General features: G+C 68.6%; 112 protein-coding genes (1 of these 112 only partly in view). 44 read left to right on the forward strand and 68 right to left on the reverse strand.

The features are described 5' to 3' along the window. Positions 1-173: the 3' portion of a multicopper oxidase domain-containing protein gene (locus tag E0H75_RS39630; protein ID WP_131518883.1), read on the forward strand. The gene continues 1351 nt to the left of window position 1, outside the view; 173 of the gene's 1524 nt are visible here — the last part of the coding sequence; its start codon lies beyond the left edge, outside the window; the stop codon is at positions 171-173. Here the strand turns inward: E0H75_RS39630 and E0H75_RS39635 are convergent. The 3 genes from E0H75_RS39635 to E0H75_RS39645 are packed head-to-tail and all read right to left on the reverse strand — an operon-like array spanning position 170 to position 1511. Next, on the reverse strand, positions 170-796 hold the full coding sequence (locus tag E0H75_RS39635; protein WP_131518884.1) for a DUF998 domain-containing protein: 627 nt from the start codon (positions 794-796) through the stop codon (positions 170-172). The two genes, E0H75_RS39630 and E0H75_RS39635, sit on opposite strands and share 4 nt — an antisense overlap. Next, a complete protein-coding gene (locus E0H75_RS39640; protein ID WP_165554385.1) occupies positions 796-1287 on the reverse strand; it encodes a Clp protease N-terminal domain-containing protein in 492 nt (163 codons plus the stop codon). Before E0H75_RS39640 ends, E0H75_RS39635 begins: the two co-directional genes overlap by 1 nt. Then, on the reverse strand, positions 1287-1511 hold the full coding sequence (locus E0H75_RS39645; protein ID WP_131518886.1) for a hypothetical protein: 225 nt from the start codon (positions 1509-1511) through the stop codon (positions 1287-1289). The genes E0H75_RS39640 and E0H75_RS39645 overlap by 1 nt, the downstream gene beginning before the upstream one ends. Positions 1512-1634: 123 nt before the next feature. Between E0H75_RS39645 and E0H75_RS39650 the strand changes: the two genes are divergently transcribed. The 4 genes from E0H75_RS39650 to E0H75_RS39665 are packed head-to-tail and all read left to right on the forward strand — an operon-like array spanning position 1635 to position 3694. Further along, positions 1635-1973, forward strand: a complete 339-nt coding sequence (locus E0H75_RS39650; RefSeq protein ID WP_131360726.1) for an ArsR/SmtB family transcription factor — start codon at positions 1635-1637, stop codon at positions 1971-1973. Between the two features lie 51 nt (positions 1974-2024). Next, positions 2025-2492 carry an SRPBCC family protein gene (locus E0H75_RS39655; RefSeq protein WP_131518887.1) on the forward strand — a complete coding sequence of 156 codons (468 nt, stop codon included), beginning with the start codon at positions 2025-2027 and terminating at the stop codon, positions 2490-2492. 3 nt (positions 2493-2495) lie between these two features. Beyond that, positions 2496-3101, forward strand: coding sequence for a dihydrofolate reductase family protein (locus E0H75_RS39660; RefSeq protein WP_131518888.1), 606 nt, complete (start codon positions 2496-2498; stop codon positions 3099-3101). Between the two features lie 2 nt (positions 3102-3103). After that, entirely contained in the window at positions 3104-3694 is a 591-nt protein-coding gene (locus E0H75_RS39665; RefSeq protein ID WP_131518889.1) for a dihydrofolate reductase family protein, read from the forward strand. Here E0H75_RS39665 and E0H75_RS39670 read toward each other — a convergent pair. After that, complete coding sequence (locus E0H75_RS39670; protein WP_238163545.1) at positions 3673-4323, reverse strand: peptidyl-tRNA hydrolase; 651 nt, start codon at positions 4321-4323, stop codon at positions 3673-3675. The two genes, E0H75_RS39665 and E0H75_RS39670, sit on opposite strands and share 22 nt — an antisense overlap. Positions 4324-4373: 50 nt before the next feature. On the opposite strand from E0H75_RS39670, the gene E0H75_RS39675 reads away from it, so the two are divergent. The 11 genes from E0H75_RS39675 (at position 4374) to E0H75_RS39725 (ending at position 17547) form a co-directional block, all read left to right on the forward strand. Further along, positions 4374-5165, forward strand: a complete 792-nt coding sequence (locus E0H75_RS39675) for a thymidylate synthase (protein WP_131518890.1) — start codon at positions 4374-4376, stop codon at positions 5163-5165. A gap of 147 nt (positions 5166-5312) precedes the next feature. Next, positions 5313-6584, forward strand: a complete 1272-nt coding sequence (locus E0H75_RS39680; RefSeq protein ID WP_131518891.1) for a toxic anion resistance protein — start codon at positions 5313-5315, stop codon at positions 6582-6584. 30 nt (positions 6585-6614) lie between these two features. Further along, positions 6615-7208: a hypothetical protein gene (locus E0H75_RS39685; protein WP_131518892.1), complete on the forward strand. Its 594-nt coding sequence runs from the start codon at positions 6615-6617 to the stop codon at positions 7206-7208. Continuing rightward, entirely contained in the window at positions 7205-8638 is a 1434-nt protein-coding gene (locus E0H75_RS39690; protein WP_131518893.1) for an AAA family ATPase, read from the forward strand. The genes E0H75_RS39685 and E0H75_RS39690 overlap by 4 nt, the downstream gene beginning before the upstream one ends. After that, positions 8635-9975 carry a hypothetical protein gene (locus tag E0H75_RS39695; RefSeq protein WP_131518894.1) on the forward strand — a complete coding sequence of 447 codons (1341 nt, stop codon included), beginning with the start codon at positions 8635-8637 and terminating at the stop codon, positions 9973-9975. The genes E0H75_RS39690 and E0H75_RS39695 overlap by 4 nt, the downstream gene beginning before the upstream one ends. Next, entirely contained in the window at positions 9972-10964 is a 993-nt protein-coding gene (locus E0H75_RS39700) for a glutamate ABC transporter substrate-binding protein (protein ID WP_131518895.1), read from the forward strand. The genes E0H75_RS39695 and E0H75_RS39700 overlap by 4 nt, the downstream gene beginning before the upstream one ends. Next, positions 10961-12085 (forward strand): hypothetical protein, encoded by a 1125-nt coding sequence (locus tag E0H75_RS39705; RefSeq protein ID WP_131518896.1) that lies wholly within the window; start codon positions 10961-10963, stop codon positions 12083-12085. The genes E0H75_RS39700 and E0H75_RS39705 overlap by 4 nt, the downstream gene beginning before the upstream one ends. After that, on the forward strand, positions 12082-14463 hold the full coding sequence (locus E0H75_RS39710; RefSeq protein WP_131518897.1) for a serine/threonine-protein kinase: 2382 nt from the start codon (positions 12082-12084) through the stop codon (positions 14461-14463). Before E0H75_RS39705 ends, E0H75_RS39710 begins: the two co-directional genes overlap by 4 nt. Next, a complete protein-coding gene (locus E0H75_RS39715) occupies positions 14460-15518 on the forward strand; it encodes a PP2C family protein-serine/threonine phosphatase (RefSeq protein WP_238163546.1) in 1059 nt (352 codons plus the stop codon). Before E0H75_RS39710 ends, E0H75_RS39715 begins: the two co-directional genes overlap by 4 nt. A gap of 20 nt (positions 15519-15538) precedes the next feature. Further along, positions 15539-16816 carry a vWA domain-containing protein gene (locus E0H75_RS39720; protein ID WP_131518899.1) on the forward strand — a complete coding sequence of 426 codons (1278 nt, stop codon included), beginning with the start codon at positions 15539-15541 and terminating at the stop codon, positions 16814-16816. Further along, positions 16813-17547, forward strand: a complete 735-nt coding sequence (locus tag E0H75_RS39725) for an FHA domain-containing protein (RefSeq protein WP_131518900.1) — start codon at positions 16813-16815, stop codon at positions 17545-17547. Before E0H75_RS39720 ends, E0H75_RS39725 begins: the two co-directional genes overlap by 4 nt. 212 nt (positions 17548-17759) lie before the next feature. Here the strand turns inward: E0H75_RS39725 and E0H75_RS39730 are convergent, their stop codons facing one another. Together E0H75_RS39730 and E0H75_RS39735 are read right to left on the reverse strand one after the other, a co-directional pair. Beyond that, complete coding sequence (locus E0H75_RS39730; protein WP_131518901.1) at positions 17760-18629, reverse strand: NADP-dependent oxidoreductase; 870 nt, start codon at positions 18627-18629, stop codon at positions 17760-17762. Next, complete coding sequence (locus tag E0H75_RS39735; protein ID WP_131518902.1) at positions 18541-19230, reverse strand: Crp/Fnr family transcriptional regulator; 690 nt, start codon at positions 19228-19230, stop codon at positions 18541-18543. The genes E0H75_RS39730 and E0H75_RS39735 overlap by 89 nt, the downstream gene beginning before the upstream one ends. Before the next feature lie 508 nt (positions 19231-19738). Here E0H75_RS39735 and E0H75_RS39740 point away from each other — a divergent pair. Continuing rightward, positions 19739-20935: an epoxide hydrolase family protein gene (locus E0H75_RS39740; protein ID WP_131518903.1), complete on the forward strand. Its 1197-nt coding sequence runs from the start codon at positions 19739-19741 to the stop codon at positions 20933-20935. 16 nt (positions 20936-20951) lie between these two features. After that, a complete protein-coding gene (locus tag E0H75_RS39745) occupies positions 20952-21455 on the forward strand; it encodes a GNAT family N-acetyltransferase (RefSeq protein ID WP_131518904.1) in 504 nt (167 codons plus the stop codon). Here E0H75_RS39745 and E0H75_RS39750 read toward each other — a convergent pair. Both E0H75_RS39750 and E0H75_RS39755 read right to left on the reverse strand, forming a co-directional pair. Beyond that, positions 21452-21907: a hypothetical protein gene (locus E0H75_RS39750; protein WP_131518905.1), complete on the reverse strand. Its 456-nt coding sequence runs from the start codon at positions 21905-21907 to the stop codon at positions 21452-21454. The two genes, E0H75_RS39745 and E0H75_RS39750, sit on opposite strands and share 4 nt — an antisense overlap. 122 nt (positions 21908-22029) lie before the next feature. Next, complete coding sequence (locus E0H75_RS39755) at positions 22030-22962, reverse strand: GNAT family N-acetyltransferase (protein ID WP_131518906.1); 933 nt, start codon at positions 22960-22962, stop codon at positions 22030-22032. 214 nt (positions 22963-23176) lie between these two features. Here E0H75_RS39755 and E0H75_RS39760 point away from each other — a divergent pair, with 214 nt between their 5' ends. Together E0H75_RS39760 and E0H75_RS39765 are read left to right on the forward strand one after the other, a co-directional pair. Next, on the forward strand, positions 23177-23587 hold the full coding sequence (locus E0H75_RS39760; protein WP_131518907.1) for a guanyl-specific ribonuclease: 411 nt from the start codon (positions 23177-23179) through the stop codon (positions 23585-23587). A gap of 72 nt (positions 23588-23659) precedes the next feature. Beyond that, positions 23660-24643, forward strand: a complete 984-nt coding sequence (locus tag E0H75_RS39765) for a glycoside hydrolase family 6 protein (RefSeq protein WP_131518908.1) — start codon at positions 23660-23662, stop codon at positions 24641-24643. A gap of 77 nt (positions 24644-24720) precedes the next feature. Here E0H75_RS39765 and groL (E0H75_RS39770) read toward each other — a convergent pair whose 3' ends face one another. Beyond that, positions 24721-26346 (reverse strand): chaperonin GroEL, encoded by a 1626-nt coding sequence (gene groL / locus E0H75_RS39770; protein WP_131518909.1) that lies wholly within the window; start codon positions 26344-26346, stop codon positions 24721-24723. Positions 26347-26578: 232 nt separating this feature from the next. On the opposite strand from groL (E0H75_RS39770), the gene E0H75_RS39775 reads away from it, so the two are divergent. Further along, complete coding sequence (locus E0H75_RS39775; protein ID WP_131518910.1) at positions 26579-27157, forward strand: GNAT family N-acetyltransferase; 579 nt, start codon at positions 26579-26581, stop codon at positions 27155-27157. On the opposite strand, the gene E0H75_RS39780 is transcribed toward E0H75_RS39775, so the two are convergent. Then, the gene (locus E0H75_RS39780) at positions 27135-27551 is read right to left on the reverse strand and encodes a Rid family hydrolase (protein ID WP_202873398.1); all 417 of its coding nucleotides are present in this window, start codon (positions 27549-27551) and stop codon (positions 27135-27137) included. The two genes, E0H75_RS39775 and E0H75_RS39780, sit on opposite strands and share 23 nt — an antisense overlap. Before the next feature lie 127 nt (positions 27552-27678). On the opposite strand from E0H75_RS39780, the gene E0H75_RS39785 reads away from it, so the two are divergent. After that, positions 27679-28581, forward strand: a complete 903-nt coding sequence (locus tag E0H75_RS39785; protein WP_202873399.1) for a GlxA family transcriptional regulator — start codon at positions 27679-27681, stop codon at positions 28579-28581. A gap of 27 nt (positions 28582-28608) precedes the next feature. Here the strand turns inward: E0H75_RS39785 and E0H75_RS39790 are convergent, their stop codons facing one another. Then, entirely contained in the window at positions 28609-28944 is a 336-nt protein-coding gene (locus E0H75_RS39790; RefSeq protein ID WP_131518911.1) for an MmcQ/YjbR family DNA-binding protein, read from the reverse strand. Positions 28945-29103: 159 nt separating this feature from the next. Here E0H75_RS39790 and E0H75_RS39795 point away from each other — a divergent pair, with 159 nt between their 5' ends. Together E0H75_RS39795 and E0H75_RS39800 are read left to right on the forward strand one after the other, a co-directional pair. Beyond that, positions 29104-29436, forward strand: a complete 333-nt coding sequence (locus tag E0H75_RS39795) for a PspC domain-containing protein (protein WP_131518912.1) — start codon at positions 29104-29106, stop codon at positions 29434-29436. 105 nt (positions 29437-29541) lie between these two features. Beyond that, positions 29542-30153 carry a M48 family metalloprotease gene (locus E0H75_RS39800; RefSeq protein ID WP_131518913.1) on the forward strand — a complete coding sequence of 204 codons (612 nt, stop codon included), beginning with the start codon at positions 29542-29544 and terminating at the stop codon, positions 30151-30153. On the opposite strand, the gene E0H75_RS39805 is transcribed toward E0H75_RS39800, so the two are convergent. Both E0H75_RS39805 and E0H75_RS39810 read right to left on the reverse strand, forming a co-directional pair. After that, the gene (locus E0H75_RS39805; protein WP_131518914.1) at positions 30150-31115 is read right to left on the reverse strand and encodes a glycerophosphodiester phosphodiesterase family protein; all 966 of its coding nucleotides are present in this window, start codon (positions 31113-31115) and stop codon (positions 30150-30152) included. The genes E0H75_RS39800 and E0H75_RS39805 overlap by 4 nt on opposite strands. Positions 31116-31233: 118 nt before the next feature. Continuing rightward, on the reverse strand, positions 31234-31848 hold the full coding sequence (locus E0H75_RS39810) for a lysoplasmalogenase (protein ID WP_131518915.1): 615 nt from the start codon (positions 31846-31848) through the stop codon (positions 31234-31236). A gap of 87 nt (positions 31849-31935) precedes the next feature. Here E0H75_RS39810 and E0H75_RS39815 point away from each other — a divergent pair, with 87 nt between their 5' ends. Both E0H75_RS39815 and E0H75_RS39820 read left to right on the forward strand, forming a co-directional pair. After that, positions 31936-33657: an ABC transporter ATP-binding protein gene (locus E0H75_RS39815; protein WP_131518916.1), complete on the forward strand. Its 1722-nt coding sequence runs from the start codon at positions 31936-31938 to the stop codon at positions 33655-33657. Beyond that, a complete protein-coding gene (locus E0H75_RS39820) occupies positions 33654-35390 on the forward strand; it encodes an ABC transporter ATP-binding protein (protein WP_131518917.1) in 1737 nt (578 codons plus the stop codon). Before E0H75_RS39815 ends, E0H75_RS39820 begins: the two co-directional genes overlap by 4 nt. A gap of 61 nt (positions 35391-35451) precedes the next feature. Here E0H75_RS39820 and E0H75_RS39825 read toward each other — a convergent pair whose 3' ends face one another. The 5 genes from E0H75_RS39825 to E0H75_RS39840 form a co-directional block, all read right to left on the reverse strand. Next, positions 35452-35994 (reverse strand): rRNA adenine N-6-methyltransferase family protein, encoded by a 543-nt coding sequence (locus E0H75_RS39825; protein WP_131518918.1) that lies wholly within the window; start codon positions 35992-35994, stop codon positions 35452-35454. Positions 35995-36068: 74 nt separating this feature from the next. Next, positions 36069-36227, reverse strand: a complete 159-nt coding sequence (locus E0H75_RS43385; RefSeq protein ID WP_165554387.1) for a hypothetical protein — start codon at positions 36225-36227, stop codon at positions 36069-36071. An 8-nt stretch (positions 36228-36235) separates the two neighbouring features. After that, a complete protein-coding gene (locus tag E0H75_RS39830) occupies positions 36236-36829 on the reverse strand; it encodes a tannase/feruloyl esterase family alpha/beta hydrolase (RefSeq protein ID WP_131518919.1) in 594 nt (197 codons plus the stop codon). A 9-nt stretch (positions 36830-36838) separates the two neighbouring features. After that, positions 36839-38032: a CapA family protein gene (locus E0H75_RS39835; RefSeq protein ID WP_238163547.1), complete on the reverse strand. Its 1194-nt coding sequence runs from the start codon at positions 38030-38032 to the stop codon at positions 36839-36841. Positions 38033-38138: 106 nt separating this feature from the next. Next, positions 38139-38429 (reverse strand): helix-turn-helix domain-containing protein, encoded by a 291-nt coding sequence (locus E0H75_RS39840; RefSeq protein ID WP_131518920.1) that lies wholly within the window; start codon positions 38427-38429, stop codon positions 38139-38141. 54 nt (positions 38430-38483) lie between these two features. Here E0H75_RS39840 and map point away from each other — a divergent pair, with 54 nt between their 5' ends. The 4 genes from map (at position 38484) to E0H75_RS39860 (ending at position 42083) form a co-directional block, all read left to right on the forward strand. After that, complete coding sequence (gene map / locus E0H75_RS39845) at positions 38484-39251, forward strand: type I methionyl aminopeptidase (RefSeq protein WP_131518921.1); 768 nt, start codon at positions 38484-38486, stop codon at positions 39249-39251. 185 nt (positions 39252-39436) lie between these two features. Next, positions 39437-40396 (forward strand): phosphotransferase family protein, encoded by a 960-nt coding sequence (locus E0H75_RS39850; RefSeq protein ID WP_131518922.1) that lies wholly within the window; start codon positions 39437-39439, stop codon positions 40394-40396. A 72-nt stretch (positions 40397-40468) separates the two neighbouring features. Further along, positions 40469-41500 carry an Rv2578c family radical SAM protein gene (locus E0H75_RS39855; RefSeq protein WP_131518923.1) on the forward strand — a complete coding sequence of 344 codons (1032 nt, stop codon included), beginning with the start codon at positions 40469-40471 and terminating at the stop codon, positions 41498-41500. Positions 41501-41558: 58 nt separating this feature from the next. Next, a complete protein-coding gene (locus E0H75_RS39860) occupies positions 41559-42083 on the forward strand; it encodes a GNAT family N-acetyltransferase (RefSeq protein WP_202873401.1) in 525 nt (174 codons plus the stop codon). A gap of 44 nt (positions 42084-42127) precedes the next feature. Here the strand turns inward: E0H75_RS39860 and E0H75_RS39865 are convergent, their stop codons facing one another. Beyond that, positions 42128-42961, reverse strand: a complete 834-nt coding sequence (locus E0H75_RS39865) for an SDR family oxidoreductase (protein WP_131518924.1) — start codon at positions 42959-42961, stop codon at positions 42128-42130. 73 nt (positions 42962-43034) lie between these two features. Here E0H75_RS39865 and E0H75_RS39870 point away from each other — a divergent pair, with 73 nt between their 5' ends. Beyond that, complete coding sequence (locus E0H75_RS39870) at positions 43035-43841, forward strand: TetR/AcrR family transcriptional regulator (RefSeq protein WP_131518925.1); 807 nt, start codon at positions 43035-43037, stop codon at positions 43839-43841. Position 43842: 1 nt separating this feature from the next. Here E0H75_RS39870 and E0H75_RS39875 read toward each other — a convergent pair whose 3' ends face one another. From E0H75_RS39875 to E0H75_RS39920, 10 genes are all read right to left on the reverse strand, one after another. After that, a complete protein-coding gene (locus E0H75_RS39875) occupies positions 43843-45762 on the reverse strand; it encodes a tetratricopeptide repeat protein (RefSeq protein ID WP_131518926.1) in 1920 nt (639 codons plus the stop codon). A gap of 59 nt (positions 45763-45821) precedes the next feature. Continuing rightward, positions 45822-47372 (reverse strand): glutamine-hydrolyzing GMP synthase, encoded by a 1551-nt coding sequence (guaA, locus tag E0H75_RS39880; RefSeq protein WP_131518927.1) that lies wholly within the window; start codon positions 47370-47372, stop codon positions 45822-45824. A 22-nt stretch (positions 47373-47394) separates the two neighbouring features. After that, the gene (locus E0H75_RS39885) at positions 47395-48438 is read right to left on the reverse strand and encodes a cytochrome P450 family protein (protein ID WP_131518928.1); all 1044 of its coding nucleotides are present in this window, start codon (positions 48436-48438) and stop codon (positions 47395-47397) included. After that, entirely contained in the window at positions 48435-49127 is a 693-nt protein-coding gene (bioD, locus tag E0H75_RS39890; protein ID WP_131518929.1) for a dethiobiotin synthase, read from the reverse strand. Before bioD ends, E0H75_RS39885 begins: the two co-directional genes overlap by 4 nt. Then, positions 49088-50209: an 8-amino-7-oxononanoate synthase gene (locus E0H75_RS39895; protein ID WP_131518930.1), complete on the reverse strand. Its 1122-nt coding sequence runs from the start codon at positions 50207-50209 to the stop codon at positions 49088-49090. The genes bioD and E0H75_RS39895 overlap by 40 nt, the downstream gene beginning before the upstream one ends. Next, a complete protein-coding gene (locus E0H75_RS39900; protein ID WP_131518931.1) occupies positions 50209-51510 on the reverse strand; it encodes an adenosylmethionine--8-amino-7-oxononanoate transaminase in 1302 nt (433 codons plus the stop codon). Before E0H75_RS39900 ends, E0H75_RS39895 begins: the two co-directional genes overlap by 1 nt. Further along, complete coding sequence (bsaP, locus tag E0H75_RS39905) at positions 51510-51698, reverse strand: biotin synthase auxiliary protein BsaP (protein ID WP_131518932.1); 189 nt, start codon at positions 51696-51698, stop codon at positions 51510-51512. The genes E0H75_RS39900 and bsaP overlap by 1 nt, the downstream gene beginning before the upstream one ends. Beyond that, a complete protein-coding gene (gene bioB / locus E0H75_RS39910; RefSeq protein ID WP_131518933.1) occupies positions 51695-52690 on the reverse strand; it encodes a biotin synthase BioB in 996 nt (331 codons plus the stop codon). The genes bsaP and bioB overlap by 4 nt, the downstream gene beginning before the upstream one ends. A 634-nt stretch (positions 52691-53324) precedes the next feature. Beyond that, a complete protein-coding gene (locus tag E0H75_RS39915; protein WP_131518934.1) occupies positions 53325-55025 on the reverse strand; it encodes a GMC oxidoreductase in 1701 nt (566 codons plus the stop codon). Positions 55026-55101: 76 nt separating this feature from the next. Continuing rightward, on the reverse strand, positions 55102-56694 hold the full coding sequence (locus E0H75_RS39920) for a succinic semialdehyde dehydrogenase (protein ID WP_131518935.1): 1593 nt from the start codon (positions 56692-56694) through the stop codon (positions 55102-55104). A 127-nt stretch (positions 56695-56821) separates the two neighbouring features. Between E0H75_RS39920 and E0H75_RS39925 the strand changes: the two genes are divergently transcribed. Both E0H75_RS39925 and E0H75_RS39930 read left to right on the forward strand, forming a co-directional pair. After that, entirely contained in the window at positions 56822-58273 is a 1452-nt protein-coding gene (locus E0H75_RS39925) for a hypothetical protein (RefSeq protein WP_131518936.1), read from the forward strand. Positions 58274-58358: 85 nt separating this feature from the next. Beyond that, the gene (locus E0H75_RS39930) at positions 58359-59267 is read left to right on the forward strand and encodes a TIGR03086 family metal-binding protein (RefSeq protein ID WP_131518937.1); all 909 of its coding nucleotides are present in this window, start codon (positions 58359-58361) and stop codon (positions 59265-59267) included. Here E0H75_RS39930 and E0H75_RS39935 read toward each other — a convergent pair. From E0H75_RS39935 to groES, 12 genes are all read right to left on the reverse strand, one after another. Continuing rightward, complete coding sequence (locus E0H75_RS39935; RefSeq protein WP_131518938.1) at positions 59264-59665, reverse strand: hypothetical protein; 402 nt, start codon at positions 59663-59665, stop codon at positions 59264-59266. The two genes, E0H75_RS39930 and E0H75_RS39935, sit on opposite strands and share 4 nt — an antisense overlap. Before the next feature lie 61 nt (positions 59666-59726). Continuing rightward, the gene (locus tag E0H75_RS39940) at positions 59727-60452 is read right to left on the reverse strand and encodes an alpha/beta fold hydrolase (protein WP_165554389.1); all 726 of its coding nucleotides are present in this window, start codon (positions 60450-60452) and stop codon (positions 59727-59729) included. Further along, entirely contained in the window at positions 60449-61555 is a 1107-nt protein-coding gene (locus E0H75_RS39945) for a GuaB3 family IMP dehydrogenase-related protein (protein ID WP_131360821.1), read from the reverse strand. Before E0H75_RS39945 ends, E0H75_RS39940 begins: the two co-directional genes overlap by 4 nt. A gap of 91 nt (positions 61556-61646) precedes the next feature. Continuing rightward, positions 61647-62396 (reverse strand): DUF7674 family protein, encoded by a 750-nt coding sequence (locus E0H75_RS39950; protein ID WP_131518940.1) that lies wholly within the window; start codon positions 62394-62396, stop codon positions 61647-61649. Then, positions 62393-63331: a hypothetical protein gene (locus tag E0H75_RS39955; RefSeq protein WP_131518941.1), complete on the reverse strand. Its 939-nt coding sequence runs from the start codon at positions 63329-63331 to the stop codon at positions 62393-62395. The genes E0H75_RS39950 and E0H75_RS39955 overlap by 4 nt, the downstream gene beginning before the upstream one ends. Continuing rightward, positions 63289-64428, reverse strand: coding sequence for a PrsW family glutamic-type intramembrane protease (locus E0H75_RS39960; RefSeq protein WP_131518942.1), 1140 nt, complete (start codon positions 64426-64428; stop codon positions 63289-63291). Before E0H75_RS39960 ends, E0H75_RS39955 begins: the two co-directional genes overlap by 43 nt. A gap of 106 nt (positions 64429-64534) precedes the next feature. Beyond that, on the reverse strand, positions 64535-66049 hold the full coding sequence (gene guaB / locus E0H75_RS39965) for an IMP dehydrogenase (protein WP_131518943.1): 1515 nt from the start codon (positions 66047-66049) through the stop codon (positions 64535-64537). Positions 66050-66204: 155 nt separating this feature from the next. Continuing rightward, the gene (locus E0H75_RS39970) at positions 66205-67578 is read right to left on the reverse strand and encodes a hypothetical protein (protein WP_131518944.1); all 1374 of its coding nucleotides are present in this window, start codon (positions 67576-67578) and stop codon (positions 66205-66207) included. Further along, the gene (gene shbA, locus E0H75_RS39975; RefSeq protein WP_131360831.1) at positions 67571-68191 is read right to left on the reverse strand and encodes an RNA polymerase sigma factor ShbA; all 621 of its coding nucleotides are present in this window, start codon (positions 68189-68191) and stop codon (positions 67571-67573) included. The genes E0H75_RS39970 and shbA overlap by 8 nt, the downstream gene beginning before the upstream one ends. Positions 68192-68302: 111 nt before the next feature. Next, positions 68303-68818, reverse strand: a complete 516-nt coding sequence (locus tag E0H75_RS39980) for a GNAT family N-acetyltransferase (protein WP_238163548.1) — start codon at positions 68816-68818, stop codon at positions 68303-68305. Positions 68819-68962: 144 nt separating this feature from the next. Continuing rightward, on the reverse strand, positions 68963-70582 hold the full coding sequence (gene groL / locus E0H75_RS39985; protein ID WP_131518946.1) for a chaperonin GroEL: 1620 nt from the start codon (positions 70580-70582) through the stop codon (positions 68963-68965). A gap of 128 nt (positions 70583-70710) precedes the next feature. After that, positions 70711-71007, reverse strand: a complete 297-nt coding sequence (gene groES, locus E0H75_RS39990; protein WP_130384566.1) for a co-chaperone GroES — start codon at positions 71005-71007, stop codon at positions 70711-70713. A 282-nt stretch (positions 71008-71289) separates the two neighbouring features. Between groES and E0H75_RS39995 the strand changes: the two genes are divergently transcribed. Together E0H75_RS39995 and E0H75_RS40000 are read left to right on the forward strand one after the other, a co-directional pair. Further along, positions 71290-71901: a peptidoglycan-binding domain-containing protein gene (locus E0H75_RS39995; protein ID WP_131518947.1), complete on the forward strand. Its 612-nt coding sequence runs from the start codon at positions 71290-71292 to the stop codon at positions 71899-71901. Between the two features lie 9 nt (positions 71902-71910). Next, positions 71911-73071, forward strand: a complete 1161-nt coding sequence (locus E0H75_RS40000) for a class I SAM-dependent methyltransferase (protein ID WP_131518948.1) — start codon at positions 71911-71913, stop codon at positions 73069-73071. Positions 73072-73342: 271 nt separating this feature from the next. On the opposite strand, the gene E0H75_RS40005 is transcribed toward E0H75_RS40000, so the two are convergent. From E0H75_RS40005 to E0H75_RS40050, 10 genes are all read right to left on the reverse strand, one after another. Further along, positions 73343-74131 carry an alpha/beta fold hydrolase gene (locus tag E0H75_RS40005; protein ID WP_131518949.1) on the reverse strand — a complete coding sequence of 263 codons (789 nt, stop codon included), beginning with the start codon at positions 74129-74131 and terminating at the stop codon, positions 73343-73345. Beyond that, positions 74128-74577 (reverse strand): GNAT family N-acetyltransferase, encoded by a 450-nt coding sequence (locus E0H75_RS40010; protein WP_131518950.1) that lies wholly within the window; start codon positions 74575-74577, stop codon positions 74128-74130. Before E0H75_RS40010 ends, E0H75_RS40005 begins: the two co-directional genes overlap by 4 nt. Continuing rightward, on the reverse strand, positions 74574-75626 hold the full coding sequence (tsaD, locus tag E0H75_RS40015) for a tRNA (adenosine(37)-N6)-threonylcarbamoyltransferase complex transferase subunit TsaD (RefSeq protein WP_131518951.1): 1053 nt from the start codon (positions 75624-75626) through the stop codon (positions 74574-74576). Before tsaD ends, E0H75_RS40010 begins: the two co-directional genes overlap by 4 nt. 14 nt (positions 75627-75640) lie before the next feature. After that, positions 75641-76090: a GNAT family N-acetyltransferase gene (locus E0H75_RS40020; protein WP_131518952.1), complete on the reverse strand. Its 450-nt coding sequence runs from the start codon at positions 76088-76090 to the stop codon at positions 75641-75643. Beyond that, positions 76087-76755, reverse strand: coding sequence for a tRNA (adenosine(37)-N6)-threonylcarbamoyltransferase complex dimerization subunit type 1 TsaB (tsaB, locus tag E0H75_RS40025; RefSeq protein WP_131518953.1), 669 nt, complete (start codon positions 76753-76755; stop codon positions 76087-76089). Before tsaB ends, E0H75_RS40020 begins: the two co-directional genes overlap by 4 nt. A gap of 1 nt (position 76756) precedes the next feature. Then, positions 76757-77683, reverse strand: a complete 927-nt coding sequence (gene tsaE / locus E0H75_RS40030) for a tRNA (adenosine(37)-N6)-threonylcarbamoyltransferase complex ATPase subunit type 1 TsaE (RefSeq protein WP_131518954.1) — start codon at positions 77681-77683, stop codon at positions 76757-76759. Beyond that, positions 77680-78831 (reverse strand): alpha/beta fold hydrolase, encoded by a 1152-nt coding sequence (locus E0H75_RS40035; protein WP_131518955.1) that lies wholly within the window; start codon positions 78829-78831, stop codon positions 77680-77682. The genes tsaE and E0H75_RS40035 overlap by 4 nt, the downstream gene beginning before the upstream one ends. A 6-nt stretch (positions 78832-78837) precedes the next feature. Then, the gene (gene alr / locus E0H75_RS40040) at positions 78838-79995 is read right to left on the reverse strand and encodes an alanine racemase (RefSeq protein WP_131518956.1); all 1158 of its coding nucleotides are present in this window, start codon (positions 79993-79995) and stop codon (positions 78838-78840) included. 15 nt (positions 79996-80010) lie between these two features. After that, entirely contained in the window at positions 80011-80652 is a 642-nt protein-coding gene (locus E0H75_RS40045; RefSeq protein WP_238163549.1) for an HAD family hydrolase, read from the reverse strand. Between the two features lie 85 nt (positions 80653-80737). After that, positions 80738-81946 carry a GH12 family glycosyl hydrolase domain-containing protein gene (locus tag E0H75_RS40050; RefSeq protein ID WP_131518957.1) on the reverse strand — a complete coding sequence of 403 codons (1209 nt, stop codon included), beginning with the start codon at positions 81944-81946 and terminating at the stop codon, positions 80738-80740. Between the two features lie 255 nt (positions 81947-82201). On the opposite strand from E0H75_RS40050, the gene E0H75_RS40055 reads away from it, so the two are divergent. Then, entirely contained in the window at positions 82202-82969 is a 768-nt protein-coding gene (locus E0H75_RS40055; protein ID WP_238163550.1) for an META domain-containing protein, read from the forward strand. Here E0H75_RS40055 and E0H75_RS40060 read toward each other — a convergent pair. Next, complete coding sequence (locus E0H75_RS40060) at positions 82953-85922, reverse strand: PIG-L family deacetylase (RefSeq protein ID WP_131518958.1); 2970 nt, start codon at positions 85920-85922, stop codon at positions 82953-82955. The two genes, E0H75_RS40055 and E0H75_RS40060, sit on opposite strands and share 17 nt — an antisense overlap. A gap of 206 nt (positions 85923-86128) precedes the next feature. Between E0H75_RS40060 and E0H75_RS40065 the strand changes: the two genes are divergently transcribed. Continuing rightward, positions 86129-86407, forward strand: coding sequence for a DUF6000 family protein (locus tag E0H75_RS40065; RefSeq protein WP_131518959.1), 279 nt, complete (start codon positions 86129-86131; stop codon positions 86405-86407). A 10-nt stretch (positions 86408-86417) separates the two neighbouring features. On the opposite strand, the gene E0H75_RS40070 is transcribed toward E0H75_RS40065, so the two are convergent. Genes E0H75_RS40070 through E0H75_RS40085 form a run of 4 tightly spaced genes read right to left on the reverse strand, consistent with a single transcriptional unit; the run spans position 86418 to position 91177 of the window. Continuing rightward, positions 86418-87815: an NAD(P)H-hydrate dehydratase gene (locus E0H75_RS40070; protein ID WP_131518960.1), complete on the reverse strand. Its 1398-nt coding sequence runs from the start codon at positions 87813-87815 to the stop codon at positions 86418-86420. Between the two features lie 4 nt (positions 87816-87819). Beyond that, positions 87820-88170, reverse strand: coding sequence for a holo-ACP synthase (locus tag E0H75_RS40075; protein WP_131360863.1), 351 nt, complete (start codon positions 88168-88170; stop codon positions 87820-87822). A 10-nt stretch (positions 88171-88180) separates the two neighbouring features. Then, positions 88181-89185, reverse strand: coding sequence for a LacI family DNA-binding transcriptional regulator (locus E0H75_RS40080; RefSeq protein WP_238163551.1), 1005 nt, complete (start codon positions 89183-89185; stop codon positions 88181-88183). 36 nt (positions 89186-89221) lie between these two features. Continuing rightward, entirely contained in the window at positions 89222-91177 is a 1956-nt protein-coding gene (locus E0H75_RS40085; protein WP_131518962.1) for an alpha-glucuronidase, read from the reverse strand. Positions 91178-91381: 204 nt separating this feature from the next. On the opposite strand from E0H75_RS40085, the gene coaA reads away from it, so the two are divergent. Continuing rightward, on the forward strand, positions 91382-92344 hold the full coding sequence (gene coaA / locus E0H75_RS40090; protein ID WP_420323316.1) for a type I pantothenate kinase: 963 nt from the start codon (positions 91382-91384) through the stop codon (positions 92342-92344). Positions 92345-92449: 105 nt separating this feature from the next. Here the strand turns inward: coaA and E0H75_RS40095 are convergent, their stop codons facing one another. From E0H75_RS40095 to E0H75_RS40105, 3 genes are read right to left on the reverse strand one after another with little or no spacing between them, the layout of a single operon-like run. After that, positions 92450-93127, reverse strand: coding sequence for an SGNH/GDSL hydrolase family protein (locus E0H75_RS40095; protein WP_131518964.1), 678 nt, complete (start codon positions 93125-93127; stop codon positions 92450-92452). Next, complete coding sequence (locus E0H75_RS40100) at positions 93124-94344, reverse strand: MFS transporter (protein ID WP_131518965.1); 1221 nt, start codon at positions 94342-94344, stop codon at positions 93124-93126. Before E0H75_RS40100 ends, E0H75_RS40095 begins: the two co-directional genes overlap by 4 nt. Beyond that, positions 94344-95888, reverse strand: coding sequence for a class I adenylate-forming enzyme family protein (locus E0H75_RS40105; RefSeq protein ID WP_131518966.1), 1545 nt, complete (start codon positions 95886-95888; stop codon positions 94344-94346). Before E0H75_RS40105 ends, E0H75_RS40100 begins: the two co-directional genes overlap by 1 nt. Positions 95889-96180: 292 nt before the next feature. On the opposite strand from E0H75_RS40105, the gene E0H75_RS40110 reads away from it, so the two are divergent. The 6 genes from E0H75_RS40110 (at position 96181) to E0H75_RS40135 (ending at position 103227) form a co-directional block, all read left to right on the forward strand. Then, complete coding sequence (locus E0H75_RS40110; RefSeq protein WP_131518967.1) at positions 96181-97473, forward strand: SGNH/GDSL hydrolase family protein; 1293 nt, start codon at positions 96181-96183, stop codon at positions 97471-97473. A gap of 3 nt (positions 97474-97476) precedes the next feature. Further along, on the forward strand, positions 97477-98688 hold the full coding sequence (locus E0H75_RS40115; protein ID WP_202873402.1) for a cytochrome P450: 1212 nt from the start codon (positions 97477-97479) through the stop codon (positions 98686-98688). Between the two features lie 5 nt (positions 98689-98693). Further along, a complete protein-coding gene (locus E0H75_RS40120) occupies positions 98694-99620 on the forward strand; it encodes an alpha/beta hydrolase (protein WP_131518968.1) in 927 nt (308 codons plus the stop codon). Between the two features lie 14 nt (positions 99621-99634). Further along, entirely contained in the window at positions 99635-100711 is a 1077-nt protein-coding gene (locus tag E0H75_RS40125) for an alpha-hydroxy acid oxidase (RefSeq protein WP_131518969.1), read from the forward strand. Then, entirely contained in the window at positions 100693-101958 is a 1266-nt protein-coding gene (locus E0H75_RS40130) for an aminotransferase-like domain-containing protein (RefSeq protein ID WP_202873403.1), read from the forward strand. Before E0H75_RS40125 ends, E0H75_RS40130 begins: the two co-directional genes overlap by 19 nt. 66 nt (positions 101959-102024) lie before the next feature. Beyond that, positions 102025-103227 carry an MFS transporter gene (locus tag E0H75_RS40135; RefSeq protein ID WP_131518971.1) on the forward strand — a complete coding sequence of 401 codons (1203 nt, stop codon included), beginning with the start codon at positions 102025-102027 and terminating at the stop codon, positions 103225-103227. Here E0H75_RS40135 and E0H75_RS40140 read toward each other — a convergent pair. The 9 genes from E0H75_RS40140 to E0H75_RS43790 are packed head-to-tail and all read right to left on the reverse strand — an operon-like array spanning position 103178 to position 112325. Beyond that, positions 103178-104506: a glutathionylspermidine synthase family protein gene (locus E0H75_RS40140; RefSeq protein ID WP_131518972.1), complete on the reverse strand. Its 1329-nt coding sequence runs from the start codon at positions 104504-104506 to the stop codon at positions 103178-103180. The genes E0H75_RS40135 and E0H75_RS40140 overlap by 50 nt on opposite strands. After that, the gene (locus tag E0H75_RS40145) at positions 104503-105477 is read right to left on the reverse strand and encodes an alpha-ketoacid dehydrogenase subunit beta (RefSeq protein WP_131518973.1); all 975 of its coding nucleotides are present in this window, start codon (positions 105475-105477) and stop codon (positions 104503-104505) included. Before E0H75_RS40145 ends, E0H75_RS40140 begins: the two co-directional genes overlap by 4 nt. Beyond that, a complete protein-coding gene (locus E0H75_RS40150) occupies positions 105477-106418 on the reverse strand; it encodes a thiamine pyrophosphate-dependent dehydrogenase E1 component subunit alpha (RefSeq protein ID WP_131518974.1) in 942 nt (313 codons plus the stop codon). The genes E0H75_RS40145 and E0H75_RS40150 overlap by 1 nt, the downstream gene beginning before the upstream one ends. After that, on the reverse strand, positions 106418-107323 hold the full coding sequence (locus E0H75_RS40155) for a phytanoyl-CoA dioxygenase family protein (RefSeq protein WP_131518975.1): 906 nt from the start codon (positions 107321-107323) through the stop codon (positions 106418-106420). The genes E0H75_RS40150 and E0H75_RS40155 overlap by 1 nt, the downstream gene beginning before the upstream one ends. Beyond that, positions 107320-108390, reverse strand: a complete 1071-nt coding sequence (hppD, locus tag E0H75_RS40160; protein ID WP_131518976.1) for a 4-hydroxyphenylpyruvate dioxygenase — start codon at positions 108388-108390, stop codon at positions 107320-107322. The genes E0H75_RS40155 and hppD overlap by 4 nt, the downstream gene beginning before the upstream one ends. Further along, entirely contained in the window at positions 108390-109661 is a 1272-nt protein-coding gene (locus E0H75_RS40165) for a beta-ketoacyl-[acyl-carrier-protein] synthase family protein (protein ID WP_131518977.1), read from the reverse strand. Before E0H75_RS40165 ends, hppD begins: the two co-directional genes overlap by 1 nt. After that, complete coding sequence (locus tag E0H75_RS40170; RefSeq protein WP_131518978.1) at positions 109658-111250, reverse strand: class I adenylate-forming enzyme family protein; 1593 nt, start codon at positions 111248-111250, stop codon at positions 109658-109660. The genes E0H75_RS40165 and E0H75_RS40170 overlap by 4 nt, the downstream gene beginning before the upstream one ends. Continuing rightward, positions 111247-111729, reverse strand: a complete 483-nt coding sequence (locus E0H75_RS40175) for a beta-ketoacyl-[acyl-carrier-protein] synthase family protein (RefSeq protein ID WP_131518979.1) — start codon at positions 111727-111729, stop codon at positions 111247-111249. Before E0H75_RS40175 ends, E0H75_RS40170 begins: the two co-directional genes overlap by 4 nt. Continuing rightward, a complete protein-coding gene (locus E0H75_RS43790) occupies positions 111726-112325 on the reverse strand; it encodes a beta-ketoacyl-[acyl-carrier-protein] synthase family protein (protein ID WP_238163552.1) in 600 nt (199 codons plus the stop codon). The genes E0H75_RS40175 and E0H75_RS43790 overlap by 4 nt, the downstream gene beginning before the upstream one ends. Positions 112326-112477 lie beyond the last annotated feature (152 nt).

Below are 112477 nucleotides of genomic sequence, written 5' to 3' on the forward strand. Positions count from 1 at the left end.
GCGGCCACCCCGGCGCGTACGACGGCGGCTGGAAGGACACCGTCGACATCCGGCCCGCCGAGGTGGTCGACGTACTGGTCAAGTTCACCGCCCACAAGGGGAAGTACCTGATCCACTGCCACAACCTCGAGCACGAGGACATGGCGATGATGGCGGCCTTCGAGACGATCTAGGTACGCCGGAGCTCGCGCACCGCCAGCGCCACCAGCCACGCGGACCCGATCGTGACGGTGAGTCGCTGGAACAGGCCGGCGAGGTCGACGAATGCCGATGCCTGGCTGAAGCCGGCGCTGGCGAGGAAGAAGAAGACCAGGAAGGCCGTTGCGCTGAGCAACGAATAGATCATCCACCGAGGACCGTGGCCGCGAGACAGGACGACCTGGGCGGCGGCCAGCAGCAGGAAGGCGGGCAGTGAGAAGGCGTCATGCACGGCGCCCGAGGTGGTGTAGTCGGACGAAGCCGGCGTACCAAGGGGGAAGCCGCTGACCGGGTCAGTGGTGAAGAGGCCGGCTCCGATCAAACCGACGCCCCACAAGGCGATCAGTACGGCGCCCGCCCTCAAACCTGGCCGCCAGAGGCCCACGGCGAAGGCGATGGTGAGCAAGCCGACGACCAGGAAGTTCGCCACCTGGATCCAGCCGTGGGCGCCGAGCTCGAGCGAGCTCACTGGATGACGGAGAGCGTCGTACCCGGATCCCTTGAGGGCGCCCTGGAGCAGGAAGGCGAGCACGAAGAGCGGTCCGGCCACCACCCCGCACCACAGGAGGCGATCCCGAGCGGCCGGGGGTCTGGTCATCAGTGTTCGCCTGCAGCGAGAGCGTCGGCGGCGCGGGTGCGGAGGGCGGCGCGATCGACGCCGGCGGCTTGGAGCGCGCGGGCGACCCGGCCGCGTTCGGTGTCGAGGATGCCGACCAGGATGCGCAGAGGGCCGAGGCGACCGGCGCCCAGCTTCGGGGACGCGTCCATGGCGCGCTTGAGCAGCAGCCGGGTCGAGTCACCGATGTGGGGGTTGCGACTCCCATCCGGCGTTGCCTCGGGCAACAAACCGATCCGGACCGCGATGCCGGCGACCGCCAGGCTCTGCTCCCACTCACGATCCAGGGCGGCCCGGATCGCCTCCTCGGTCAGACCGGCCTCGGCCAGCATCCGGGCCGCGGACGTGGTCCGGGTCGCGGCCAATGCGAGCAGCACATGCTCTGCCTCGATCGACCGGGAACCGTCCCGCCGCGCCACTGTGCGGGCTTCGCGCACCAGCAGCGCGCGTACGTCTTTCGCATCCGACGCCATCATCGCCTCCTCAGGGCGACGCCCGCGGCGACCAGCCGCCGGGCGTGTTTCTTGTGCACGGCCTGCCGGGTGACCCCCAGCACCTCGGCCACATCGGACCAGCTCCAGCCGGCCCGCATCGCCTGCTCCACCTGGCTGTCCTCCAGCCGGTCGGCCAGCCGGCGCAACGCGACCACCGCGGCCAGACCCGCCGCGGGGTCCTTGGGATCCACCAACTCGGTCATATAAGCAACTTAGGTTGACACGATCGACTTGTCAACCAAAGTTGCTAAAACCCGGACCTTGACGCCCGCGCAGCTCATCTCTATATTCAACATATCGGTTGATCAAGGGAACGGTTGATAAAGATGTCAGTTGACGACGCGCAGCTCGACCGGGCGTTCACCGCCCTCGGTGACCCGGTCCGGCGAGCGATGATCGCGCGACTGTCCCGCGGCCCGGCCACCGTGAACGAACTGGCCGAACCGTTCCCGATCACCAAGCAGGCGGTGTCGCGCCACATCCAGGTGCTCGAGACCGCCGGGCTGATCACCCGGACCCGGGACGGCCAGCGCCGCCCGTGTCACCTGGTGCCGGCCGCCCTCGAAGCACTGACGAGCTGGATCGACGAGTACCGGCTCGAGACCGAACGCCGCTTCCGCCGGATGGACGCCTTGCTCCAGACAGTGCAAGAGCAGGAGCAGTGAAGGAATGAAAGCACAAGAGAAGTGATGAGAGACAGTGAAGGAGCAGGAGAGATGAGCACCACGATCAACACCCCCGCAGGGACCCCGTTCGTCGAGGTCACCCGCGAGTTCGACGCCACCCCGGCACAGCTGTTCACGATCAGCACCGACCCGGACCTGGTCGCCCAGTGGCTGGGCCCGCGCAACCTCGAGATGACCGTCGAGAAGTACGACGTACGCCCCGGCGGCAGCTACCGCTACATCCACCGCGACGACAACGGTGAGTACGCCTTCCGCGGTGTCTTCCACACCGTCGAGCAGGACAGGCTGGTCATCCAGACCTTCGAGTGGGAAGGCGCTCCCGGCGAGGTCTGCCTGGAGAAGATGACCTTGGAGCCGACCGAGACCGGCGTACGGCTGCACCAGCGGTCGGTGTTCCCGTCGGTGGAGGCCCGCGACCAGTCGATCGAGTACGGCATGGAGGCAGGCATCCGCGACTCGATGGACCGGCTGGCCGAGCTGCTCGCGAAGGGGGCCTGACCGATGAGCCAGGTCGTCATCGACATCTCGGTGTCCCTGGACGGCTACGTCACCGGGCCCAATGTCAGCATCGACAACGGGCTCGGCGACGGTGGCGACGCCCTGCACTACTGGGCCTTCCAGGGCAACGCCGAAGACAACGCCGTACTGGACTCCGCGTTCGAGGAGACCGGTGCGGTCATCCAGGGCCGGAACCTGTTCGACGTGATCGATGCCCCGCAGGGCTGGAGCGACGAGCTCGGGTACGGCGCGAAGCCCACGGGTGAGGTCAATCCGCCGGTCTTCGTCGTCACCCACTCGGCGCCGGCCAAGCCCCGGCTGGGCGATCGGTTCCGCTTCGTCGGCAGTCCGGAAGAGGCCGTCGCACAGGCCAAGGAAGTTGCCGGCGACAAGGATGTCTTCGTGATGGGCGGCGGTCAGGTCTGTTACGAGGTCCTCGCTGCCGGGCTGGCCGACGTACTGCAACTGCACGTGGCACCTGTCGTCCTGGGCGGCGGGGCCCGGTTGTTCCCGGCGGAGCCCGCACAGGCCATCGAGGTCGAGTTGGTCGACGCGGTGTCCACGCCGGCCGCGCAGCACCTGACCTACCGAGTCGTGAAGGGAAAGTAGCCATGGGCAACGTCATTGCCTCCGCCGTGGTGTCGCTCGACGGGTTCGTCGCGGACACCGAGGACGGCGTCGGGCCGTTGTTCGACTGGTACGGCAACGGTCCGGTCGAGATCTACGGCACCGACCAGGGCCGCCCGTTCCATGTCAGCCAAGCCAGCGCGGACTACATGAAGTCGACCTGGCCGAACATCGCGTCGTGCGTGATCGGGCGACGCCTGTTCGACATCACGAACGGCTGGAACGGCGTACCGGCGGTGGGTGACCACGTCTTCGTCGTCACCCACGAGCCGCCGACCGACTGGCCCTTCCCGGACGCGCCGTTCACGTTCGTCAACGGGATCGAGAACGCGATCGCGCAGGCCAAGGAGCACGCCGGAGACCGAGACGTCAGCGTGACCGGTGGCAACCTCACCGGCCAGGCGATCGCGGCCGGACTGGTCGACGAGATCGCGTACAGCCTGGTCCCGGTGCTGTTCGGCACCGGCCGCAAGTTCTTCGGCGACTACGTCGGGCCGCAGGTCATGCTCGACGACCCACGCGTGGTCCAGGGCGACCGCGTCACCCACCTGCACTACCGCGTGAGCAAAGGATGATCCGCGATGACGGTCCGGGACCCGGGCTCCACTTCGGTGAAGCCCGCGTCCTGCACCACCGGTAGTCCACTGGCCAGCAAGCTCTCCCATTGAGCAGCGCTTGCAGTGCGGACCGCCAGCGCGAAGTCCGCAGCAGCCCAGGCCTTCCGCCCGACTGTCGACAGCGCCCACCAGGCGAGATGCGCACCATGACCGCACTGCGCCATCGCCTTGCCGCTTGACATCTCCAGCTCCGGATTGATCCACAGCACGGGTACGCCGGGCTCCGGCGCCGCTGGGTCCTCGGGGTCTTCGAAGTCGGTGCCACTCACCTGCAGGTTGGCGAGCTCCGGCGGTACGGCGTCCACCGGGGTCGGCGGGAACACTCGGACCTCCGCGGTCACTCCGGTCATGGTGATGCCGGGAACGGATTCGGCCCGGCGCCACTCGATACCCCGGCAGCGTTTGACGATCTTCCGGATCCGATCGTCCTGCCAGGCGGTCATCGCCTCGGCCCACTCCCCCGCACCGCTCGATCGGTCGTCGGCCAGGATCGCGAGGACCGCCCGCGCCGCGGTTTCCAGCGCGTCGGTCTGCGCCGGCCGGGCGTTCTTCTCCACCCGCACCACCAGCGTCATCACATGCTCCACGCTGTGAGTCTTTCAAACTTCTTGTCGGTCGATGGGGGTAGGTTGGCGCCATGCAGCAGTACCTGGATCTTCTACGGCACGTGCTGGACAACGGGGTGCAGAAGGGCGACCGGACCGGGACCGGCACGCTGAGCGTGTTCGGCCACCAGTCGCGCTACGACCTTCGCGCGGGATTCCCGGCGGTGACGACGAAGAAGCTGCATCTGCGGTCGGTGATCGGCGAGCTGATCTGGTTCCTCAGTGGCTCGACCAACGTCAAGTGGCTGCACGAGAACAACATCTCGATCTGGGACGAATGGGCCGACGCAGACGGCGAGCTCGGTCCGGTCTACGGCTACCAATGGCGGTCCTGGCCGACGCCGGACGGCCGGCACGTCGACCAGATCGCCGGCGTGATCGAGTCGATCAAGAACAACCCGGACTCCCGCCGGCACATCGTGAACGCCTGGAACGTCGCGGACGTGGACAGCATGGCGTTGCCGCCCTGTCACACCATGTTCCAGTTCTACGTCGCCGACGGCCGGCTGTCCTGCCAGCTCTACCAGCGCTCCGCCGACATCTTCCTCGGGGTGCCGTTCAACATCGCGTCGTACGCGCTGCTGACCCACATGGTCGCCCAGCAGACCGGACTCGAGGTCGGCGACTTCGTCCACACGCTCGGTGACGCACATCTGTACCTGAACCACCTGGACCAGGCCCGTCTGCAGCTGACCCGGGAGCCCCGCGCGCTGCCGACCTTGAAGCTGGCGGCCCGCGACTCGATCGACTCCTACGAGATCGCCGACGTCGAGCTGATCGGCTACGACCCGCACCCCGGCATCAAGGCCCCGATCGCCGTCTGACCAGGTCCCTGAGCCGTCAGCGACAACGACTACGCAACGGGACCGTCACTTGGGCCTGGAACCGCGTAGATTGTGTGCGCGTCACGGAGGTGACAGTGCGCGCGGGTGACGGGGACGCCGCGCGGAGGCCACCGGAGGGGAACGACGATGACCGAAGCCGACAACACACCAGGTACGCCGGCAGCCGCGGCCGCCGCACAGCCGGCGATGTCGCCGCTGCAGCCGCCGACCGCGACCGCGCCGGGGCTGATACTGACCGCGCCGCCGCCGTCACAGCCGGTTGCCGCGACCGCCGCACCGAGCCTGGCGCCCGCGGTTGACGCTGCCGCCCTGCCCGGCCTCGACGCCAAGGTGGACACCTTCCTGACCGCGCTGATGTCGGCCGAGCCGCGCTCGCCGGAGTTCGCGGCCAAGGCCAGTGACGTCCGCAGCATGGGCGACGTCGACATCCGCGCCGCCGCCGACAGCTCCAACCGGCTGCTCAAGTCGCCGGTGCGGGCGCTGCAGGAGGGCGGCCTGTCCGAGGGTTCGACCGTCGGCAAGACGCTGCTCGAACTGCGCCGTACGGTCGAGGACCTGGACCCGAAGGAAGCGACCGGGCCGAAGAAGCTGCTCGGGATGATCCCGTTCGGCGACAAGATCGAGGACTACTTCCGCAAGTACCAGAGCGCGCAGAGCCACCTCGAGGGCATCCTGCACGCGCTGCGCAACGGCCAGGACGAGCTCGGCAAGGACAACGCCGCGCTGAACCTGGAGAAGCAGCAACTCTGGGACGCGATGACCCGGCTGAACCAGTACGCGTACGTCGCCGAGCGGCTCGACTCCAGGCTGTCCGCGGCCATCGCCGAACTGGAGGCGACCAACCCGGACAAGGCGAAGGCGTTCCGCGAGGACGTGCTGTTCTACGTCCGGCAGAAGCACCAGGACCTACTCACCCAGCTGGCCGTGTCGATCCAGAACTATCTGGCCATCGACATCGTGATCAAGAACAACATCGAGCTGATCAAGGGCGTCGACCGCGCGTCGACCACCACGGTCTCCGCGCTGCGTACGGCGGTCATCGTGGCGCAGGCCCTGAGCAACCAGAAGCTGGTGCTGGACCAGATCAGTGCGCTGAACACGACCACCAGCAACATGATCGAGCGCACCTCGCAGATGATGAAGGACAACTCGGTCGCGATCCAGCAGCAGGCCGCGTCGGCGACGATCGGGCTGCCGCAACTGCAGGCCGCGTTCGCGAACATCTACGCGACCATGGACGCGATCGACACGTTCAAGGTGGAGGCGCTGGACAACATGGCGGCCACCATCGGAACGCTGGAGACCGAGGTGACCAAGTCCCGCAGCTACCTGGAGCGGGTCGCCCAGCAGGACCAGCGAGTCGTTCACGGCAGCCTCGACCTCGACCTCGGTCGCTGAGTCGCGGACGCCGGCTAGCGAGGGGACTGCATGGCGCTCGGTGCCCTGTTCTCAAGACTGAGTGGCTTGGCGCGGCTGACCGGCCGCAAGCAGGAGCCCGAGCCTGCCCCGACCCCCCGCGCGCCGACGAACGACGACCTGCTGGCGGCGCTGGTCCGCGTCGAGCAGCTGGTCGCGGACGGCGCCGTACCGGCCGTGGTCGCGTCGCGGGTCGGGCGAGTGGTCCGGGTGGTGCGGGAGACGATCCCGCGGCTGGGGAACCTCGGCGGGAGCGCCCAGGCGTACTCGGTGATGGCGACCGCGACGGACTATCTGCCGGAGGCGATCGGCGGCTACCTGCGGCTGCCACGGCAGTGGGCGGACACGCGGCCGGTGGACCGGGGCAAGACCTCGCTGATGATCCTGATCGACCAGTTGGACCTCCTGGGCGCAACGATGGACAAGGTGTTCGACGCGGTGAACCGGGCCGACGCGGCGGCGCTGATCGCCCACGGCCGGTTCCTGCAGGAGAAGTTCGGCACCGGCTCCACCGGCGGAGGCCTGGCCCTCGGTCCGACGGCCTCGACCCCGCCACCCGACATCACCGGACCACTACAACCACCACCCGGACGAGGAGAGGCATGAGCGGCGAGGGGGGACTCCGCGAGGCGCTGACCGAGCTGCTGGTCGTGGCCGGCCGGGCCGGTGTCGCCGAGGACCGCGCCCGCTCCGAGGCGCTGTCGCTCGCGGCCGCGCTGGCCGAGTCGGCGCCGGGCGCACCGGCCGACTGGAGCAAGGTGGTCGAGGGCGCGACGACGCAGGACTTCTTCGACGCCGCCGTCCGCGGCCGCCGGTGGCGCGGCGCACCGACCGGCGCGCTGAGCGAGCTGATCGCCGACGGCTCGGCAGAGAAGGTCGCCTACGCGGAGGCACTCGCGGAGGTGGCATCGGCGGCATGCACGCTGGGCGAGCCGACGATGCGGGTCGTGGGCAACGCCTCGGTCGCGGCGGCGGCACAGCTGCAGGCGGCAGGTGCTCGCCCGCTGCAAGTAGGCACGACGCCGACCATGCCCCCGACCGGCAATCTGGCCTCACCCGCCGCGGGCCAAGCACAGGCAGCTGCGCAGACGACGACGCAGCCGGCTGTGGAGGCCGAGCCGGCGAAGACGGTGGAAGAGCTGCTGGCTGAGCTGGACGACTTGACCGGTCTGGAGCGGGTCAAGCGGGAGGTGCACCGGCAGGTCGCCGTACTGCGGGTTGAGAAGCTGCGGACCGAGGCTGGGCTGAAGAGTCCGACCATCACGCGGCATCTGGTGTTCGTTGGCAACCCTGGCACGGGCAAGACTACGGTCGCGCGGCTGGTGAGCGGGATCTACAAGGCGCTCGGCCTGTTGTCGAAGGGGCAACTGGTCGAGGTCGACCGGTCCGAGCTCGTCGCCGGGTACCTGGGCCAGACCGCGACGAAGACAGCCGAAGTGGTCGCGTCCGCGGCCGGCGGAGTGCTCTTCATCGACGAGGCGTACAGCCTCACCGCGGGAGACACCGGCGCCGATCAGTACGGGCGTGAGGCGGTCGACACGCTGGTCAAGGAGATGGAGGACCGGCGCGACGACCTGGTCGTGATCGTTGCCGGATACCCCGAGCCGATGGAGACCTTCATCGCCGCCAACCCCGGCTTGGCCAGCCGCTTCCGGACCACGATCGCGTTCGACGACTACAGCGACGACGAGCTGACCGACATCCTGACCGGGCTGACGGAGGGCGCCGACTACGAGTTGGTGCCGGAGGCACTCGAGCGGTTCCGGGAGATCCTGGCCGGCACGCCGCGGGACCGGTCGTTCGGCAACGGGCGGTTCGCCCGGAACGCGCTGGAGGCAGCGATCGGCCGGCATGCCTGGCGGCTGCGCGACGTGACGGCACCTACCAAGGACCAACTGCGTCAGATCCTCGCCGAGGACCTCAGCGACGAAGCCGCGGACCTCAGCGACAAGGCGGAGGACCTCAGCGACGAAGCCGAGGATCACACCGACGTACCTGAGCAGGTCGAGCAGGACGAGCAAGGAGATGAGGCGTGACCCAGACACAGAGTGCGCCGCAGCCCGCGACCTGGTCGCCGCCGGCCCAGCAGCCCGGTACGCCGGCTGTGCAGCCGCCCGCCTCCCAGACCGCGAGCCGGCGGAACGCGATCGCCCGGTGGTTCGACGGCACACCCGGCCGGATGCGGGCCATCCTGATCCTGGCCGCGGCCATGAGCGTCGTCTTCGGCCTGTGCGCCGCGCAGGGGTTCCGTCAGTCCGACGGTGCCCTGACGCGCGCCGAGGAGAACGCCGCCCAACTCGTCCGGATCCAGGAGATCCACACCAACCTGGTCAGCGCCAACGCCGACGCGACGAACGCCTTCCTGGTCGGCGGTCTCGAGCCGCCGGCGCAGCGCCAGCACTTCGTCGACTCGATGGCGTCGGCCGCGGGCCTGATCGCCGAGGCTGCCACCGCGCAACCCGCGGATCAGGAGGCGCTCGGCGCGCTCAACAAGACGCTGCTGACGTACCAGGGCCTGATCGAGCAGGCACGGGCGAACAACCGCCAGGGTCTCCCGATCGGATCGCAGTACTTGAGGGACGCCAACGCGGTCCTGCAGAACGACTCGCTCCCGCTGGTTCAGGCGCTGGTCCAGGCCAACGAGGACCGGACCGCCGACGAGTTCGGCGCCGTCAGCGACGGCACCATCTGGGTCCTCGTGGCCGGCGTCCTCACGCTCCTCGTCTTCGCCTTCGCCCTCCGCTGGCTGGCCCGGCGTACGCATCGCTACATCAACGTGCCGATCGCGGCCGGTGCTCTCCTCGTCCTGGTGACTGTGATCGTCGGCAGCGTCGCCCTGTCCTCCGCGGCCGGCGACGCCTCCGACACGGAGGCCGATGCGTACGCCGACACCCTGGCGATGTCCCGGGCCCGGATCGCGGCGTACGACGCCCGATCGAACGAGAGCCTCACGCTGATCGCCCGCGGCTCGGGTGATGCCTTCGACAAGGCGTACCAGGCCGCGGCCGGCCGGGTCGAGGAGCAACTGAGCAAGCTCTCGGGTACGGCGGCCGACAGCATCCGCACCGACTGGGACGCCTACCGGACCGTCCACGCCGAGGTCCGGAAGCGGGACGGGGCCGGTCAGTGGGACAGCGCCGTGGACCTCGCCATCGGGACCTCGAAGGACCCGGCGAACTCGGTCAAGACGTTCCAGGCCTTCGACCAGACCTCGGCCGACCAACTGACGAACACCAGCGCGGCGGTCACGTCCAATCTCTCCGACTCCCGCAACGGTCTGCCGCCGATCGGCTGGCTCGGCCTGCCGATCGGCATCGCGGCGGCGTTGCTCGTCGCCTGGGGCATGTCGCAGCGACTGGAGGAGTACCGATGAAGAAACTCACCCCGGTCGTGGTCGTGGCCGCTCTGCTCCTGACCGCCTGCGGCTCAGGCAACTACGAAGCCACCCAGATCCCCGCCAAGCCGGCCCCGAAAGTAACCACCGCGGCACCGCCGGCGCCCGCCAAGCCGTGCGCAGACGGCCAGGACCCCTTGGCGTCGTATGCACCGGACGCCAACGTGCCGGCACCCGGAAGCCAGATGCCGGCCGGGACGATCCTGGAGAAGATCCAGAACCGCGGCCGCCTGATCGCCGGAGTCTCCGCGGACAGCCTCAACCTCGGCTCGCGGAACCCGATCACCGGCCGGATCGAGGGCTTCGACATCGACATGATCAACATGGTCGCGGACGCGATCTTCGGCGCACCGGCACCAGGCCAGCCGCACAAGGTCGAACTGCGGGTGATCTCCAGCCCGCAGCGGATCCCGTTGCTGATGGACGGTTCGGTCGACATCGTCGCCCGGAACATGACCATCAACTGTGCCCGCTGGGATCAGATCGCCTTCTCCGCCGAGTACTACCGCTCCGGCCAGAAGACGCTGGTGCAGTCCGACTCGACGGCGAAGGGCGTCGCCGATCTGTCCGGTCAGACGATCTGCGCGCCGGCGGGGTCGACCAGCCTGGACAACCTGAAGCGCAAGAACCCGGCGGTCAAGCCGGTCACCGCCGACTCCGACACCGGCTGTCTGGTTCTGTTCCAGCAGGGCAAGGCGGCCGGGATCTCCGGCGACGACACGGTGCTGGCCGGCGATGCGGCACAGGACCCGTACGCCAAGATTCTCCCGGAGCGGTTCAGCGACGAGCCGTACGGCCTCGGCTTCCAGAAGAACCATCCCGAGTTCGTGCGCCTGGTGAACAAGGCGCTCGCGGACATGAAGGCCGACGGCCGCTGGCAGGCGTCGTACACCAAGTGGCTCGGCAAGCTGGGCAAGACGAATCCGCCGGCACCGATCTACGGCCGGACCCAGGGCCTGTCGTCATGACCGTTCGTACGCCGACTGCCTCGGCGCCGGCACCGCCGGGGAAGATGGGGAGCAGCGTTCCGGCGACGGAGCTACTCTCGTTCCTCGACGCGCTGGGGACGTGGCGCGACCGGCGGAAGGCCGAGCTGGACGAGCTCGACCAGGCCGCCCTGCACTCCCCCGAGTCCGACGCGCTGAGCGCGGACGTCGTACTCGCGATGGCGGTCTGGAAGGCGGTGTCGGATCGGTACGAGCTGATCCTGATCACCTGGGACTCGGGCCGGGTCGGGACGAAGGAGACCGAGCGGATCAGCACGTTGATCTGGGGCGGTCTGGACACCGGCGGCGCCGGTGGATCGCTCGCGGTTTCGTTGCCCGAGGCATGCAAGTTGTCGGACGCGCTGGCGTCGAGCCTGCGAGCCAAGCTCGCGCTGGAGCCGGGCGACGCCGACCTGGCTGCCCGGCTGCGGCAACTGCGCGCCCAGGTCGAGCGGATCAACGACCTCGTGAAGCTCGAGCCGGCCGGCACCCGCAACGCAGCGATCGCGGAGCACCACGACCTCGATCGCCGGGTGACAGACCTGGCCGACCGGAACAAGCGCGGCGCGGACATCGGCGGGCTGATCGGTCCGCTGGAGATCGACCTGGCCCGGAGCGAGCGAGACCTCATCGTCGGCGCCGCGACCCGCAAGGAGCGCGCGGCCGACGTCGCGCGCGCACGCTCGCTGCGCAGCGAGCTGGAGGCACAGGGTCAGGCGGTGCGCAGTCTCGCCGACAAGGCGGTTGCCGCGGTCACACCGGCGCCGCGTCTCGCCGTACCTGATGTGACTGCGCTCGGACCGGTGCCGAACACTCCGTCCGAGCTGGAGAAGTACCTGACCCGGCTGGACGCCGTACGACGGGCGCTCGGGCAGGCACAGGCGGCGTACGGCGCCGTACTGGAACGGCGGGACGAGTTGGCCGCCCGGCTGGACGCGTACCAGGTGAAGGCGGCGAGTGTTGCCCCAGGCAATGAAGATCTCGCCGAGCTGTACCGGCGCGGCCGTGCGGTGATCGAGTCGGAACCGGTGGAGCTGGCCCGGCTGGGTGCACTGGTGACGGCTTACCAGGCCTACCTGGAAGCCACAGGAGGGACGAAATGACCACGACCATCGCCTGTACGCAGCCCGGCTGCACCGGGAGCATCCAGGACGGGTACTGCGACGTGTGCGGCTCGCCCGCTGCTGCAGCGGCGACCAGTGTGAGCCCGTCGACCGGCGCCTGCACACAGCCCGGCTGCACCGGCACGTATGTGGACGGCTACTGCGATGTCTGTGGCTCACCGGCACCCTCTGGTGCGGTCAGCCCGTCCGCTGTTGTCGGAGCTCCCAGCGTGACCGCGCCGGACCTGCCGGACCCGATCAGCACCCCTTCAACGGTTTCGCGCGCCTCCAACCGGCTCGCATCAACCCCACTCGGCTCGGCTCGAGCGGGCGCGGCCGGCTCGAAGCTGACCCGCAAACTGGGTACGTCGTCCACACGGCTGCGCGGAGCACGACTCGGCGCCGGCCTGACCCATGTACCGTCGATCCCCGCGATCGACGCCAGCAAAGCGATCCTGGTCAACCCGATGGTCCCCGAGGACCGCCGGAACTGCCCGAGCTGCGGCCATGAGGTGGGCCGCGCCCGCGGCGACCAGCCCGGCCGGACCGAGGGCTTCTGCCCGAAGTGCCGGAGCAAGTTCTCGTTCTCGCCGAAGCTGCACGCCGGTGACCTGGTCGGCGGCCAGTACCAGGTGGCCGGCTGCCTGGCGCACGGCGGCTTCGGCTGGATCTATCTGGCCCGGGACAAGAACGTGTCCGACCGGTGGGTGGTGCTGAAAGGCCTGCTCAACTCCGAGGACCCGGACGCGGTCGCCGCCGCGATCGCCGAGCAGCAGTTCCTGGCCCGCGTCGAGCACCCGCTGATCGTCGAGATCTACAACTTCGTCACCCACGACGGTGCCGGCTACATCGTGATGGAGTACGTCGGCGGCACCTCGCTGAAGACGTTGCTCAAGCAACGGATGGCCGCGAACCGCGGGCAGTACGACGCGCTGCCGATCGACCAGGCAATCGCGTACATCCTGGAGATCCTGCCCGCGTTCTCGTACCTGCACGACCTCGAGCTGCTGTACTGCGACTTCAAGCCGGACAACATCATCCAGGTCGGCGACGCGGTCAAGCTGATCGACCTCGGCGGGGTCCGGCGGATCGACGACCTCGACTCGGCGATCTACGGCACGGTCGGCTTCCAGGCTCCCGAGGTGGCCGAGGTCGGGCCGTCGGTCGCGTCCGACATCTACACGCTCGGCCGGACGCTGTGCGTGCTGGCGATGGAGTTCCGCGGCTACCAGTCGCGGTACGTCGATTCGCTGCCGCCGGTGAACGACGTACCGCTGTTCCAGAAGTACGACTCGGTGTACCGGCTGCTGGCCAAGGCGTGCGCGAAGGACCCGGCGGACCGGTTCCAATCGGCCGACGAGTTCCGCGTGCAGCTGCTCGGCGTACTGCGAGAGGTTGTCGCGGACAAGCAAGGCGTCAAGGCCGCGCAGCACTCGGCGTCGTCGTTGCTGTTCGGCACGCCTGGTGACAAGTCGGCAGGGCTGGGAGATGCCGCCGAGCCTTGGCAGCAGCTGCCTTCGCTGGCGCCGGACGACAGCGACAAGATGGCCGGCTGGCTGAAGACCGTGAGCGTTCCGGACGCCGGCAAGCGGCTCGAACTGCTGGTGGACGCGCCGGAGTCGTCGGCGCAGATCCTGCTGGAGATCGCAGCGGCCGCGCTCGAGGTGGGCGAGGAACGGTACGACATGGTCGACACCGCGGTGTCCGACCTGCTCGCCGAGGACCCGTGGGAGTGGCGGGCGGTCTGGATGGCCGGCCTGGTCGCTCTTGCCCGCGGCGACTCGCCCGGCGCGCAGTCGGCTTTCAACGCCGTTTACGGCCAGGTGCCGGGTGAGCTCGGGCCGAAGCTGGCACTGGCGATCGCCTGCGAACAGAGCGGCGAGTACGACGTTGCCGAGGGCCTCTACCTCACCTGCGCCCGCACGGACGCCAACTACATCGCCCCCTCGGCCTTCGGTCTGGCGGCCATCCGCACGCAGCGGAACGACCTCGACGGAGCCCTGGCCGCGCTCGACCTGGTGCCACGAACCAGCGGCGAGTACGTGCGGGCTCGTCGCCAGCGAGCCGGTCTGCTGGCAGGATCGGGGCGTGGCCTGCCCGCGCTCGCTCAGGCGATGGACAGCATCGACGCGCTGACCATCGACCCGGTCGACCGGGCCAACCTGGCCGCGGACGTGTTCCGGACCGCGCTGGCCGAGGTCCAGCAGTCCGGTCCGCAGGAAGGGCTGCGGATCGACGGACGGGAGGCGACCGAGCCGGCCCTGCGGGACGGGCTCGAGGCCACCTACCGGCAACTGGCCGACCAGGCCGAGAGCCGGCCGGAACGGATCGCCCTGGTCGACCAGGCCAACGAGGTTCGAGGATGGACGTTGCGATGACGAGTACGACCCAGACGGTCTGCCCCAACTGTGGCGGGCAGGTGTCCGAGGCCGATCGCTTCTGCGAGGCCTGTGGCGCCGAGCTCAACCCGACGGCCGCCGCCCCCGCCAGTCCCGCGTTGGACACCGACACCGAGCCCACGGTCGAGATCAGCACCGACCCTGCGGCGGAACCGGTCGGTCCGTGCCGGTCCTGTGGTGGTGCGATCGGGGCAGAGGGTTACTGCGAGACCTGCGGTACGAAGGCGAGCAAGCCGCGCGACCACTTCGACGAGCACCCCGCACCGTGGGTGGCCGGCGTATGCGACCGCGGCATCCGGCACAGCCGCAACGAGGATGCGCTGGCCATCGCGGCCGACGCGGAGCCGGGCAGTCGGGCACTCCTGGTCGTCTGTGACGGTGTGAGCTCGTCACTCGACTCGGACGTCGCCAGTCTGGCCGCAGCACGTGCCGCCCGCGAGGTGCTGGTGGCCGGGCATGCCCAGGGCATCGGCACCGAGTCGTCGCACAGCAACGCGATCGTGGCCAGGCTGAAGGCGGCTGCCGATGCGGCCAATGACGCCGTACTGGACAACACGAGTCCGGACAGTCCGAACCCTGCGTCGTGCACGTTCGTGGCCGCCGTTCTGGAGGACGGTCTGCTGGTGGCTGGTGCGGTCGGCGACAGCCGCGCCTACTGGTTCCCGGACGAGGACGAAGCGGTCGCACTGACCGTGGACGACTCGTGGGCCGCGGAGTTGATCGCGACCGGCATCCCCCGCGCCGAGGCGGAGTCCGGTCCGCACGCGCACGCGATCACGCGCTGGCTCGGCAAGGACGCACCGGACCACACACCCCGGACCACCACGCTCCGCCCGGCCGGACCGGGCTGGATCCTGGTCTGCTCAGACGGGTTGTGGAACTACTGCTCCGAGGCGGCACCGCTGGCCGACCTCGTACGTCAGACCGCTGCGGCGCACGGTGGCGAGCCGCTGGCCACCGCGTCCGCCCTGGTCGACTGGGCCAACGCCCAGGGCGGTCAGGACAACATCACCGTCGCGCTGGCGCGGCTCTAGCTTCAGGAAAGGACGCCGAGATGGCTGAGTTCTCCGCCACCGTCTACCAGAACGAGTTCCTGCCCGACGGCGGGACCGACGTACACGCGATCGTCACGGTGAACTGCAGCGGCGCCGGTGCGGCCGGGCAGTCCGGCAGCGGTGACGCCGGCGAGATCATCATCGTCGACACGTCCGGCTCGATGGGCGCCGACGGCGTTCGGGCCGCCGGAGTCGCCGCGCAGACCGCGCTCGACCAGATCCTCGACGGCGTCTGGTTCGCGGTCATCTCCGGCAACGACCGCGCGCAGCTGGCGTTCCCGCCCTCGCCGGAGCCGGTGATGGTGAAGATGGACCAGTTCACCCGGCAGGCGGCCAAGGACGCCGTGGCCCGGTTCTATGCCGACGGTGGGACCGCGATGGGCACCTGGCTGCGGCTGGCGTCGCGGGTGTTCGCGACCGTGCCGTCGCTGACCCAGAAGCACGCGATCCTGCTCACCGACGGCGAGAACCAGCACGAGACGCCCGAGGTACTGACCGAGACCATCAAGGCGGTCACCGGCCAGTTCCAGTGCGACACCCGCGGTGTCGGCGTGGCCTGGCAGGTCGACGAGGTACGGCGGATCGCTCAAGCGCTGCTCGGCACCGTCGACATCATCCCGGCGCCGGACCAGCTGGCGGCCGAGTTCTCCAAGCTGATCCGGAACGCGATGAGCCGTGGTGTCGCGCAGGCCGACCTCCGGGTCTGGGCTCCGCAGGGTGCCGAGGTGCTGTTCGTCCGGCAGGTCGCGCCGACGGTTGAGGACCTGACATCCCGTCGTACGGCGATCAATCCGCTGACCGGCTCGTATCCGACCGGCTCGTGGGGTGACGAGTCACGTGACTACCACGTGGCGATCCGGCTCGCTGCGAAGGGGATCGGCCAGGAGCAGTTGGCCGCTCGGGTGCAGCTGGTCCTCGGCGCCGACGTGGTCGCACAGGGCCTGGTCAAGGCGCTGTGGTCCGCGGACGAGGCGCTCACCACGCGCATCAGTCCCGAGGTCGCGCACTACACCGGGCAGACCGAGCTGGCCGACGCGATCCAGGAAGGCCTGGCCGCGAAGGCCGCCGGCGACACCGAGACCGCGACCACCAAGCTCGGCCGGGCAGTCCAGCTGGCCGCGCAGACCGGCAACGAGGAAGCGACCACCCGGCTGCGCAAGGTGGTCGACATCGACGACCAGGAGGCGGGTACCGTGCGGCTGAAGCGGACCGTCGAGAAGGCCGACGAGATGGCCCTCGATACGGCCTCCACCAAGACCACCCGGGTGAAGAAATGAGCACGGTCAACTGTCCGAGCGGACACCCGTCCACCTCGACCGACTACTGCGACGTCTGCGGCCTGCCGATCGGCACCGCGGCGACCCCGGCCGCAGCCTCTGTGCCGGCGCCGGCCGTAGCTGCGCCTTCGCCTGCCCCCGCGCCGACGGCTCAGACGTGCCCGAACTGCTCGGAGCCGGCTGCCACGGACGCCTTGTTCTGCGAGAGCTGCGGCTACGACTTCACCACCGGCACCATGCCGCGGGCCGCGTCCTCGCTCGACCTGTCGGCGCCCGGTGCGCCGGTGCCGCCGATGCCCCCAGCGCCTGCCGAGGTCGCTGAATGGGTCGTCGAGCGGTGGGTCGATCCGGACTGGTACGCCGTACAGCAGAGCGACGACCCATGTCCGTCACCCGGCCTGCCGGTCGTGATCCCGCTGAACGACAAGAGCGTGCTGGTCGGCCGCCCATCCCGCAGCCGCGGCATCACGCCCGAGGTCGACTGCGGAGACGACACCGGGGTCAGCCGACGGCAGGCCCAGCTGACGACTGACGGTCAGCGCTGGTGGGTCGAGGATTTGCAGTCCTCCAACGGGACCTACGTCGGGCCCGCGTCCGGACCACTTCCCGAGGACCCGATCTCGCCTGGGCAGCGGCGCGAACTGAACCCGGACGACCGCGTGTACGTCGGCGCCTGGACTCGCCTCGTCGTACGCAAATCCACCCCGGAAGAACGCGCCGGCCAGGCCTGAGGTTTGGGTTCAGCCCCGACGCGGCCGCCACGCGCGCTCCTATCGTCGCGTGCTCGCAACCGCTCCCACCCGTTACCTTCTTCCATGCTTGCGCCGGACTCCTCCGTCGTCCGGCTTGTCGACTGCCCCGGTGGACACGCCAGCCGTGAGCCCTCAGCCCACCGCGGATCGCGGGCGGTCCACACCATTGATCGGGAGGTGGTCCGCAGAGGTCAGGGGACCAGAACCAGCTTGCCGCGGACGCCTCCCGCTCTCAGCAGTTCAAGGGCGTCGGCGGCCTCAGTAAGGGCGAAGGTCTTGGCTACGGTCGTGGTGATCTGGCCGGCCTCGGCGGCGCGCACGATCTCATCCAGGCGCCGGCCGTCGGGCTCGGCGCGGACGATCGTGGGCTCGATGCCACGCTCAGCGGTGAACTGACCGCCAGGGACCCAGAACTCCGGGACAGCCGTGACATACCTGCCGCCGTCGCGGACCGCGGCGAACGCCGCACGTGCCCTCGGACCTCCGACGACGTCGAGGGCGGCGTCAACCGAGGCGGGTGCGGGCGTGGTCGTCCTGTCCGGCGTGAGGACGCTGATTCCCCGGGCGACGGCTAGCTCAGCCGCGAACCGGCCGACCGCACCACGTGCTCCGTTGACTACGAGCGTCTGCCCGGCGTCCAGATCGAGGAGGTCGAGCGCCTGGTGGGCGGTGAGTGCGGCCAGCGGCAGTGTGGCGGCCTCGACCCAGTCGAGGTTCGCCGGCGCCGCAGCCAGGTGTCCCGCCGGGAGCGTCACGTACTCCGCATAGCCACCGACCTGCGTCCGAGAATGACCGGTGCTCGCGATCACCGCAGCCCCGATCTCCCAGTCGCCCGCCTCGACCACACCGGCCACGTCGTACCCGGGGACGAGCGGCAGCCGGAGTTCGTCGTACCAGCGGTAGTTCCCGGCCACCATGCCCAGGTCGGCCTGGTTGACCGCCGCGGCCATGACCTTGATCAGGACCTCGCCGTCAGCCGGTCGCCTCACCGGCAGGGTGTGCGGTCGCAGGGCCGCTCCGGGGCCGACTCGATCGGTTGCCATCACGCGCATCGTCGTCATGTTCCCGACCGTAGGCAGTCTCGGGTCGGTCGTCGTTGATCGAGATCAATCGCCCCCGGATCCGGCTCAGCGCCTCAGGTGTGACACCGACGTACGACGCGATCTGGCGCTGGGTCAAACGGTTCGCGAGTGCGCCGTGGTCGGCGAGGAACTGCCGGTACCGCGCGGTCGCGTCGGTCAGCAGGAGCTCGCTCTGCCGTTGTTCGACGCGAAGGTAGAGCTCTTCGGTCAGCCGGGCGACGAGCCGCTGCCAGCCCGGATTCGCGGCGACCATCGCGTCGTACCCGGACCGCGGGGCGACCATGAGTTCGGCCGGTTCGAGCGCCTCGATCGTGAGCTGCGAGGCCTCCTTGCGCAGTGCTGCGCTGTACGCACAGACAAGCTCGCCCTCGGCGCGGAATCCCATCGTCCGCTCGGTCCCGGCCGGGTCGGTGGCGTACAGCCGGAACAGTCCACGCTCAACGAATCCGACCCGATCGGGCCGATCGCCGGCCCGGACCATCAGCTCACCGCGCTCGACCCGCGCGGGCCGAAACACGTCGCGCCCACGAGCCGCCTCGGCCGCGGGGAGCTGAGCCAGGAAGCGCTCGAATTCACTCATGCCTTCACAACACCATCCACCCGCCGCAGTCGACAACCCGAAGGACGACGCGAACGGCGGAAGCGAGGACCGAGGCGAGGTGAGGTGAAGGCCCTCCAAACCTCTCAGGCTTTGTGCGGAAGCCGACGGTACGGCACCGGTCTCTTCGGTCGTTCGCCGCGCGTGTCACCTGACTCGGTCGCCGCAACGCGCTCGTAGTCGGTGAGCACCTCGAACACTCGTGGTGCCTCGAACATCCGATAGCGCCGCTGATCCCCCACGGGCCGAATGACATCAGCTGCACCGAGGCTTTCGATTGCTGCGAACGCTGCTGAGCGGCTGACGCCGGGCGTGCTGAGTTTCTGCGGGTGTGCGACTCCACGGGGCAGTCGAAAGCCGGGCGACGCAGGAGCCCGGCGCGAGCAAGCGGTCGCGAGCACGCGTAGCGGACGTGTTGGGCTAACACCTCTTCAAGAAGACCTTCCTATTGCGGAAGGGAACTCGCCGCAATGGTTCGTAGCGTGTGGGTATGACGACGAACACGGACCTCAGGCCCTTCCGGATCGAGATTTCGCAGGCGGAGGTGGACGACCTCAAGGCGCGGCTGACCAACGCGCGCTGGCCGGCCACGCCGCCGGTGGACGACTGGAGCCGCGGGGTTCCTGTCGGCTACCTGAGGGAGCTCGCCGAGTACTGGGCCAACGACTACGACTGGCGCGCCGCTGAGGCTGCGCTGAACGAGATTCCGCAGTTCATGACCGAGATCAACGGTCAGCGGATTCACTTCTTCCATCAGCGGTCCGCGTCGCCGGATGCGTTGCCGCTGATTCTGACCCACGGGTGGCCGGGGTCGCCGGTTGAGTTCCAGCAGATGATCGGCCGGTTGACCGATCCGGCGGCGTACGGCGGGGATCCGGCTGACGCGTTCCACGTCGTCGTACCGTCGCTGCCTGGCTACGGGTTCTCAACTCCCCTCGGACCCGGTGGGTTCAACCTGTTCGGGGTGGCGCAGATGTGGGCCGAGCTGATGAGCCTGCTCGGGTACGAGCGGTACGCCGCCCATGGCACGGATGCCGGATCGGGTGTCGCGGGGATGCTGGCGATGGTGGATCCGGCACACGTGGTCGGCGTACACCTGGCTGGAGTGACAGCCGGTACGCCGTTCGGTGAACCGCTGCCGTTGGACGGGTTGTCGGAGTCCGACCGGGCGCGGGCGGAGCGGTTCAACACGATGCTGGACGAGGGGTTCGGTTACCTGGTGCTGCAGTCGACGCGTCCGCAGACGCTGGCGTACTCGCTGAACGACTCGCCGATCGGGCAGCTCGCCTGGATCGTGGAGAAGTTCGCTGAGTGGACCGACCCGATCCACCCACTGCCGACCGACGCGGTCGACCGGGATCAGTTGCTGACCAACATCAGCCTGTACTGGTTCACCGGTTCCGGCGCATCGACGGCACACGCGGTGTACGACGGCATGCGGGCCTGGAAGGCGATGGTCGCGCAGCAAGCACAAGGTGACTCGGAAGGCTGGGGCGGCCACGAGGTCACCGGGCCTCCGACCGGGGTCGCGGTGTTCGGTGCCGAGAGCGCGATCCGCAGCCTGGCGGACCCGGCCGGCAGGATCGAGCACTGGAACGAGTACGAGCGCGGCGGCCACTTCGCCGCGATGGAAGTCCCCGACCTCCTGACCGCCGACCTGCAATCCTTCTTCAAACCGCTTCGCTGAGCCAGTTGGAGGATGCGTGACCGAGTCGGATCTGGATGTCGTCACCACCGCGCGCTTGACGGTACGCCCGCCCCGGGAGGCCGACCGCGCTCGGTTCGTCGAACTCTTCTGCAGCGACGAGTTCATGGTGTTCTATCCAGCCGTGCTCACCGAGCCGGAAGCCAATGACCGCTTCGACCACATGGTTGCCATCTGCCAGACCGTCCCGTTCGGCAAGCAACCGGTGGTCGAGCGGTCCTCTGGCGACATCGTGGGATACACCGGTGTCGACTACATCGACCTCGAGGGCGAGACCTGGCTGGAATGGGGATACCGGCTGGTGCCGGAGCGCAGAGGTCTCGGGTATGCGACCGAGGCCAGCCAGGCTCTACTGGCCAAGGCCGATCGGACTCAGGAGTTGCTCGCGATCATCGCCCCGGACAACCTTCCCTCGCAGAAGGTCTGCCTGAAGCTCGGGTTCACCTTCTGGAAGCAGGCACCGGTGTACGGCGATGTCCGCAACCTCTACAAGCGGGCTTAGTTGCCGGGTTGGGGTTCGTGGGTCCAGCCTGGTGACGGCTTGAAACAGAGCCATTCGATGACGGCGGAGCCGACCACGATCGGGATCGCCCAGGACCAGGCCTGATGCGGCAGGCTGACCACCACAATCGCTGTCCACAAGGCGATCCAGCCCCCGCCGTACCCACGCAGCACCCCGCGGTACCACAGACCGCCGGGTGCTTCGGCGGCCCGCTGGCCGAGGTACACGAACAGGTACGTCGCGACCGAGAGCGGCCAGAACACCCACAATTGCGACCAGTCGTACGGCACCAGCACGAGCGCGGTCAGGCAGACCAGCGCGATCGCCCAGTGGTAGACCTCGCCGGCCCAGGTCAGCCCGTGCCGCCGCAACGTGAGCACGATCGCGAGCGGGCCGAACACCACGGCCACGACTCCCGCGACGACGTGCAGGATGAGCGCGATGTCACGCATCGCCGGGCCTCCCCGGCTCCGGGCAGGCACCGGAGCTCTCTGACATGTCACGGAGCATAGGGGTCGGAACGACGGCCGTCTGCCCCTCGGCGCACCCAGTTGGGAACGCCGAGGAGCAGTGCTCAGACCTCCGGGAAAGACAGCACTCTGCGGACCGCGAAGTTCCGATATCCCAAGCGTTCGAAGCTCTTGGCCATCGGGACGTTGCCGAAGTCGGTGTCCGCGCGGATGTGTTCCGCACCGGTCTCGGCCAGCAGATCGGTGATCTCGGCAAGCAAGTCATCGATGTACCCGTGCCCGCGGTGCTCGGGCACCACACCCAGGTAGCCGACAACAGGACCGCCGGCGTTGGCCGACGGGATCGCGAACCCGATCAGCTTGCCGTCGGCGTCGTACGCGAGCCGCCACCAACTCCGGTCGCCCGGCATCGACTTGTACACGGCGAGGTCGTCGCGGGCCGCACCCTCGACCCCGAGCCGCGCGATCTCCCGCGCGGTCGCGGCATCCAGGCTGCCCTCGCTGACGCGGGCGAACACCTGGATGAACGCCTCGTCGTCGGCCGGTTCGAACCGCAGCCGGGTGGACCGCACGGGCAGGCCGTACTCCGGCTTCCACTCGTACCGCAGCCGGTCGGTGATCTGCGTCAGCCCGAGCGCGGCGACCGCACGCGAGCGGGGCTCGAGCGCGGCGACGACGTCAGGCTGGTCCTGCCAGTCGCTGTCCAGGAAGAAGTGGTACTCCGGCGGCTCGGCATCGGCCGGCCGCGCCTTCAGGCCTTGCTCGATCAGCGCCGTCCAGACCGGCACCGGGTCGCCGTCGCCCGCGTAGTACAGGCCGTCGATGCTGAACGGGTGGTCCTCGTCAGGCGCGCCCCACCAGATGACGAGCGCCTGGATCTTGCCGTCCTCCTCGACGACCCAGGTCCAGTCGTCGCGATACATGCCTTCGGCAACGTAGTCGCTGTAGCGCTCGGCCGTCACGGTGTTGACGGACTTCTGCTCAATCAGAGTGCGGATGGTGTCGAGGTCGGCCTCGACGATGGTGCGGATGGTCACGAATCCTCCAGCAGGAGGCGCGCTTCCGCTCAGTGCGAGTTGTGCGAGCGGATCGGTCGCGCCGGGAAACAAGTCGGTGTGTTCATCGGTCGCTCCTTCCGCTCCGGAATCTACTCTCGCCGGGCCAGAGACTAGAGCCTGGACGGGGTCATAGTCCAACTGTTATTCACAGTTGGGATGTACTGCGGTTGCCTGAGCAGGGAAGCCTCCGGGCATGAGAACCCTCATCGCCGCCCTCACGCTCCTCACCGCGACCACCCTCGGCTCCACGGCGTACGCCGAACCGGCAGCCTCCCCGTCGTACGCCGTCTCCACGCAGTCCGTGGCAGCCATTCCGGACTGTGCGCTCAGTTCGTTGCCTTCGCAGGCTTCCGACACGCTCGAACTCATCCACTCCGGTGGGCCGTTCCCGTATTCCCAGGACGGCACCGTGTTCCAGAACCGGGAGGGCATCCTGCCGGACGAGTCGACCGGCTACTACCACGAGTACACCGTGAAGACGCCCGGCTCCCCTGACCGCGGCGCGCGCCGGCTGATCGGCGGCGGCGCAACCACCGACCCCGCGCACGTCTACTACACCGCCGACCACTACGCGTCGTTCTGCGAGGTCGACGAGGAGAGCTAGTCCCACCTCCGACGGTACTGTCGTCGACACGTTGAGTAACCATCCCGCCCCTGACGGAAGGACTCATCCTCGATGTCGACCCTGCGCACGGTCGTGATCGGTCTGCTCGCCGTCGGACTGGTCGCCGGCGGCCGGCCCGCACCCGGGTTGGCCGTCGCGACCGGCAACCCACTGAAGCTGACCAGCGGTTTCTACGTCGATCCGGACTCCAGCGCGGCCCGCTATGTACGGCGGCACCCGGGGGCGACCGAGATCAAGACCAAGATCGCGGATCAGGCGGGTGCGCGGTGGTTCGGTCGTACGAGCGGCGACGTCAAGCAGGCCGTGACGGCGTACACCGCAGCCGCCGACAAGGTGGACAAGCTGCCGGTGCTTGTCGCGGGCAACATCCCGGGCCGCGACTGCGGTGGTCGCTGGAGTGGCGGTGCTGAGTCACCTTCGGCGTACCGGACCTGGATCAGCCAGTTCTCCGACGGGATCGGTGCCCGCCCGGCGATCGTGGTGATCGAGCCGGATGCGCTGGCACGGCTCGACTGTCTGCCGAGGAAGGACCGACCGGCGCGGATCGCGCTGCTCAAGTACGCCGCCAACCAGTTCGCGACGAGGAACCCGAACACCTGGGCCTACCTGGACGCCGGTACGGCGACCACGCTCGACACCAAGGAGATGGCGCGGCGGCTGCGGCTGGTCGACATCGGCAAACTCCGCGGCTTCGCGCTGAACGTCTCGAACTACTACACCACCGACGAGTCGGCGGCGAGGGGCACCGCGATCAAGGCGGCGCTCGGCGGCGCCGGTGAGTTCGTCATCGACACCAGCCGCAACGGCAACGGCTCCAACGGCGCCTGGTGCAACCCCACCGGCCGAAAGCTGGGCGCCCCAACGCAGGTAGGCGCCGCGCCCGACCAAGCCGCGCCCACGACCGGCACACCCGCCGACCTGCTGCTCTGGCTCACCCCGCCTGGCACCTCCGACGGCCTCTGCGGTCTCGCCCCAACCATCCCCCTCGGCACCTTCTCCCCCATCCTCGCCACCCACCTCATCGCCGGCACCTGAACAACAGCAAGCGGCCCCGGACCGCAAGGCCCGGGACCGCCTGGATTACAAACTGCTGTGCTGCCGAACTTCCTACCTCAGAAGTCCATGCCGCCCATGTCGGGCGCGCCACCCGGAGCGGCCGCGGCCTTCTCCGGCTTGTCGGCGATGACGGCCTCGGTGGTGAGGAACAGGGCCGCGATCGACGCCGCGTTCTGCAGCGCCGAGCGAGTCACCTTGGCCGGGTCGATGATGCCGGTCGCGATCAGGTCGACGTACTCGCCGGTCGCGGCGTTCAGGCCGTGTCCGGTCGGGAGGTTGCGGACCTTCTCCACCACGACGCCGCCCTCGAGGCCGGCGTTGATCGCGATCTGCTTCAGCGGGGCCTCGACCGCCTGGCGCACGATCTGCGCTCCGGTCGCCTCGTCACCCTCGAGCTCCAGCTTCTCGAACGCCGCCACGGACGCCTGCAGCAGAGCCACGCCACCACCGGCGACGATGCCCTCCTCGACGGCCGCCTTCGCGTTGCGAACGGCATCCTCGATGCGGTGCTTGCGCTCCTTCAGCTCGACCTCGGTGGCCGCGCCGACCTTGATCACCGCAACGCCACCGGCCAGCTTGGCCAGCCGCTCCTGCAGCTTCTCGCGGTCGTAGTCGGAGTCCGATTTCTCGATCTCGGCGCGGATCTGGTTCACCCGGCCGGAGATCTGGTCGGCGTCACCCTCGCCCTCGACGATGGTCGTCTCGTCCTTGGTGACGACGATCTTGCGGGCCTGGCCGAGCAGCTCCAGGTCGACGGAGTCGAGCTTGAGGCCGACCTCCTCGGAGATCACCTCGCCGCCGGTGAGGACGGCGATGTCGACCAGCATGGCCTTGCGGCGGTCACCGAAGCCCGGCGCCTTGACGGAGACGGCCTTGAAGGTGCCCTTGATCTTGTTGACGACCAGGGTGGCCAGGGCCTCGCCCTCGATGTCCTCGGCGATGATCGCCAGCGCCTTGCCGGTCTGCATGACCTTCTCCAGCACCGGGACCAGGTCCTTGATGCTCGAGATCTTGCTGTTGACGATCAGGATGTACGGGTCGTCCAGGACCGCTTCCATCCGCTCCGTGTCAGTCACGAAGTACGGCGAGATGTAGCCCTTGTCGAAGCGCATGCCCTCGGTGAGCTCGAGCTCGAGGCCGAAGGTGTTGCTCTCCTCGACGGTGATGACGCCTTCCTTGCCGACCTTGTCCATCGCCTCGGCGATGATCTGGCCGACCTGGTTGTCAGCAGCCGAGATGGACGCGGTCGACGCGATCTGCTCGCGGGTCTCGACGTCCTTGGCCAGCTTGAGCAGCTGCTCGCTGACCGCCTCGGTCGCCTTCTCGATGCCCTTCTTCAGGCCCATCGGGTTGGCGCCGGCGGCGACGTTGCGCAGACCCTCGCGGACGAGAGCCTGAGCCAGCACGGTGGCGGTAGTGGTGCCGTCACCCGCGACGTCGTCGGTCTTCTTGGCAACTTCCTTGACGAGCTCGGCCCCGATCTTCTCGTACGGGTCCTCGAGCTCGATCTCCTTGGCGATGGAGACACCGTCGTTGGTGATCGTGGGGGCGCCCCACTTCTTCTCCAGGACGACGTTGCGGCCCTTCGGGCCAAGCGTCACCTTGACGGCGTCGGCGAGGGTGTTCATACCCCGCTCGAGGCCGCGGCGCGCCTCTTCATTGAAAGAAATCAGCTTGGGCATTCTCCGCGAGTCCTCCCGCGTCGAGTCTTGGTGGTTCAGCCGGCCGGATGCCCGCGACGGACGGCGCCGGCAGCGCGGCGGTCACGTCCCGCCACAGTCCCAGCACCTCATCGAGGCCGTCTTCTGTCCCACTCCGTGGGCACGAGCCTTATCACTCTCACCCATGGAGTGCTAACCAAGTATTAGCACTCGCCCCAAACGAGTGCAAGCCAGCCCCCGCTACGGTGAGCCCATGGCGGAGGTGCGACCGGCGGGCCCGGACTCGTGGCGGGACGTCTCGACGGTGATGGGTGAGCGCGGCGATCCGTCACGTTGCCTGTGCCAATACTTCCGCCTCCGCGGCCGCGCCTGGTCCGACGCCACCCCGGATGAGAATCGCGAGGCACTGCGCACCCAGGTGTGTCACGGTGAGCGACCGCCCGGCGTCCTTGCGTACGACGGCGACACGCCGATCGGCTGGTGTGCGGTCGCCCCACGTACGTCGTACCCACGAGTCCTGGCCTCACCCCACTGGCGCACGGACCACCCCGACTCGTGGGTGATCACCTGCTTCGTCGTACCGGTCGGGAAGCGCCGCAGGGGCGTTGCGGGTGAACTGGCAGCCGGCGCCGTCGCCATGGCACGCGAGTACGGCGCTCCGTCCGTGGAGGGCTGCGCGGTCGACACCACACTGGCCGGCCGCACCCCGTCAGCCGACCTGTACCGCGGCCCGCTGTCCGTCTTCCTGGACGCCGGCTTCAGCGAGGTCAGCCGCACCAGCCCGCAGTGGATCCTGGTCCGCAGAACGCTCAGACCTTCGCGACGAGCTTGATCTCGAGGAGCTGCTCCGGGAACGCCAGCCGGGTGACGCCGACGAGTGTGCTCGCCACCTGCGGGTCCTCGCGCCCGTAGGCCTCCTTGCGAACCGGTCCGGCGACGGCGAAGGCCGCGTCCACGTCGAGTACGTAGAGGACCTCCTCGACCACGTTGTCCAGCGAGGCACCGTAGCGGCCCAGCAACTCCTGAGCGTTGACGTAGGTCTGCCGCATCTGGTCGCCCATACCGGAGTAGTCGGTCACCGCGCCCGACTCGTCAACCGGAGCCGGTGCGACGAGCTCAGCGCCCTTGTTGGCCAGTTGGCCGGAGATATAGATGGCGTCGCCGGACCTGATCGCCTGGACGTAGCCATAGGCGCTCTCCCACGGCACTCCGAAGTTCTCGCTCACGATGCACTCCCCCGGGGGACGAAGATTAAGATTCAATCAACCTAGGGAGTGGCCGACGGCAGCCACCACCGGCAGCTGTGCCAGAACCCGCCGGGATCGTGCCGGTGGCGACGGAGAGGGTGCACCGATGGCTCCACTGACCGTGGCGATCCTGGCCGTGCCGGGCGCGATCCCGCTTGACATCAGCATCCCGGCGCATCTGTTCGGCACGTCCGACGGCTACCAGGTCATCGTCTGCGGCGAGCCCGGCTCCGGACCGATCACCCCCACCCACCCCCTGACCGCCGCGGTCGACGCCGACCTCATCGTCGTACCGGGCTACGAAGAACCCGAGCAGCCGCTACCCACGCGCTACCTGGACCTTCTCGCAGGCAGCAGCACGCGGATCGTCGGCATCTGCACCGGGACCTTCGCCCTGGCCGCCGCCGGCTTGCTCGACGGCCGCGACGCGACCACCCACTGGCAGTACGTCGCACCGCTGCGGCGACTGCATCCGCGGATCAACGTGCTCGAGAACAGGCTGTACGTCGAGGACGGCAAGATCCTCACGTCCGCCGGAGGCGGGGCCGGGATCGACGCGTGCCTGCACGTGATCCGCACCGACTTCGGCGCGACCGCGGCGTACGAGGCGAGCAAGGGCATCGTCGCCGCGCCGGCGCGCGGCGGCGACCAGCACCAGTACGTCGACGTCCTCACGCCGCCACGCTCGGACCTGTCCGCGACGCGGGCGTGGGTGATGGAGCACCTCGGCGAGCCGATGACGGTGCACCGGATGGCTGGGCACGCCACGATGCCGCGGCGGACGTTCATCCGGCACTTCGAGAACGAGACCGGTCTGCCGCCGATGCGCTGGGTCATGCTCCAGCGCGTGCTGAGCGCCCGGCGACTGCTGGAGAGCTCTAACTGGACGATCGAGCGGATCGCGGCCGCCACCGGATTCGGCACCGCCACCAGCCTCCGCACAGTCTTCCGCCGCGAGGTCGGCACCACCCCATCGGCGTACCGAAAGGAACGGCATACGAGGCTCTGACGCGATCGGAGCAGCGGTGCTGGCGGGCTAGGGCTCGAGTTGGGCGATCAGGAACTTCGGTGCGGTCAGGCGCCAGGCCTCGGTGATCAGCTCCTGCACCTCATCGGTGTCAGCCGCGGCCAGATCGATCTCCAGCCAGGCGAACTGGCCGCCCTCCCACGACGGTGAATAGACCTCCGGGCTCTCCGCGACCAGAGCCTGTTGCTCTTCGCGGAGCGCCTTGAGCATCAGCCTGCTCTCGTCCTCGGACATGTAGGCGAAGCCCTTCTTGCGGACCTTGAAGGCCGGCTGGCCGGCCCAGCCCTCGTGCTCCTCGGTCCCCGGCAACCCCTGCATCACCTTCAGCACCGTCTGCGCGTCCATCCCCCGACGGTAAATGCGGCCACCGACAGTCCGAACGTCCCGCTGCTCCGGGCCGAAAGTGGTAAGGGCCGCCGGATCAGGGACACCGGGGTCAGGCCAGGGGTCAGGTCGGTACCGATCCTGATGTGGCGGACCGCCCCCGGGCAGGAGAGTAGAGCCATGACGAACTCCAACGCACCGTTCCAGAACCTCTCCGGCAAGGTCCTCCGCCGGTCCAACTCCCAGCGGATGCTGTCGGGTGTCTCCGGCGGACTCGCGGAGTACTTCAACATCGACGTGACCCTGGTCCGTCTCGCCATCGTCGGCCTGACTGTGATCACCGGCGGCACCGCGCTGCTCGGCTACGCGGTCGCGTGGATCGTGATCCCTGAGGCCGACGGCAAGGCGGTCTGGCAGAACGTCCAGCAGTCCGTGAACCAGCCCAGCTCCCCGGAGTCCGACATCGCCTCCCGCATCTACGACGACAACAACAGCAAGCCCCCGGCGGCGTGACCCGCCCTGCGCCGCACCCCGGCGCAGCCACCGCGGGACCCAGCACGGCAGGGTGACCACAACCACCGTCACCCTGCCGTCCTGCATCGGCGGCCGACTCCCGTCATGACGAGTTCTCGCCAGCCGGATCGATTGCCGGTGTCCGTCCGGGCTCCTTACGTTCCATTCGGCGAGCGGCACCTGGACCGCGTCAGACGAGAGATTGGTTGGGTCGAACCGTTCGGCGTCAGCTTCTTCACGCGGTTCCTGAACGCCACGGTCGGCGTGCTGGTGCGGGGCATTGCCTGGCTGCTGGAGCGGCTGCAGCTTCGGAGCGGGCAGCGCGGCGAGTACCTGGCCGATCGAAAGGCCGGAGAGATCGCCGGCTCGGAGGCGGCGGCACAGGCGTTGGAGCGGCTGCTGCTGGCGGGGGCATCACACCGGGCGATGGTCCGGGCGCTCCGTTTCCCAACCGAGGTCGAGCCGTTGGACGCCGTACGCCGGGCGGTGACCGAAGTACCCGCGCGAGAGATCGAGCGGCAACTGCGCGCCAGCCGGGTCCGCGAGACTCGGACCGATGCGACGCATCCGCCGACGTACCTGCGGACCAGACTGCTGCGGGCACGGCCTGCCACGACGGCACGCGTCGTCCTGGGGACAGACGAGAGCCGCGCCATCGACCGCGAACTCGAACCGGCCGCCACGACGGTTCTGGCCGAGCTGCGGATGGAGGGTTAGACGTTCAGGGCTGTTTGTTTCAGGGTGGCGGTGGCTATGTCGGGGTGGTCGGCGAAGACGCCTTGGATGCCGAGGGCGGCGAAGCGGCAGAGTTCGGCGGGGAGGTCGAGGGCCGTGGGGAGGAAGCGGCGTTCGGCGCGGAAGGTCCAGATCTGGACGTTCAGGCCGACGCGGTGCGCCTGGTCGACCAGCGTGGTGGGCTCACCCAGGTTGCCGGCTGCAGTGCGCGGGATGACCAGGTCCTTGTGCGGCGCCAGCACCTGCGCGTACGTCGACACCTCGCGCAGACCGGCCGGCTCGATCAGGTCCGCGAAGGTGCGGCCGTCGCCGGTACGGCGGAAGTCGTTCGGGGCGCCGTCAGCATCCACCAGCTGCACCAGCGGCACCCTGGTCATCACCGACAGCCGGCGCAGACTGGTCGGCTCGAACGACTGCACCATGACCTCGTCGTCGCGCAGCCGCAGCGCCAGGATGCGCTCGGTCAGCAGCTCCTCCAGCGGCAGTCCGAGCCGCCGGAAGTACGCCGGGTGCTTGATCTCCGGGATCACACCGATCGGCCGCCCGTACCGCAGCGACTCCTCGCGGACCAGCGCCACCACATCGTCGAACGTGGGGATCTCCTCGTGCCCGTCGTACGCCGTGTTGGCCGCACGCAGCCCCGGCATCCGCTCCCGCGTCCGCAGTGTCCGCAGCTCGTCGTAAGTGAAGTCCTCGACGAACCAGCCGGTGACGGCGGTCCCGTCGACGATCTTGGTGATCCTCCGGTCCGCGAACACCGGGCGGTCGGCGACGTCCGTCGTACCGGAGATCTCGTTCTCGTGCCGGCAGACCAGGACGCCGTCGAGAGTGACGACCAGGTCGGGTTCCAGATAGTCGGCCCCTTGGGCCGCAGCCAGGCGGTACGCCGCCGGCGTGTGTTCCGGGCGGTAGCCACTCGCTCCCCGATGCGCGATCACCAGCATGAATCCAGGACAGGCGGCGGACATGGCCCGTCGGGAACTCGTTGCCCAACGCAAGGTGAAGGTCTTTTGATGCGCGGGCAGATACGAAAGCTGTACCGACCGTCACCATTCAGGCGGGCTAGTGCTGCGGCACAGGCTCACGCACCGGCAGCAGGCTGCTGGCCAGCAGGTACTGCGCGACGCAGTACGTCGCCATGACCAGATAAGGACGCGCGGCGAACTCATGACCGGCCATGCCCGCACCGATCAGACCGTCGGACACCAGGAAGAGCGCACCGCCGATGCCGGAGCGCCAGCCGTGCCAGCCACTGGTGATCGCGGTCGCAGTCACCAGCAACGAGTACGCCGCCACCGGGATCCGGTTGTCACCCAGCCCCGGCCACAGCAGCGCCAGCGCACCGGCCCAGAAGACGATGTACGCCACGAGCACAACAGGCGAGCGGTGCGTCGTACGGCGGGTGAACAGCACGATGTAGCAGACATGTGCGACACCGAACGCCGCCATACCCGGCAGCAACTGATCGATCTGCAGAAGGAAGTCACCGGCGAGTGACGCGGCCAGTGCGACGAGCAGCGCAACCGGTCCACCCTGCATGCGAACCCAGACCGCGAGTGTCGGCATCAGGGCGACCTTCGTCAGCACCATCGACCACGTCTCGTCGATCGCGATCGTGATCAGATGCACCACCGACAGGACCCCGTACGCGACCAACCAGCCGGCTCCCTTTCGCATGGGTCTGATGGTGCCGTCCCGAGGGGTTCACAGACGCGATTAATTCGCATGCGTTCTGTCGGTGGCGGCACCTAGCCTGAAAGCGTTATGAGACAACTTCCTGTCGCCGATCCGGGCGTCCCCGATCACCGCTCGCCGACCCGCTATCTGTTGTGGGTCGCGCGCGGTCAGTCCCGCACGCTCGCGGGCGGGATGGCGTTCGGCATCCTCTGGATGGGCGCGCAGGCGTTCATCCCGGCGATCCTCGGCCGCGCGATCGACGAGGGCATCGCGGCACGCGACAGCGAGCGGCTGCTGCAGTGGACCGTGGTGCTGTTCGTGGTCGGCGTGGTGCAGGCGCTGGCCGGCATCATGCGGCACCGGTTCGCGGTGACGAACTGGCTGACCGCCGCGTACCGCACGGTCCAGGTGATCACGCGGAAGTCGGCCGACCTCGGCGCGACGCTGCCGAAGCATCTGGCCACCGGTGAGGTGGTCAGCATCGGTGCCGGCGACCTGTCGTACATCGGCAACCTGATGGAGATCTCGGCCCGCTTCACCGGCTCGATCGTCGCCTTCGTCGTGGTCGCGTCGATCCTGCTCTCGTCGTCGACGACGCTCGGTCTGGTGGTGCTGATCGGCGTGCCGGTCATGCTGTTCTGCCTCGGCCCGATGCTGCGGCCGCTGCACAAGCGACAATCCGCGCAACGCGAGGCTGTCGGCGAGCTGAACTCGCTGGGCTCCGACATCGTGGCCGGTCTGCGGGTGCTGCGCGGCATCGGTGGCGAGGACTCCTTCTCGCGCCGGTATCGCGGCGAGTCGCAGCAGGTCCGGCAAGCCGGTGTGCGGGTGGCGCGGATCCAGTCCGTGCTGGACGCCGCGCAGGTTCTACTGCCGGGCATCTTCGTGGTGCTCGTGGTCGGACTCGGCGCGCACTTCGCGCTGCGCGGCGACCTCAGTGCGGGCTCGCTGGTCGCCTTCTACGGCTATGCGACGTTCCTCGTGCTGCCGCTGCGCACCGCGACCGAGTTCGCCAACCAACTCATGCGCGGTCTGGTCGCGGCGGGACGAGTCATCCGAGTGCTGGAGCTGCGGTCCGACATCACCGAGCCGAAGACGGCGGTGCGCCTGCCCGAGCACGGTGATCTGGTCGACCCGGTGTCCGGCATCCGCGCCCGCGACGGCCTGCTCACCGCGATCGTGTCCGCTGAGGCGGACAGCAACGGCGGGCTGGCCGACCGCCTCGGCCGGTACGACGACACGAGCGAGGTGCGGTACGGCGGGGTCACCCTGGCCAGTGCGACGCGCGAGGACGTGCGTACGCGCATCCTGGTCAGCGACACCGGCTCACAGCTGTTCACCGGCACACTGCGCGAGGAGCTCGACCCGGACAACCGTCGTACCGACGAGGAAGTGATGGCAGCGATGCGGACAGCGTCCGCCGAGGACGTCCTGGTCGCGCTGTCCGACGGGCTCGACTCCGAGGTCGAGGAGAAGGGCCGGTCGTTCTCCGGCGGGCAGCGACAGCGACTGGTGCTGGTGCGTGCACTGCTGGCCGACCCATCCGTCCTCGTGATGGTCGAGCCGACGTCGGCGGTCGACGCGCACACCGAGGCGCGGATCGCAGAGCGGTTGCGTGAGCAGCGCGCCGGCCGCAGCACGGTCGTGCTGACCGCGAGCCCCTTGCTGCTGGACCACGTCGACGAGGTCATCTTCGTCGCCGCCGGCCGAGTGGTTGCTTCCGGCAAGCACCGCGAGCTGCTCGCGACCGAACCGCAGTACCGCAGGACAGTGACCAGGCAGACGGAAGAGGAGGAGGTGCTCACATGAGGCAGATCCTGCCCGTGGCGGGCCCGACCGAGATCCGTCGGCACGCGCGCCGGCTGGCCCGGCGGCATCCGCGCACCCTGTCGGTCGCGCTGGTGCTGCACGGGCTGGCGGCGATCACCGGTCTGGCCGCGCCGCGGCTGATCGGCGGCCTGGTCGAGGACGTCCAGAACGGCACGACCGTGGCCGAGGTCAACCAGGTGATCCTGGTGATCGCGGTGTTCATCGTGGCGCAGTCGCTGCTGACCCGGTGGGCCCGCTTCAAGTCGTTCGCGCTCGGCGAACAGGTGCTGGCCGAGCTGCGCGAGGACTTCGTCGACAACGCGCTCGCGTTGCCGATCGGCACGGTCGAGCGAGCCGGCACGGGTGACCTGCTGTCCCGCACCTCGCGTGACGTCGACACGCTGTCGCGGACCGTGCGCTTCGCCGTACCGGAGACGATCATCGCGTTCGTCACCGTACTGTTCACGGTCGCGGCGACTGTGCTGGTCGGCGTCTGGGTGCTGGTGCCGCTGCTGGCGATGACTCCACTGCTCTGGCTCAGCACGAAGTGGTATCTGCGCCGTGCGAAGGACGGATACCTCCGTGAGAACGCGGCGTACGCGCAGATGACCAGCTCCCTGGCCGAGACGGTCGAGGGTGCGCGGACCGTCGAGGCACTGCAGCGGTACGACGAACGCGTCCGCCGCGGCGATGCCGACATCAGGGGCTCCTACCTGGCCGAGCGGTACACGCTGTTCCTCCGCACCGTGTACTTCCCGGTCGCCGAGGTCAGCTACCTCGTGCCGGTCGTCGGGACGCTGCTGTTCGGCGGCTGGCTGCACCTCAACGGCCACGTCTCGCTGGGTGCCGTCACGGCTGCCGTGCTGTACGTCAACCAGCTGATCGATCCGGTCGACCGGTTGCTCTCCTGGCTGGACGAGTTGCAGTCGGGTGGCGCCGCGTTCGCCCGGTTGCTGGGCATCAGCGACGTACCGGACGACCGCACACCGTCGGGCCGGATGCCATCCGGTGACCTGGTCGAGGCACGCGACGTACGGTTCTCGTACGTCGACGGCCGTGACGTGCTGCACGGCGTGGATCTGACCGTCCAGCCCGGCGAGCGGATCGCCATGGTCGGGCCGTCCGGTGCAGGGAAGTCGACGCTGGGCCGGCTGGTCGCGGGCATCCACCCACCACGGACTGGTTCGGTGACAGTCGGCGGCGTCGGGATGACCGAGCTGCCGCTGGACGAGCTGCGCAAGCAGGTCGCGCTGGTCACCCAAGAGCACCACGTCTTCGTCGGGACATTGCGCGACAACCTGTCGATGGCTCGACCCGACGCGTCGCATGCAGAGTTGCTGGATGCTCTTGCCGCCGTTGACGCACGAGAGTGGGCTGATGCGTTGCCGGACGGCCTGGATACGCGAGTCGGATCCGGTCAGCTCGCGCTGACGCCGGCGCAAGCGCAGCAACTCGCGCTGGCACGGTTGGTGCTGGCGGACCCGCACACCCTGGTGCTGGACGAGGCGACCTCGCTGATCGACCCGCGGGCAGCGCGGCACATGGAGCGTTCGCTCGCCGCCGTACTCGAGGGCCGGACGGTGATCGCGATCGCCCACCGCCTCTACACCGCGCACGACGCCGACCGCGTCGCGGTGGTCGAGGACGGCCGCATCAGCGAGCTCGGCAGCCACGACGAACTGGTCGCCCGGCAGGGCTCGTACGCGGCGCTCTGGACCTCCTGGCACGGGTAGTAGTTGCCGACAGCAAAGACCCCGTACCGGTCACCTCTGACCGGCACGGGGTCTGCCCTTTCTACCGTTTGCGCAGCAGCAGTACTGCGGAGTCGACATGCGGAGGTGGGGTGAAGGCCTTGCGGGGAAGGCGTAAGCCGATCGACAGGTCGTAGTGCCGGAACCACCGGTTCGCCCCCGGCGCGTCGCCGCGGATCCACCGGTTCGCCACCTGCCGCTGCAGCACGAGATCGGCCGACACGAGGCGTGAACCTGGCGCCAGCAATCGCTTCAGCAAGGCGGTGGAGACGTTGTACGGCGGGCTCGACACCACCCGGAACGGCCGGGACGGCAACCGCAGATCAGCGGCATCGGTCCGGACCACCGTCACCGGTGCGTCCGCGAACCTCCGCCGCAAGCGGTCGGCCCGACCAGGGTGGAGTTCGACAGCGACCACCCGGGCTCCGGCCCGGACCAGCGGCGCGGTCAGCGCACCGAGTCCGGCTCCGACGTCGAGGACGAGTTCGCCGGGCTCGACCCCGGCGGCGTCAACGACCCGTTGGGCCCAACGACTATCGAGCGGATGCCATCCCCAGGCACCCCTCGCCTGCCCGGAGCCGGGCACGACGGACCATCACAAAGTACGTAATCATGCGGCCGACGATAGACCGTCGCACTGCAAGCCCTCAAAGCATTTTCTCACCGCGCGACCGGGCCCGGCACGCAGTGCAGGAACTCGCCCAGCCAGTCGATCTGGTCGTGCTTCGGGTTCACCAACGGCTGGCCGGGGACGAAGTTGCTCTCGTCGTCGGTCGAGCCGGAGCCGTCATACTTCGCGACCAGCGGGTACGGGAACACAGGCCGCGTCAGCAGGATCCGACTGGTGTTGTCATGTCGGGCCGGACGTTCGCCTGCGCGATCCAGGCCAGATACGTCCCGTCCAACGGACCCATCGCGCGCGCCGGCGCCGAGGCGATGGTGCCGTCGAAGTCGTGCGGGTAGCGCTGCGCGAGCGCCGGTGAGAGCACATGCGGCGCGCGGTAGAGCAGATCGTCACGCGCGTGCCGGTTGTGCCTCGCCCACTCGGTGTCGAGGAAGGGGAACTGGCCCTGGCCGACGTGGCCGTTGTCCGTCCCGGCGATCGCGACGTCACCCGGCGCGTTCGCACCACCGTCCGGGAACGGGAGGTCCGGGATGACGCCGCAGTACCCACCGCAGCCGATCTGGAGGTAGCGACCGGAGTACGTCGTGGTCGGGAGCTTGAGCTGGAACTGGATCGCCGGCTCGATCACGCCGCGGACGTCGCAGTACTCAGGGGCGGTGGCAGTCGCGGGTACGACAGAAGCCTGAGTGACCGTCGTACCCGCGGACGCCTCCCTGCCACCCAGGCGCGGTGGCCGTTGGCGCTCACTCTTCCAGCGCCTCCGGAGCAGGCAAGCCTTTCGACAGAGATGGAAAATATCGTTGTCTTACAGGGATTTCGGGGTCGCGCCGAGTGATCGGACCGTCACCGACGTACGGCGCTCGGCCAGCTCGAGGCGCTCCCGGCGAGCTGCCGTGACACCGTCCTTGGCGAGCTCACGGCGTACGTCGAGAACGCGGACGGGCAGCGCATCAGTCATCAGCAACGGCGTGTACTCGGCCTGGTCGGTCTTCCACCGGTCGCCGTCGCGGGTGAAGGTGAAGCGGACCAGGAGGCCTTCGGCCTTGGCGCTGTTGGGCTCGCGATGCGCGGCGACCAGGTTGCCGAGGCCGTATGCGACCCACTTGCCGTTGCGCTGCTCCATCGGCTGCACCACGTGAGCGTGATGACCGATCAGCAGGTCGATGTTGCTGTCAGCAAGCAGTTCGGGTGCGACCTCGCGCTGCTGGTCGTTGAGCTTCGGCGAGTACTCCGTGCCCCAGTGGCAGCTGACCACGACGATCTCGGCACCGCGGTCGCGGGCGTCCTGCGCTCGCAGCTTGATCGTGGGAACGCTGATCTTACCGGCGCGCCAGGTTTCGCCGTTCGGGTACGGCAGGCCGTTGAAGCCGAACGTGAAGCTCAGGAACGCGATCTTCACCCCATGTACGTCGACAATCGTGGGGGTCTCTGCCTCGACGCGGGTGCGGGCTGTGCCTGTGTGCTTGAGGCCGGCCTGTTCGAGGGTCTTCAGGGTGCGATCCACACCGGCGGCGCCGCCGTCGAAGCTGTGATTGCTCGCCGTGGTGCAGACGTCGTACCCGGTCTGCTTGAGGGCGGCGGCCATCTGCGGCGGACCCTGGAAGAGCGGGTAGCCGTGGTACGGGCCGCCGAGCGGCGCTAGTGGCGTCTCGAGGTGCGCGACGGCGATATCGGCCTGTTGGACGAGCGGCTTGACACTGCCCATCAGCGGGGCGAAGTCCCAGGCACCATCTCGGCCGTCGCGGCGGGCTGTTGTCCAGAGGCGTTCGTGCAGGAGTACGTCGCCTGTGGCGACCAGGGTGATCCGGTCGGGTCCGTCTGTCGGCTTCGGCTTCTGTGGGGGCGCTTCGACTGGGTCGTTGCCAGGTTGGTCGTTGCCAGTGCCTTGGCCTGTGTCCGCTGCGGTGTCGGCGATGCAGCCCGCCGTTGCCACCGCTCCGGCTCCGGCCAGCATCGCGCCGAGCACCGTCCGCCGTCGTACCGCCATCGCAACCCCCAAGCCCTCAACCCCAGTCGGACAGGAGACGCCCCCATCCCAGGTTTGGTTGCCGCGGTAGCTCGATCGTGTTCTACGCGCCATGTCCGGCGTTTAGTTGCCGGTGGCTCTAGGCGATCAGGTTCTTGCTGTTCGGGCGATCGGCCTCGGCCGCCGGGCTGTCCTGGCAGGCGCCGACGAGGGCGTCGAGGGACAGGTCGAGGGTGGCCGCGACGGCGGCGACGGTGAAGAGAGCCGGCGTCGGGATCCGGCCGGTCTCGATCTTGCGGAGAGTATCGACGGAGACCCCGCAGGCCGCCGCGACGTCGACCATGCTGCGCTCACCTCTGGCTTCGCGGAGCAGGCGGCCGAGCTGCCGGCCGCGTTCGCGATCCCAGCTGGACAGAGGTGGTCGGACCATAAGCGTGATAATAGTACCGGTATAACTATCCGGGAAGACGAAGGAACCACCCTCATGGTCGAGCTGAAGACACCGGCAGAGATCGAGCGGATGCGCGAGGCCGGCCGGGTCGTCGCGAACGCGCTGGCCGCGGTGAAGAAGGAGGCCGCGGTCGGGGTCTCGCTGCGCGAACTCGACGACGTGGCACGCGACGTACTGCGCTCTGCCGGAGCGGTCTCGCTGTTCGAGGGCTACCAGCCCGGGTTCGCCGGCAGCCCGTTCAGCGCCGTCATCTGTACGTCGGTCAACGACGCGGTGCTGCACGGACTCCCCAGCGACCTCAAACTCGCCGACGGCGACCTCCTGAACGTCGACTGCGGCGCCTCGATCGAAGGCTGGTGCGCCGACGCCGCCACCAGCTTCTGCGTCGGCACGCCGCGACCCGAAGACCTCGAACTCATCGCCACCACCGAAGAGGCCCTCGCAGCCGGTATCGCCGCTGCCATCCCCGGCAACCGCCTCGGCGACGTCGGCGCCGCCATCGGCCGCATCGGCCGCGCCGCCAACCTCGGCACCAACCTCGACTTCGGCGGCCATGGCATCGGCCGCCGCATGCACGAAGACCCCCACATCCCCAACGGCGGCCGCCCCGGCCGAGGCCTCAAACTCCGCGCCGGCCACGTGTTCGCCATCGAACCCTGGTTCTGGTCCGGCCCCGGCACCACCTACGTCATCGACGAAGACGGCTGGACCCTCCGCTCCGCCGACCAGACCCGAGGAGCCCACGCCGAACACACCGTCGCAATCACCGAAAACGGCCCCGAAATCCTCACCATCCCGTAGTAGTCCCCACACGCTCCTCGGCGGACCGGCCCTGCACGTTCGCAGCAGGCCGTGGACCGGGTCACGTGTGGTGGTGGACGGGGTGGCGATGGTGGCACGGTCAGTGCGTGGTTTGTCGAGTGCGGGCGCACTGCAGGCGCACGTTTGGGCGTCGGTCGCCGCGGGGGGTTGTTAGCATCTCGGGGATGTCTGGCGAACCCACCGATTCGTTGCCGGAGGTTGCCCGGCGGTTGGTGCGGACGACGTACGGGCGACGGGCGACCGAACCAGTGCCGCTCGCGTCGGGGGCTTGGTCTCAGGCGTTTGCGCTGACTGTCGACGGGGCGGAAGCGGTACTGCGTATCGGTGCCTACGGGACGGACTTCGCGAAGGATGAGCTCGTCGCGGGGCTTGCCGGGCCTGGCCTGCCGGTTCCGGCTGTGTTGGCGAGAGGCATGGTTGAGGGCTGGCACTACGCGATCTCGGCACGGGCGCACGGCAACGGGTTTGACGACCTGCCTGCCGGCGACGTTGTGTCGGCGCTTCCGAGTTTGCTGGCTGCGGTCGACGAAATTGGCAGGCTCGATCTCGCGGGCACCACCGGTTACGGCAGCTGGACAGTTGATCGGCGGGCGCCGTACAGGTCCTGGGCGGAGGCGCTGCTGGCGATCGGCACCGAGACAGCACGGGTGCCGGGCTGGCGGGCAGCGTTGGCCGACTCCGAGATCGGGCTGGAGCCGGTCGAGGCCGGACTGAGCGCGATCGCCACGCTTGCGCCGTACCTGCCTGCCGAGCGTCGGATGATTCACGGCGACCTGCTCAGCCGCAACGTGCTCGTTGCCGACGGCAACGTGAGCGCCGTGCTGGACTGGGGCAACGCGATGTACGGCGACAGTCTGTACGACGCCGCCTGGCTCATCTACTGGTGGCCGTGGTACCCACAGTGGGGCGCCATCGACATCAACGCCGCCCTGCTGGCCCACTGGCGCGCCAACGGATCGCTCCCGGCCAACCTCCGCGAGCGGTTGCACGCGTACCTCATCCATATCGGTCTCGATGCCATCGCCTACTGCACCTTCCAGCGCCGTTGGGACGAGGTACGGACGAACGCCGAGACCGTGGTCGCGCTGACGAAGAGAGCGCCGGGCGAGATCGGGCTCGACTAGCGCTTCCCGACGGGTTTGGCGATGCCGGGTCTGGGTTGGACTTCGTGGCGAACATGTGTTCGACTGTAGTGCATGAGGTGGGCAGGTCAGCAAATCGATGTGGAGACCCCGGGGACGTTGCCGGGGCTCGGTTCGATCGCGGGTCTGGTTCGGTCGGTGACGACGCCGGAGTTCCGCGGGATCACGTTCCACGAGGTGGTGGCCCGGTCGGCGCTGAACTCGGTGCCCGGGACGATGCTGCCGTTCAACTGGACGATCAACCCGTACCGCGGCTGCACGCACGCCTGCCGATACTGCTTCGCCCGACCGACACACCAGTATCTGGAGCTCGACCAGGGCGAAGACTTCGATCAGCAGATCGTGGTGAAGACGAACGTCGCGGACGTACTGCGGCGAGAACTCGCGCGACCGTCGTGGGCACACGAGCCAGTTGCCCTAGGCACCAATACCGACCCGTACCAGCGCGCCGAGGGCCGCTACCGATTGATGCCCGGGATCATCGAGGCGCTCGCAGGTTCGGGTACGCCGCTGTCCGTGCTGACCAAGGGCACGCTACTGCGGCGCGACCTCGATCTGCTGACGGCGGCCGCCGAACAGGTGCACGTCGGCGTCGCGATCTCCCTTGCACTGCTGGACGAGGATCTGCGGAAGACGCTCGAGCCCGGGGTACCGTCGGTCCGCGGACGGCTCGACCTGATCCGTGCGGTGCGCGAGGCCGGCTTGCCGTGCGGTGTGATGGTCGCTCCGGTGCTGCCGTGGCTGACGGACTCGTCCGAGCAGTTGGATCATCTGTTCGCCGAGCTCGCCTCGGCCGGCGCGACCGGCGTCACGCCGCTCGTCCTTCACCTCCGGCCTGGGGTGAAGGAATGGTTCATGGGCTGGTTGGCGCGCGAGCATCCCCAGTTGGTCGGCCGCTACGAATCCCTCTACGGCCACGGCACCAACGCCTCCCCCAGCTACCGCAACGCCTTCGAATCCAAGGTCCGTCCCTTACTCAACAAGCACGGCTTCGGCCGTAGCTCGAGCCACCGGTCGCACGAGTCGAGCCGCCCGCCCCGACGCACGGCCAAACGATCAGACAGCCAACAGGAGGCGCTGTTCTAGCCATCCCGGAGTGTGGCCGTGCGCCTCGCCGGGGCGGGCGGATTGAGATACTTCGGCGGTGGATGGTGAGGCGACGGGGGTTGGGGTGCGGCCGGACGTGCTGCTTGGGCAGGGAGCGCTGGCGGATGTTGCCGAATGGGTGTTGCGGCCGGCGGTGGTTGAGGACGTCGAGGTGATCGCGGACCTGCGGGCCGAGGTGATGCGTCCGGATCTGGAGCGCCTCGGGCGCTACGACGAGCACCGGGTTCGGCAGCGCTTTCGCGACTCCTTCTCAGCGGAGTACACGTCGATCATCGTGGTCGATCACGAACTCGCCGGCTGCATCACCATCCGGCCCGCCGAAGACCGGCTCTGGCTCGAGCACTTCTATCTGGCTCCGCAACTTCAGGGCCGAGGGCTCGGGTCGGCAGTCTTGCGCAGATCACTGCAGCAGGCCGACGCCGAGGGTGAGACCGTGGCTCTGAATGTCTTGCAGGGCAGTGATGCGCGTCGCCTCTACGAGCGCCACGGATTCGTCCTGGAATCCGAGGACCCGATCGACGTCTTCATGATCCGCCCGCCAAGCACGCCCGCACACGCCTGATCGGCAGACCTCCGGTCCACGCGGGTAGCGGACGCGTGGGGCTTTCAGCGGAAGGTGTTGGCGTTGGCGGCGGCCCATTCTCGGTAGGTGCGGGCGGGGCGGGCGAGGAGTTGGGGGACTGTGGGTTCGGGGGTCATGGGGTGTTCGGCCATCATGCGGAAGCCGTCGAGGAGCCATTGGGCTGTTTCGGGGCCGATGAGTGGGGTTAGCCGGTCGAGGTAGGCCTGCGGGGGTAGCTCCTCGTACTTGAGTTCTCGGCCGATCGCCGCAGCAATCTGCGAGACCTGCTCGGGTGCGGTCAGGCCTTCAGGTCCACTCATCATCAGCTTCTGGCCGGTGTAGGACTCGTCGAGGAGTACGACGCGGGCGACCGCGGCGATGTCGCCGAGGTCGATCGGGGTCTGCACGGCACCGGCGTACGGGGTGCGGACCACGCCCGTGGACTTGATCGACTCGGCCCAGTCGAGCGTGTTGTTCATGAACTGGCCCGGTCGCAGGAACGTCCACTCGAATCCGCCCGCCTCGATCGCGCGCTCGATCCGGTGGTAGTGCCACGTCGACGGATCCCCCTGCGCCTCGTACTCCGCAGGTTCGCCGGACAGTACGACGACCCGCCGTACGCCGGCGTCCTGTGCGCACCGGACGAAGTCGTCGACGTACGCCGGAAGCGGCGCGAGATACACGGTGTCGACACCAGCCAAGGCGGCAGACAACGTCGCCGGCTTCCCCAGATATCCGCGAGCGACCTCGACCCCATCGGGCAGCGCGGCTCGGATCGGATGGTTGGTGAGCGCCCGCACCGGAGCGCCCGCCGTCACCAGTTCGTCCACGAGCAGCCGCCCCACGCTCCCAGTCGCGCCAGTCACCAGGATGGTCATGCCGATCTCCTCACCTTCGGGACCAATTTCCGTAGGGTATACGAGAATTGTGCAGAGCGCCTATGGTTGGCCTGTGACGGAGCGGCGAAGCGGTGAGGGACAGCCAGAGCGGACCCTGGCGCTGCTGTGGCGGAACCACCGCAAGCCCACCGCAGACGGCACGCGGCCGACCGTCCTGCGCGGACGTGGTGCCGGGCGGCGGCCCTCGCTCGACGTGAACGGAGTCGTCGCGGCGGGGATCCGGCTGGCGGACACGCAAGGTCTGGCCGCCGCGTCGATGGGTGGGGTCGCGAAGGAGCTCAACGTCGGCACGATGACGCTCTACACCTACGTGCCCTCGAAGGAGGAGCTACTCGACCTGATGGTCGACCAGGTGCTGGGGGAACGCGAGCTCCCCGGCCCCGGCGCGCCCCGACCGGACGACTGGCGCGACCAAGTGGAGATGTACTCCGACCAGACGCGGCGGATGTTTCAGCGCCATCCCTGGCTGTCGCAGGTGTCCACGATCCGCCCGCCGGTGGGCCCGGGCATGCTGGCCGGCCGCGAGTACCTGCTGTCCGCGCTGCTGGAGATCGGACTCACACCCCGCGGGACCAACCTCGCCGCGCTCGCCATCACGACGTACGTCGACTCGGCCGCTGGGCTGGAGGCGGAGAGTGAGCTGATCGAGCAGTCGACCGGTCAGACGAACGACGCCTGGTGGTACGAGCGCAACGACCTGTGGGAGACGTACTTCGACGTCGACCAGCATCCCGCGATGACGACGATCTGGAACGCGAACGGGTACCAGGGCACGACCCGCGAGGCCGCTACCGAGTCGTACCGCTACGGCCTGGACCGCCTCCTGGACGGCATCCAAGCGACGGTCCTCGAGAGCTGAGTCAGCGACGCCGGAAGATGCCCCTTCGTTTCTTCGGCACCTCAACCGGCCGCTCGACCGGGCGCCCAGCCGGCTGCTCCGCCGAGGGCCCAGCGGGCTGATCTTCAGGAGCGTCGTCGTCTGCGGTGAGGATGTCGCGGGCCAGAGCCGCCACGTCCGGGTTGAGACCAGGCGTGGCGAGCGTGACGGTCGCAAGCGATCCTAGGATCGTCACCGGCCGCTCCCGCTGCGCCTCCACCGCAGCCAGCAAACGCCAACCCATCAACTCGGCGACATCAGCCCGCGCCGACGGGTCGACCCAAGCAGTCGTCGCCAACGCGAACAGAGCCGACTCAGTGATCCAGTCCTCCGGACCATAAGCGAGGTCGGCTAACACCTGTCGCCGAACCGACTCCACCCAAGACTCGTCAGTCCGGTGATGAGCGATCCCCAGACAGGCCCACGTCTGTACAGCCCGGATCCACCCCGGCCAGTCACCCGCCGCTCCCGTCGGCGACGCCGGCGGATGCACCAGGACACCCAGCAGGTCTTCCAGCGGAGTGCTCGCCAACAGGACCGCATGGTCGTAAGCAGCCGGCACGCTCACCCACCCTGAACGAGCCCTGACGCCGGATGACTCACCGAAGTCGGCAACGCGAGCAATCGCAGCAGCGCCCTCCGCACCTGGCGGTGCGACCGCGGGTCGCGAGACGCTGCCGTCGTACTGCCAGACGACGGTCTCGATCGGCCGACATTGAGAACCCCGCAGAGACACCGGGAGTCGCGGATCCGGCGGCAGGATCTCGCTGACCGTCACCTCGGAGCCCGGCACTGCCAGGCCGAATGCGAGGAAGGCACTCGGCGGCTCGAGCGCGGACACAGTTAGCGATGCGCCACCCGCACTCACGGCCTCGGCAGCCAGCAATTGGTCGAGGACGTTGATCACAGCCTCGGTCGGGTCCGGGATGCCCGCGAGCCAGACCTGCCGTGACCGGTCGCTCAGCTCCGCGGCGTGCTGCTTCTCGTGGCTGCCCGGCTCCGCCAAGCGGAGCAGGTCAGCGATCGCGACGAGGTCGTCGACAGCACCGTCCCGCCGGAACAGCAGGCTGTGCCGCTCGACCAGTGAACAGTCGTGGACCGGATCGATCGCGAGGCTCCGCTCGGCCCACGAGATCCCCTCGTCCAGCCGGCCCGCATCGCCCAGCATCCCGGCGATGTCGGCGTACACGGCGACGTTGCCGGGCTGATACCTGAGTGCGCGTTCGAACGCGGCCAGGGCCTCATCCGTACGCCCCTGGCTCCGCAGGGCGTAGCCGACCGCGATGGCGGCGCGGTCGGTCGGTTCGACCCGTTCCGATTCGATCGCGTACGACGTTGCCTCGTCGAGCAATCCGAGTCGCCGGGTCAGCACCGACGCCAGCCAGAGCAGGTTCCCGGAGTCTGCATGGACGGCGACGAGGCTCCGCACCAGTTGGACGTACGGCGCGAAGCCCGGGGCCAGCTCCTCCGGGCAGGGATCGGGGACGGCCTTGAGCAGCTGGACGAATACGTTCAGCAGCTCAGCCGGATCGAGTTTCGCGGCCAGCTCGGAGTCGAGCACCCACGGCACGTCGGCCCAGGCCATGCCCGGTTCGTACCCCTGGACCGAGACCAGCAGGCTGAGGGCTTCGGCGTACTCACCGTGGAAGGCGAGCGCGTGCGCCCGCGCCAGCGCAGTGCCGACGTACACCTCGCCGTCCACCGTCCACAGGTCGACGCCGCCGTCGGGATGGGACAGCAACATCGCCAGGACCGCATGTGCGTCCGGCAGCGACGGTGCCGTCGCCAGCGCGTTCGCCACGTGGTCGGCCGCATGACCGACCTCGTTGTCGTCCAGCGCCAGCCGGGCCAGACTCAGTTCACCCTCGGCCGCCAGCCGCGGATCTCCCACCCCTTCGCTCATCGCGCCAGTATTGCGGCCGGAAGGTCACTCCAAGCCGCAGTAGGCGTGGGGCTGCCGGGTCACTCCCACTCGATGGTGCCGGGCGGCTTGCTGGTGATGTCGACAGTGACGCGGTTGATCTCGTCGACCTCGTTGGTGATCCGGGTCGAGATCCGCTCCAGTACGTCGTACGGCAGGCGGGCCCAGTCGGCCGTCATCGCGTCCTCGCTGGTGACGGGACGCAGTACGACGGGGTGCCCGTAGGTGCGGCCGTCACCCTGGACGCCGACCGAACGGACATCGGCCAGCAGCACCACCGGGAACTGCCAGATCTCGCGGTCCAGGCCGGCCGCGGTCAGCTCGGTGCGGGCGATCAGGTCGGCCGCGCGCAGGATGTCCAGGCGCTCCTTGGTGACCTCGCCGATGATCCGGATGCTCAGGCCGGGGCCAGGGAACGGGTGCCGGTAGACCATGGTCTCGGGCAGACCGACGGCCAGGCCGAGCTCGCGGACCTCGTCCTTGAACAGCGTCCGCAGCGGCTCGATCAGGCTGAACTGCAGGTCGTCCGGCAGACCGCCGACGTTGTGGTGCGACTTGATGTTCGCCGCACCCGCACCGCCGCCGGACTCGACCACGTCCGGGTAGAGCGTGCCCTGAACCAGGAACTCGATGTGCCGCTCGGCGTCCACCTTGCGCGCGGTCGCCTCGAAGGTCCGGATGAACTCCCGGCCGACGATCTTCCGCTTCTGCTCCGGATCGGTCACTCCGGCCAGCGCCGACAGGAACTGGTCCTCGGCGTCGACCACCTCGAGCCGGATCCCGGTCGCGGCGACGAAGTCCTTCTCGATCTGCTCCGACTCACCCGACCGCTGGAGACCGTGGTCGACGTACACGCAGGTCAACTGGTCGCCGATCGCCTTGTGCACCAGGGCCGCGGCGACCGCGGAGTCGACACCGCCGGACAGCGCGCACAGCACCTGCTTGTCGCCAACCTGCTGCCGGATCAGCTCGACCTGCTCGTCGACCACATTCGTCGTGGTCCAGTCGCCCGAGCAACCCGCGATGTCGTAGAGGAAGTGCTCCAGCACGGCCTGCCCGGCCTGCGAGTGCAGCACCTCCGGGTGCCACTGCACGCCGGCCAGCCGCCGGTCCAGGTCCTCGAACGCCGCCACGGGCGCGCCGTCGGAGGCCGCGAGTACGGCGAACCCTGCGGGCGGGGCGTGCACCGCGTCACCGTGGGACATCCAGACGTTGAGATCCTCGGGGATCCCGGCCAGCAGTGTCCCGGCCGAGCTCACCGTCACCGGCGTACGACCGAACTCGCGCAGCCCGGTCCGGCGCACCTCGCCGCCGAGCGTCTGCGCCATCGCCTGGAAGCCGTAGCAGATCCCGAACGCCGGTACGCCGGCCTCGAACAGCCCGGACTCGACCCGCGGCGCGCTCTCGGCGTACACCGACTGCGGACCGCCGGACAGGATGATCGCCTTCGGCCCCCGCGCCAGCATCTCCTCGACCGGAATCGAGTGCGGCACGATCTCGGAGTACACCTTGGCCTCACGGACGCGGCGCGCGATCAACTGCGCGTACTGCGCCCCGAAGTCGACGACCAGGACCAACTCATGCTCAGTCACCTGCAAAGGGTATCGGTGCAGGTCAGCCGGGCTGTAATCCGACCAGCAACCGTTTCGGCGCGCGGAACGACAGCAGCGCGATCATCGGCGGCTCCTCGACCAGCCTGACCGTGGCCAGCAGGTCCGCCGCACACTCCAGCGCCACTCTCGCCTCCAGCCGAGCCAGCCCGGCGCCCAGGCACCGGTGGATCCCGGCCCCGAACGCCAGATCCGCCGGCCCACCGTGTCCAGACAAGCCCAGCAGCACCGGCGCTCCCGCCGGAAGCTCAACGTCGCCGATCGCGGCAGGTCTGGAGGTGATCCGCCGCCACGTCGGCACCGACGAGGCCTCCCGCAGCACCTCCTCCACAACATCTGCCGGACGCCTGCCGATCGTGCGATGGAGGGCAGTGGAGATCAGTTGGGTGGTGGTCTCCTGGCCCGCGATCAGCAGGAAGTACGCGACCGCGCACACTTCCTCATCGGTCAGCCCCAGCCGGACCAGTACGCCGAACAGGTCGTCCTCAGCCGCCTGGACGACCCGCTTCCTCAGCCAGCCGTAGAACTCCGCGGCACTGTGCGCGAGTTCCAGCTGCCGGTCCTCGTCGGGCCAACCCCAGAACAGCTCGAGCGAATCCAGACTCCACGCCTTCAACGCCGGTACGTCGACATCTGCCAGCCCGAGCATGTCGAGCACGACCAACGCGGGCGGCTCCGCGGCGATTGCCTGCACGAGATCCACCTGCTCACCCTCGGCGAGGGCTGTGGTCGCAGCAGCCACCCGCGCAGCTGTCAGCTCCCGGGCGAGGGGCTCGACGCCGGCCACTCGTGCCGGGCTGAAGAAGCGAGCGACCGCGGCCCGGATCGGGCGGTGCGACTCCCCCGCGTTGTTGGCCAACGTCGGCGGCAACGCGAACCCGACCGCCGACAGCACCCGCAACGCCTTCACGGACAGCGGTGTGTGCGCCAGTACGGCGTTGTCCGGCCGGAACGTCGCCGGATCCAGCAGCACCTCACGCGCCTCAGTCGGATTGTCGACAATCCAGTACCCGAGCTCCCCGTCGTACCGCGCCGGGCAACCGCTCATCCGAACCAGCCGGGCGCCGCGGCCAGGAACGCCTCCCGGTCCAGTCGCCCTGCGCCGGCCGGGATCCGTCCGATCACCGGCACTCCGGTGGTCACTGGAAGGTCCTCCAGGTTGCACTGCTCGGCCAGATCAGGCTCCGCAGGCCAGGACCCGATGATCAGCCCGTCGATGGGAAGGTTGCGGCTCCGGAGTGCCTCGACCGTCAGACCGGTGTGATTCAGCGTGCCCAAGCCCGAGCGTGCAACCACCACAAACGTGAACGGCGCCGTGAGGTGGGTCGCCAGGTCGGACAGGTCGTTTCCGTCCCCGTCGAGCCCGACCAACAGACCACCGGCGCCTTCCACCAGCACGCTGTCGTGCGAGCGGGCGAGGTCGTCGATGGACTTGGCCTGCGACTCCACGGATGGGAGGGGCACCCGGGCCCGGCGGGCTGCCGTCGTCGGAGCGAGCGGATCGCGCAGGCGGATGCCCTCGTGCAACTCCGTGAGCCCGGTCAGCCGGCGTACCTCAGCCAGGTCGCCTGGCTCATCCGGCCCCACACCGGTCTGAGCAGGCTTGACCACGGCAACGGTCCCAGTTGCCCGGGCTGCCAGCGCGGCGGTGGCGATGGTCTTCCCTACTTCTGTGTCCGTGCCGGTGACGAGGATGATCACGAGACCTGGCCGATCGCGGCGAGGACGACGGTGCATGCGCGATCCAGATCCTCGTCGGACAAGCCGGCGTGGGCGGTAAGGCGGAGGCGGCTGATCCCGTCGGGGACGGTCGGCGGCCGGAAGCTCCCTACGCGTACGCCGTTCTCCAGACAGAGCTCGGCGGCACGGACCGCCTCGCGCGGACCCGGCATCGGGACCGACACGACCGCACCGGACGAGGGCGGCACACCACAAGCCAACGCCAACCGGGCCGCTGCAGAATGGATCGCGGCGGGCCGATCGGGCTCGTCCTGAAGCACCCGGAGAGCAGCAAGCGCAGCAGCACACGCAGCCGGATTCAGACCCGTGTCGTAGATGAACGGCCGCGACCGGTTGATCAAATGGTCGCGAAGAAGCGCAGGCCCAAGGACGACGCCCCCTTGCGCGGCGAGCGCCTTGGACAGCGTCATCGTGACGATCACATGCTCGAGACCAGCCAACCCAGCCGCATGGACCGAACCACGACCGCCACCAGTCACCCCGAGCCCATGCGCCTCATCCACCAGCAGTACGGCGTCCTGCTCGCGAGCGACCGCAGCCAACTCGATCAACGGCGCCTCATCGCTGAGCACACTGAACACGGACTCGGTCAGCACCAACGCATGCGGTTCGTTGCGCTCGGCAAGCACCTTGCCGACCGCGTCCACATCATTGTGCGGAACAACCTCGACCCGTGACCGCGACAGCCGGCTGCCATCGATGAGCGATGCGTGCACGTGATCGTCCGACACCACGAGCGTTCCCGGACCACCGAGCGCCGTGACCACACCGAGGTTGGCGAGATAGCCCGATGAGAACACGAGCGCAGTCTCCTGGCCGACGTACGTCGCCAGCGACGACTCGAGTTCGTCGTGCAGGGCCGTCGTACCGGTGACCAAGCGCGAGGCTGTCGATCCGGTGCCCCACTGGCAGACGGCGTCGGCCGCGGCCTCGATCACGCGCGGATCGGACGCCAGGCCGAGGTAGTCGTTGCCCGCGAGATCGATCAGCCGCTCGTCGGCGGCGCGAACCCGGAGCCGGCGGGTCAGACCGCGCGCCTCCAACGCAGCGGCCTTCGGGCCGAGCCAGTCCTCGAGCATCAGCCGGCCTCCTCCACTGCCGCGGTGATCGCGGCCGCGATGGTGGCGATCTCCTCGTCGGTGCACACGTACGGAGGCATCGTGTAGACGAGATCGCGGAACGGCCGCACCCACACCCCGCGCCGCAGCGCCGCCTCGGTCATCCGCGGCAGGTCGACCGGCCCACCAAGTTGTACGACGCCGACCGCACCGATCACTCGCACGTCCTTGACCCCAGGCAGCGACGCCGCCGGTGCGAGACCGGCGGACAGCCCTGCGGAGATCTGAGCGACCCGGCCGGCCCAGTCCTGGGACAGTAGGAGGTCGATCGACGCGAGGGCGGCCGAGCACGCCAGTGGGTTCGCCATGAAGGTCGGGCCGTGCATCAGCGCACCGCCGGGTCCGTTCGACACCGTGTGCGCGACGTCCGTCGTACACAAAGTGGCTGCCAACGACAGGTAGCCGCCGGTCAGTGCCTTGCCGGCGCAGAGGATGTCCGGGTCGATGCCCGCGTGCTCGGAGGCGAACAGCGTGCCGGTCCGGCCGAAGCCGGTGGCGATCTCGTCCAGGATCAGCAGGAACCCGTGCCGGTCGGCGAGCTCACGCAGCAGCCGCAGGCAGGCCGGGCTGTACGGATACATGCCGCCGGCTCCCTGCAGGATCGGTTCGACGATGATCGCCGCGATCTCGCCGGCCAGCTGCTCCGCCAACGCCGACACGGACGCCGCCCAGGCCAGGAACTCCGGATCGTCGTCGGGGCGGTCGAAACCAGCCGGCGGCTGCGGGCCGAACACCTGCTCCTTCAGCGCGCCGGTGAACAGCGAGTGCATCCCGTTCACCGGATCGCACACACTCATCGGTGCGAACGTGTCGCCGTGATAGCCGCCACGGACGGTCAGCATCCGGGTTCGGCCGTTGTTGCCCCGGGCAACCTGGTACTGGAGCGCGAGCTTGATCGCGACCTCGACCGACACCGAGCCCGAGTCGCAGAAGAAGACGTGCCGCAACGGCTCGGGGCTGATCTCCACCAGCCGCTCGGCCAGCCGGATCGCCGGCTCGTGGGTCAGCCCACCGAACATGACATGGCTGAAGTCGTCCACCTGGCTCTTCACCGCCGCGTCCAGCACGGGGTTGCGGTAGCCGTGGATCATGCACCACCAGGACGCCATCGCGTCGATCGCCTCGACGCTGCCACCGTCCCCGTCGTCCAGTTGCAGACGTACGCCGGACGCGCCCCGGACCATCCGCACCGGTGACGGATCACTCAGGGAGGAGTACGGATGCCACAGCAACTCCGCGTCGCGCGCCAACATGCCGGCCATCAGGACGAGACCTCACCGTGCACCGAGCACCTGGCGGTCCAGCCCATCGGGTGGACCTGGACGACCATGCGGCGGCGGCACTGGTCGCAGTACCGGGGCGGCTCCAGCATCAGCGCTTGGCGGCAGGCGTCGTGGTCCCCGTCTGCGCTCTCGCGGCCACAGCGTCCGCAGTAAAGGAGTGTGGTCATAGCGTCTTCTGGAGCTCCTTGACCGGCATCTTCAGCTCGGCCAGCAGGTCCAGGTCCGCGGTCGCCGGGCGGCCCAGCGTAGTCAGATAGTTGCCGACGATGACGGCGTTGATCCCACCGAGCAGACCGTCGCGGGTGCCCAGGTCTCCCAGGGTCAGCTCGCGGCCGCCGGCGTACCGCAGCACCGTGCGCGGCATCGCGAGCCGGAACGCGGCGATGGTCCGCAGCGCGTCCTTGCCGGCCATCACCTCCAGGTCGCCGAACGGCGTCCCCGGGCGCGGGTTGAGGAAGTTCAGCGGCACCTCGTGCGGGTCGAGCTCGGCCAGCTGCGCGGCCAGCTCGGCGCGCTGCTCCAGCGTCTCGCCCATCCCGACCAGACCGCCGCAGCACAGCTCCATGCCGGACTCCCTGATCATCAGGCAGGTGTCCCAGCGCTCCTCGAAGGAGTGGGTGGTGACGACATCACCGAAGTACGAGCGGGCCGACTCGAGGTTGTGGTTGTAGCGGTGCACGCCCATCGCGTTGAGCTCGTCCACCTGCTCCTGCGTCAGCATGCCGAGCGAGCAGGCGATGTTGATGTCGACCTCGGAGTTGATCGCCTCGATGCCGGCCTTCACCTGCGACATCAGCCGCTCGTCCGGACCGCGCACCGCGGCCACGATGCAGAACTCGGTCGCACCGGTCTTCGCGGTCTCCTTGGCCGCCTCGACCAGCTCCGGGATGTTCAGCCAGACCGAGCGCACCGGCGAGGTGAACTGGCCGGACTGCGAGCAGAAGTGACAGTCCTCCGGGCAGCCGCCGGTCTTCAGCGAGATGATCCCCTCGACCTCGACCTCCTCGCCGCACCACTTGACCCGTACGTCGTGGGCCAGTGCGAGCAGCTCGGGCAGCCGGTCGTCGGGCGATCGGAGAACCTCGACCAATTGCTCCTGGCTCAGTCCGACGCCCTGTTCCAGAACCTGCTCACGTGCCACGTCCAGGATGTCGCCCATGGTTCTCCCTGCCTCATCGAACGGTCGGCTCACAGTAAGGGTGTGCCTGGCGATTCCGCGCCGTAGCGATTCCGCGCCGTAGCGATTCCACGCGGTAGGCGGGGAATCGCCAGGCACACCCTAGGACAGGCCGGTACGCCGTCTCTGCGGTGGGCGTCACGTGAAACACGTGGAGGCGACCTGCTTCAGCACTCTCCGCACACTCGGAGAAACTTCTTGGATTTTTCTACGGAACCTCGTAACCCCCCGTAGAAGGGCTCGTTGATGTGTACAGAGGCGGTTACCGCAAAGAAGACCGCCACTCGATTACAGGCAGCGACGAAAGCCGATCATCACGATCAGCACGCAGAGTGGTCACAACCACTCGCAAGAGCTCGAAACTCCTGGAATCGGATGTAGAGTGGGGTACCAAGAGCTCGGGTCGCCAGCTGTGGTTGGTGACCCGATCCCAAAGCGCCGGGCGCCTCACCCCGGCTTGAGTGGGTCCCTCGGGAAACGATTTGGGCGGAAACGTTCCCGAGGGACCTGCTCCCTTTTCTGGGCTTTTTCAGAATGCCCCACAAACCTCAGCAGCCACACAAGTGCTGAGGTTTTCTCATTTCACCTGATCACTGTCCGAAGTATTGTCGTTACGTTACGGCTCCGTCACAGACTGCCTCGGCACGATCGGCAGCCGCAGCGCCCCGGGCGCCTCCGCCGGTACGACGGGATGCGCCGGCCGCACTGGCTGGATCCGCTCGTACGCCGATCCGGGGGCCGGACGCGTGTCGTCCTCACTCTTGTTCGGCCAGAACGCCAGCGCTCGCTCGGCCTGGGCCGTGATCGTCAGCGACGGGTTGACGCCCAGGTTCGCCGAGATCGTCGACCCGTCCAGGATGTGCAGGCCGTCGTACCCGTAGACGCGGTGGTACGGGTCGACCACGCCGGTCTCCGCGGAGTCGCCGATCGCGCAGCCGCCGATGAAGTGGGCGGTCATCGGCACGTTGAACGGCTCTCCGATCGTGCCACCCGGCGTACCGCGCATGAGTTTGGCCATCCGCCGGACCACCTGGTTCGCGACCGGGATCCACGACGGGTTCGGGGCGCCGTGGCCCTGCTTCGAGGTGAGGCGCCACCGGCCCAGCCTGTCTCGTTTGCCGAAGGTGGTGATCGAGTTGTCCGCGGTCTGCATCACCAGCGCGATCACGGTCCGCTCGGACCAGTGTTTGAGGTCGTACAGCCGGCGGATGTTCTTCCGCTGCACGCGGAGCTCGCGCAACCAGGTCCGCCACCGCGGCCGGTCGCCGTCGCCATCGGTCAGCACGGTCTGCAGCAGCGACATCACGTTGCTGCCCTTGCCGTACCGGACCGGTTCGATGTGGGTGATGTCGTCCGGGTGGAACGACGAGGTGATCGCGACGCCACGGCTGTAGTCGACGTCACGGTCCCGCGCGATTGCCCCCAGCAACGACTCCGAGTTGGTCCGGGTGAGCACACCGAGCCGGTCGGACAGCCGCGGCAGTTTGCCCTCGTCGCGCAGTCGGTGCAGCAGTTTCGCCGTACCGAGGGCCGATGCTGCGAACACCACCTGCTGGGCCGTGAATCGCTTGGTCTGTTTGCGATTCGAAGTACGCCGTACGTCGACGGCGTACCCGCCGCCCGGAAGCGGCTCGACCGAGGTCACCGTGGTCATCGGATGCACCACGGCGCCGGCCTTCTCGGCCAGGTAGAGGTAGTTCTTGGTCAGCGTGTTCTTCGCGTTGTGCCGGCAGCCGGTCATGCACTCGCCACAGTCGATACAGCCGGTACGCCGCGGTCCCGCGCCACCGAAGTACGGGTCGTCGACCTCGACTCCGGGCTCACCGAAGAAGACACCGACCGGGGTCGGGTGGAACGTGTCCCCCACGCCCATGTCGTCGGCGACCTGCTTCATCACCTTGTCGGCCGGGGTGAAGCCCGGGTACGTGGTGACGCCGAGCATCCGTTTCGCCTGGTCGTAGTACGGCGCGAGCTCGGCCTTCCAGTCGGTGATGTGCGCCCACTGGCGGTCGGTGTAGAACGCGGGCAGCGGCTCGTACAGGGTGTTGGCGTAGACCAGGCTGCCGCCGCCGACGCCGGCTCCGGACAGGATGATCACGTCCCGGAGCGCGCTGATCCGCTGGATGCCGAACCAGCCGAGCTGCGGCGCGAACAGGAACCGCTTGGTGTCCCACGAGTTCTTCGCGAACCCGGAGTCGTCGAACCGCGCGCCGGCCTCGAGTACGGCGACCTTGTACCCCTTCTCGGTCAGCCGCAGCGCGCTGACGCTGCCGCCGAACCCCGATCCGATGATCAGGACGTCGTAGTCGAAGCTCATGCACGTCCTCGCTTCGCTCCGGGCGCGCATGAGGCACAAATCGCGCTGTGCCGTTTGATGACTTCGCTTCGCTCAGTCATGCACGGCCCAGTTTCTTCAGCACGCGCAGTGCGCCGGTCATCAGTTCGGCGTACGTCTGGTCGGACAGCCCGTGTGAGGCAGCGATCGGCAGCACCCGCTGGGTCGCGATCGCCTGCGGGTCGACGTACCGGCGGATGCCCTCGACGCCCTGGCGGCGGCCGAGCCCGGAGGACCGCATGCCGCCCATCGGGGTGTCGAGCGAACCGAACGTCGCCGCGTAGCCCTCGTTCACGTTGACCGAGCCGGCCGTCAACTGGGCCGCGACCGCGCGGCCACGCTTGCCGTCCCGGGTCCAGACGCTCGCGTTCAGCCCGTACTCGCCCTCGTTCGCGCGCTGGATCGCCTCGGACTCGTCGGAGAACCGGTAGATCGAGACGACCGGGCCGAAGGTCTCGTTGTCGAAGCACTGCATCTCCGGCGTCACCCCGGACAGCACAGTGGGCTCGTAGAACAGCGGCCCGATGTCGGGCCGCGCCCTCCCACCAGTCAGCACGACCGCGCCCTTGGCCCGTGCGTCGTCGACGTGCCGGGTTACGGTCTCGAGTTGCGCCTTCGAGATCAGCGAGCCCATGTCGACGTCCCAGCCCGTGCCGGCGGACAGCCGGATCTTCTTCACCCGGTCCAGGAACGCCGTCACGAACGCGTCGTACAGCTGGTCGGCGACGTAGAGGCGCTCCGTCGAGACGCAGAGCTGCCCAGCGCTGGCGAAGCACGCGCGGACGGCGCCATCCGCCGCACGGTGCACGTCGGCGTCACGCAGTACGAGCATCGGGTTCTTGCCACCGAGCTCGAGGCTGCAGCCGATCAGCCGCTCGCCCGCCTGCCGAGCCACCAGCCGGCCGGTCTTGGTCGAGCCGGTGAAGCAGATGTAGTCGGTGTTCTGGATGATCGCGCCGCCGACGGTCGGGCCGTCACCGTTGACCGGCTGCCACGCCCCCCGCGGCAGACCCGCCTCGTAGAGCAGCTCGATCGCCCGGAGCGCGGTCAGCGGGGTCTGGCTGTCCGGCTTGTGTACGACGGTATTGCCCGCGAGCACGGCCGGCAGACCATCGGCCATCGCCATGCTGAGCGGGTAGTTCCACGGCGAGATGATGCCGACGACACCCTTCGGCACGAACCTTTGCTCGGCCCGCGTCAGGAGCGGGAACATGCCCAGCTTGCGCTGCGGCTCGAGCAACTCGGTCGCCTTACGCCCGTAGTACCGGGCGGTCAGCGCGACGTGCGCGACCTCCTCGAACGCCTGCTTGCGCGCCTTGCCCGACTCGCGGATCACCAGATCCACCAGCTCGTGCCGGTGGTCGAGGACCAGATCGTGGTACCGCAGCAGGATCGCGGCCCGCTCGTCCAACGGCACCCGCCGCCAGGTCTGCTGGGTCTTCCGTGCCGACCGGACCGCGGCTTCCACGTCGTCCGGGGCAGACACGGGCAGATCCGCGATCGGCTGACCCGTCGCCGGGGCGTACGACGTCCGGGTGCCGGCGGTGGCCCGCAAAAGCCCCGAAAGCCGCCGGATGACCGACTGATCGGTCGCGTACGACGCGGTCGGATCGAGCTCCGGATCCGCGGGAATCGAGGTCTGCTCACTCATTGATCCAGGCTACCTGCCGGTAATAGCCATGTCAGCCCTAGGGAATTCCCTCGTGTCTGCCCTCCATCTGCACGTGCATCGACCAGTAGGGTGATCCGTTGAACCTGCGAAGGGGTGGAACGTCAAAATGGTTGACAGCGGGGGGCTTTGGACGCCTCCTGAGGACGAGCTCGGCGAGGCTCTGCAGACTGCTCAGTTGCTGATCGAGGAGGGTCGCGCCGACGAGGCCGGGCCGTATCAGCAACGCGTCATCGAGCTGGCCAGGGAGCGGGCCGGGGAACACCCGGACCACTACGAGGCCAAGCACCTGATGGCGGCGACGCAGTACGAGTTGGCCGGCTCCCTGAACGCATCCGGCCGGCACGAGGAAGCGCTTGCCGCGTTGCACGAGGCCCAACTCGGCTACACCGAGCTCAGTGACGCCGGCGTCCTGGACGCGACGTCGTTCCTGGCCGACGTGCGCGCGCGGCGGGCGATGACCCAGGCGCATCGCGGTCACGGCGCGACCGCCGTACTGGAGATGGACGGCGCGGTGATCGCGTACGGGCAGCTGGTCAGCGGCCCGGACGGCCCGAAGTACCAGCCGGACTTCGCCCGGGTGCTCGCGATGAACGCGCTGATCCTGCGGCGGTACGGCGATCCCGCGCTCGCGGTCGCCTCGGCCGACGCGGCGACCCAGCTGTTCCTGCAGCTGGCCGACCAGATCAACGACAGCCCGCAGTCGCTGTCGTACGCGCGGTACCTCTGCTCGGCGACCGCGGTCTCGGCCGACGTCCACGCCGCGGAGGGCAGGCTCGACCTCGCGCTCGAGGCGGACGAGATCGGCCTGACCACGGCCGACACGCTCGCGGACTCCGAGTCGGCGACGGACCTGCGCACGCTCGTCGCCGCGCTGACCCGGAAGGGCAAGCACCTCGGCATCGTCGGCCGGATCATGGACGGCGAAGCCTGCCTGCGGACGGCGTTCGACACCGACGCGGAGACGGCCGCACGGGTGACCGAGGAGCTGGACCGTGGACTGCCGCTGAACCTGGTCTCGGCGCTGGAGAACGCGGAGATCAAGCTCGGGCCGTTCGAGCAGTACCACCGGCTGGTGGCGCTGAGCGAACCGGCGCCGGGGATGACGCTGGCGACGGTGTCCGGGCGGACCGATCCCGAGTCGGCCGCGGTACGCGCGAGTGAACTGGCTGAGCTGGTCGGGCCGTTGCTGCTGCAGGATGTGGACGCGGCGCTGACGCTGGGCTTGGAGTCGCACTACCTGTTCGCGATCTCGTCGGAGCGCGAGTCGCACCGGATGCGGTACGAGACGAGCACCTACGCGCCGACCTGGGCGAAGGTGCTGCTCGACATCTCGGCGGCGTACCACCAGGCGGGCCGGAGCGAGATGGCCCTCGACCTGGCCGGCTGGTGTGCGGAGGTCGCGACCGCGCTGGTCCCGTTCACCGACGACGACACCGTGATGAAGGACCTGGCCGGCTCCTGCTACCGGCATCACGGCGACCTGCTCGCGGCCACCGGCGACCTGATGGCCTCCCAGCACGCTCACGACGCCGCCGAGCAACTCCAGTTGGGCCGGTAACCGCCGGGTAATTGACGGCCCATCTCCCCGGGCGGACGCTGACGCTTAGTGCACCCTCACGGAGCACTCAAAGGGGGAGATGGCCATGGATGTTGTGGAACTGCACCGGCGGACGACCGACAACTTCGTCCGGCTGGTCAACGAGGTACGGCCCGACCAATGGACGGCACCGACTCCGGACGAGGACTGGGACGTGCGGACGCTGGTCAATCACGTCGTCGGTGAGGCGCGCTGGACCGTACCGCTGATGGAGGGCCAGACGATCGCCGACGTCGGCGACTCGCTGGACGGCGACCTGCTCGGCGACGATCCCGCCGCGGCCGCCACTGCTGCCGTGCGCGCCGCCAAGAGCGCCGCGAACCGGCCGATCGACAAGGTGCACCTCTCGTACGGCGAGGAGGATTCGTCGGAGTACCTGCACCAACTGGCCGCCGACTACCTCGTCCACGGCTGGGACCTGGCCGCGGCGCTCGGTGCGGACGCTCAACTCGACGCCGAGGCGGTCGACGAGGTCGCCACCTGGTTCGCGGAGCGCGAGGAGATCTACCGCTCGTCCGGCGCGATCGCCGACCGGGTCGAGGGGTTCACCGAGCCGGCCGACGTACTGATCGGCGCGTTCGGGCGCGATCCGCGCTGGTCCACGGCCGGTGGCACCATCGCTCGCTTCGGCGCGGCGTTCGATCGGCAGGACCTGGACGCGGTGATGGCGCTCGTGACCGACGACTGTGTGTTCGAGTCCACCTCGCCGTCGCCGGATGGCGCGCGGTTCGAGGGGGCGGCCGCCGTACGGGCGGAGTGGGAGAAGCTGTTCGCCGGAACCGACGATCCGCGGTTCGAGACCGAGGAGACGGTGGTTCTCGGTGATCGCGCCGTGGTGCGGTGGCAGTACTCGTGGCGGGAAGCGTCCGGTGAGCGCGGTCACGTGCGCGGGGTCGACGTACTGCGGCTCCGGGACGGGAAGGTGGCGGAGAAGCTGTCCTATGTGAAGGGCTAGCTGTCCTGGGTCTCGGTCTTCAGGGCGCCGACGAAGAGGCCGGCTTCGACCTCGGTCATGCCGGTCTCGGAGACGACCAGAGCGGTCGCCTGATGGAGCTCACCTGCGGCCTTGAGGGCGCGGGTGCGCTCGGCCAGGTTCGTGCCGGGCCTGCGGACGAGCGGCGTCCCGGTGGTCGGCGGCACATACCGGCCGAGGCGGATGTCGTCGACGAGTTCCTTGGCCGCCTTCAGGTCCAGGCCGGTCCGGTCCCGGATCAGCTTGACCGCGTGCACCGTCTTCTTGGTGGTGATCAGGAATCGCACCTGGTCCACGTCGTCTGCGGAGAGTCTGGCCCGCGCGGCGGCGAGGGCAACGTTGTCTGCGTCCTGGCTGCTCCGTCGGCTGAACAATCCCATGCCGCAATCCTTCCAGAACTTGTCTGGCGACGAGCACCCGGCGCACGTCGCCCGGCCGTGGTCAGCCGGCCAGAACCTTGCGAATCTCCGGCCAGGCGAGGGCGCCGAGCTCGCGATCCGCCTCCTCGGTCCCGCCGCGAGCCATCCGTTGCCCGGCTGTCTTCGGCTGCTCCCCGGGCAGCACCGTACGATGCCCGGCCGCGGGCAACGCGACCACCCGGGTGGTGCGTTCGCCACGACGCCGCACGATCTCGTCCGCGAACTCCGTCGAGGGCCACACCTTGTCGTCCCCGCCGGCAATGAGCAGCACCTCGCCCCGGATCCGCTCGACCGGGATCCGGGCCGCCTCCGCCTCCGCGGCGTACCGCTTGAGGCTCTGGCGGTACCAACCGACGAAGCTCGGCGGGTCGTCGTACGCCTTCCAGTCCGGGTCGGATGGCACGAAGGGCAGCGGCTCACCGTGCCACGTCCATGCCGGCCGTTGCGATCCGTTCTCGACGAACCGCCCCCACACGTAGGCACCGGGGGCGAACGCGATGACCGCGTCCACACGTTCGTCCAACGCGCCCAGCAACAACGCGGCCTCGGCGCCCCAGGAACTGCCCATCACGACGAGCCGGTCGTTCCGGGCAGCGAGTTCGTCCAGCGGGAACGAGTCCAGCGCAACCTCCTCGCGGACGGTCCACCGCGGCGCCAGTACGTCGTACCCCTCGGCTTCGAGAATCCGGGCGCGCTCCAGGTCCGGCGTACCGCTGGATCCGTGCAGGAGCAGGACGCCCGTCGTCACCCGACGACGACCTCGACCCGCTGGAACTCCTTGAGCTCCGTGTAGCCGGTGGTGGCCATCGCGCGCTTGAGGGCGCCGACCAGGTTCATCGTGCCGTCCGGGACCCAGGACGGGCCGAACAGGATCTGCTCGAGCGTCCCGGTGACGCCGACCTCGACCCGCTCGCCGCGGGGCAGGTCCGCGTGCCAGGCCTCGGCACCCCAGTGGAACCCGCCGCCCGGCGCGTCGCTCGCGCGGGCCAGCGGCGAGCCGACCATCACCGCGTCGGCGCCGCAGGCGATCGCCTTCGCCACGTCGCCGGACCGGCCGACCGACCCGTCCGCGATCACGTGCACGTAGCGACCACCGGACTCGTCCATGTAGTCGCGCCGCGCGGCTGCGACGTCAGCCACCGCGGACGCCATCGGAACCGCGACACCGAGCACCTTGCGCGTGGTGTGCGCCGCACCGCCACCGAAGCCGACCAGTACGCCGGCCGCCCCGGTCCGCATCAGGTGCAACGCGGCTTGGTGCGTCGCGCACCCACCCACGATCACCGGTACGTCGAGGTCGTAGATGAACTGCTTCAGGTTCAGCGGCTCGGCCTGGCCCGACACGTGCTCGGCGGAGACCGTCGTACCGCGGATGACGAACAGGTCGACACCGGCGTCCACGACATGCTTGGCGAACTGCTTGGTCCGCTGCGGCGACAGCGCGCCGGCCACGGTGACACCGGAGTCGCGGATCTCCTGCACCCGCTGCGAGATCAGCTCGGGCTTGATCGGCGCCGAGTAGATCTCCTGCAACCGGGTGGTCGCTTGCTGCAGGCTGATCGAGGTGATCTCCTCGAGCAGGCTGGTCGGGTCCTCGTACCGGGTCCAGAGGCCTTCGAGGTTGAGTACGCCGAGGCCGCCGGCCTTGCCGATCGCGATGGCGCTGGCCGGAGACATCACCGAGTCCATCGGCGCGGCCAGGATCGGCAACTCGAACCGGTACGCGTCGATCTGCCACGCCACCGAGACCTCCTCGGGGTCCCGCGTCCGCCGCGACGGCACGATCGCGATGTCGTCGAACGCGTACGCCTGCCGCCCCCGCTTCGCGCGGCCGATCTCGATCTCGGTCATGCCCGCAGCCTACCGGCCACCCTCCCCGCTCCGGGCACCACTCTCACCTGATTCCCAAACCCCAGGGGCTCCAGGCTGCCAGGCTCCGCGCCTAATCCGGCCAGTGCCGTTGGCGTTCCAGTTCGGCTCGCAGCTTGGGGCCGAGCAGCGTCTCGATCTCCACGCCGGGCGTACCCGGATCCGGCAGCATCTCCACGAATGAGGCTTCGATCACATTGTCGACATCCGCGTCCCCGCCGAACTCCGCTTCCAGGAAATCGAGGAGCGGCCGGACGAGGTGGGCTCGGCCGGAGGCGACGAGGCCGGGTGCCTCGAGGGCGACCTCGCTGACGAAGGAATGCGCGGAAGGCCGACGGCGGTTCGCCTGGAAGTGCTCGTCGAGCCGCCCGCGAAGGGATGGCACGGCGTCCGCCATCCGGTAGAGGAACTGAACTGTCGAATCCGGGGCAGCGGCGTCCTCCTCGCGCAGCTTCTCGAATCTGAGCGCGTGCAACTTCGGACCGAGCCAGTCGAGCACTTCGTCGCCGCGATCCCCCGGCTCCGGAAGACAACCCGCAAAAGCGTCACCGATCAACGCATCGTCGTCAGGATCCCGACCGAGTTGGTCCTCGATGAACGCCAGCAACCCACGCAACTGCTCGGCCTCCGCTGTCCCGCCGACCAGATAGCGCTGGACAGCACTGAAGGCCAGGTCGATCAGGAAGGACTCGGGGGTCGGCGGCTCCATGTACGCATCCGCCTTGTTCTCCTGATAACGCCGGCGCGCCCGATCCAGATCGCCCGCAAACACGGGCAGTGAGCCCAGCAGTTCACCAACCAACCTCTCCCCCGGCTCACTCATCCCGGCCTCCTAGTATTCAAGGCGTTGCTCAGTCGCTTGATCAGGCTGTCTGCGATGTCATACTCGCGCTTGGGCGCGTCAGGGTTCGCCTTGATCCACCGACGGAGGCTTGCTCTACACCGTATTGCCTTGTCGGTGTGCCATACGCCCTTGGTTGGACGACCCGTCAGTATCTCGTTGCGTACCGCATCCATCGTGGTTCCGTCGCCGACGCGTGTCGGACTCTGATATCCGTGCCACAGCTCGTCCACGATGTTCGGCAACTTCCCGGTGCTGGCCACCGGCTTCTCTGCTGGAGCCCGCTGTCTGATTCCAGATGGCTCCTGCGCGCCCGCGGGACCGGAGCCGGACGGGCCGCCGGAACTGCCTCCGCTGGTACTGGTGCGGCCGCGGGCGCCGGCGGTCATGAGGAGGATGCCGGAGAGGCCCAAGGCGGTGGCGGCTTCGGTGGTGATGGCGGTGGTGACGATGCCGCCGGTGGCCAGGGCCAGGCCACCGGGTGGGAAGAGGGCGAAGAGGGCCAGGACCGTGAGGGTGAAGCCCAGGACCAGGAGTGCGTCGTCGAGGGAGTCCAGGAGGTGGGCGTTGAGGGGGAGGTGCTCGTCGAGTTGGGTGCCGGTCAGGTGGAGGTAAAGGAGGAGGGCACCGATCGGGAGTGCGCCCAGTGCGACTAGGACGCGGAGGCGGGCGGCTGCGATCAACTCGCCGCGCGGTGACTTGGCAGTACGGCGTACTTCGAGCAGCCCGGCGATCAAGCGCCAGAGGATCCACAGGAGGGCGACGCCGGCGGAGGCGAGCGTCAGCTTGGCACCGGTGCCGGTGCTCAGGGACTGTTGGAGTCCTGCTCGGGACGGGAAGGAACCGACGATCGCGACCAGCAGGGCCGGAGTCGTCAGGCCAGCCAGAGGACGGCCAGCAGCGCACGGCGTTTCCATCCTCCAATGGCCGGGAGGAGGATTGCGCGGACCTGAAGGCCGCGCCAGGCCTGCCGGTTCCCGGCCGCCTGCATCTCGGTGACAAGTTCAGCGACGACGACGCGCAGGGGCTCGGCCACAGCAGGCGTGGTTCGAGCGGTCAGGAACCAGAGGGACCGACGTACGAGGATGAACCGAAGAGCGATCCAGACGGTCCACGGGACGGCAGTCAGGCTGAAGCGGAGTACGGCGGCGGGGCCAGGTCGCTCACCTGGGAGCAGGACTTCGGGTACGACGGACTTGGCCCGGTGCAAGGTCTTCAGGTCGAGGGCCATCGCGACCGCGAGACCGATGAGGGGTACGAGCCAGAGGAGGTTCTCCAGCGCGCTGCTGAACGGCTCGGCTGCAGAGTCCGAGTTGACGGCCACGTAGTTGTGAAGGGTGTGCAGGCTGCAGGCGAAGCCGATCGGAAGTAGACCCAGCAGCTTGGTCCAGCGCCGTTCGCGAAGTAGGAGTCCGACCCCGAGGCCGGCCAGCGCTGTCCAGGCCAGGTGGATGCTGGTGCCGGAGGACAAGCCGGAGGCGAGTTTCGCCAGGTCGGCGATGTCCAGAGAGCCCGCCGGGGCTGGGAACGCCGTCGACAGGAACTGCTTGACCCCCGGGATGTACGGCGAGCTGAAGCTCGGCAGGATCCACCCGCCACCAGAGATCGGGATCGCGTGATCCGCATCCATGCCGAACCGCCCGACCGCTTCCAGCAGGCCGAACCCTGCACCCAGGCCGGCGCCGAGGACCACGTAGTCCGTGAGGCCGTGCTGGAGACGCGACCGGACGTTGATGCCGATCAGTAGCAGCGGCACGATCTTGACCAGCTCTTCGATGATCGGGTCGATCGTGGGGCTCGCCTGCCGGATCGCGTCCTGCAGTTGCAGGTCGGAGCTGGCGGCGAGCCCATGCGCCACAAGCAGCTCGAGCGTCAGCCCCAGGGCACCGCATGCGTAGACGCCGACCGCGATGGCGAGCAGCGCTGTCGGGAGGCGAACGGTGCGGGTAGGCCAGGCGAGGACGACGAGCTGGAGGACGCCGTACAGCGTCGCGGCCAGCATCAGCAGAACCATGAAGCCCCAGCCATCCGGTACGCAGGGTCACCGGGCAATAACCGACTGGAGGGTCAGTGGGCGTAGAACAGCCCCGCACGGTCTGTGCGGGGCTGTTCGGGGTTTGCTAGTGGCCGGAGTAGTTGGGGGCTTCTACGGTCATTTGGATGTCGTGGGGGTGGGATTCTTGGAGGCCGGCTGAGGTGATGCGGACGAAGCGGCCCTTGGTTTGGAGTTCGGGGACGGTGCGGGAGCCGCAGTAGAACATCGACTGGCGGAGGCCACCGATGAGCTGGTGGGCTACAGCTGCCAGCGGGCCGCGGTAGGGGACCTGGCCCTCGACGCCTTCGGCGATCAGCTTCTCGTCGCTGCCGACGTCGCTCTGGAAGTAGCGGTCCTTGGAGTACGACTTGCGCAGCCCGCCGGCCGACGACATCGCGCCGAGCGAACCCATCCCGCGGTACGCCTTGAACTGCTTGCCGTTGATGAAGACCAGGTCGCCCGGCGACTCCTCGCAGCCGGCCAGCAGCGAACCCAGCATCACGGTGTCCGCGCCGGCGACCAACGCCTTGGCGATGTCACCGGAGTACTGCAGGCCGCCGTCGCCGATCACCGGGACGCCGGCCGGCTTGCACGCCAGCGACGCCTCGTAGATCGCGGTGACCTGCGGGACCCCGACGCCCGACACCACACGCGTCGTACAGATCGAGCCCGGTCCGACGCCGACCTTGACGCCGTCCGCGCCCGCCTCGACCAGCGCCGCCGCACCCTCGCGAGTACCGACGTTGCCGCCGACGATGTCCACACCGCGGGTCGCCGAGTCGGCCTTCAGCCTGCGGATGATCTCGAGCTGCGCCTGCGAGTGACCGTGCGCGGTGTCCACGACGAGTACGTCGACTCCCGCCTCGACCAGTGTCATCGCCCGCTTGTACGCCTCGCCGAAGAAGCCGATCGCGGCCCCGACCATCAACCGGCCGGAGCCGTCCTTGGTGGACAGCGGGAACTTGTCCCGCTTGACGAAGTCCTTCAGCGTGATCAGGCCGGTCAGCTTGCCGGCCTCGTCGACCAGCGGCAGCTTCTCCACCTTGTGCTTGCTGAGTAGCGCCATCGCGTCGTCGGCGGAGATGCCCTGCTTGCCGGTGATCAGCGGCTGCTTGGTCATCACCTCGCGCACCGGCCGGGACAGGTCGTTCTCGAACCGCATGTCGCGGTTCGTCACGATGCCGACGAGTACGCCGGCGTTGTCGACCACCGGGACGCCGGAGATCCGGTACTGCGCGCAGAGTGCGTCGGCCTCGCCGATGCTGGCGTCGGGGCCGATCGTGATCGGCTGCGCGATCATGCCGGATTCGGAGCGCTTGACCAGATCGACCTGCTGGGCCTGGTCCTCGATCGAGAGGTTGCGGTGAAGAACGCCGAGGCCGCCCTGGCGGGCCATGGCGATCGCCATCCGCGCCTCGGTGACGGTGTCCATCGCGCTGGACAGCAGCGGGATGTTCACCTCGACGTTGCGGCTGACCCGGGACCGGGTGCTGGCTTCGGACGGGATGACGTCGGACTCGTTGGGCTGCAGCAGTACGTCGTCGAAGGTGAGGCCGAGGGCGGCGAACTTGTCGGGAACTCCAGCTGGTGTGATGTCCATGAGGGAAACAGGCACCTTTGCACGGCGAGATCGGAACCCCATCGTAGCCGCGCATCCCCGGACGCCCGAATCGCCCGTCAACAGGCCACCGCCGCCGGACAGTACAGCCGGCGGCGGAGCGGGACCGGTCCGGGTCGACCCGGACCGGGGTGTCGTCAGTTCGTCTGCTTGTTGACCACGCCCAGGATCTGCAGGACGGCCTGGTCCTCCAGCGAGCCGTGGGTGCGCTCGATGGCGGCGTGCTTGCCCTCGGCGTACTGGCCGGTGGAGTGCTTGCCCTTGACATAGCTCGACTTGACCGAGCCGGTCGAGACCGCGCCGCTGGAGTGCTTCGCGTCCGTGCTGGAGCTGAAGAACTCGTCGGCACTCTTCAGCTCGGCCGGAGCCCCGGTCGGGGTCGGCAGCACCGGCAGGATCTTCTCCAGCAGGTCGCCCAGGCCGCCCGCAGGCGTCTGGTCGTCACCGGACTGGCCGTCACCAGGCGCGTTGTCGCCAGGTTGGTCGGTGCTCGGCTTCTGCTCGTCACCAGGCTGATCGGGCGCCGGGTTCGTGTCGCCCGGGACCGTCTGGCTGCCGTTGCCCGAGCCGGCGTCGCCAGTGCTCGAATCGCCGGAGCCCGTGCTCGAGTCGCCCGCGCCGGTGCCCGAGTCGCCGCTCGGCGGCGTCGTCGGGTTGCCGGTGTCCGTGCCGGTCTCGCCGTTGTCCGGCGTGGTCGGCGGCGGGTCGGTCGGCTCCGTGGCCGGCGGCGTCGTCGGATCCGTCGGCGGCGGCGTGGTCGGGTCCGTCGTCGGGTCCTGGGTCGGATCCGTCGTCGGGTCGGTGGTCGGGTCCTGGGTCGGATCCGAACCCGGCTCGTCGGCCTGGCCGTCGCCCGCCTGGTCCGGCGGCTGCGTCGTCTGCGTGTCCGGCGGCACCACCGGCTGCTGGATGATGCTCGGCAGCTCCTTCGGGAGCGGCCGGGCCAGCGGCGGGTTCACGTCGGTGGTCGCCTGCGGGAGCTGGTCGGCCGCGACGGTCTCGTCGGACTTCGCCTTCTCCTCGGCGGCCTTCTCTTCCTGCTTCTTCTGGTAGTCCTTGGCGACCTTGACGATCTTGGTCTTGTCGACCACCGGCATACCGTCGAGCTGTTCCTTCGGGAAGCTGGTCTGCGGGCGGACCGCGTCGACCATCTTCTCGATGACCTTCTCGTACGGCGACAACGGGTCGCCGGTGACCGCGGCGGCCACTCCGGAGACCGACAGCGCGGCCACCGCGGCGACACCGAGTGCCAGACCGCGGGCCGCCACCTTGCGGGCGAACGGGTCCGTCACCGGGTTCAGAGCCGCGCAGCGCGCCAGGAAGCTCTCCGGGTCGTCGATAGTCTCGACCGGGAGTTCGTCCTCGACCTCCACCGCGAGCCGTAGCTCGGCCAGCAGCTTGACGGCCGGGTCGTGCTCTCCCGCGCCGAACGCGGTCTCCCCACCAGCGGCCAGCAGGTCGAGTAGTGCGTCATCAGCGTCGATCGCGTCGAGGTCGAAACGGTCAGCCATGATGCCCCTCCCCTGCTCCTCGTTCCAGCTGTGCCTCATGCCCCACAAACCCCCTGAGCGTGTTCAACGCTCGATGTTGTGCGACCCTCACCGCCCCCGGTGTCATTCCCAGTGCCCGGCCGGTCTCCTCGGCTGACATCCCCGCTACCACCCGGAGCCGCAGGATCTCCCGCAGCTTCTCCGGCAACTTGTCCAGCAGGCCCATGATGTGCTGGACCTCCGAATGCCGGACCGCGTGCTCCTCCGGCGTCGGTGACTCGTCCGCGCCGTCGGGCAGGTCCGGCGTCGAAACGTCGGCCACCGCGAACGCGCGCTGGGCATCGGCGACCTTGCGGGCCGCGATGCCATAGACGAAAGCCTCGAAGGGCCTCCCCTCGTCGCGGTACCGGCCGAGTGCGCCGAACACCGCGACACAAACCTCCTGCGCGACGTCGTCGACCATGTCGGCGCCGCCGGGGTAGGTCCACAGCCTCGACCGCACATAGCGGTGGGCCACGGCACGCACCCTGGTGAGCAGGTCGTTCAGAGCTGTCCGATCGCCTTCGCTCGCGCGCGCGGCAAGATCTCGAAGCTCGACCCGATCGTGGGTGTGCGGTACTTGGACCTCGGTCACCCCTCGCCCCCCTCGTGTCGGACCGGTCAGCCTGAAAGATGGTACGGCTCTCACCTTCCCTTGCCTAGTGGCAATTCGTGATCACCTCCAGTTTCTGGTCACGATCTGTCACTACTGGCCCGTACGAATCCCGTCCTCCGCCCACTTCGTCGGGTACGGCGATCCTTGCCGCTCAGTTGGGGCTTCGAAGTGGATCAGTTCGGAGGCTTGGTCGCCGGCCCAGTCGATCGGGGTGCGGCCGGTCTCCAGCCATCCGGCCCGTCGGTACAGCCGCTCGGCCGCGCCGCGGTTGGCCACGACCTCCAGGGACAACTTCCGGTCGAGCTCGGCCGCTGTCTTCACGGAATGGTCCAGCAACTGCCGTCCGATCCCCGCGCGGGTCGCCTTCGGATCCACGAACAACCGCTCAACCGACACTCCGTCGGCTCCGTTCACGGTCAGCGCCACGTGCCCCACCACGCGCCCGTCGCTGACAGCAACCCAGCACCCCAGCCCGTCCTCCGGCGTCAACCACTTCCGCGCATCCGCCGGCCAGTTCACCGGATACCCAGCCACCTCATGCACATCCCGCAACAACTCGACACAGACCCCAAGGTCCCCATCCACCCGCACCCGAATCTCAGCCACGCACCCCATCCCACCACCCGCCCCGTGCAGCCGGCATCTCACCCAGCTCGCCGCCCTCTGCGTCCCCCAAAGCAAGCACCGCCCGGCGAGTCCGAACAACCTGCCGGGCGGTGCTCTGTGTTTCTGGTACTTCTAGCCTGAGGATCAGTGACCGTGGCCGTGGCCGTGACCGGCTGCGGCGGGCTCCTCGTCCTCGGGCTTGTCGACCACCAGGGTCTCGGTGGTCAGCAGCAGCGCGGCGATCGAGCCGGCGTTGGCGAGCGCGGACCGGGTCACCTTGACCGGGTCCAGCACGCCCTGGGCCAGCAGGTCGCCGTACTCGCCGGTGGCGGCGTTGAAGCCGCTGCCCGACTCGAGCTCGGCGACCTTCGAGGTCACCACGTAGCCCTCGTAACCGCCGTTCTCGGCGATCCAGCGCAGCGGCTCGACGATCGACTTGCGAACGATCCGCACGCCGGTGGCCTCGTCACCCTCGAGGTCGAGTTCGCCGTCCAGCACGGTGGCCGCGTGCACGAGAGCGGAGCCGCCGCCGGCGACGATGCCCTCCTCGATCGCGGCCCGGGTCGCGGACACCGCGTCCTCGATCCGGTGCTTCTTCTCCTTCAGCTCGACCTCGGTGGCCGCGCCGACCTTGATGACGCAGACGCCGCCGGCCAGCTTGGCCAGCCGCTCCTGCAGCTTCTCGCGGTCCCAGTCGGAGTCGGTGCGCTCGATCTCGGCCTTGATCTGGTTGACCCGGCCCTCGATGTCGTCGGACTTGCCGGCGCCCTCGACCACCGTGGTGTTGTCCTTGGAGACCACGATCCGGCGCGCCGAACCGAGCACCTCCAGCCCGACCTGGTCCAGCTTCAGGCCGACCTCCGGAGCAACGACCTGCGCGCCGGTCAGCGCGGCCAGGTCCTCCAGCATCGCCTTGCGGCGGTCACCGAAGCCCGGCGCCTTGACGGCGACGGAGGTGAAGTTGCCGCGGATCTTGTTCACCACGAGGGTGGACAGGGCCTCGGCCTCGACGTCCTCGGCGATGATCAGCAGGGTCTTGCCGGACTGTACGACCTTCTCCAGCAGCGGCAGCAGGTCCGCGATCGCGGAGATCTTACCCTGGTTGATCAGGATGTACGGGTCCTCCAGCACCGCTTCGCCGGCCTCGGCGTCGGTGATGAAGTACGGCGAGATGTAGCCCTTGTCGAACTGCATGCCCTCGGTGAACTCGAGCTCGGTGCCGAACGTGTTCGACTCCTCGACGGTGATCACACCGTCCTTGCCGACCTTGTCGAAGGCGTCCGCGATCAGGGCGCCGATCTCGGCGTCCCGGGCGGAGATGGTGGCGACGTGCGCCATGTCGCCCTTGTCGTCCACCGCGCGAGCGGTGTCGACGAGCTTGGCGGAGACGGCCTCGACGGCCGCCTCGATACCGCGCTTGAGGCCCATCGGGTTGGCGCCGGCGGCGACCGCCCGCAGGCCCTCGTGCACCAGCGCCTGCGCCAGCACCGTCGCGGTGGTGGTGCCGTCACCGGCGATGTCGTTGGTCTTGGTCGCGACCTCCTTGGTCAGCTGCGCACCAAGGTTCTCGAACGGGTCGTCCAGCTCGACCTCACGGGCGACGGTGACACCGTCGTTGGTGATGGTCGGGGCGCCCCACTTCTTGTCCAGGACGACGTAGCGGCCCTTCGGCCCCAGCGTCACCTTCACCGTGTTCGCGAGCTTGTCGACGCCGCGCTCCAGCGCGCGCCGCGCGTTCTCGTCGAACTCGAGGATCTTCGGCATGAAAAATCCAGTCCCTCTCTGAAATTCGCGCTTCGTAACAGCAGTTCCGAGCTCGCTGTCCCGGACCGACTCCGCCCCGGCGCCGGGAGGGCACCAGGGCGGTGTCAGTCAGGAACAGCGAGCGGCCGTCACTTGCTGACGACTGCGAGGATGTCGCGGGCGCCCAGGATCAGGTAGTCCTGGCCGTCGTACTTGACCTCGGTGCCGCCGTACTTGGAGTAGATGACCTTGTCGCCGACGGCGACGTCCAGCGGGACGCGGTTGCCGTTGTCGTCGATCCGGCCGGGGCCGACGGCGAGGATCTCGCCCTCCTGGGGCTTCTCCTTGGCGGTGTCCGGGATCACCAGGCCGGACTTCGTGGTCTGCTCGGCTTCGAGCGGCGCGACGAGGACGCGGTCCTCGAGCGGCTTGATCGTGACCGACACTTGCTGACCTCCACGGTCGATTTGCTTGTCTGCAGTTCAGGGTGGTCGCGCTCCTCTGCCGTCGCGGGGGTCAGAGGCCGGACCGCTGGCACCCTCGGGTGGAGAGTGCCAACACCGAATCTAGGCCGCGATTAGCACTCGGTCAACTCGAGTGCCAGACTTCCTCTGCCGGCGGAGCCTGTGACCGGCCGGGTACGGATTGTGGCCGAACGCTGGGCCTGACCCCGCTCGCCGTGCGACCGTTTCCCCAGGAGGGCTTCCCAGCGGGTCCGAGGAGCGACCATGGCCATCAGCTTCCCGTCTCTACCCAAGCTGTCCGGGCGCACCATCGCGGTCCTTGCCGCGGTGGGCGCGGTGGCCGTCGGTGCGGTCGCCGCCGGCGCGTCGAAAGACCAACCGGCCACGCCGAGCGTTGGAGCTCCCGCCGCAGATCAGCCGGCGGCGAATGCCCCGGCCGATCAGTCGACCGACTCCACCCGCACATCCGCCGAGGCGGAGACTAAGGCCGCGGCTGCACTGCCACAGTGCCGCGGGGCCGTCCTGGTTCCGGTCAACAGCAGCTGGGGCATCCCGATGCCGTCGATCTACGCGAGCAAGAGCACCACCTGCAACCTCATGTACGGCGACGACCCGAACCGCGGCTCCACGGTGTACGGCGAGCCCGACACCGCCATCCAGGTCCTGCAGCGCAACCTGAACTTCTGCTATGGCACCCACCTCGAGGTCGACGGCATCTACGGCAGCAACACCCGTGCGGTGGTCAAGACGGTGCAGCGCAAGCACAAGCTCGTCGTGGACGGCATCTACGGCCCCAAGACCCGCTCGGCCATGAACTGGCGCCTCTACTCCTCCGCCACCAACAGCTGGAGCAGGAGCTGCTCGAGTCCGCTCTAAAGTTGCGGGGTGACTGTCACCGCGTTGCTGGACGGGCCGGGCGCTGAGGTGCTCGTGGAGGCCTGTGCGGCGTACCAGCCTGGCAAGGAGTTGCAGCTGGTCGAGAGGCTGCGACGCCGGTACGACGCGACGCTCGTGACGATCGCGGTCACGCAGGCTTCGCTGCGGCACCGGGCGGTCGCCAAGTTCGGAGCGGATGCGACCCGGATGTACTTCACCCCGGACGGTCTGGAGCAGGCCACCAGGACCACAGTCGGCACGCACCGGGCCGCACGCATCGCAGCGGCCTTGCCGGGGAGCAGTGTGGTCGATCTCGGCTGCGGAATCGGTGGCGACCTCATCAGCGCGGCCCGCGCCGGTCTGCGGGTGACCGGCGTCGAACGCGACCCGGAGACCGCAGCCACAGCGCGCGCCAATCTGGCCGCGCTCGATCTGCCCGGTGAGGTCATGGTCGGCGCCGCCGAAGCCACCGAGCTCACGCCGTACGACGTGGTGTTCGCGGATCCTGCACGGCGGGCTGATGGCCGGCGCGTGTTCGACCACAATGCCTACTCACCACCGTGGACCTTTGTCACCGAGATCTTGCAGCGCACCGCCTGTGTGAAGGTGGCGCCTGGCATCCCGCACGACGCCGTACCCGAGGGAGTCGAAGCGGAGTGGATCTCTGACGCGGGTGAGGTGAAGGAGGCCGCTCTCTGGTCAGGGGCGCTCTACACCGGTACACCGCGGCGGGCGACGTTGCTGCCCAGCGGCGTGAGTGTGGCGGATGCGCCAGAGGCTGAGAGCGGTCCGGTCGAGCAGTACATCTATGAGCCGGATGGAGCCGTTGTGCGGGCCGGTCTGGTGACCGCAGTGGCCGCTGCGGTCGACGGGTGGCTGCTGGACCCGCGGATCGCCTATGTCACCGCACCCAAGCTCGTGCCGACACCGCTCGCGTCGGCGTACGAGGTGGTAGAGGAGCTGCCGTACAAAGAGAAGGCGCTGCGGTCCTGGGTCCGCACGCAGGGCATCGGCACGCTCGAGATCAAGAAGCGCGGAGTGGATGTCGACCCGGCGCAGCTCCGGAAGAAGCTCGCTCCCAAGGGTCCAGGCACAGCCACCCTGATCATCACCCGCATCGGCCGCGACGCCGTCGCCTACTCCTGCCGCCGCGTCAAGCTCGAGCCCTGAGCCATTCGAATGCGAACTTGCATTCTGAGTGCATTCGAACATATGATCGATCTCGCGAGCGGGTCCCCGGGTGACCTGCCGGTAGGCGAGGTGCTGCGTCTGCTGCTGCACTCCCCGGGGATCCGCCACTAAACGGGCGACGTCCGGTCTGAGGAGGCGGACGTCGACTGAGCGTCATCGGGGTGCAGTCGGGCGTTCACCTGGGTTCGGCAGGGTGGGTGGCAGAAACCGGTTGGCCGCTGACCGTTCACCTGGGGAGCAGGCGGCGAAGTCACCCCAGGTCTCTGCCCGCTGCCGTGCTCTTCCCCGCACTGCAGTGCACCTCGAACCGTTCCACGACCGGCAGCCGGAAGCGTGCCACCGCGATCGACCCGACCGCGATCGGCAGCAACGCCTTCGCGCCGTACTGCGGGAGTGGCTCGATCGGCGGGCCATCCATGCCAAGGGCGGGTGCTGTGGAGTTGAGGGCACCGGTGGTGAAGTTGGCGACCACGGTGTTCCAGTCGGTCGGCCGGCGGAGCATGGCGTGCCCTTCCCCGGCGAGCGCATACATCGTGACCGGAGTACCTGCAGCGCGAAGACGTTCGGCGTAGGCGGCGGTCGCGCGCGGATCGGTGATCGTGTCGTCCGTGCCATGCGCGAACGTCACCGGCGGACGCAGGCCAGTCAGCGGCTCGCCTTCGGGCAGCCAAGGAGCCAGCGCCAGTACGCCGGCCACCCGAGGATGATTGCCTGCGGCCACAACCGCGCGACCACCCATCGAGTGCCCGATCAGTAGGACCCGGCGAATCACCGGCGGCAGCTCGTCGAGGACCGCCCGCAGATCAACAGCAGAGTCGGCGGCGGAGCCGTTCCACCCGCGATACCGATAGCGCAGCAACCCGACCGCCGCAGCGGGAACAGCCGTCCGCGCAGCCAGAGCGAACGGCCACATCCGCAGGATCGGCGCTCGCCACAGATGAGGAACCGCGGTCGAATGCTCCTGCCCGCCATGAGCCAGCAGCACCAGATCCGTCGCCCCGGCAGGATGCCAGACCAGATCGACAGCAGGACCGGTCATGGACGCCCGTAGATGTCCGCGGGATCCCGGCGGATGCCCATCATCCGGCCGTCGGCGGCGAGCTCGGTGAAGCCATGCCGCCGGTAGAGCTCGTGCGCGTCCTCGGTCCCGAGCATGACCCGACGGACACCTTGCAACTCGGGATGTTCGAGCAGCGTCGCCACGACGAACTTCCCCAGCCCGTGCCCGCGCTGCTCAGGCACCACGAACACATCCGCGATCCACGCGAACGTCGCGCGATCCGTCACCGCGCGAGCGAACGCGACCATCGCCCCGTCCGCCGTGAACACACCGACGTTCAACGACCCCGCGATCGACCGCGCCACGACCTCTCGCGGAATCCCCGGCGCCCAGTACGACGTACTCAGGAAGCCGTGCACCACGTCGACGTCGACCCGGGTCGCGTCGTCGTCCGCCTCGAAGCCTTCCGGGTGTGTCCACTTCATTTGTTCAGCACCTCAGTGATCGGCATCGACGAATCGGCAGGCAACCCCAACGGCGACGGGGCTTTCCCGGCCCGGACCAGCTCCGAGCCCAGCGCCGCCACCATCGCACCGTTGTCGGTGCACAACCCCGGCCGCGGCACCCGTACGGCGATGCCGGCCGCCGAGCAACGTTCTTCGGCCATCACGCGGAGCCGAGAGTTCGCCGCCACGCCGCCACCGATCAACAGATGCTCGAAGCCCCGGTCCTTGCACGCATCGATCGCCTTGCGGGTCAGTACGTCGCAGACCGCCTCCTGGAAGGCCGCCGCGACATGGTTCACTGGCACGTCCTCACCGTCGCGACGCCGCGCCTCGACCCAGCGCGCGACCGCGGTCTTCAAACCGGAGAAGGAGAAATCGAACCGGTGCCGCTCAAGGTCTCGCTGCGACGTCAGCCCGCGCGGGAACGTGACGTAGAGCCGGTCGCCGCCGTCGCGTGCCGCCTTGTCGACATATGGACCACCCGGGAACGGCAGCCCCAGCACCCGCGCGACCTTGTCGAACGCCTCACCCGCGGCGTCGTCGATGGTGCTCCCCATCGGCAGCACGCCCTCGGTGATGTCCTCGACCGCGAGCAGCGACGAGTGCCCGCCGGACACCAGCATGGCGACACAGCCCTTGGGCAGATCGCCGTGTTCCAAGGTGTCGACGGCGACATGCGCCGCGAGGTGGTTCACGCCGTACAGCGGCTTGTCGAGCGACAGCGCGAGCCCCTTGGCCGCGGCCACGCCGACCAGCAGTGCGCCGGCGAGGCCGGGCCCGCTGGTGACCGCGACCGCATCGACATCGGTCGGTTTGATCCCGGCGGTCTCACAAGCGCGCCGGATCGTCGGCACCATCGCCTCCAGGTGCGCGCGACTGGCCACCTCAGGTACGACGCCGCCGAACCGCGCGTGCTCCTCGACACTGGACGCGATCGCGTCGGCGAGCAGTGTCTGCCCGCGGACGATCCCGACCCCGGTCTCGTCGCACGACGTCTCGATCCCCAGGATCAGGGGCTCGTTCGCCATCACCGCATTTGAACTCACACTGACTCCCGCCACCGCATGATCACCGCATCCTCGCCACCGGCGTAGTACCCGCGCCGCCGGCTGATCTCCTGAAAACCAAAGCTCTTGTACAGCCCGCCGGCCGATTGATTGCCTGCAGCAACTTCCAGCAGCACGGTCCGGCCGGCGCAGCGCGCCAGCGCCGCCGTCGTCAACTGCCCGCCGATCCCGGTCCGCCGCTCGGCCGGGGTCACCGCGATCCGCAGCAACTCGACCACGTCCACCGTGACCGGCGGGACCAGCAGTACGACGTACCCGACGGCCGCGCCCTCGTCCGCGACCAGGATCACCCGATCCTCGGACAGCCGCTCGAACTCGGTCGTCCACGAGACCGTACTCCAGGCCTCCGGCCCGAAGCACAGCTCGTCCAACGCGACCAGAGCGGGCAGATCGTCCGCGGTCGCCGGTCGAATGGCAGGTCTCACTTCGGCAGCACGCTCTTCGGCCGGGCAGACATCGTCACGTCGGGCCGACGCAGGTACAGCGGGTCAGGCTCGACCACGTCGAGCGTCCCCGTCGCGACTCCGGTCGCGAGCACCTCGGCCGACGGGTACTCGGCGACGTCGACCTCCGTCACACCGAGCGCCTCGGCGTACAGGACCGCGCCCCGGCCGATCACCGGCAGACCCGACAGGACGTGCGCGACCTCGGCCGGGCGATCCACCGCCGGTCCTTCCAGGCGACGCCGGCTCCCGTCGGCGGCCGGGCCGTCGTACAGGGCCCAGTAGATCTCTTTGCGTCGCGCGTCGGTTGCGACGGCCACCGGCAGTGTCAGCGACGACTGCCGCGCCAGGATGTCCAGGCTGCAGACACCCGCGACCTCGATCCCGAGTACGTCGGCCATGGTCCGGGCAGTCACCAGACCGACCCGCAAGCCGGTGAACGGACCCGGGCCGACACCGACCGCGATCCGGGTCAGGTCGCCCGCCGTACAGCCGGCGGTCTCCAGCGCCGCGGCGATCGCCGGCGCAAGCAGCTCGCCGTGCCGCAAGGCGTCGACGGTCGTCGAGGACGCGACGATCTCACCGCTCAGCGGATCGGCCAGCGCCACGGTGACGGCCGCACTCGAGGTGTCAAAGGCAAGCAACATGTCAGTTCTTCTCCAGTACGGACACCCGGACGCCGGACGCGGCCCAGCGCGGCCCCACCGGGATGATTCGCAGCTCGCGTGTCTCGTCGGTGTCGTCGTCGCCGCGGGTGACCACGATGTCCAGCCGGTCCGGCGCCAGCGACTCGGCCAAGCCGTGACCCCACTCGACCACCGTGACCGCGTCGTCCAGGCTCGCGTCGAGATCGAGGTCGTCCAGCTCGGCGATCCCACCCAGCCGGTACGCGTCAACGTGTACGAGCGCAGGACCGCCGGCCAGCGACGGATGCACCCGCGAGATCACGAAGGTCGGCGACGTGATGTCACCGCGCACCTTCAGTCCCGCGCCGAGACCTTGAGTGAACGTCGTCTTGCCCGCGCCGAGGTCGCCGGACAGCACGAGTACGTCGCCCGCGCGGAGCTGGCCCGCGAGCTCTTCACTGATCGCCCGCATGTCGTCGGCCGTCGGCACGGTCAGCTCGATCGGCATCGCCTTTGCCAGGATCAGGTTGTGGTCCTGCCGCTCGACCAGCGAGTACCCGCGACGCCGCCAGAACTCCACGGTGTCGGGCAGTTCGACCCGAGCGATCAACTGGACCCGATTCAGCCCGCGCTGGACGGCGACATCCTCAGCGCACCCGACCATCGCGGACGCGACCCCGTGGCCCTGGTGCCGTGGGTCGACCGAGACGCGGCGCAGGTTCAGCACGTCGCCGGCCTCCTTGAACAACATCGCGCCGGCCGGGATGCCGTTGCTGCGAACGAGCAGACCGCCGTACTGCGCGATGGCAGCGGCCACTGTGGTCGCGTTCTCGGACAAGGCGGTGGACGGCGGGTCGAGGACGCGCCGGGCGGAGAACGCGTGGTGGATCACCGCAAGGATCTGGTCGACGTGATCGGACGTCGCGTCCACTAGGTGCAGGTCGGTCATGTGTGTCCCAGGGATTGTTCGGCTCGCTCGATCATGCCAAGGAGGGCCGCGGTGAACTCATCGTGGTGCTCGATCAGGCCCAGGTGACCGCAGTTCTTCACCTCGACCAGCTCCGCGCCGGGCACCCGCCGGACGATGTCCTCGGCGTGGACGAACGGGGTCAGGTGGTCGCGGTCGCCACCGATCACCACGCACTCCACCTTCTGCAACGGTTCCAGGGCGTCGAACTTGTCGTGCAGCGCGAAGATCGGGTAGAACTCCGCGATCACCGAGATCGGCGTCGCCGCGATCATCTCGTTGACGAACTCGGTGTACGCCGGCGGCACCTCGGAGCCGAACGAGTACTTCCGGGTCAGCAGGTAGCTGATGTCCGTCCCGGCCTTCCGGCTGCGCTCCACCACATCGGGGATGCGCGCCAGCACCGAGACCGTCGGGGTGGCCAGGGTGCGGAGCATCATCCCGAGCTTGCCCGGAACGATGATCGGGACCTGGTCCAGGCCGCCCGCGCTGGTCGAGCACAGGCCGACCCCGATGATCCGGTCACCGAACAGCTCGGGATGCTGCTCGGCCAGCGCCATGATCGACATGCCACCCATCGAGTGACCGATCAGGATCACCGGACCGGTCGGCGCGAACTCCTCCAGGATCCCGTGCAGGTCGCGGCCGAGCTGCTCGATGCTGACGTGCTCCTTCGGCGACCGTCCGGACCGGCCGTGCGAGCGCTGGTCGTAGAACACCATCGTGCCGATGCCGGTCAGGTCGCGGCGCTCGAAGTGCCAGCAGTCCATGTTCAGCCCGTAGCCGTGCGCGAAGATGACGGTCAGATCCTCCGGCGGGAGCGGCAGCTTGCTGTGCTGATTCTTTCCCCGCCCCACCGCCCCGGTCAGGCCAAACCGGCGCTTCGGCTGCGCTGGCCGGCGGGACCGCTTCAGCTCGTCGACCTCGACGTACAGCTCGACGCCGTCGTCGGCCGTGAAGATGTGTGGAGTACCGCGCATCGAGCCGAACGGCTCGGCCTCGAGCTGCGCGCGCTGCCCGGACCGGCGGCCGATCACCTGCCGCTCGACGGCGACGCCGGCCGCCGCTCCCGCGGCGAGCACTCCGACCGCGGCCCCGATCAGACCAGCAGTCCGTCCCGCTTTGGACATACCGGTCTACCTTTCGCTGTCCATGTACCGGCGGGGGATCCGGGCGCCCAGCCGGGTCACGATCTCGTAGTTGATGGTCCCCGCGGCGTCGGCCCAGTCGTCCGCCGTCGGCTCGCCGTTGGTCCCAGGCCCGAACAGCACGACCTCGTCGCCCGCGGCCGCCTCGTCGTCCTCGAGGTTGACCATGCACTGATCCATGCAGATCCGGCCGACGACCGTACGACGGTGTCCGCCGAACAGGACCGGTGCTGCGTTCGAAGCGTGCCGGGGCAGGCCGTCGCCGTACCCGAGCGGAATCAGTCCGAGCGTCGACGGCCGCGGCGCCGTCCAGGTCAGGCCGTACGACACTCCCGCACCGGCCGGAACCCGCTTCACCATCGCGAGCCGCGCCTTCAGCGTCATCGCCGGGCGCAGCCCCAATTCCGCCGACGGCAGCGCATGCCCGAACGGAGACAACCCGTACGTCGCGACGCCCGGGCGGACCAAGTCGAAGTGGGTCTCGGGGAGCGCGAGCGTGGCACCCGAGTTCGCCAGATGCTTGAACTCGGCGTCGATGCCGAACGACTCGGCGACCTCGATCGCCTCCTGGAACGTGGCCAGCTGGGCCTCGTTCGCCGGGCTCTTCGGCTCGTCCGAGGACGACAGATGCGACCAGATGCCCCGCACCTCGATCCGGCCCGACTGCTGCTCGCGGACCGCGGCGCGGATCAGCGCAGGCCACTCCTCGGGTACGGCGCCACCGCGGCTCATGCCGGTGTCGATCTTCAGATGCACCCGGGCCGGCCGGTCGGTCACCCCGGCGGCCAGCTCGTCGATCTCCCAAGGCGCGCCGGCGGACAGATCGATGCCGGCGGCGATCGCGTCGGACAGCGGCTCGCCCGGCGTGGTCAGCCAGCAGAAGATCGGACCGGTGTCGCCGGCCTCGCGCAGGGCGAGCGCTTCCTCGAGTACGGCGGCGCCGATCCAGTCGGCACCAGCCTCGCGGGCGGCCCGCGCGACCGGGATCATCCCGTGTCCATAGCCGTCGGCCTTGACCACTGTCATCAGCTGCGCGCGGTCGGCACGAGCACGCAGCGTGGCCACGTTGTGGCGGATCGCGGCCAGATCAACGACCGCCTCGGCGCGGACCGGGCGGTCGTCGCTAAGTGACTGGAGGGTAGACATAGCCCTTCCAGTGTCTCAGGCGCCGTCGATCAGGTCGGCAAGGGCGGCCATCTCGTGGAAAACCGCGTCCGCGGCGGCCAGCTTCGCGGGGTCTGTCATCCCGGCGTACCCGAAGACCTTCATGCCGGCGGCGTTGGCCGCGGCGACACCGAGCGGGCTGTCCTCGACGACCAGGCAGTCGGCCGGTTTCACGCCTTGCTCCTGGGCCGCATGCAGGAACAGATCGGGCGCCGGCTTGCCATGGGCAACGTCCTCGGCGCTGAAGATCCGGCCCTCGAAACGGTCCAGGAACCCGACCGCGGTGAGCGCCGTACGGATCCGGCGATGCGTGCCCGACGAGGCGAGGCAGTACCTGATCCCTTGTGCGTCGAGGTGGTCGAGGACAGCCTCGACACCCGCGATCGCCTGCAACTGCGCGAACCCGTCGAACAGCCGCTGGTGGTACCGGTCCTCCAGGTCCGCCGGCAGCGGCCGTCCGAGCTGCGCCTCGGCCTTCTGCCGCATGGACGCCATACTGCCGCCCATGAAGTCACGCACCGCCTCCTCGAACGTGTAGGGCAATCCAGCCTCGGTGAGCAGCTCGGCCAGGATCGAATTGGCCAGCCGCTCGGAGTCCACCAGTACGCCGTCGTTGTCGAAGATCACCAGACCGATCACCCCAGCACCCTACGCAATGCGGCCGCCGCGACCTGGGGGGTCGCGGCGGCCACGTGCTTCGCGCGAGGGCGGATCGTGTTCCTGCTCAGTTCTCCTGGATGGAGAAGTCGGTGAAGTCGAACCGCTTCTTGGCGTTGCCGGTGGACACGACCTCGATGCCGTAGTCGACCTGCCAGGTCGTCGCCTTCGGCGCCCAGCCCCGGTTGACCATGTCGCTGAAGAAGCTCGCCAGCGGCATCGTGCCGGACTTCTGCGTCACCTGCGACACGTAGGCGGTGTAGCCGTTCTCATGCCACACGTCGTAGGTGAAGCCACCGAAGTTCACGGTGCCCACCTTACGGCCGGCCGGGACCTGGCCCTTGTTCTCGGTCCAGATCATCAGCTCGTTGTTCAGGCCGTCGCCGATCCACGCGTCGAACGCGACGTTGTAGATGCAGCCGTCGCAACTGGCCGGGGTCGCCGCCGCGAACTTGGCCGACTGGATCTTCGACAACGCGACGTCGTCGTAGTCCTTGTGCACGTTCGGGTAGGCCTGCACACCCTTGTCGCCGGGCAGCGGCTGGGTGACCTCGACGTACCAGCTGTTGTAGTTGCAGGCGCCCAGCGTGTAGGTGCCGTTGTCGTTGTTCCACATGTTGTTGTGGACGTAGTACGCGCCGAAGTTCCGTCCGTCACCCTGGTTGTTCGTCGAGGTGGTGAGGAACGACGGCTTGGTGCAGGTGCCCGCCGGCGACGAGGTCGGTGTCGTCGTGCTGGGCGTGGTCGTCGGAGCCGTCGTCGTGGGGGTCGACGTCGGCGGCTTCGTCGGGGTGGTGGTGGTCGTCGGCGTACTCGTCGGCGGCTTGGTCGGGGTCGAGGTGGTGGTCGGCGTCGGGGTGGTCGGCTGGGCCGGAGCCTCGACGAAGTCGTAGTGGGCGGTGTAGGTCAGCTTGGTACCGGCCCGGTACCGCTGGCCGTCGTAACGCAGTGCGCGCAACCGGTAGGACTTGTCGTCGGTTTTGCTCGGATCGATCGACAGCATCGCCGGTCCGGACGCCGTCGCGGTGATGGCCGTCGGCTTCTTGCCGAAGCCGTGCAGCACCGTGCAACTGGAACGGTCGTCCAGGACGCAGGTCTCGACGCGTCCGACGCTGGGGAGATCAGTGACCGCGCTGTCCGCGGCGCTGGCTGTGGTCGCAGCGACTGGTGAATCCTTGGCCGCCTGAACGGCGATCGGTGCGGCGATCAGTGCACCGATGGCAAGGAACACCGCTGGGACGACCACGCGGCTCCGGGCAGTTCGGATGGGGGGCATGCGAAAAGATCCTTTGGTTGTGTTCGACGGACCGTCACTGCCTGCCCCAGAGCTCCAGCGAGGTCCTCAACTGTTCGATTGAATCCCCAGAAGGGCCAGGCTGACCCGGCCTTGTCGTGCACAATTTCGCTCTCGCGCTTACGGCGCGCCTGACGTTATCCAACCGTGATGTGAAACGCCAACCCCACATCACGATTTAACCCAGCGTTAGGGTGCAACGCCGGCCGCGGGACCGGCGTCCATAGGGTTGTGAAGATGCGGATGATCGCGGTGGCCGGCGCCGGTCTGCTGCTCGCCCTGACCGCCTGCGGGAACGAGTCGAGCGCCGGTGGAACGCTCACCGGCAAGTCGTGGCTGTCGACCACTGTGACCGAGAACGGCGCCCCGAAACAGCTCGCTCAGAACACCCGGGTCCGGTTGCAATTCACCGATGACGGACGTTTGATTGCCGACGCGGGCTGCAACTCCATGCAGTCGAAGGTGTCGACCGGTGACGGCAAGCTGACACTCAAGGACGACCTGGTGATGACGGACATGGGCTGCCCCGGCCGGCAGGACCAGGACGGCTGGCTGTCCGGCATCCTGTCCAGCAAGCCGTCCTGGAAGCTCGACGGCAACACCCTCAACGTGACATCCGGCGGTACGACGATCGCTCTGCAGGACCGCGAGGTCGCCGAACCGGACCTGGCCCTCGACGGCACCAAGTGGGCTCTGAACACCGTGATCACCGGCGAGGTCGCCTCCCACCAGGTCGGCTCGGAGAAGGCGTGGATGACGCTGAACGGCGAACGCGTCACCGGATCGACCGGCTGCAACGACTTCCAGGGCGTGGTGGCGCAGGCTCCCGGCAAGCTGACCTTCGGGGAGCTCGCGACCACTCGTCGCGCGTGTGCCGGTGACGCGGCGAAGCTCGAGTCCAGCCTCTTGAACGGCCTCAAGGGCGAGGTCTCCTACGAGATCGACTCCAGCAAACTCGAGCTTCGCAACGCCGCCGGCGGCCTGGATTTCACCGCCGTCCGCTGAGTTCGAGGTCGAAGGCCTGGACCTCGTTCTGCGGCGTCTCGTAGGAGACGAGCAGGCGACCGTCCTTGGCCAAGGTCGCCCGCTGCGCTGCAGTCAGCGGGATCGACCAGTGCTGGACACCGTGGGTGACACTCTGCGTCGCCTGTTTCACCAGGTGACCACTCATGTCCGGTGACCACGGCGGGATGCCACCGTCGGTGACCGCACACGGTGTCAGACCGTAGTCGGGCGGCGGGTCCGCCGCGAGCGTGCAACTCGTCGTCCACAACGGGATCGCCCCGAGCTCACCGGTGGTCAGGAACGCACGCGCCGTACCGCTGCCTCGGGAGTTCGTCACCACGTCCACGCTGCTCGCGCGGAGTGCGGCGGACAGGATCTTCAGGTCGGTCGTGGGGACGCGGCCGGAGATCGGTACGCCGTTCCGTGCGGACTGGGCAATGGTCTGCGGTGACAGGGCGCCGTTGAGGTTGGGGTTGGACACGTTGGGCGGCGCCGGTGTGGTCGGACGATCTGCCGGTGGCGCGTAACCCGGCAGTGTCGCGAGACCCCAGCGGTACGGGTCGGACTGGACCGACCCGAGTGCGGACCATCCCAGTCGTGTGCTCATGTCGATGTGCCTGAGCGTCGTCGTACCAGCTGCTGACGTGTCGTCGTTGTCGTACGGCGTGATGTTCAGACCCATGCGCGACGGGTCGACGGCCGCGGGCAGGTCGGCCAGCGGGATCTTGACCTCGAGGTCGTAGCCGCCACCGGCGTACGCGTGTGGCACGGTCGTCTCGTTGCTGCCGACCCACTGTGCGGTCGACGCGACCTGTACGCCGGGTGCGTTGCCGGTGTCGAGCGGGCCACTGGAGTAGCCCTGGTGGTTGTCGGCGTCGCGCTCCCAGCACGGCCCTCCGCTCTGACCGAACGGGAAGATGCCGAGCTTGAACGTGTTCGCGGTGTCCATCAGCGCCTCCGACGCGTTACCGCGCGGGTCGAGCAGGATCTCCACCGAGTCCGCCTGCCAGTGGCCGACACACTCGGCCGGCGTGACGGCGTACGACTGGTAGTCGTCACGGACATGGACGAAGAAGTACAGCGCGTCGTCCGACCAGCTCACCTTGGCCGTACTGCCTTCACCCGTTGGGGAAACGCCACAGTCGTCGACACCGGTGCAGGTGGACGCGCCCTGCCAGATCCGGCCGAGGTCGAGCGTCGGGCCCGGGTACTCGCCGGGATCCGCCGTGCCGTCGACGACTGGGGTTGCCTGCGGAATCACGGTGGTCGGGACCAGCGTCAGTGTCAACGTCTCGCCACCGGCACCACCGGCGTACGTCGTCTTGATCGGGATCGACACGTTCTGCTGCGCGGGCAGGGCGGTGTCGGTGTTGGTGACCTTGAACGTGACTGTGGTGTCCGCACCTGGTTGCACGTCGTACGGTTTCGAGGCCGCGTCGACGGTGAAGTTGGCTGGCAGCTCGAGCGACACGGCGCCACTCTGCGGCTCGGCGGACCAGTTGTGCACGACGACCGGTACGTCGAGTGTCTGGCCGATGCCCATCGACTGGATCGCCGGGGACCGACCGAGGCGGTTGGCCTGCGGTGCGGTCGTCGCGAGCCATTCGTCGTACTCCTGCCAGTTGCCCCAGCGCTGGAACCGGCCCTCGGCTGCGGACACGATCCGTACGACGTTGTCGGTGTAGCCGGTGGCCTTCTTGGTGGTGTAGGTGGCGGCGACCTTCGCGTTCTGGTCGACCGTCGCGGTGGCGGACGGGGTCACTGTGAAGGTGATGTCCGCGCTCGGCCTCGCCGGCACGGGCTTGGGTCCGTCGGTCGTCCAGCCGGCCGGGACGCTGAGCGTGACGTTGCCTTTGGCAAGCTTTCCCTTGGGTGCCTTGAGGTGCACGGTCGCGTGGAACGGTTCGCCGGCGACGTTGTAGAAGCGGTCGAACGTCAGGTACTCCAGGGTGCCCAGCGGGAGTCCGCCCGGATCAGGTTCGGTCGCGCCGAACAGGATCGCGTCGTCGCGGCCCGCCTGCGGGTTGGCGTTCGGCTGGAACGGCACGAAGGACTGCGTCATCCCGAACCGTGGGCAGGCCGGGGTTGACGTTCCCTTGAACATCACCCGGCTCTGCGTCGGGTATGCCGCGCGACCCTCGTCGGAGACCTGCTGCCAGATCTTCGGGGTCCCGGCCGGCTGGCCTTGGACGTTCCCGGCCGGCCACTTGTACGGCGAGTCGTACCCGGTCCACACGCCCGCAACGGTGTCGAGGCCGGTCGGCGTGAACCCGGTGGTGCAGTTCGCGGCGGCCGTCGTACCGCCGGTGCCTGCTGTGGCGCCGCCGGAGAAGACCTTCTTCACCTGCCACGTGCTGAGCGCGTTCGGGCCCTTCAGTTGCTCGGGGAACTTGGTCGGGTCGGCGGCTGCGAGCACGCCTTCCCAGATCAGTCGGCCCGCCTGCTGGTGGTTGCCGTGTCCCGCGGCGAGCGTCGGCGTGAACCCGATGTACACCTCGGGCTGCGTCTCCCGGATCACCCGCGTCACCCGACGCAGCGTCTCCTCCTCGTCCCAGAAGTACTGCGTCAACGGCGCACTCTGGTTGTAGAAGAAGTCGATCCGGTCCAGGTTGAAGATGTCCACGGTGCCCGAGCGGTAGTGCGCGACCCGGTCCTCGTTCTCGCGCCGCAGCCCCAGCTCCGGGCCGAGCTCGGTGCCGGCCGCGTTCCCGCCGCCTTCACCGCGCGTCACCATGATCACGCCACACTTCACGCCGTACTGCTGATGCCAGACACCACACGGCCCGATGATGCTCGTGTCGTCGTCCGGATGGGCCCACTCCCCCATCACGTCGATCTTCGTGTTCCGATCAGCCACGTACGGCTTACCCGCCGAGTCCGGGCCTTGCGCCTGGGCCGGCACCGGCAACGCGGCAATGAGAGCAAGAGCAGCAACCACAACAATTCGCTTCACGAGCACACTCCAAAGGCGGCGGAGTTCACCAGCAACCCCTTACCTACCCACAACCGAGCGATCCCACCCCGCCTCCCGGGTGAGCACCGGCGGCGTGCGTAACGACAGGAGGTATCCGGCGCTCCGTAGTGCACCTGTGCGGAAGCGCGTCTCCGCGTACGGCGTCTCGCAGGTGCACTACCTGTCGTCCCGTACATCGTGTGCCCATGGGTGAGGCGAAAGAGGTGCTGCACGGGGGTATCTGCAGTGCTTCCGTCGCGTGCTCGCCGCCGCCCGAGGCTCTCGCGACGCTCATGTACCTCGATCAGCAACTGGGCACCGACCATGCCCAGCGTTTCCTCACCGACGACGGCCCCTGGAAACGCTGGCCAGGTTCGGCAGACATCTCGTTGCCGGACCTCCAGAGCACCGTCCGCGCCGAGGTCACCTTCGCCGCCGGCGGCAACCCAGCCATCCGCCGCACGGCGAAGAACCAACGCAGATGAACAGCCGGGATCAGCCGGCGAGGATTTGGCGGGTGGCTTGGGGGAGGGCAACGGCTACTGACAGGGCTGTGATGGGGCCGGAGGCGGAGGCGAGGGTGGCTGCGGCGGCGTGGAGGTGGGCGCCTACGGAGGCTGCGTCGAGGGGGGTGAGGCCGCCGGCCAGGAGGGCGCCGCAGAGGCCGGCCAGGACGTCGCCGGCGCCGGCCGTGGCGAGCCAGGGGGTGGCGTTGGTGTTGACGCGGACCTGGCCGTCGGGGGCGGCGATGACGGTGGTCGCGCCTTTGAGCAGGATCGTCACGTCGAAGCGCTCGGCCGCCAGGCGGGCGTGCTCGAGGCGTCGGGCCTCCACCTTCGAGCGTTCGACGCCGAGCATCCGGGCCAGTTCACCGGCGTGCGGAGTCGCGAGTACGCCGGTGTGGTCGCCGGAGTCGTCGAGTGCCTTCAGACCGTCCGCGTCGAGGATCACCGGCTCCTCGGCGTCGAGCAGCTCGCGGACACGAGCGACGTCCAGCTCGTCGCCGAGGCCGGATCCGATCGCCCACGCTTGGACCCGGCCCTCCCCGGCCACCACCTCCGGATGCGCCGACCGGACCTCGACCGCGACCGCGTCCGGGCCGACGTACCGGACCATGCCGAGCGGACCGGCTAACGCTCCGGCGGTGGCTATGACTGCGGCACCGGGGTACTGCGTGGAGCCGGCGATGAGGCCGAGTACGCCGCGGGAGTACTTGTCGGACTCGCCGGCCGGGACGGGGTAGAGCGCGCGGATATCGGCGGGTTGGAGGACGGAGACGGCGGCGGGTGGGAGGTCGAGGCCGATGTCGACCAGGTGGACCGGGCCGCAGGCGCTGGCGGCGGGGTCGATGAAGTGGCAGATCTTGTGCGTGCCGAAGGTGACGGTGAGGGCGGCGCGGACGTGCGGCGCGGGAGTCTCGCCGGTGTCGACGTCGACGCCCGAGGGCGTGTCGACGGCAACGATCGGTACGCCGTACTCGTGTACCAGCTCGACCGCGGCGAGGGCGTCGGGGCGGAGACCCGGGCGGCCGCCGATGCCGACGATGCCGTCGACCACCACGTCGGCGTCGGGAATGTCATCGGTCGAGCCGACGCGTCCGCCGGCTGTGAGCAGTGCGTCGAGGCCGGCTTGGTGGGCCTTGGAGGAGAGCAGTACGGCGGTCACCCGTGCACCGCGACGCGCCAGGTGGACACCGGCGTACAGGGCGTCGCCGCCGTTGTCACCGGAGCCGATCAGGAGGACGACGCGGGCGCCGTACGTGCGACCGAGGAAGTTGCTGATGGCAACGGCGAGGCCAGTGGCGGCGCGTTGCATCAGGGTGCCTTCGGGGAGGCGGGCCATCAGGTCGGCCTCGGCGGCGCGGACCTGCTCGACGGTGTGTGCGCGGCGCATGCGTTCAGCCTTCCAGGACGACTACCGCTGAGGCGATGCCGGCGTCGTGGCTCAGGGAGAGGTGCAGGCTCTGTACGCCGAGACGGCTGGCCTGGGCGGCGACGGTTCCGCTGATCTCGAGCCAGGGGCGGCCGGTCTCGTCGGTCTGTACTTCGGCGTCGTGCCAGTGCATTCCTGCTGGTGCGCCGAGAGCTTTCGCCAGGGCTTCCTTGGCTGCGAACCGCGCTGCCAGTGATGCGGGCGGTTTCACTGCCTCGGTCGCCGTGAACACGCGGTCCCGCAGACCGGGCGTGCGATCCAGCGTCTTCATGAACCGCTCCACGTCGACCACATCAATACCCACGCCGACGATCATGTTCCTCACCCTAGCTGGAGGGTGAAGCCGTGGATTGGCGGACTCGCATTTCTACGGCCAGGTCCATTCGGAGGGCTGCGGGGGTGATGCCTCGGGCGAGGTCCAGGACCAGGCGGGTGGCTAGTTCGGCCATTTGGCGGAGGGGTTGGTGGACGGTGGTGAGGGTGGGGCCTACCCACTGGGCGACCGGGAGGTCGTCGTAGCCGACGACTGAGAGGTCGCGGGGGATGTCGAGACCGAGTTCGCGGGCGGCCTGGTAGACGCCGAGGGCCTGCATGTCGCTGCCGGCGAAGATCGCGGTCGGCCGGTCCTTCAGACCCAGCAGCGCAGTGGCTTCCCGATGCCCACTCTCGACCCCGAAGTCCCCCGACCCGATCAAGGCCGGATCGACCGGCACCCCGGCCGACCGCAGCGCGTCCGTGTAGCCGTCGACCCGCTGGCGTGAGCAGAGCGTCTCCACCGGCCCACCGATCATCCCGATCCGCCGGTGCCCGAGCTTGAGCAGATGCATCGTCGCCATCCGCCCGCCGTTCCAGTTGGCCGAACCGATGGACGGTACGTCGTCCCCCTCGTCGCCGACCGGATCGACCACCACGAACGGGATCCGCCGCGCCTCCAACTGCGCCCGCTGGTCGGGGTCGAGATCGGAGAACACCATGATCACGCCGAGCGGCCGCCGGCTCAGTACCGACTCGATCCACTCCTGCCGCGGCCGCCGGGAGGCGCCGCACTCGGACAGCACCAGCTCGACACCCTCGGCGCGGACCACTCCCTCGACACCGTGGATCAGCTCGACCGCCCAGTCGCCACCGATCTGGTGGAAGACGAGATCGATCATCGGACTACTCGCCGTACCACTGGTACGCCGCCGATACCCGTGCTCCTGGATCAGGCTCTCGACCTTCGCGCGGGTCTCCGCGGACACATCGGCACGACCGTTGAGCACCTTGGACACGGTGGGCACGGAGACCCCGGCCTGCTCAGCAATCTGCGCAATCGTCACCCGGTCGCCCACAACGAGCACGATACAACCCGACCCGAAACTTTCGACCTAGTGGTAGATCGTGCGGCGCTCGGAGTCGGGGATCCCGCTGAGGCGGTAGAAGTACGTGTTGACCTGGTCGCGCCACTCGCGCGCGTTGGCGAGCTGTCCCTCGAAGCGAGTGCTGATGTTCTCCCGCGTGACGGGCTCGAACCGGTCGGCGATCGCCTTCCACCGCGTCAGCATCGTCTCGACCTCGTCGTACCCCTGGAAGTGGGTGTCGTAGATCTGCTGCAGCACCGTCCGCCCGTTCTGCAGCACGTGGTCGTACGGGACGTGATGGAAGAACAGCAGCAACTCCTCCGGGCAGGTGTAGACGCTCTCGTACCGGCCGGCCAGCGGCTCCGGATACTGCCCCGTGAACCCTGACCCGGTGGCGACCGTCCGATCGACGCCGACGCCATTGCGATCCGCGAAGTGGTACGTCCCCCACGCCGAGTACTCGTACCCGTTCACGCTCGGCCCATAGTGCGACCCCGGCGACACCATGAAACCGACACCGAGCGGCGCCGTGTACCGCTCGTACGTCCGCCACGAATCAGCCATGATCGCCACGAGCTCCGACCGAGTCCGGTCGTCCATCGCGAAGGTCGCCGCCGCCCACTCGTGCAACAGACTGACCGGATCCGCGGACGGATCCCACGCCAGCCGCCCGTATGCATACAGGTTGCTCTGGGCAAGTTTGTGCCCGGTCCAGTTCGCATCGTCACCAACGTTGGACACGGCAACGATCGCCTTGGTGCGGTCGGCAACAGTCGCCCCACCGGCGCCGGTCGTGTCGAACTGCAGGATCTCCCGCCACCACGGACCCAGATAGCACAGATCCTTCTGCTGCCCGGTGTACTCCTGCGTCACCTGCAACTCGAGCGCGAACCGCGTCTCCTGCAACTCCCCCAGCAACGGCGACACCGGCTCGCGCGCCTGGAAGTCCAGCGGTCCGTGCTTCACCTGCAGTACGACGTTGTCCTCGAACCGTCCGTCCAGCGGAATGAAATGGTCGTACGCCGCCCGCGCCCGGTCGGTACTGCGATCACGCCAGTCCTGGTGAGAGTCGTACACGAAACACCGCCAGAACACGGTCCCGCCGTACGGCGCCAGCGCCCGGGCGAGCAGGTTCGCACCATCGGCGTGGGTCCGGTCGTAGACATGCGGTCCCGGCCGGTTCTCCGAATCCGCCTTGACCACGAAACCGCCCAGATCCGGTACGACGTCGTGCACCCGGCTGACCGCGGCCGACCACCACCGGATCACGCGCGGGTCGAGTGGGTCGGCAGTGTCGAGATCGCTGAGCTCCATCGGCGCTGCGAAGTTCACCGAGAGGTACAGCGCGATCCCGTACTCGCGGAACACCGCAGCCAGCCGGGACACGTCCGGCAAGTGCTCGGTGATCAGCCGGGTCTCGGCCGCGTGCACGTTGACGTTGTTGATCGCCACCGCGTTGATGCCGATCGAGGCCAGCAACCGGGCGTACCCGCGGACCCGGGTGAGGTCCGCCACCACCCGCCCGTCGCGGAAGAATATCGATCCACCCGAGTACCCGCGCTCGACCGCGCCCATCCGCGGATGCGGCACCAGGTTGTCCCAGTGGTCCAGCATCCGGATCGCGATGGCCGGCCGCTCGACCACGACGAACTCGCTGGTCATCCACTCGAAGTACCGCAGCACATAGAAGTAGCCGTACAGCAGGCCGCGGCCGGCTTCGGCGGCGACGACGAGATTGTTGCCGCGTCGCGCCACTACGAAGCCCTCGGCCCCTAATCCCTCGTCGGGGAGCGCAGCCTCGACCTCTTGCCACAAAGGCGTCTCGCGCACCCGGCCAAGGGTGCACAGGGCAACTTCCACGTCGTTGCGGATCCGCCGGGTCTGCCGGAGTTCGGCCCGGATCGTCTGCGCCAGCGCGCCGGACGCATGGATGGTGACCTCGGGCAGCCGCTGGGTGCCGAGCCAGCAGGGGTCAACCGTCATGCCTCGACCACGCTCCCGAGCGACCCCTCACTCATCCCGAAAGTTTCGATGTCACTTCCGGTGCTGGACTGCGAACACACCGTACGGACCGCGCCACGGACCGTCAAGAGCCGAGTAAACGGTTTCCCGGCACTCCGGCTGCGGCCTGGTTGAGACGAAGCCCACTCCCGCCCGGTGTGGGTGCACCGTCCGCGGGTGGGAAGAATGGGGCTCATGCTGCAGCCGTCGCGGGAGGTGACTCCCTATACCGAGCTGGACCGGGCCGCCTGGGCGCAACTGGCCGAGACCACCGTGTCCCCGCTCACCGCCGAGGAGATCGAGCGGCTGCGCGGTCTCGGCGACGAGATCGACATGGACGAGGTGCGCGAGGTCTATCTCCCGCTGTCCAGGATCTTGTCGCTGTACGTCCGGCACGCCCGGGCACTGCACGCGGACACCGAGAGCTTCCTCGGCAAGCCGGCCGAGACCCGGACCCCGTTCGTGATCGGCATCGGCGGCTCGGTTGCCGTCGGCAAGTCGACCACCGCCCGCTTGCTGCGCGAACTGCTGGCCCGCTGGCCGGAGCATCCCCGGGTCGCGCTCGTCACCACCGACGGCTTCCTCTGGCCGAACGCGGAGCTCGAACGCCGCAACCTGATGATGCGCAAGGGCTTCCCGGAGTCGTACGACCGCAAGTCACTGCTGCGCTTCGTGGTCGAGGTCAAGTCCGGGATGGACACGGTCGAGGCGCCGGTCTACTCCCACCTGCACTACGACCGGATGCCCGGCGTCCGGACCACCGTCGAGCAGCCGGACATCCTGCTGCTCGAGGGCCTGAACGTCCTGCAACCCGCCCCGCGGCACGCCGACGGCAAGAGCGGCCTGGCGGTCAGCGACTTCTTCGACTTCTCCGTGTACGTCGACGGGGCCGCCGACGACATCCGCAGCTGGTACGTGCACCGCTTCCTCAAGCTGTGGGAGACGGCCTTCCGCAACCCGGAGTCGTACTTCGTCCGGTACGGCGAGCTGAGCCGCGAGGAAGCGATCAAGAAGGCCGAGTCGCTCTGGGACGGCATCAACGGCCCCAACCTGCGCGAGAACATCCTGCCGACCCGCTCCCGCGCCACCCTCGTCCTCCGCAAGGGCGCGGACCACGCCGTCCGCTGGGTCCGCCTCCGCAAGCTCTAACCACCCCTCGCCCTCTCTCCCCACTTTGAGCACGCACCACCCGCCTGTCGCCGACTTTGAGCACGCCTCAACCATTTCCGGGGGTGGAAAGTGGTTGGTGGGTGCTCAACGTGGGGGTTGGCGGGTGAGGTGGCGGGCGAGGACGCGGAGGGTTTCGGCGGTGGCGACCGCGTCGCTGCGGGCGTTGCCGTGGCGGCCGTCCGAGCTGTAGAGGCTCGGATCCGTCGACAAGGGATGGTCGGTCAGGTGGACGTGGATCGTGCCAAGCTTGTCCGCCAGCGATGCGGTCCGGTCGGACAGTGTCCGCATCCGTTGCCTCAGTCCCGGCCGCAACCACCCGACGACCGCGGGGCTGTAGGAGACGTCGAACATGCCGAGCGTCATCACGTCAGCGCCCGAGTCCTGCAGCGCCGTGATCATCAGCGTCAGCTCGCGGTCGACTCGCTCCGGGTCGTACGTCGCCGGGAACGCATCGTTGCCACCGCCAACGACCAGTGCAAGATCCGGACCGAACACCAGCGCCCGCTCCAACTGGGTGCTGAGGATCTCGCGAGTGCGCAGACCGCTGGCTCCAAGGTTGAGATACACCAGCTCGGGACAACTCTGCTGCAGCTCGTGTGCGATCCGATCCGCCCACTGGAGCTCGCTGTAGCCCTCGACCGGTTCGCACAGCCCTTCTGCGACGCTGTCACCGAGTACGACGAAGCGCCGCCACGGGTGACCGGCGAGCAGTTCAGCGCTCTCGCCGGACGCAAGACAATAGGGATCGGTCTCCTCGTTCATGTCGCCTCCACCGCGGTCGTCGGTGCATCGAGGACGCGGCCCGGCCCTCGGCGTACGAGTGGGAAGACGCTGACGATCAGGCACACGATCCCGGACAGGACCAGCGACGGGATCAACCCGAACCAGCTGACCAGCTCGCCGGCGAGCAGTGCGCCGAGTGGGAGTCCGGCGAACGACGTGGCCGCGACCACTCCGATCACGCGCGCCTGCAGATCCTTCGGGACGTGTTCGTAGAGAGCGGCGCCGAAGACCGGGTTGATGGCGGCCATCCCGATCCCTGACAGGAACGTCACCGCCACCACCAGCAGCAGGTCGTCGCTCAGCCCCAGCACCAGCAGTCGCGGGCTGCCGCCGATGACCGCGCCGAGCGCGAACGTGAGGTACCGCGGCAGCTTGGTTGCGAGGACGGCGAATCCGATGCTGCCGAGCAGTGCACCCGCCGAGAACGCGCCCAACGTCAGACCGAGACCGGCAGCCGTGCCGAGCTGCTCTTTCACCCACAACGGGATGAACACCGCCGTACTCGCGCTGCTGAACACGTTCAACGTGAAGGTGGTGATCAGCATCGTCGCGAGCAACGCATCCCCGCGCACGAATGCGAAACCCACACGGAGCGAGCGGAAGTACTTCTCCCGTACGGCGGACTCTGGCACCGCCGGCGGGTTGACGAATCCGGCGACCAGCACGCCGCAGACGAGGAAGGTCACCGCATCGATCCACAGCACTGATGCGGCGTCGGTCCAGTAGATCAACAGACCGGCGAGCGGAGCAGCGAGCAAGGTGGCGCCCCGCGCGAACGCCTCGTGGAGTGACGTGATCCGGATCAGTTCGACCTCTGCGGCCTCGGCCATCGGCCGGACGAGCAGATCCTTGGCGCGGTCCGCGGCGCCGCGCAGGCCACCGGCAAGCGCGACGAGGACGAGCAGGGCGGCGAACCCGAGCCCGGTGGTGGCCGCGATCGCCGCCACCGCGACGGCGCTCGCGAGGTTGGCGAGGACCGACGTACGCCGGGCTCCGAGGTTGTCGATCACAGGACCGGCCATGATGCTCGCCACGATGTACGGGATCATCTCGACCGCCGCGACGATGCCCATCCGGGCGGCACTGCCCGTGGTCACCAGCACCAGCCACGGGATCGCGACCATCGAGATCCGGCTGCCCACCGCGGACAGCACATCCGCGGTGAACAGCACCACCAGCCCACGACGCGGCGTCATCACACCGTCAGCCCCTCCGGGTGGAGTTCCGCATGGAGCTTGCGGAGGGCAACCTTGTCGACCTTCGCGATGCGGGTCAGGGGAAGTTCGTCGACGAAGTCGATCGTGGCGGGCGCCCACATCTCGTTGAGCGCGGCGGTGACGTGGCGCTGCAGCTCCTCGGGGGAGACCGGCGTACGGGCGACGACGAAGGCGTGCACGGCTTCGCCGACGACAGGATCGGGTACGCCGATGACGGCAGCGGTCCGGACGGCGGGGTGGCTGCCGAGGACATCCTCGATCGGGCGGCAGAAGATGGCCCAGTTGCGGCGGGTGGTGACGATCATGTCGTGCACGCGATCGACCAGGAACAGATACCCGTCCTCGTCGACGTACCCGAGGTCGCGCGTCCGCAGCCAGCCGTCGACCAGCGTCTCCGCGGTCAGCTCGGGCTTGCCGAGGTACCCGGCGAACGTGAGGTTGCTCCGCACCCACACCTCGCCGGTCTGTCCCGGCGGCAACACCTTGCCGTCGTCATCCCGGATCTCCAGCTGCACGTCGCCGTACGACGTACCTGCCGAGGCCAGCCGCTCGGGATGCAGGGGATCCTGGGTGAGGCCCGGTTGTGTAGTGACGACGACGGCTTCGCTCAACCCGTACACGATCCGGAGCACAGGCCCGAAGCGCGCGATCCCCTGGCGCAGCCGCGCGGGCGTGGCCGGCCCGGCGCCGACGTTCAGCATGAACAGACTGCTGCAGTCGAAGTCCGCACCACCGGGATGATCGAGCACCTCGTAGAGCATCGGCGGTGTCACGTACGTCGACGTGATCCGCTCGGTCGACACGATCCGGTAGAACTCCTCCGGTGACCAGGTGTCGGTGAGGAACAGCACGCCGCCGGTGAACAGGTTGAAGAAGCTGGTGATCTGCCCACTCGCCAGCCACAGCGGCGATCCCGAGTAGTGCCGCAACAGCGGGAAGCCGTTGCCAACAAACACCGATGCCAACTCGAGGATCTGGTCGTAGAACGCCTGCGTGTGGTGCACCAGCTTGGGATCGCCGGTCGTACCACTCGTCTGCAGCACAGAGTCCGGCGCCGGCACGCGGGCATCGATCTCGTACGATGCTCCGTCGCCGAACAGTTCGGCGACGCGGAACACCGGCATCGGTGCGAGCGACGCCGCGAGCTCACGACCCAGATGCCCCGTGCCATCCGGGTCGTACACGAATGCGTCCGCGTCGGCGAGCGTCGCGAACCGGTCGATCTCGCGCCGGGACGTGATCGGCGCGCTCCACAGCACGCGGCAGCCGTGTAGATGCGCAGCCAGTTGAAGGGCGGGGGCGTCGAAGCAGTTCGCCGCCATCACCAGCACCCTGCTGCCCGGCCGGATCCCTGCGTCGCGCAGCCCCGCCGCGATCCGCAGTACGTCGGCGATCAATTCGCCGTACGTCGCCTTCCGGTCGCCGCGAACCAGCGCGAGCCGGTCGGCGAATCGACGGAACAGCGTGAACACCTGCAGCACATAATTGCTGCTGTTTTCGGGCACGGCGAATTCAGGCGGCATTTCGTCTGCTTTCCCTCGACTCCGGCCACCCCCAGCCGTGGCGGCGACTCTACCGGAGCCGCGGACGGCTGCAAAGAGCCTGGAAACCGCTCTACAGTGGCGGATCCGTCGCTCTCCGGAGTCGGTCGGTCACTTCGTCCGCCAGGTGAAGGAATACCCCTGCGAAACCGGGGTGCGAGATCTCGGCTAACCGTTGCCCATGAATTTCCGGAAATGCAATTCCGGTGCATTGACCGGATTCCTCGCGGCGTATTACGTTCCGTCCGCATCCATTCCGCCGGGAGGTCCGTCCATGCACATTTCCAGGCACATTTCCAGCAGTTGGCGCACAGTCGCCGTGACCGCCGCCCTCACACTCGCAGGCTCGACTCTGGCCGGCGCGAGCTACGGAGGCGATCGCGACAGCGAGTGGGTCGGCACCTGGGCGACCGCGGTCACCCACGGCAACGCCACCGGCTCGACCAACCTCGGGCTGACCGACCAGAGTGTCCGGCTGGTGGTGCGCCCGACCGTCGGCGGCAGCAAGATCCGGATCCGGCTCTCGAACATCTACGGCGAGAAGACCGTCACCGTCGGCGCCGCGACCGTTGCCAAGTCCAACAAAGCGACACCTGAGCTGTCCGACATCGACCCGAACACCCTGCGGACGTTGACGTTCGGCGGTTCGGGCAGCGCGTCGATGGTGACGGGCAGCGAACTGCTGAGTGACCCGGTCAACCTGCGGCTGGGCACTCTCGACGACCTCGTGGTCAGCCTGTACTTCCCGGAGAACACCGGCCCGACGACGTTCCACGGCTCGTCGATCCAGGACAACTTCGTTGGCCCGTCCAACCTCGTCACCCAGCCCGGCGGCGCGGCGTACACACTGACCCGGCGCTGCTGCTGGTTCTTCCTGTCCGGCGTGGACGTGCAGACCGATGACTCGGACGGCTCGATCGTCGTACTCGGTGACTCGATCACCGACGGCACCAACAGCACGCCGAACGCCAACAACCGTTGGCCGGACCAACTGGCCGAGCGGCTCGCCGCGAACGCCGGGCACAAGTCGTTCCCGAGCGTGCTGAACGCCGGGCTGGCCGGCAGCCGGCTCAACCACGAGGGCAGCGAGCCGTCCGACAACGGTGCGTTCCCGGGGTTCAACGAGGTCGGCGTCAACGCACTGGCCCGGCTGAACGAGGATGTGTTCGCCCAGACCGGCGTACGGACCGTGATCACCGAACTGGGCGTCAACGACATCTGGATGTCGGACGACTCCGCGGCCGAGATCATCGGCGCGCTGCGCCAGGTGAACGCACAGGTGAAGGAGCGCGGACTGCGCAGCCTGGTCAGCACGATCACGCCGTTCGAGGGACTCAGCGGCACGGACAGCTGGACCCCGGCCAAGGAGGCCACCCGGCAGGCCGTGAACAGCTACCTGCGGTCGAGCCACGAGTTTGACGGCGTCCTCGACTTCGACAAGGTCGTCCGCGACCCGGCCCACCCGAGCCAGCTGAACCCGGCGCTCGATTCGGGCGACCACATCCACCCGAACGAGGCCGGCTGCCAGGCGATGGCCGTCTCGGTTCCGCTCAACCTGGTGCGCTGACCGGTGCGCACCGCCAACGAGATCCTCGCCGCTCTGGGATCCGAGGACGGTCGCCGCGATCCGATGCCGCTGTTCGCGGAGCTGCATCGGATCGGCCCGGTCTGCCGGCTCGCCCCCGGCAGTTCGCCGTACGCCGTGGTGGTGAACGGGTACGACGCCGCCCAGGAGGCACTGAAGGACACCAGGTTCCACCGGTTGCTGTCGGCGGATCCGAATCCGAAGGAGCTGGTACTGCGCCGGCTCGGTGGGTCGATGATGTTCCGCAACGAGCCGGATCACCTGCGGATGCGCAAGGTGTTCCAGGCCGTGCTGACCCCGCGCCGGCTGACCGGGTTCGAACCGGTGGTGGACGCGCTGACCGAGGAGTTGCTCGACGAACTGGGCAAGGGCGGCGCGGACCGGAAGGTGGTGGACTTCGTCGACTTCGCCTACCGGCTGCCGATCACGGTGATCGGCACGTTCCTCGGCATCCCGCGCTCCGACCTCGGCTGGTTCCGGGATCGGACGCAGCGGATCGACGAGTACCTCGACCTCGGCGGCAAGGCGCCGGAGAAGCTGGCGGCTGCGAACCAGGCGGCCGGCGAACTGAACGACTACTACGCCCGGATGATCGCCGAACGCCGGATCCGCCCGCGCGACGACCTGGTCGGATCCCTCGTGCACGCACTGGACTCCGGTACGTCGGGGATCGACGAGCAGGAGCTGATCGACAACCTGCTGGTGCTGGTGAACGCCAGCTTCGTCACCACGATGAACCTGCTCACCAACGGGCTCGAGCTCTTGCTGAACCAGTCACGGCTCGTCGATGCGCTGCGTGACGATCCTGGCCTGGCATCGGACTGCGTCGAGGAGATCCTCAGGCACCAGAGCTCGGTCCAGCTGATCAGCCGGAAGGCGTCGACCGACATCGAACTGGCCGGCGAGACGATCACCGAGGGCAGCCTGGTCCTCATCCTGCCCGGCGCGGCGAACCGCGATCCGGCCAAGCACCCCGACGCGGACACCTTCGATCCGGGGCGCGACGACCTCCAGCATCTGTCTTTCGGCGCCGGACCGTTCTACTGTGTCGGCGCCGCACTCGCCCGGATGGAAGGACGCGCGGCGTTCGCCCAGCTGTTCCAGCGGTTCCCCGGTCTGCAACTCGCCGGAGAGCCGGTGCGCAGCCGCAGTCTGCTGCTGCGAGGGCATCAATCCATGCCGATCCGAATGGGGTGATCCGGATGCCGTTGGACCCGCAGGTCGAGGCAATGCGCGCCGAGCGCGAGGCCGCCAACGTGCCCCAGCTGTACACCCAGACCCTGGCCGAGGCGCGCGCCGCCGACCTGGCCTCTATCCAGGCCGCGGGTGGTGAGGTCGAGTCGGTCCACCATGTCGAGGACCTCAGCACCGATGCCGGGCTGCCGCTGCGCGTCTACCGACCCGACCTCGCCGGCCCGCTGCCGACGCTGGTGTACTTCTTCGGCGGCGGCTGGACGCTCGGCAGCATCGAGACCGCCGACGGCATCTGCCGCAAGCTCGCCAACGCCGTTCCCTGTCAAGTCATCACGGTCGGCTACCGGCTGGCGCCGGAGCACCCGTTCCCGAGCGCGGTGCACGACTGCCGCGACGCCACCCAGTGGATCGCCGCGAACGCTGACAAGCTGCAGGTCGATCCGGCGCGGCTCGCGGTCGGTGGGGACAGTGCCGGTGGCAACCTCGCGATCGCGACCACCTTGCTTGCCCGTGACAACGGCCCGGCGCTGGCCGCGCAGTTGCTCGTCTACCCGAACACGCTCTACGGCTCGGACACGATCTCGATGCGGAACGGCGACGACCCGTACCTGTTCAACAAGACGTCGGTGGGCTGGTACTGGGACCACTACCTGACCGACTCGGCCGACGGTCTCGACCCGCTCGCCTCACCACTGCTGGCCGACTCGCACGCCGATCTCCCGCCCGCGCTGGTGATCACCGCGGAGTACGACCCGCTGCGTGACGAGGGCGAGTACTACGCCGAGAAGCTGCACGCCGCCGGCGTACCGACCACGCTCAGCCGGTACGACGGGATGGTGCACGGCTTCTTCGCGATGTCCGGCATCCTCGACGGTGGCAGGAACGCGATGGCCGAAGCGGCGACCTGGCTCGGCGGGATCTTCCGCGATGCGTGACGCCTGGCGGCACGATGGCTGAGTCGCTGGCCGACTACGAACGGCTGGCGGCAACTGCCCTGCCCCGGTCGGTCCACGACTTTGTCGCCGGAGGTAGCGGCGCCGAAACCACGCTCCGGCTCAACCGTGCTGCCCTCGATGCGCTGACCCTGACGCCACGCGTTCTCGCCGGCGTCGACGAGCCCGATACCTCCACGACCCTCCTCGGCACCGAGCTCGCACTACCTGTCGCTGTGGCCCCGATGGCGTACCAGCGCCTGCTCCACCCTGACGGCGAGCTCCTCCTCGCGCAGGCCGCCGCTGACGCCGGGATCCCCTACGTCATCAGCACCTTGAGCAGCTACCCACTGGAGAAGATCGCGGCGATCGCACCGTCCTGGTTCCAGCTGTACTGGCTGCGCGATCGCGGGCTGGTCGAGTCCCTGGTCGAACGCGCCGTCACCGCCGGCTGCCAAGCGCTCATGGTCACGGTCGACGTACCGGTGATGGGCCGTCGGCTCCGCGACGTACGGAACTCGTTCACCCTCCCACCCAGCGTGGTTGCGGCGAATCTTGTCGACATGGTGACAGAGGCACACTCCGAGGTGCCAGGGCTGTCGGCTGTCGCCGCGCACACCGCCTCGGCCTTCGATCCCGCTTTCGGTTGGTGCGATGTGGAGTGGCTGCGGGCGCGATGCCCGATTCCCCTACTGGTGAAGGGGATTCTCGATCCAAGAGACGCGCGCCGCGCTGTCGAGGCCGGCGCCGACGGATTGGTGGTGTCGAACCACGGTGGCCGCCAGTTCGACGGAGCACCGGCCTCGATCGATGCCCTCGGCCCGATTGTCGATGCGGTTGGCAAGGACTGCCCCGTACTCCTGGACAGCGGCGTCCGCAGCGGCACCGATGTACTCAAGGCGCTGGCGTTGGGTGCGTCCGCCGTACTCGTCGGGAGACCGTTGCTGTGGGCATTGGCTGTGGAAGCGGTGGACGAGGCGCTGGGCTTGTTGAGACACGAGTTGCGCGATGCGATGCTGCTGGCCGGATGCGCGGAGCTGGCTGCGGTGGCAGAGTTGACGACGGGGAGAACGCCGTGGCAGATCTCAGGTTGACCGAGTTGCACGGTTCGCTCACCGACCGGGCGCTGAACTCGATGAACTTCCTCAACGAGGTCTCGCATCACTACCCGGACGCGATCTCGCTCGCCGCCGGCCGTCCGACCGAGGAGTTCTTCGCGGTCGACGATCTGCACCGCTACCTGGACCTGTTCGCCGAGCACCTGCGTTCGCAGGGCTACGACGAGCCCTCGGTGCGGCGGACCATCTTCCAGTACGGCCGGACCAAGGGGATCGTCCACGACCTGGTCGCCCGCAATCTCGCCGTCGACGAGGGCATCCACGTCGACCCCGAGGCGATCGTCGTCACGGTCGGCTGCCAGGAGGCGATGGTCCTCACTCTCCGCGCACTCCGCGCCGACCCGTCCGACGTACTGCTGGCAGTCTCCCCGACGTACGTCGGAATCACCGGCGCTGCCCGACTCCTCGACTTCCCCGTGCTGCCGGTCACCGAGGACGACGATCTCGCCACCGTGGTCAAGGCGGCGCGGGCAGACGGTCTGCGACCACGGGCGTGCTACGTGATGCCGGACTTCGCCAATCCGTCCGGACTCAGCCTGGATCTGGACGCCAGGCATGAACTGCTTCAGGTTGCCGCCGAGCAGGACCTGCTGCTGATCGAGGACAACCCGTACGGCCTGTTCCCGGCCGAGGGCGTCGACCGGCTGCCCACACTGAAGGCGCTCGACACCGAACGCCGCGTCGTCTATCTCGGCTCGTACGCCAAGACCGGGCTGCCGGGCGCCCGGGTCGGGTACGTCGTGGCCGACCAGACCGTCGAGGCGCCGGACGGGACCACTGGACTGCTGGCCGACGAGCTGTCGAAACTCAAGAGCATGCTCACCGTGAACACCTCTCCGGTCGCCCAGGCGGTGATCGGCGGCAAGCTGCTCGCGAACGACTTCAGCCTGGTCGCGGCGAACCGGCGGGAGCGAGAGTTGTACGCCGCCAACCTGCGCGCGATCACCGACGGCCTGGCGGCCCGGTTCCCAGCCGGCGAGATCAGTTGGACCGTGCCCTCCGGTGGGTTCTTCGTCGTCGTCACGGTGCCGTTCGGTGTCGACGACGTACTGCTGGAGAAGTCCGCCCACGAGTATGGCGTGCTCTGGACCCCGATGGGCCATTTCTACGACGGCGATACCCCGATCCACGCGCTGCGGCTGTCCTGCAGTGCGGTCACCCCGGCGCAGATCGAGGCGGCGCTGAACCGCTTGGCCGCCTTGATCACTGATCAACTGCCGTAACTGGTCCTCTCGCGCGGGCTGAAACTGGATCTGTAGGGGATACCGGTCCGGCCCTAGCGTGAAGGTATGACCACCGCATGCGAGTTCCCCACAGTCCAGGTGACCACCGCGCCCCGACTGGTGACCGGCCAGTTCGGACGGTTGCTGGTGATGGTGTTCGGGTCCGGGTTGAGCATGTACCTGCTCACCTCGGTGGTCCCGCTGTACCTCGCCGCGAACGGATCCGGCGGGATCGGCGCCGGGCTGTCGACCGGCGCGATGATGCTGGCCGCCGTCGGGACCGAGCTGCTGGTCCCGCGGCTGCTGGCGCGCTGGGGCTACCAGGTCGTCCTCGGTCTCGGACTGATCCTGCTGGGTGCACCGTCACTGCTCCTGCTGGTCACCGCGTCGCTGCCTGTCGTTCTCACGATCTGCGTGGTGCGCGGCGCGGGGCTGGCGATCATGGTCGTCGGTGCGGTCGCACTGGTCGCCGACGTGACTCCCGACCGGCGCCGCGGCGAGGCGTTCGGGATCTACGGACTGGCCGTCGGAGCGCCGGCCGTCATCGGACTGCCTCTCGGGGTCTACCTCACCAATCTGGTCGGCTTCGGTGCCCTGTTCGTGCTTGCCGCGGCCAGTTCCCTGCTGGTCCTCGGCATGCTGGCCGGGATGCCCAAGGCAACCAGCGAGGAAGAACAGCACGTGAAGGTGCTGGGCGGCCTGCGCGGCAGCGGTCTGATGATGCCGACGTTCGTGTTCGCCGCCGTCACCGTTGCCGCGGGCATCAGCGTGACCTTCCTGCCCCTGGCTGTGGCCGAGGACAAGCACTCCCTCGTCGCCACCGCCCTGCTGATGCAGGCGATCACCGCTCCCGCCGCACGCTGGCTGGCCGGTCGGTACGCCGACCGCGTCGGCCCGGCCAAGCTGCTGGCACCGGCGTTGATCCTGGCGGCGGCGGGTGCGGGCTCCCTCGTCCTGATCGGCAGCACGGCCGCGATCGTCGTCGGCTCGACCCTGTTCGGTCTGGGCTTCGGCGCCGCGCAGAACCTCACGCTGACGATGATGTACGACCGAGTCCCGAAGTCCCGCTACGGCCAGGTCAGCGCCCTGTGGAACCTCGCGTACGACGGCGGCTGGGGCGTCGGCGCCATCGTCTTCGGCGCCGTGGTCGCGGGCACCGGCTACTCCGTCGCCTTCGGCCTGACCGCCGCCATCGTCGCGCTCGCGATCGTTCCGGCGGTCAAGGCGTCAGTAGCAGCCCGCTCGTCAGCGCGCCCTGCGCAACGTTGACCACCGGCCCGGCCCCGGGTACGGCGAACCGGACGTAGGCGCCGGCCGGCGTACCTCCGAACAGATAAGGGGCGATACAGATCGGTACGGCGTCCTCGTGGACCTCGCCGGTGGCGATCTCGACGAACTGCATGGTGAGCCGGTCGACCGAGACGTACCGCTGCAGGATGTGCCCGCCCTCGACCAGCGCGGCATCCAAGGCTTCCTGCCAGGTCTGCGCGGACACCTCCGGCCCGACGACGACGCCGACACCGCCGTAGGAACCGGACGGTTTCAGGACGAGCCTGCCCTGGTCCGCGATCGCCCGGTCGCGCAGGTCCGGCGACAACACCTCGGTTCGCGGGACATGCCGTCGCACGACCTCGGCATCGTCGGCGGACATCGAATCCAGGTCCGCCCAGAGCCAGGCGAAGATCGACTTGCTCGCCAGCAGCCAACTCGCGGTCGGAGTGAAGACCCGAACTGTCTTGGATCGGATGGCGGCGCCCAGGGCGTCGAGGCCGGGACCAGGGGTGGTGCCCTGGGGGACGAACATCCGCAGTACTGCGTCGATCGGCCCGTCGTCGACGAGCAGCCGGCCGGCGTCGTCCAGAGTCAGCCACTCGACCGGAAACACTCGCATATCCAGGCCCAGCTCGCGGCCGCGCTCGCTGAACGGCTCGAGCAGTTTGATCATCGCCAGCCCGTCCTGCGAGCCCGGATACGTGCCGCCGGTGGTGAAGATCATCGCCAGCCGATCCGTCCCGGTCAGCTCGAGCGCCGACCGGAGCGCCTCGTACCGCGCGTCCACCGCAGACGGCGGCGCCGCCAGCCCGATCCCGTCCAGCACCGGATCCCCGTCGTACGCCGCCAGGAACCGCTGGGCGACCCCATCGGAGTCATGGGCACCACCGAGCGCACTGTCGATATTGGCCTCGACGACGTACGGCGTTCCGTCCGCGAGCAGGATGTCGGCCCGGACACCACCGAGCAGGTCCTCGGTCACCGGGAGGTCCTCGTCGAGCAGGTCGATGTAGCCGGCCGGCATACCGAGCGCCTGCCGCAACTCCCCGGCGGTCGACGCACGGTGCAGGCACGCGGCCAGGATCAGCCGGGCGACAGTCGCCGAGATGTCGGTGAACCGGCGATACGCCGCCGCGGACATGATCGGCGGCCGCAGCGGCCGCCACTCCTTGTTGTGCGTCGCCACGCCGTCGTACACCTGCTGCCACGCATCAAGCCCCCGCGCGACCAGTGCCGTACGCACCGACTCCGGCAACTCGTTCCACTGGTCCGTCATTGTTCCTCCAGTACGGCGTGGATTGCGGTGACCAACTGGTCCCGGCCGGGTTGCACGGCTCGGTCCAGCGCGAGGGCGAAGGGAAGCACGGCGCCATCCGGCCGGGTCACGCGGCGGGGAGGCGCGTCGAGATCGAAGCGTTCGGCAGCGATCGCCAGGATCTCCGCCGCGAATCCGCTCGTCCGGTTCGAGTCGTCGATCACCACGAGTCGCCGGGTCTTGGCGGCCGATGCGGCCAGACCCTCCACGTCGAGCGGATAGACCGTGCGTGGGTCGAACACCTCGACGGAGATCCCGAGCCCGGCCAGCTCGTCGGCGGCCGCCAGTGCGTCCTGCACAAGGTGGCCGAGGGCAACGACCGTGACGTCGTCGCCGCCGCGCACGACCCGGCCGACGCCCAGCGGGACTGGTGCCAGGGTGCTGAAGTCGACGTCGTCGCGGACACCGAGCGCCCCGGACGGTGCGAAGAAGACGACCGGGTCATCGTCCCGGATCGCCGAGATCAGCAGACCATACGCATCGGCCGGAGTGGCTGGGACCACGGTCTTCACACCGACGTGCGCGAACAAGGTGTACGGGTGGTCGGAGTGCTGGCCGGCCCACCCGGTCCGGGAACCCGAGCCGGGGACGACGTACGTGACCGGGACCTTGCATTGACCGCCGGTCATCAGCGAGAACTTGTGGGCCTGATTCGCGATCTGTTCGAAGACCAGGAACAGCAAGGACGGAATCTGGAACTCGATCACCGGTCGCATCCCGGCCAGCGCCGCGCCGGTGGCGAAGTTGGTGAACGCCTGTTCGGACAGTGGGGTGTCCAGGACCCGGTCGGGACCGAAGCGCGCGAACAGTCCGGCCGTCACGTTGGACGCCGCGGCCCGGATGTCCTCGCCGAGCACGAAGACCGTCGGGTCGCGCTCAAGCTCATCCCCGAGCGCGCGGTTGAGTGCCTTCAAATAGGACAGTTTGGGCATCAGCGCAGCACCTCCGGCGAGGCGTACAGAAACTCGAGAGCGGCCGCCGGATCTGGGTGGGCGCTCCCCAAAGCGATCACGGCGGCCGCATCGAGCAAAGCCTCGACCTCGGCATCGACCACGGCCCGGTCCTCGGCCGCCAGTCGTGCGCCCTGAATCTCTACTGGGTCCCGCGACCGCCCAGCGGAGATCTCCTCGGTCGAGCGGTAGGTGAGCCGGGCTCGGTGCTCGAACGTGTGGTGCGCGTCGAATCTGTACGTGGTGCATTCGAGAAACGTCGGTCCCTGACCGGAGCGGGCGCGCTCGACCGCGACGGTGGTTGCCTCCAGCACCTTTTCCGGATCCTGGCCGTCGACCGTGACGGCCGGGATCCCGAAGGCTTCGGCACGGGCGGTGATGCTGCCGGCGACCGCGGACGCCACCGGCATCGTCGTCGCGTACCCGTTGTTCTCACAGACGAAGATCACCGGCACCTGCCACAGAGCGGCCAGGTTGAATGCCTCCAGCAACATGCCCTCGTTCATCGCACCGTCCCCGAAGAAGGTCGCGGCGACGGTGTCCCGGCCGAGGCGGCGATGGGCCCAGGCAGCACCGGTCGCGATCGAGCCGGCCGCGCCGACGATCGCGTTCGCGCCGAGGATGCCCAGGCCGAAGTCGGCCGCGTGCATCGAACCGCCGCGGCCCTTGTTCAACCCAGTCTCCCGGCCCATCAGCTCGGCGAGCAGCCGGGCCGGGTCCGCACCCCGGGCGAGCACATGTCCGTGACCGCGGTGCGTGCTGGTGATGACGTCCGTGTCCGTCAGCGGCGCGCATACCCCGGCCGCGATCGCCTCCTGGCCGATGTACGGGTGGATGCCACCGACGATCTCCCCGGACCGGACGAACTCGACCGCCCGCTCCTCGAAGCGGCGGATCAGGCGCACAGTCCGGTAGAGATTCATCAGCGGTCGGCCCACAGGGTCGGGCAGTAGTCGGGGTCGGCGTAGTCGGGGTGGCCGGCAGCGGTACGGCGTACCAGGACGTCGTGGTTGTACGCCGCCAGGGTCCCGTCGGAGAGGGGGAACTCGCGGTAGTGGTTGGCGCCGTCCTGCAGGTGCAGGGAGACCGCGCGACGCGGGCGGTCGCTGACGTTCGCGCCGCTACCGTGGTAGGTCCGGCAGTGGTGGAAGTTCATGTGCCCGCGCGGGATGGTGATCGGGACCTTTACCACCTCGGCGTTGTTGTACGCCGCGTTCTCGGTCAGCATCTGGTCCAGCTGCGACCGGTCCCGCTCGGCGAAGTGGCGTACGACGGTGTCGTCGGAGCCGATCTCCTGCCAGCGGTGGCTGCCGTCGACCATCGTGATCGTGCCCATCTCCGGTGGGCAGTCGTGGAACGGGATGAACGCGGTCAGCATCCGGTCCGAGGCCGAAGACGACCAGTAGTGCTTGTCGAAGTGCCAGGGCACGATGTTCGACGGCTCGCCCTCGATCGGTGGCTTGTAGATCAGAGTGGACTGGAAGATCCGGATTGCGGCGGTCTGCGCCAGCCGGGCCGCGACCGCGCCGATCAGCGGCTTGCGCAGGATCTTCGCCAAGCCGTCGTGCTCGTAGTGCACGTAGTCGTTGTGCCGCTGGACGTCGCCCTTCGACGGGTCCCAGTACGCCAGCTTCGACGGGGCTGTCGGCAGAGTGCGGTCGCGTTCGCCGGCGTAGTACCGCTCGCTGGCGTTGACGAGCTCGTCTGTCTCATCGTCGGTCAGCAGCTTCTTGGACAGGTACCAGCCGTGCTCGTGGTAGAAGGCAACATCCTCGTCCGTCGGCAGCAGCTCGAGCTCCTGCTCCGACAGCTTGAACTCCAGGGTCATGCGTCAGCTCCCGCCAGCTCGCGTTCCTTGGCTTCGTAGAGGGCCTTGATGTTGCCGCTGCCGAACGTCATCGCGCCGCGCCGCTCGATGATCTCCAGGAACAGCGTGCGGCGGACGTGCATCGACTCGGTGAAGATCTGCAGCAGCTGACCCCAGTGGTCCCGGTCGACCAGGATCCCCAGTTCCTGGAGCTCCTCGATCGGGGTCTCCACCTCGCCGACGCGCTCCGGCAGAGCCTGGTAGTAGGTCGACGGCGTACCGAGGAAGTTGACGCCGCGGCCCGCCAGCGTGCTGACCGCCTCGACGATGTTGCTGGTGCGCAAGGCGATGTGCTGCACCCCGGCACCGGCGTGCCAGCTGAGGAAGTCGTCGATCTGCCCCGGACGGCGGCTCGCGTCGGGCTCGATCAGCGTGAACGTGACGTGCTTCGACGGGCTCTGGACGACCTTCGACTCCATCCCCTGGCCGGCCACCTCGATGTACTCCTCGAAGATCCGCGGGAAGCCGAACACGTCCTCGTAGAACTTCGCGGTCGGCTCGAGCTCGCCGGACGGCACACAGATCGCCAGGTGGTCGATCTCGCTGAACAGCTTCTCGTCCGGGCCACTCGTCGGCTCCGAGATGTGGATCCGGCCGGGCAGGAACTCGTGTCGCGGTCCGTGCCGCTCGACCAGCCGGTGGATCACGTCCCCGAATCCGCCCACCTCCGCGATCACCACGGACGCCTCGCCGCCGTCGTACCGGACCGGCTCTCTCAGGCCTTCGGCGCCGCGGGCCACGAGTTCGCCGTACGCCGCCGTGGCGTCGTCGACCTCCAGACCGACGATCGCGACCCCATCCCCATGGCGCTGCACGTACTCCGCGGCCGGATGATCCGCGGCCAGCCCGGACGTCAGCACGATCTGTACGGCGTCCTCACGCAGCAGTAGCGACCGCTGCTCCGGCAGACCGGTCTCGGGGCCGCCCTGGCCGTGAATCTGCAGGCCGAACGCGTGCCCCAGGTAGAACGCGGCCTGCCGAGCGTCGCCCACATACAACTCCACATGGTCGATCCCGTGGATCTCCATCACACCCTCACCTCACTGTTGGTCTCTCGCCGCTCCGGCGTGGTGGTGGTGCCGAGGAGCAGGCTCACGTTCTGGCCGCCGAACCCGAACGAGTTCGACAGTGTGTACTCCGGCCGCAGGTCGCGGGGTTCTTTGCGGACGTGATCCAGCGGGCAGGCCGGATCCGGATCGTCCAGGTGGTACGTCGGCGACACCAGGCCGGTCGTGATCGCGAGGGCCGCCGCGGCGGCCTCGACCACTCCGGAGGTGCCGAGCATGTGACCGGTCAGCGCCTTGGTCGAACTGACTGCCGGGGTGTGGTCGCCGAATGCGAGCCCGATCGCGACCGACTCGGCCACGTCGCCGAGCTTCGTGCTGGTCCCGTGTGCGTTGATGTAGCCGACCTGGCTCGGTTGTACTCCGCCGCTCGCCAGAGCTCGACGCATGCACTCGGCGGCACCCATGCCGTCGGGCCGGGGAGCAGTCGGGTGGTGTGCGTCGGAGTTCACGCCGTAGCCGGCCAGGTCGGCGTACCCGCGTGCTTGACGTGCGGCCGCATGCTCCGTGGTCTCCAGGACGAGTAGTGCGGCGCCTTCGGCCAGCACGAATCCGTTGCGACGTAGGTCGAACGGGCGGCTCGCCTCAGTGGGGTCGTCCCAGCCCCTCGCCAGCGCTCGTGCATTGGCGAAGGTTTCGGCGAAGGTCGGGAACAGCGGCGCCTCGCTCGCGCCGCACAGCACCACGTCCGCTTCACCGGATCGGATCAGCCGGACCGCGTCCGCGATCGCCTGCGCTCCCGAGGCGCACGCCGTACCGACCGCGGAGGTGTAACCGCGAAGACCGAACCGGATCGCGATCCGAGCGGCCGGCATGTTCGGCAGGATCCCTGTCAGCAGGTAGGGACTGACCGCAGCCCGGCCACGTTCGGCCCGAGCCAGCACCTGCTGCTCGAGCGTCGCCATCCCGCCAACCCCGCCGACGATCACCCCGATGCGGTCGGGGTCAACGTTTTCGCCGATGACCAGGCCGGCGTCGTTCAGTGCGTCCTCGGCGGCCAACTGAGCGAGGATGACGGTGCGGTCCATCACCTTGCCGTCGGGGCCGGAGGCAATCTTCCCGGCGTCGATCGGCGGGAGAATGCCCGCCAGCTCGATGGAGTTCGCGATCGGGTGGTCCGCCGGTGGTTTGACGATGCCCGATCGCCCGTACAGCAAGGCGTCGTACACCTCGGCGACACCGCGTCCGACCGGAGTGATCAGGCCCATTCCTGTGATGGAGACAGCGCCGGTCATGCGTCTGCTCCTGTCAAGCAGGTCCGCAAGGCGACCTTGCGGACCTTGCCGGTGACTGTGACCGGGACCTCGTCCGACCCGATCGCGGTGACTTTGCGAATGATGGCTGCTACCTCCTCGCCTACTGCCGACTTCACGGCGGCTGTGCGATCGATGGGCTCGGCGTCGGAGGTGAGTTCGATCAGGACGTCGGCGACGTACCTGCCGTTGTCTGGCGTGATGATGACCGTGCAGTCGAGTACTTCGGGGAGGGCGGCCAGGATGCGTTCCTCGGAGAGCGAAGTGAAGAGTTGCGGGCCGTCGAAGCCGGCGACCGCGTCGGGGATGCGGTCGAGATGGAAGTAGTGGCCGGTGTCGTCGCGGTAGGCGAGGTCGCCGGTGAGGAACCAGCCGTTCAGGCGGAAGCGGTACGTGTTGACCGAGTCGTTCCAGTAGCCGGGTGAGACGCTCGGGGACCTGAAGCCCAGCAGGCCAGGCTTCCCCGGTGGCAGCTCCTCACCGGTCTGCGACAGTACGGCGGCCTCGGCGAACTCGTACGGCTTGCCGATGCACCGGCCGTAGTGATCGCTGTCGATCGTGTGCGTGATGTGGAAACCGTTGTGGCCCATCTCGCTGGACCCGAGGCCATCGATGAAGTGCGAGCCCTTGACTGTCACGCGACCGTCGCGGGTGACCGTCTCCCGGGTGCCGACGGCAACCAGTTTGCGGATGTGCGGTTCGTGGGCGCAGTCGCCGGTGTTGAACCACATCCGGACCGAGTCGAGGTCGTGGCCATTCAGATCCTCGCGGGCAAGACCGGCCCAAGTCACGGCGAATCCGTAGACAGAGTGGGGTTTCCAGCGTTCGATGTGGTGCAGGACGTTCGGCGCGTCCTGGCTGGACAGCAGCAGCATCTCGGCCCGGTTGCCGAGAACTTGATTCACCATCAGGACCGTTGCGGTGTGTGGGATCGGCAGGGCGTTCAGGATCCTGTCGGTGCCCTGCGCCTGCGGCATCGTGAGCAGGTGCTTCAAGGCGGCGTACAAGGTGGTGTGGGTGTGCATCACTGCCTTCGGTACGCCGGTTGTGCCGCTGGTGTGCGTGATCACGACAGGGTCGTCGGCGTGGTGGCGACAGTGCTCCGGCGCCTTGGCCGGGTCCGCCGTACCCAGCTCTCGTGGCTCCGCGAGGATCGGTGCCTCGTGCAACAACCCGCGATGTGCTGCATCCGCGAGTACGCCGGTGGCGCGGAGGCGGCGGATGAACTCCTCGGCGATGGGTGGGCTCATCCTGCCGTTCATCAGCGCGGGGATCGCGCCGACGCGGGTCAGCGCGAGGAAGCTCAGCACGATGTCCTGCGCCTCGGTGGCCCAGATCGCGACCACGTCCCGGCGTCCGATGCCGTGCTCGTGCAGCCACGCCGTACGGGCCTGCACTCGCTCGTCCAGCTCGCCGAGGGTCAGCGGGTGCTCGGCCGGGTAGTGGTCGACGGGTGTGTCGAAGGTCAGGCCGGGACCGTTCAGGTCGGCGCCGTGGGCGATGACCGTGGCCAGGACGTTGCCGGTTCCAATCGCCGGGTCTGCGGCGAGGCGGGCTCTGAGGCTCTTCATGTCGGGTCTCCCCCACTCACGATCCGGGCGGAGGCCTGGTCGGCGCCCACCTCCACGATCAACACCTGGTCGGCGTCCCCATCGCCGATCAGCAACGCGGCCTCGTCTTCCCCGCCGTCGGTCACACACACGACCGGGCCGCGCAGGTCCCACTTCGCCGCGATCCAGCCGGCGATGCTGTTCGGCACCGACTGGAAGAAGAACAGCGGGCCGATGCGCTTGCCCTCAGCAACGGCCTGCCGGACGTGGTCCGCACTCACACTGTCCCCGTCACACACCAGCACGATCCCGGTCCGTACCGTGCGCGGTTCCGTCAATCGGCTCAAGCAGCGCTCCGCCACCACCGCGGCCATCGGGTTGAACGCCGACACCACGAACCCCGGCACCACCGGCGGCCCTGCCGCGATGTCATCACCCGGCTCCGGCCAGTAGCCCTCACCGCGCACGACGAGGTCATGAACTTCCAGCAACTCGCTCATCCCGCCCGCACCACCAACGCGGTATTGGCTCCACCGAACGCCGAGTTCACCGTGATCCCGTACGCCGACGTGGCCGGCCGCGGCGCATCCAGAATCAGATCCACCGCACACGCAGGATCCACGTCCAGGAACCCCGCATTCACGGGCAACTTCCCTTCCCGCAAGGCCTGCACCGTCACCACGAACTCCACCAACCCCGAAGCCTCCAACGCATGCCCATGCAACCCCTTCGTAGAACTCACCGCCGGCCCGCCCCGCCCGTCCTTCCCCGTCTGATGGGCTGACCCATTCGATGGTGGGTTGGCCAGCGGGATTCCGGTGGGCAAACCCACCACCTCGTTGGCTGACCCACCAGACGGGGGTTGATGGTTGCGGGTGGAGGCGGGGTCGAAGACGTGGGTGATGGCGGCGGCCTCGGCGGCATCGGCCAGGGGGCTGCCGGTGGCGTTGGCGTTGAGGTAGGTGATGGCGTCTGGTGGTACGCCGGCCTTCGCCAAGGCTGATCGGATCGCGGTGGCCAGGCCTCGGCCATCTGGGGATGGTTGGCATGGGTGGTAGGCGTCGCCGGTGCGGGACCAACCCAGGAGTTGGGCCACGCCTTCGCCGGCTTGGAGAACTACTGCGGCTACTCCGTCGCCCAACAACAAACGGGACTGCCCCCGGTTCGGTTGACTCCTGATCTGTGAGGACTTGGTCCTTGCTGGAAGGATGTTTGTCGTGCCGAAAGCGTTCCCTGAGGAGTTCCGAC

It is taken from the genome of Kribbella capetownensis (assembly GCF_004331485.1).
Classification (GTDB): Bacteria; Actinomycetota; Actinomycetes; order Propionibacteriales; family Kribbellaceae; genus Kribbella; species Kribbella capetownensis.

Bases quoted from the DNA above. Each gene is read 5' to 3' on its own strand.
- E0H75_RS39635 (WP_131518884.1), bottom strand. From the start codon at position 796: ATGACCAGACCCCCGGCCGCTCGGGATCGCCTCCTGTGGTGCGGGGTG.
- E0H75_RS39640 (WP_165554385.1), bottom strand. From the start codon at position 1,287: ATGGCGTCGGATGCGAAAGACGTACGCGCGCTGCTGGTGCGCGAAGCC.
- E0H75_RS39645 (WP_131518886.1), bottom strand. From the start codon at position 1,511: ATGACCGAGTTGGTGGATCCCAAGGACCCCGCGGCGGGTCTGGCCGCG.
- E0H75_RS39650 (WP_131360726.1), top strand. From the start codon at position 1,635: ATGTCAGTTGACGACGCGCAGCTCGACCGGGCGTTCACCGCCCTCGGT.
- E0H75_RS39655 (WP_131518887.1), top strand. From the start codon at position 2,025: ATGAGCACCACGATCAACACCCCCGCAGGGACCCCGTTCGTCGAGGTC.
- E0H75_RS39660 (WP_131518888.1), top strand. From the start codon at position 2,496: ATGAGCCAGGTCGTCATCGACATCTCGGTGTCCCTGGACGGCTACGTC.
- E0H75_RS39665 (WP_131518889.1), top strand. From the start codon at position 3,104: ATGGGCAACGTCATTGCCTCCGCCGTGGTGTCGCTCGACGGGTTCGTC.
- E0H75_RS39675 (WP_131518890.1), top strand. From the start codon at position 4,374: ATGCAGCAGTACCTGGATCTTCTACGGCACGTGCTGGACAACGGGGTG.
- E0H75_RS39680 (WP_131518891.1), top strand. From the start codon at position 5,313: ATGACCGAAGCCGACAACACACCAGGTACGCCGGCAGCCGCGGCCGCC.
- E0H75_RS39685 (WP_131518892.1), top strand. From the start codon at position 6,615: ATGGCGCTCGGTGCCCTGTTCTCAAGACTGAGTGGCTTGGCGCGGCTG.
- E0H75_RS39690 (WP_131518893.1), top strand. From the start codon at position 7,205: ATGAGCGGCGAGGGGGGACTCCGCGAGGCGCTGACCGAGCTGCTGGTC.
- E0H75_RS39700 (WP_131518895.1), top strand. From the start codon at position 9,972: ATGAAGAAACTCACCCCGGTCGTGGTCGTGGCCGCTCTGCTCCTGACC.
- E0H75_RS39705 (WP_131518896.1), top strand. From the start codon at position 10,961: ATGACCGTTCGTACGCCGACTGCCTCGGCGCCGGCACCGCCGGGGAAG.
- E0H75_RS39710 (WP_131518897.1), top strand. From the start codon at position 12,082: ATGACCACGACCATCGCCTGTACGCAGCCCGGCTGCACCGGGAGCATC.
- E0H75_RS39715 (WP_238163546.1), top strand. From the start codon at position 14,460: ATGACGAGTACGACCCAGACGGTCTGCCCCAACTGTGGCGGGCAGGTG.
- E0H75_RS39720 (WP_131518899.1), top strand. From the start codon at position 15,539: ATGGCTGAGTTCTCCGCCACCGTCTACCAGAACGAGTTCCTGCCCGAC.
- E0H75_RS39725 (WP_131518900.1), top strand. From the start codon at position 16,813: ATGAGCACGGTCAACTGTCCGAGCGGACACCCGTCCACCTCGACCGAC.
- E0H75_RS39730 (WP_131518901.1), bottom strand. From the start codon at position 18,629: ATGACGACGATGCGCGTGATGGCAACCGATCGAGTCGGCCCCGGAGCG.
- E0H75_RS39735 (WP_131518902.1), bottom strand. From the start codon at position 19,230: ATGAGTGAATTCGAGCGCTTCCTGGCTCAGCTCCCCGCGGCCGAGGCG.
- E0H75_RS39740 (WP_131518903.1), top strand. From the start codon at position 19,739: ATGACGACGAACACGGACCTCAGGCCCTTCCGGATCGAGATTTCGCAG.
- E0H75_RS39750 (WP_131518905.1), bottom strand. From the start codon at position 21,907: ATGCGTGACATCGCGCTCATCCTGCACGTCGTCGCGGGAGTCGTGGCC.
- E0H75_RS39760 (WP_131518907.1), top strand. From the start codon at position 23,177: ATGAGAACCCTCATCGCCGCCCTCACGCTCCTCACCGCGACCACCCTC.
- E0H75_RS39765 (WP_131518908.1), top strand. From the start codon at position 23,660: ATGTCGACCCTGCGCACGGTCGTGATCGGTCTGCTCGCCGTCGGACTG.
- groL (WP_131518909.1), bottom strand. From the start codon at position 26,346: ATGCCCAAGCTGATTTCTTTCAATGAAGAGGCGCGCCGCGGCCTCGAG.
- E0H75_RS39775 (WP_131518910.1), top strand. From the start codon at position 26,579: ATGGCGGAGGTGCGACCGGCGGGCCCGGACTCGTGGCGGGACGTCTCG.
- E0H75_RS39785 (WP_202873399.1), top strand. From the start codon at position 27,679: ATGGCTCCACTGACCGTGGCGATCCTGGCCGTGCCGGGCGCGATCCCG.
- E0H75_RS39790 (WP_131518911.1), bottom strand. From the start codon at position 28,944: ATGGACGCGCAGACGGTGCTGAAGGTGATGCAGGGGTTGCCGGGGACC.
- E0H75_RS39795 (WP_131518912.1), top strand. From the start codon at position 29,104: ATGACGAACTCCAACGCACCGTTCCAGAACCTCTCCGGCAAGGTCCTC.
- E0H75_RS39800 (WP_131518913.1), top strand. From the start codon at position 29,542: ATGACGAGTTCTCGCCAGCCGGATCGATTGCCGGTGTCCGTCCGGGCT.
- E0H75_RS39805 (WP_131518914.1), bottom strand. From the start codon at position 31,115: ATGCTGGTGATCGCGCATCGGGGAGCGAGTGGCTACCGCCCGGAACAC.
- E0H75_RS39810 (WP_131518915.1), bottom strand. From the start codon at position 31,848: ATGCGAAAGGGAGCCGGCTGGTTGGTCGCGTACGGGGTCCTGTCGGTG.
- E0H75_RS39815 (WP_131518916.1), top strand. From the start codon at position 31,936: ATGAGACAACTTCCTGTCGCCGATCCGGGCGTCCCCGATCACCGCTCG.
- E0H75_RS39820 (WP_131518917.1), top strand. From the start codon at position 33,654: ATGAGGCAGATCCTGCCCGTGGCGGGCCCGACCGAGATCCGTCGGCAC.
- E0H75_RS39840 (WP_131518920.1), bottom strand. From the start codon at position 38,429: ATGGTCCGACCACCTCTGTCCAGCTGGGATCGCGAACGCGGCCGGCAG.
- map (WP_131518921.1), top strand. From the start codon at position 38,484: ATGGTCGAGCTGAAGACACCGGCAGAGATCGAGCGGATGCGCGAGGCC.
- E0H75_RS39850 (WP_131518922.1), top strand. From the start codon at position 39,437: ATGTCTGGCGAACCCACCGATTCGTTGCCGGAGGTTGCCCGGCGGTTG.
- E0H75_RS39855 (WP_131518923.1), top strand. From the start codon at position 40,469: ATGAGGTGGGCAGGTCAGCAAATCGATGTGGAGACCCCGGGGACGTTG.
- E0H75_RS39865 (WP_131518924.1), bottom strand. From the start codon at position 42,961: ATGACCATCCTGGTGACTGGCGCGACTGGGAGCGTGGGGCGGCTGCTC.
- E0H75_RS39875 (WP_131518926.1), bottom strand. From the start codon at position 45,762: ATGAGCGAAGGGGTGGGAGATCCGCGGCTGGCGGCCGAGGGTGAACTG.
- E0H75_RS39885 (WP_131518928.1), bottom strand. From the start codon at position 48,438: ATGAGCGGTTGCCCGGCGCGGTACGACGGGGAGCTCGGGTACTGGATT.
- bioD (WP_131518929.1), bottom strand. From the start codon at position 49,127: ATGCACCGTCGTCCTCGCCGCGATCGGCCAGGTCTCGTGATCATCCTC.
- E0H75_RS39895 (WP_131518930.1), bottom strand. From the start codon at position 50,209: ATGCTCGAGGACTGGCTCGGCCCGAAGGCCGCTGCGTTGGAGGCGCGC.
- E0H75_RS39900 (WP_131518931.1), bottom strand. From the start codon at position 51,510: ATGGCCGGCATGTTGGCGCGCGACGCGGAGTTGCTGTGGCATCCGTAC.
- bsaP (WP_131518932.1), bottom strand. From the start codon at position 51,698: ATGACCACACTCCTTTACTGCGGACGCTGTGGCCGCGAGAGCGCAGAC.
- bioB (WP_131518933.1), bottom strand. From the start codon at position 52,690: ATGGGCGACATCCTGGACGTGGCACGTGAGCAGGTTCTGGAACAGGGC.
- E0H75_RS39915 (WP_131518934.1), bottom strand. From the start codon at position 55,025: ATGAGCTTCGACTACGACGTCCTGATCATCGGATCGGGGTTCGGCGGC.
- E0H75_RS39920 (WP_131518935.1), bottom strand. From the start codon at position 56,694: ATGAGTGAGCAGACCTCGATTCCCGCGGATCCGGAGCTCGATCCGACC.
- E0H75_RS39925 (WP_131518936.1), top strand. From the start codon at position 56,822: ATGGTTGACAGCGGGGGGCTTTGGACGCCTCCTGAGGACGAGCTCGGC.
- E0H75_RS39930 (WP_131518937.1), top strand. From the start codon at position 58,359: ATGGATGTTGTGGAACTGCACCGGCGGACGACCGACAACTTCGTCCGG.
- E0H75_RS39935 (WP_131518938.1), bottom strand. From the start codon at position 59,665: ATGGGATTGTTCAGCCGACGGAGCAGCCAGGACGCAGACAACGTTGCC.
- E0H75_RS39945 (WP_131360821.1), bottom strand. From the start codon at position 61,555: ATGACCGAGATCGAGATCGGCCGCGCGAAGCGGGGGCGGCAGGCGTAC.
- E0H75_RS39950 (WP_131518940.1), bottom strand. From the start codon at position 62,396: ATGAGTGAGCCGGGGGAGAGGTTGGTTGGTGAACTGCTGGGCTCACTG.
- E0H75_RS39955 (WP_131518941.1), bottom strand. From the start codon at position 63,331: ATGGAAACGCCGTGCGCTGCTGGCCGTCCTCTGGCTGGCCTGACGACT.
- E0H75_RS39960 (WP_131518942.1), bottom strand. From the start codon at position 64,428: ATGGTTCTGCTGATGCTGGCCGCGACGCTGTACGGCGTCCTCCAGCTC.
- guaB (WP_131518943.1), bottom strand. From the start codon at position 66,049: ATGGACATCACACCAGCTGGAGTTCCCGACAAGTTCGCCGCCCTCGGC.
- E0H75_RS39970 (WP_131518944.1), bottom strand. From the start codon at position 67,578: ATGGCTGACCGTTTCGACCTCGACGCGATCGACGCTGATGACGCACTA.
- groL (WP_131518946.1), bottom strand. From the start codon at position 70,582: ATGCCGAAGATCCTCGAGTTCGACGAGAACGCGCGGCGCGCGCTGGAG.
- E0H75_RS39995 (WP_131518947.1), top strand. From the start codon at position 71,290: ATGGCCATCAGCTTCCCGTCTCTACCCAAGCTGTCCGGGCGCACCATC.
- E0H75_RS40005 (WP_131518949.1), bottom strand. From the start codon at position 74,131: ATGACCGGTCCTGCTGTCGATCTGGTCTGGCATCCTGCCGGGGCGACG.
- E0H75_RS40010 (WP_131518950.1), bottom strand. From the start codon at position 74,577: ATGAAGTGGACACACCCGGAAGGCTTCGAGGCGGACGACGACGCGACC.
- tsaD (WP_131518951.1), bottom strand. From the start codon at position 75,626: ATGGCGAACGAGCCCCTGATCCTGGGGATCGAGACGTCGTGCGACGAG.
- tsaB (WP_131518953.1), bottom strand. From the start codon at position 76,755: ATGTTGCTTGCCTTTGACACCTCGAGTGCGGCCGTCACCGTGGCGCTG.
- tsaE (WP_131518954.1), bottom strand. From the start codon at position 77,683: ATGACCGACCTGCACCTAGTGGACGCGACGTCCGATCACGTCGACCAG.
- E0H75_RS40035 (WP_131518955.1), bottom strand. From the start codon at position 78,831: ATGTCCAAAGCGGGACGGACTGCTGGTCTGATCGGGGCCGCGGTCGGA.
- alr (WP_131518956.1), bottom strand. From the start codon at position 79,995: ATGTCTACCCTCCAGTCACTTAGCGACGACCGCCCGGTCCGCGCCGAG.
- E0H75_RS40050 (WP_131518957.1), bottom strand. From the start codon at position 81,946: ATGCCCCCCATCCGAACTGCCCGGAGCCGCGTGGTCGTCCCAGCGGTG.
- E0H75_RS40055 (WP_238163550.1), top strand. From the start codon at position 82,202: ATGCGGATGATCGCGGTGGCCGGCGCCGGTCTGCTGCTCGCCCTGACC.
- E0H75_RS40065 (WP_131518959.1), top strand. From the start codon at position 86,129: ATGGGTGAGGCGAAAGAGGTGCTGCACGGGGGTATCTGCAGTGCTTCC.
- E0H75_RS40070 (WP_131518960.1), bottom strand. From the start codon at position 87,815: ATGCGCCGCGCACACACCGTCGAGCAGGTCCGCGCCGCCGAGGCCGAC.
- E0H75_RS40075 (WP_131360863.1), bottom strand. From the start codon at position 88,170: ATGATCGTCGGCGTGGGTATTGATGTGGTCGACGTGGAGCGGTTCATG.
- E0H75_RS40085 (WP_131518962.1), bottom strand. From the start codon at position 91,177: ATGACGGTTGACCCCTGCTGGCTCGGCACCCAGCGGCTGCCCGAGGTC.
- coaA (WP_420323316.1), top strand. From the start codon at position 91,382: ATGGGGCTCATGCTGCAGCCGTCGCGGGAGGTGACTCCCTATACCGAG.
- E0H75_RS40095 (WP_131518964.1), bottom strand. From the start codon at position 93,127: ATGAACGAGGAGACCGATCCCTATTGTCTTGCGTCCGGCGAGAGCGCT.
- E0H75_RS40100 (WP_131518965.1), bottom strand. From the start codon at position 94,344: ATGACGCCGCGTCGTGGGCTGGTGGTGCTGTTCACCGCGGATGTGCTG.
- E0H75_RS40105 (WP_131518966.1), bottom strand. From the start codon at position 95,888: ATGCCGCCTGAATTCGCCGTGCCCGAAAACAGCAGCAATTATGTGCTG.
- E0H75_RS40110 (WP_131518967.1), top strand. From the start codon at position 96,181: ATGCACATTTCCAGGCACATTTCCAGCAGTTGGCGCACAGTCGCCGTG.
- E0H75_RS40120 (WP_131518968.1), top strand. From the start codon at position 98,694: ATGCCGTTGGACCCGCAGGTCGAGGCAATGCGCGCCGAGCGCGAGGCC.
- E0H75_RS40125 (WP_131518969.1), top strand. From the start codon at position 99,635: ATGGCTGAGTCGCTGGCCGACTACGAACGGCTGGCGGCAACTGCCCTG.
- E0H75_RS40135 (WP_131518971.1), top strand. From the start codon at position 102,025: ATGACCACCGCATGCGAGTTCCCCACAGTCCAGGTGACCACCGCGCCC.
- E0H75_RS40140 (WP_131518972.1), bottom strand. From the start codon at position 104,506: ATGACGGACCAGTGGAACGAGTTGCCGGAGTCGGTGCGTACGGCACTG.
- E0H75_RS40145 (WP_131518973.1), bottom strand. From the start codon at position 105,477: ATGCCCAAACTGTCCTATTTGAAGGCACTCAACCGCGCGCTCGGGGAT.
- E0H75_RS40150 (WP_131518974.1), bottom strand. From the start codon at position 106,418: ATGAATCTCTACCGGACTGTGCGCCTGATCCGCCGCTTCGAGGAGCGG.
- E0H75_RS40155 (WP_131518975.1), bottom strand. From the start codon at position 107,323: ATGACCCTGGAGTTCAAGCTGTCGGAGCAGGAGCTCGAGCTGCTGCCG.
- hppD (WP_131518976.1), bottom strand. From the start codon at position 108,390: ATGGAGATCCACGGGATCGACCATGTGGAGTTGTATGTGGGCGACGCT.
- E0H75_RS40165 (WP_131518977.1), bottom strand. From the start codon at position 109,661: ATGACCGGCGCTGTCTCCATCACAGGAATGGGCCTGATCACTCCGGTC.
- E0H75_RS40170 (WP_131518978.1), bottom strand. From the start codon at position 111,250: ATGAAGAGCCTCAGAGCCCGCCTCGCCGCAGACCCGGCGATTGGAACC.
- E0H75_RS40175 (WP_131518979.1), bottom strand. From the start codon at position 111,729: ATGAGCGAGTTGCTGGAAGTTCATGACCTCGTCGTGCGCGGTGAGGGC.